The 114,934-nt window shown below is 55.9% G+C and carries 107 protein-coding genes, 2 tRNA genes and 1 pseudogene (2 of these 110 cut by a window edge); 69 read left to right on the forward strand and 41 right to left on the reverse strand.

The genetic code is table 11. The annotated features are described in order from the left end of the window. Positions 1-584: the 5' portion of an FMN-dependent NADH-azoreductase gene (locus J2X72_RS10285; RefSeq protein ID WP_310071517.1), read on the reverse strand. 34 nt of this gene lie to the left of the window's left edge; only the first 584 of its 618 coding nucleotides appear in the window; its start codon is at positions 582-584; its stop codon lies off the left edge, out of view. 129 nt (positions 585-713) lie between these two features. Here J2X72_RS10285 and J2X72_RS10290 point away from each other — a divergent pair, with 129 nt between their 5' ends. From J2X72_RS10290 to J2X72_RS10305, 4 genes are read left to right on the forward strand one after another with little or no spacing between them, the layout of a single operon-like run. Beyond that, positions 714-1,616: a LysR family transcriptional regulator gene (locus J2X72_RS10290; protein WP_310071520.1), complete on the forward strand. Its 903-nt coding sequence runs from the start codon at positions 714-716 to the stop codon at positions 1,614-1,616. Positions 1,617-1,649: 33 nt separating this feature from the next. Next, positions 1,650-2,414, forward strand: a complete 765-nt coding sequence (locus J2X72_RS10295; RefSeq protein ID WP_209998020.1) for a GntR family transcriptional regulator — start codon at positions 1,650-1,652, stop codon at positions 2,412-2,414. A gap of 48 nt (positions 2,415-2,462) precedes the next feature. Further along, a complete protein-coding gene (locus tag J2X72_RS10300) occupies positions 2,463-3,314 on the forward strand; it encodes a BtpA/SgcQ family protein (RefSeq protein WP_310071523.1) in 852 nt (283 codons plus the stop codon). Between the two features lie 4 nt (positions 3,315-3,318). Then, a complete protein-coding gene (locus J2X72_RS10305) occupies positions 3,319-4,236 on the forward strand; it encodes a ribokinase (RefSeq protein WP_310071526.1) in 918 nt (305 codons plus the stop codon). Between the two features lie 4 nt (positions 4,237-4,240). Here the strand turns inward: J2X72_RS10305 and J2X72_RS10310 are convergent. Beyond that, positions 4,241-4,315 (reverse strand) — tRNA-Thr (locus J2X72_RS10310). A 237-nt stretch (positions 4,316-4,552) separates the two neighbouring features. Between J2X72_RS10310 and J2X72_RS10315 the strand changes: the two genes are divergently transcribed. From J2X72_RS10315 to J2X72_RS10360, 10 genes are all read left to right on the forward strand, one after another. Beyond that, the gene (locus J2X72_RS10315) at positions 4,553-4,747 is read left to right on the forward strand and encodes a hypothetical protein (protein ID WP_310072191.1); all 195 of its coding nucleotides are present in this window, start codon (positions 4,553-4,555) and stop codon (positions 4,745-4,747) included. A gap of 118 nt (positions 4,748-4,865) precedes the next feature. After that, positions 4,866-6,155, forward strand: coding sequence for a UDP-N-acetylglucosamine 1-carboxyvinyltransferase (murA, locus tag J2X72_RS10320; RefSeq protein WP_310071528.1), 1,290 nt, complete (start codon positions 4,866-4,868; stop codon positions 6,153-6,155). Between the two features lie 132 nt (positions 6,156-6,287). Then, positions 6,288-6,725, forward strand: a complete 438-nt coding sequence (locus J2X72_RS10325; protein WP_310071532.1) for a DUF2948 family protein — start codon at positions 6,288-6,290, stop codon at positions 6,723-6,725. Positions 6,726-6,737: 12 nt separating this feature from the next. Continuing rightward, complete coding sequence (hisD, locus tag J2X72_RS10330) at positions 6,738-8,030, forward strand: histidinol dehydrogenase (protein ID WP_310071534.1); 1,293 nt, start codon at positions 6,738-6,740, stop codon at positions 8,028-8,030. A 7-nt stretch (positions 8,031-8,037) separates the two neighbouring features. Beyond that, positions 8,038-8,517: a UPF0262 family protein gene (locus J2X72_RS10335; RefSeq protein WP_310071535.1), complete on the forward strand. Its 480-nt coding sequence runs from the start codon at positions 8,038-8,040 to the stop codon at positions 8,515-8,517. Between the two features lie 8 nt (positions 8,518-8,525). Next, the gene (locus J2X72_RS10340) at positions 8,526-9,002 is read left to right on the forward strand and encodes a low molecular weight phosphatase family protein (RefSeq protein WP_310071538.1); all 477 of its coding nucleotides are present in this window, start codon (positions 8,526-8,528) and stop codon (positions 9,000-9,002) included. A gap of 125 nt (positions 9,003-9,127) precedes the next feature. Then, positions 9,128-9,346, forward strand: coding sequence for a translation initiation factor IF-1 (infA, locus tag J2X72_RS10345; RefSeq protein WP_008122731.1), 219 nt, complete (start codon positions 9,128-9,130; stop codon positions 9,344-9,346). 33 nt (positions 9,347-9,379) lie between these two features. Next, entirely contained in the window at positions 9,380-10,006 is a 627-nt protein-coding gene (locus J2X72_RS10350; protein ID WP_209998012.1) for a Maf-like protein, read from the forward strand. Positions 10,007-10,020: 14 nt separating this feature from the next. Then, positions 10,021-10,227 (forward strand): DNA gyrase inhibitor YacG, encoded by a 207-nt coding sequence (gene yacG, locus J2X72_RS10355; RefSeq protein ID WP_209998011.1) that lies wholly within the window; start codon positions 10,021-10,023, stop codon positions 10,225-10,227. A gap of 68 nt (positions 10,228-10,295) precedes the next feature. Further along, on the forward strand, positions 10,296-11,435 hold the full coding sequence (locus tag J2X72_RS10360; RefSeq protein WP_310071553.1) for a Gfo/Idh/MocA family oxidoreductase: 1,140 nt from the start codon (positions 10,296-10,298) through the stop codon (positions 11,433-11,435). Here the strand turns inward: J2X72_RS10360 and J2X72_RS10365 are convergent. Beyond that, the gene (locus J2X72_RS10365) at positions 11,432-12,517 is read right to left on the reverse strand and encodes a Gfo/Idh/MocA family protein (RefSeq protein ID WP_405044690.1); all 1,086 of its coding nucleotides are present in this window, start codon (positions 12,515-12,517) and stop codon (positions 11,432-11,434) included. The two genes, J2X72_RS10360 and J2X72_RS10365, sit on opposite strands and share 4 nt — an antisense overlap. A gap of 189 nt (positions 12,518-12,706) precedes the next feature. Between J2X72_RS10365 and J2X72_RS10370 the strand changes: the two genes are divergently transcribed. Next, positions 12,707-12,782: transfer RNA gene (locus J2X72_RS10370), tRNA-Phe, on the forward strand. Between the two features lie 556 nt (positions 12,783-13,338). Next, the gene (locus tag J2X72_RS10375; protein ID WP_209998009.1) at positions 13,339-14,454 is read left to right on the forward strand and encodes a porin; all 1,116 of its coding nucleotides are present in this window, start codon (positions 13,339-13,341) and stop codon (positions 14,452-14,454) included. Positions 14,455-14,649: 195 nt separating this feature from the next. On the opposite strand, the gene J2X72_RS10380 is transcribed toward J2X72_RS10375, so the two are convergent. Next, positions 14,650-15,756 carry an NAD(P)/FAD-dependent oxidoreductase gene (locus J2X72_RS10380; protein WP_310071557.1) on the reverse strand — a complete coding sequence of 369 codons (1,107 nt, stop codon included), beginning with the start codon at positions 15,754-15,756 and terminating at the stop codon, positions 14,650-14,652. 3 nt (positions 15,757-15,759) lie between these two features. Continuing rightward, positions 15,760-16,056, reverse strand: a complete 297-nt coding sequence (locus J2X72_RS10385; protein ID WP_310071559.1) for a hypothetical protein — start codon at positions 16,054-16,056, stop codon at positions 15,760-15,762. Between the two features lie 425 nt (positions 16,057-16,481). On the opposite strand from J2X72_RS10385, the gene J2X72_RS10390 reads away from it, so the two are divergent. Continuing rightward, positions 16,482-17,927, forward strand: a complete 1,446-nt coding sequence (locus tag J2X72_RS10390; RefSeq protein WP_310071562.1) for an oligosaccharide flippase family protein — start codon at positions 16,482-16,484, stop codon at positions 17,925-17,927. Between the two features lie 37 nt (positions 17,928-17,964). Continuing rightward, positions 17,965-18,978, forward strand: coding sequence for a glycosyltransferase family A protein (locus J2X72_RS10395; RefSeq protein WP_310071567.1), 1,014 nt, complete (start codon positions 17,965-17,967; stop codon positions 18,976-18,978). On the opposite strand, the gene J2X72_RS10400 is transcribed toward J2X72_RS10395, so the two are convergent. Beyond that, positions 18,947-20,191 (reverse strand): polysaccharide pyruvyl transferase family protein, encoded by a 1,245-nt coding sequence (locus J2X72_RS10400; protein WP_310071570.1) that lies wholly within the window; start codon positions 20,189-20,191, stop codon positions 18,947-18,949. The two genes, J2X72_RS10395 and J2X72_RS10400, sit on opposite strands and share 32 nt — an antisense overlap. Before the next feature lie 310 nt (positions 20,192-20,501). Here J2X72_RS10400 and J2X72_RS10405 point away from each other — a divergent pair, with 310 nt between their 5' ends. The 5 genes from J2X72_RS10405 to J2X72_RS10425 all read left to right on the forward strand — a co-directional run bounded on the left by J2X72_RS10405 (position 20,502) and on the right by J2X72_RS10425 (position 27,106). Next, positions 20,502-21,716 (forward strand): glycosyltransferase family 4 protein, encoded by a 1,215-nt coding sequence (locus J2X72_RS10405; protein ID WP_310071574.1) that lies wholly within the window; start codon positions 20,502-20,504, stop codon positions 21,714-21,716. A gap of 99 nt (positions 21,717-21,815) precedes the next feature. Further along, positions 21,816-23,186, forward strand: coding sequence for a glutamate-1-semialdehyde 2,1-aminomutase (locus tag J2X72_RS10410; RefSeq protein WP_310071577.1), 1,371 nt, complete (start codon positions 21,816-21,818; stop codon positions 23,184-23,186). After that, positions 23,179-24,516 carry a DUF4038 domain-containing protein gene (locus J2X72_RS10415; protein WP_310071580.1) on the forward strand — a complete coding sequence of 446 codons (1,338 nt, stop codon included), beginning with the start codon at positions 23,179-23,181 and terminating at the stop codon, positions 24,514-24,516. The genes J2X72_RS10410 and J2X72_RS10415 overlap by 8 nt, the downstream gene beginning before the upstream one ends. A gap of 163 nt (positions 24,517-24,679) precedes the next feature. Then, positions 24,680-25,750: an NAD-dependent epimerase/dehydratase family protein gene (locus tag J2X72_RS10420; RefSeq protein WP_310071583.1), complete on the forward strand. Its 1,071-nt coding sequence runs from the start codon at positions 24,680-24,682 to the stop codon at positions 25,748-25,750. Between the two features lie 27 nt (positions 25,751-25,777). Continuing rightward, positions 25,778-27,106 carry a DUF4910 domain-containing protein gene (locus tag J2X72_RS10425; RefSeq protein ID WP_310071586.1) on the forward strand — a complete coding sequence of 443 codons (1,329 nt, stop codon included), beginning with the start codon at positions 25,778-25,780 and terminating at the stop codon, positions 27,104-27,106. Here the strand turns inward: J2X72_RS10425 and rfbC are convergent. Continuing rightward, positions 27,103-27,642, reverse strand: coding sequence for a dTDP-4-dehydrorhamnose 3,5-epimerase (gene rfbC / locus J2X72_RS10430; protein WP_209997999.1), 540 nt, complete (start codon positions 27,640-27,642; stop codon positions 27,103-27,105). The two genes, J2X72_RS10425 and rfbC, sit on opposite strands and share 4 nt — an antisense overlap. A gap of 316 nt (positions 27,643-27,958) precedes the next feature. Between rfbC and J2X72_RS10435 the strand changes: the two genes are divergently transcribed. From J2X72_RS10435 to J2X72_RS10460, 6 genes are all read left to right on the forward strand, one after another. Next, a complete protein-coding gene (locus J2X72_RS10435; RefSeq protein ID WP_209997998.1) occupies positions 27,959-29,254 on the forward strand; it encodes a methyltransferase domain-containing protein in 1,296 nt (431 codons plus the stop codon). Next, on the forward strand, positions 29,251-30,063 hold the full coding sequence (locus J2X72_RS10440; protein ID WP_209997997.1) for a sugar phosphate nucleotidyltransferase: 813 nt from the start codon (positions 29,251-29,253) through the stop codon (positions 30,061-30,063). The genes J2X72_RS10435 and J2X72_RS10440 overlap by 4 nt, the downstream gene beginning before the upstream one ends. After that, the gene (locus J2X72_RS10445) at positions 30,060-30,719 is read left to right on the forward strand and encodes a PIG-L deacetylase family protein (protein WP_209997996.1); all 660 of its coding nucleotides are present in this window, start codon (positions 30,060-30,062) and stop codon (positions 30,717-30,719) included. Before J2X72_RS10440 ends, J2X72_RS10445 begins: the two co-directional genes overlap by 4 nt. Positions 30,720-31,141: 422 nt before the next feature. Next, positions 31,142-31,933: a response regulator transcription factor gene (locus J2X72_RS10450; protein ID WP_209997995.1), complete on the forward strand. Its 792-nt coding sequence runs from the start codon at positions 31,142-31,144 to the stop codon at positions 31,931-31,933. Between the two features lie 45 nt (positions 31,934-31,978). Then, positions 31,979-34,147, forward strand: a complete 2,169-nt coding sequence (locus J2X72_RS10455; protein WP_209997994.1) for a polysaccharide biosynthesis tyrosine autokinase — start codon at positions 31,979-31,981, stop codon at positions 34,145-34,147. Between the two features lie 8 nt (positions 34,148-34,155). Then, the gene (locus tag J2X72_RS10460; RefSeq protein ID WP_310071599.1) at positions 34,156-35,430 is read left to right on the forward strand and encodes a polysaccharide biosynthesis/export family protein; all 1,275 of its coding nucleotides are present in this window, start codon (positions 34,156-34,158) and stop codon (positions 35,428-35,430) included. Positions 35,431-35,507: 77 nt separating this feature from the next. Here the strand turns inward: J2X72_RS10460 and J2X72_RS10465 are convergent, their stop codons facing one another. After that, entirely contained in the window at positions 35,508-36,509 is a 1,002-nt protein-coding gene (locus J2X72_RS10465) for a GDP-L-fucose synthase (protein WP_310071601.1), read from the reverse strand. Between the two features lie 437 nt (positions 36,510-36,946). On the opposite strand from J2X72_RS10465, the gene J2X72_RS10470 reads away from it, so the two are divergent. From J2X72_RS10470 to J2X72_RS10480, 3 genes are read left to right on the forward strand one after another with little or no spacing between them, the layout of a single operon-like run. Beyond that, positions 36,947-38,149 (forward strand): glycosyltransferase family 4 protein, encoded by a 1,203-nt coding sequence (locus J2X72_RS10470; protein ID WP_310072195.1) that lies wholly within the window; start codon positions 36,947-36,949, stop codon positions 38,147-38,149. Next, the gene (locus tag J2X72_RS10475) at positions 38,146-39,393 is read left to right on the forward strand and encodes a glycosyltransferase family 4 protein (protein ID WP_310071603.1); all 1,248 of its coding nucleotides are present in this window, start codon (positions 38,146-38,148) and stop codon (positions 39,391-39,393) included. The genes J2X72_RS10470 and J2X72_RS10475 overlap by 4 nt, the downstream gene beginning before the upstream one ends. Further along, complete coding sequence (locus J2X72_RS10480; RefSeq protein ID WP_310071605.1) at positions 39,390-40,598, forward strand: glycosyltransferase; 1,209 nt, start codon at positions 39,390-39,392, stop codon at positions 40,596-40,598. The genes J2X72_RS10475 and J2X72_RS10480 overlap by 4 nt, the downstream gene beginning before the upstream one ends. On the opposite strand, the gene J2X72_RS10485 is transcribed toward J2X72_RS10480, so the two are convergent. The 5 genes from J2X72_RS10485 to J2X72_RS10505 are packed head-to-tail and all read right to left on the reverse strand — an operon-like array spanning position 40,592 to position 45,184. Then, a complete protein-coding gene (locus J2X72_RS10485) occupies positions 40,592-41,185 on the reverse strand; it encodes a putative colanic acid biosynthesis acetyltransferase (protein ID WP_310071608.1) in 594 nt (197 codons plus the stop codon). The genes J2X72_RS10480 and J2X72_RS10485 overlap by 7 nt on opposite strands. 12 nt (positions 41,186-41,197) lie before the next feature. Then, positions 41,198-42,487 (reverse strand): hypothetical protein, encoded by a 1,290-nt coding sequence (locus tag J2X72_RS10490; RefSeq protein ID WP_310071611.1) that lies wholly within the window; start codon positions 42,485-42,487, stop codon positions 41,198-41,200. After that, entirely contained in the window at positions 42,484-43,158 is a 675-nt protein-coding gene (locus J2X72_RS10495; RefSeq protein WP_310071614.1) for a YdcF family protein, read from the reverse strand. Before J2X72_RS10495 ends, J2X72_RS10490 begins: the two co-directional genes overlap by 4 nt. Continuing rightward, a complete protein-coding gene (locus tag J2X72_RS10500) occupies positions 43,155-43,988 on the reverse strand; it encodes a glycosyltransferase family 2 protein (RefSeq protein WP_209997987.1) in 834 nt (277 codons plus the stop codon). The genes J2X72_RS10495 and J2X72_RS10500 overlap by 4 nt, the downstream gene beginning before the upstream one ends. Before the next feature lie 26 nt (positions 43,989-44,014). Then, positions 44,015-45,184 carry an MraY family glycosyltransferase gene (locus tag J2X72_RS10505; RefSeq protein ID WP_310071617.1) on the reverse strand — a complete coding sequence of 390 codons (1,170 nt, stop codon included), beginning with the start codon at positions 45,182-45,184 and terminating at the stop codon, positions 44,015-44,017. A gap of 392 nt (positions 45,185-45,576) precedes the next feature. On the opposite strand from J2X72_RS10505, the gene J2X72_RS10510 reads away from it, so the two are divergent. The 7 genes from J2X72_RS10510 to J2X72_RS10540 all read left to right on the forward strand — a co-directional run bounded on the left by J2X72_RS10510 (position 45,577) and on the right by J2X72_RS10540 (position 52,210). Further along, positions 45,577-46,359 carry a response regulator transcription factor gene (locus J2X72_RS10510; RefSeq protein WP_310071620.1) on the forward strand — a complete coding sequence of 261 codons (783 nt, stop codon included), beginning with the start codon at positions 45,577-45,579 and terminating at the stop codon, positions 46,357-46,359. Between the two features lie 89 nt (positions 46,360-46,448). Beyond that, positions 46,449-46,697 carry a hypothetical protein gene (locus J2X72_RS10515; protein ID WP_209997984.1) on the forward strand — a complete coding sequence of 83 codons (249 nt, stop codon included), beginning with the start codon at positions 46,449-46,451 and terminating at the stop codon, positions 46,695-46,697. Between the two features lie 599 nt (positions 46,698-47,296). Beyond that, positions 47,297-49,141, forward strand: coding sequence for a BTAD domain-containing putative transcriptional regulator (locus J2X72_RS10520; protein ID WP_310071626.1), 1,845 nt, complete (start codon positions 47,297-47,299; stop codon positions 49,139-49,141). Positions 49,142-49,175: 34 nt separating this feature from the next. Further along, positions 49,176-49,418 (forward strand): hypothetical protein, encoded by a 243-nt coding sequence (locus tag J2X72_RS10525; RefSeq protein ID WP_106715443.1) that lies wholly within the window; start codon positions 49,176-49,178, stop codon positions 49,416-49,418. A 111-nt stretch (positions 49,419-49,529) separates the two neighbouring features. Then, positions 49,530-50,126, forward strand: coding sequence for a hypothetical protein (locus J2X72_RS10530; protein WP_310071630.1), 597 nt, complete (start codon positions 49,530-49,532; stop codon positions 50,124-50,126). 77 nt (positions 50,127-50,203) lie between these two features. Then, a complete protein-coding gene (locus tag J2X72_RS10535; protein ID WP_209997981.1) occupies positions 50,204-51,460 on the forward strand; it encodes a YcaO-like family protein in 1,257 nt (418 codons plus the stop codon). A 9-nt stretch (positions 51,461-51,469) separates the two neighbouring features. After that, positions 51,470-52,210 carry a TfuA-like protein gene (locus J2X72_RS10540; protein WP_310071633.1) on the forward strand — a complete coding sequence of 247 codons (741 nt, stop codon included), beginning with the start codon at positions 51,470-51,472 and terminating at the stop codon, positions 52,208-52,210. Between the two features lie 385 nt (positions 52,211-52,595). Here the strand turns inward: J2X72_RS10540 and J2X72_RS10545 are convergent, their stop codons facing one another. The 3 genes from J2X72_RS10545 to J2X72_RS10555 all read right to left on the reverse strand — a co-directional run bounded on the left by J2X72_RS10545 (position 52,596) and on the right by J2X72_RS10555 (position 54,836). Beyond that, positions 52,596-52,856, reverse strand: coding sequence for a hypothetical protein (locus J2X72_RS10545; protein ID WP_310071636.1), 261 nt, complete (start codon positions 52,854-52,856; stop codon positions 52,596-52,598). A 678-nt stretch (positions 52,857-53,534) separates the two neighbouring features. After that, entirely contained in the window at positions 53,535-54,017 is a 483-nt protein-coding gene (locus tag J2X72_RS10550) for a hypothetical protein (protein ID WP_209997978.1), read from the reverse strand. Between the two features lie 6 nt (positions 54,018-54,023). Continuing rightward, a complete protein-coding gene (locus tag J2X72_RS10555) occupies positions 54,024-54,836 on the reverse strand; it encodes a response regulator transcription factor (RefSeq protein WP_209997977.1) in 813 nt (270 codons plus the stop codon). Positions 54,837-55,501: 665 nt separating this feature from the next. Between J2X72_RS10555 and J2X72_RS10560 the strand changes: the two genes are divergently transcribed. The 4 genes and pseudogenes from J2X72_RS10560 (at position 55,502) to J2X72_RS10575 (ending at position 62,064) form a co-directional block, all read left to right on the forward strand. Next, complete coding sequence (locus tag J2X72_RS10560; RefSeq protein WP_310071637.1) at positions 55,502-56,416, forward strand: hypothetical protein; 915 nt, start codon at positions 55,502-55,504, stop codon at positions 56,414-56,416. 106 nt (positions 56,417-56,522) lie between these two features. Continuing rightward, positions 56,523-58,532, forward strand: coding sequence for a hypothetical protein (locus tag J2X72_RS10565; RefSeq protein ID WP_310071640.1), 2,010 nt, complete (start codon positions 56,523-56,525; stop codon positions 58,530-58,532). Positions 58,533-58,562: 30 nt separating this feature from the next. Beyond that, positions 58,563-60,707, forward strand: coding sequence for a type I secretion system permease/ATPase (locus J2X72_RS10570; protein ID WP_310071642.1), 2,145 nt, complete (start codon positions 58,563-58,565; stop codon positions 60,705-60,707). Between the two features lie 23 nt (positions 60,708-60,730). Next, positions 60,731-62,064 (forward strand): annotated as a pseudogene (locus J2X72_RS10575) (HlyD family type I secretion periplasmic adaptor subunit). Between the two features lie 69 nt (positions 62,065-62,133). Here J2X72_RS10575 and J2X72_RS10580 read toward each other — a convergent pair. Further along, positions 62,134-62,277, reverse strand: coding sequence for a DUF1127 domain-containing protein (locus J2X72_RS10580; RefSeq protein WP_209997972.1), 144 nt, complete (start codon positions 62,275-62,277; stop codon positions 62,134-62,136). A 218-nt stretch (positions 62,278-62,495) separates the two neighbouring features. On the opposite strand from J2X72_RS10580, the gene J2X72_RS10585 reads away from it, so the two are divergent. The 7 genes from J2X72_RS10585 (at position 62,496) to J2X72_RS10615 (ending at position 68,314) form a co-directional block, all read left to right on the forward strand. Beyond that, positions 62,496-63,803, forward strand: coding sequence for an amidase (locus J2X72_RS10585; protein ID WP_310071645.1), 1,308 nt, complete (start codon positions 62,496-62,498; stop codon positions 63,801-63,803). A 106-nt stretch (positions 63,804-63,909) separates the two neighbouring features. Beyond that, entirely contained in the window at positions 63,910-64,221 is a 312-nt protein-coding gene (locus J2X72_RS10590) for a Dabb family protein (RefSeq protein WP_310071647.1), read from the forward strand. 5 nt (positions 64,222-64,226) lie between these two features. Next, a complete protein-coding gene (locus J2X72_RS10595) occupies positions 64,227-65,498 on the forward strand; it encodes a glycerate kinase (RefSeq protein WP_405044691.1) in 1,272 nt (423 codons plus the stop codon). 132 nt (positions 65,499-65,630) lie between these two features. Beyond that, a complete protein-coding gene (locus J2X72_RS10600) occupies positions 65,631-65,846 on the forward strand; it encodes a hypothetical protein (RefSeq protein ID WP_209997968.1) in 216 nt (71 codons plus the stop codon). Positions 65,847-66,294: 448 nt separating this feature from the next. Beyond that, complete coding sequence (locus tag J2X72_RS10605) at positions 66,295-66,651, forward strand: hypothetical protein (protein WP_310071653.1); 357 nt, start codon at positions 66,295-66,297, stop codon at positions 66,649-66,651. A gap of 342 nt (positions 66,652-66,993) precedes the next feature. After that, positions 66,994-67,197, forward strand: a complete 204-nt coding sequence (locus J2X72_RS10610; RefSeq protein ID WP_209997966.1) for a hypothetical protein — start codon at positions 66,994-66,996, stop codon at positions 67,195-67,197. 97 nt (positions 67,198-67,294) lie between these two features. Then, positions 67,295-68,314, forward strand: a complete 1,020-nt coding sequence (locus tag J2X72_RS10615; protein ID WP_310071656.1) for an LLM class flavin-dependent oxidoreductase — start codon at positions 67,295-67,297, stop codon at positions 68,312-68,314. On the opposite strand, the gene ureG is transcribed toward J2X72_RS10615, so the two are convergent. The 5 genes from ureG to ureC are packed head-to-tail and all read right to left on the reverse strand — an operon-like array spanning position 68,297 to position 72,304. Beyond that, positions 68,297-68,920, reverse strand: a complete 624-nt coding sequence (gene ureG, locus J2X72_RS10620) for an urease accessory protein UreG (protein ID WP_310071658.1) — start codon at positions 68,918-68,920, stop codon at positions 68,297-68,299. The genes J2X72_RS10615 and ureG overlap by 18 nt on opposite strands. Beyond that, complete coding sequence (locus J2X72_RS10625; RefSeq protein WP_310071662.1) at positions 68,917-69,612, reverse strand: urease accessory protein UreF; 696 nt, start codon at positions 69,610-69,612, stop codon at positions 68,917-68,919. The genes ureG and J2X72_RS10625 overlap by 4 nt, the downstream gene beginning before the upstream one ends. Then, complete coding sequence (ureE, locus tag J2X72_RS10630; RefSeq protein WP_310072197.1) at positions 69,578-70,069, reverse strand: urease accessory protein UreE; 492 nt, start codon at positions 70,067-70,069, stop codon at positions 69,578-69,580. The genes J2X72_RS10625 and ureE overlap by 35 nt, the downstream gene beginning before the upstream one ends. After that, positions 70,069-70,581, reverse strand: a complete 513-nt coding sequence (locus tag J2X72_RS10635; RefSeq protein ID WP_310071665.1) for a DinB family protein — start codon at positions 70,579-70,581, stop codon at positions 70,069-70,071. The genes ureE and J2X72_RS10635 overlap by 1 nt, the downstream gene beginning before the upstream one ends. A gap of 10 nt (positions 70,582-70,591) precedes the next feature. Next, on the reverse strand, positions 70,592-72,304 hold the full coding sequence (gene ureC, locus J2X72_RS10640) for an urease subunit alpha (RefSeq protein ID WP_310071667.1): 1,713 nt from the start codon (positions 72,302-72,304) through the stop codon (positions 70,592-70,594). Positions 72,305-72,482: 178 nt separating this feature from the next. Between ureC and J2X72_RS10645 the strand changes: the two genes are divergently transcribed. Next, the gene (locus tag J2X72_RS10645; RefSeq protein ID WP_209997959.1) at positions 72,483-72,866 is read left to right on the forward strand and encodes a hypothetical protein; all 384 of its coding nucleotides are present in this window, start codon (positions 72,483-72,485) and stop codon (positions 72,864-72,866) included. A 92-nt stretch (positions 72,867-72,958) separates the two neighbouring features. Here the strand turns inward: J2X72_RS10645 and J2X72_RS10650 are convergent, their stop codons facing one another. Genes J2X72_RS10650 through J2X72_RS10675 form a run of 6 tightly spaced genes read right to left on the reverse strand, consistent with a single transcriptional unit; the run spans position 72,959 to position 77,630 of the window. Further along, on the reverse strand, positions 72,959-73,264 hold the full coding sequence (locus J2X72_RS10650; protein WP_209997958.1) for an urease subunit beta: 306 nt from the start codon (positions 73,262-73,264) through the stop codon (positions 72,959-72,961). 10 nt (positions 73,265-73,274) lie between these two features. Next, on the reverse strand, positions 73,275-73,577 hold the full coding sequence (locus J2X72_RS10655; protein ID WP_209997957.1) for an urease subunit gamma: 303 nt from the start codon (positions 73,575-73,577) through the stop codon (positions 73,275-73,277). A gap of 31 nt (positions 73,578-73,608) precedes the next feature. Next, complete coding sequence (locus J2X72_RS10660; RefSeq protein ID WP_310071671.1) at positions 73,609-74,439, reverse strand: urease accessory protein UreD; 831 nt, start codon at positions 74,437-74,439, stop codon at positions 73,609-73,611. A gap of 37 nt (positions 74,440-74,476) precedes the next feature. Then, positions 74,477-75,289 carry a pyrroline-5-carboxylate reductase gene (gene proC, locus J2X72_RS10665; RefSeq protein WP_310071672.1) on the reverse strand — a complete coding sequence of 271 codons (813 nt, stop codon included), beginning with the start codon at positions 75,287-75,289 and terminating at the stop codon, positions 74,477-74,479. A 51-nt stretch (positions 75,290-75,340) separates the two neighbouring features. Then, entirely contained in the window at positions 75,341-76,666 is a 1,326-nt protein-coding gene (locus tag J2X72_RS10670; protein WP_310071676.1) for an O-antigen ligase, read from the reverse strand. Beyond that, on the reverse strand, positions 76,635-77,630 hold the full coding sequence (locus J2X72_RS10675; RefSeq protein WP_310071679.1) for a glycosyltransferase: 996 nt from the start codon (positions 77,628-77,630) through the stop codon (positions 76,635-76,637). Before J2X72_RS10675 ends, J2X72_RS10670 begins: the two co-directional genes overlap by 32 nt. Before the next feature lie 122 nt (positions 77,631-77,752). Here J2X72_RS10675 and J2X72_RS10680 point away from each other — a divergent pair, with 122 nt between their 5' ends. From J2X72_RS10680 to J2X72_RS10690, 3 genes are read left to right on the forward strand one after another with little or no spacing between them, the layout of a single operon-like run. Beyond that, positions 77,753-78,943, forward strand: a complete 1,191-nt coding sequence (locus J2X72_RS10680; protein ID WP_310072198.1) for a glycosyltransferase family 4 protein — start codon at positions 77,753-77,755, stop codon at positions 78,941-78,943. Next, a complete protein-coding gene (locus J2X72_RS10685; RefSeq protein WP_310071682.1) occupies positions 78,940-79,704 on the forward strand; it encodes a WecB/TagA/CpsF family glycosyltransferase in 765 nt (254 codons plus the stop codon). The genes J2X72_RS10680 and J2X72_RS10685 overlap by 4 nt, the downstream gene beginning before the upstream one ends. Then, positions 79,701-80,564, forward strand: a complete 864-nt coding sequence (locus tag J2X72_RS10690) for a DUF6492 family protein (protein ID WP_310071685.1) — start codon at positions 79,701-79,703, stop codon at positions 80,562-80,564. The genes J2X72_RS10685 and J2X72_RS10690 overlap by 4 nt, the downstream gene beginning before the upstream one ends. Before the next feature lie 8 nt (positions 80,565-80,572). Here the strand turns inward: J2X72_RS10690 and J2X72_RS10695 are convergent, their stop codons facing one another. Continuing rightward, positions 80,573-81,826, reverse strand: a complete 1,254-nt coding sequence (locus J2X72_RS10695) for a lipopolysaccharide biosynthesis protein (RefSeq protein WP_310071688.1) — start codon at positions 81,824-81,826, stop codon at positions 80,573-80,575. 370 nt (positions 81,827-82,196) lie between these two features. Between J2X72_RS10695 and J2X72_RS10700 the strand changes: the two genes are divergently transcribed. After that, the gene (locus tag J2X72_RS10700; RefSeq protein ID WP_310071690.1) at positions 82,197-84,479 is read left to right on the forward strand and encodes a GumC family protein; all 2,283 of its coding nucleotides are present in this window, start codon (positions 82,197-82,199) and stop codon (positions 84,477-84,479) included. Here the strand turns inward: J2X72_RS10700 and J2X72_RS10705 are convergent. After that, positions 84,476-85,732, reverse strand: a complete 1,257-nt coding sequence (locus J2X72_RS10705) for a sarcosine oxidase subunit beta family protein (RefSeq protein WP_310072200.1) — start codon at positions 85,730-85,732, stop codon at positions 84,476-84,478. The genes J2X72_RS10700 and J2X72_RS10705 overlap by 4 nt on opposite strands. Before the next feature lie 194 nt (positions 85,733-85,926). On the opposite strand from J2X72_RS10705, the gene folD reads away from it, so the two are divergent. Together folD and J2X72_RS10715 are read left to right on the forward strand one after the other, a co-directional pair. Then, positions 85,927-86,826: a bifunctional methylenetetrahydrofolate dehydrogenase/methenyltetrahydrofolate cyclohydrolase FolD gene (gene folD, locus J2X72_RS10710; RefSeq protein WP_310072202.1), complete on the forward strand. Its 900-nt coding sequence runs from the start codon at positions 85,927-85,929 to the stop codon at positions 86,824-86,826. A 38-nt stretch (positions 86,827-86,864) separates the two neighbouring features. Continuing rightward, positions 86,865-87,827: a GlxA family transcriptional regulator gene (locus J2X72_RS10715; protein ID WP_209997945.1), complete on the forward strand. Its 963-nt coding sequence runs from the start codon at positions 86,865-86,867 to the stop codon at positions 87,825-87,827. On the opposite strand, the gene edd is transcribed toward J2X72_RS10715, so the two are convergent. The 3 genes from edd to zwf all read right to left on the reverse strand — a co-directional run bounded on the left by edd (position 87,828) and on the right by zwf (position 91,905). Continuing rightward, positions 87,828-89,651 (reverse strand): phosphogluconate dehydratase, encoded by a 1,824-nt coding sequence (gene edd, locus J2X72_RS10720; protein WP_310071694.1) that lies wholly within the window; start codon positions 89,649-89,651, stop codon positions 87,828-87,830. 67 nt (positions 89,652-89,718) lie between these two features. After that, on the reverse strand, positions 89,719-90,423 hold the full coding sequence (gene pgl / locus J2X72_RS10725; protein WP_310071697.1) for a 6-phosphogluconolactonase: 705 nt from the start codon (positions 90,421-90,423) through the stop codon (positions 89,719-89,721). Positions 90,424-90,432: 9 nt separating this feature from the next. Next, the gene (gene zwf / locus J2X72_RS10730; RefSeq protein ID WP_209997942.1) at positions 90,433-91,905 is read right to left on the reverse strand and encodes a glucose-6-phosphate dehydrogenase; all 1,473 of its coding nucleotides are present in this window, start codon (positions 91,903-91,905) and stop codon (positions 90,433-90,435) included. A 141-nt stretch (positions 91,906-92,046) separates the two neighbouring features. Between zwf and J2X72_RS10735 the strand changes: the two genes are divergently transcribed. From J2X72_RS10735 to J2X72_RS10745, 3 genes are all read left to right on the forward strand, one after another. Continuing rightward, positions 92,047-93,522 (forward strand): aldehyde dehydrogenase family protein, encoded by a 1,476-nt coding sequence (locus tag J2X72_RS10735; protein WP_310072204.1) that lies wholly within the window; start codon positions 92,047-92,049, stop codon positions 93,520-93,522. 41 nt (positions 93,523-93,563) lie between these two features. Continuing rightward, positions 93,564-94,313, forward strand: a complete 750-nt coding sequence (locus J2X72_RS10740) for an SDR family oxidoreductase (RefSeq protein ID WP_209997939.1) — start codon at positions 93,564-93,566, stop codon at positions 94,311-94,313. 122 nt (positions 94,314-94,435) lie between these two features. Continuing rightward, positions 94,436-95,278, forward strand: coding sequence for an oxidoreductase (locus J2X72_RS10745; protein WP_310071701.1), 843 nt, complete (start codon positions 94,436-94,438; stop codon positions 95,276-95,278). Between the two features lie 128 nt (positions 95,279-95,406). Here J2X72_RS10745 and J2X72_RS10750 read toward each other — a convergent pair whose 3' ends face one another. Beyond that, the gene (locus tag J2X72_RS10750) at positions 95,407-97,005 is read right to left on the reverse strand and encodes an inorganic phosphate transporter (RefSeq protein WP_310071704.1); all 1,599 of its coding nucleotides are present in this window, start codon (positions 97,003-97,005) and stop codon (positions 95,407-95,409) included. Positions 97,006-97,208: 203 nt separating this feature from the next. Between J2X72_RS10750 and J2X72_RS10755 the strand changes: the two genes are divergently transcribed. Together J2X72_RS10755 and J2X72_RS10760 are read left to right on the forward strand one after the other, a co-directional pair. Beyond that, positions 97,209-98,333 carry a beta-ketoacyl-ACP synthase III gene (locus tag J2X72_RS10755; RefSeq protein ID WP_209997936.1) on the forward strand — a complete coding sequence of 375 codons (1,125 nt, stop codon included), beginning with the start codon at positions 97,209-97,211 and terminating at the stop codon, positions 98,331-98,333. A gap of 231 nt (positions 98,334-98,564) precedes the next feature. Beyond that, positions 98,565-99,413, forward strand: coding sequence for a DUF1080 domain-containing protein (locus J2X72_RS10760; protein WP_310071708.1), 849 nt, complete (start codon positions 98,565-98,567; stop codon positions 99,411-99,413). A gap of 143 nt (positions 99,414-99,556) precedes the next feature. Here the strand turns inward: J2X72_RS10760 and J2X72_RS10765 are convergent, their stop codons facing one another. The 3 genes from J2X72_RS10765 to J2X72_RS10775 all read right to left on the reverse strand — a co-directional run bounded on the left by J2X72_RS10765 (position 99,557) and on the right by J2X72_RS10775 (position 103,339). Then, the gene (locus J2X72_RS10765) at positions 99,557-100,840 is read right to left on the reverse strand and encodes an FAD-binding oxidoreductase (RefSeq protein WP_310071711.1); all 1,284 of its coding nucleotides are present in this window, start codon (positions 100,838-100,840) and stop codon (positions 99,557-99,559) included. 198 nt (positions 100,841-101,038) lie between these two features. Next, positions 101,039-102,472 (reverse strand): glutamine synthetase family protein, encoded by a 1,434-nt coding sequence (locus tag J2X72_RS10770; protein ID WP_209997930.1) that lies wholly within the window; start codon positions 102,470-102,472, stop codon positions 101,039-101,041. Positions 102,473-102,619: 147 nt separating this feature from the next. After that, positions 102,620-103,339: a Crp/Fnr family transcriptional regulator gene (locus J2X72_RS10775; protein ID WP_310071713.1), complete on the reverse strand. Its 720-nt coding sequence runs from the start codon at positions 103,337-103,339 to the stop codon at positions 102,620-102,622. Positions 103,340-104,015: 676 nt separating this feature from the next. Between J2X72_RS10775 and J2X72_RS10780 the strand changes: the two genes are divergently transcribed. Beyond that, complete coding sequence (locus tag J2X72_RS10780; protein ID WP_310071714.1) at positions 104,016-104,261, forward strand: hypothetical protein; 246 nt, start codon at positions 104,016-104,018, stop codon at positions 104,259-104,261. Positions 104,262-104,451: 190 nt separating this feature from the next. Here J2X72_RS10780 and J2X72_RS10785 read toward each other — a convergent pair whose 3' ends face one another. Together J2X72_RS10785 and aceA are read right to left on the reverse strand one after the other, a co-directional pair. Beyond that, complete coding sequence (locus J2X72_RS10785) at positions 104,452-104,685, reverse strand: hypothetical protein (protein ID WP_100000043.1); 234 nt, start codon at positions 104,683-104,685, stop codon at positions 104,452-104,454. 26 nt (positions 104,686-104,711) lie between these two features. Further along, entirely contained in the window at positions 104,712-106,001 is a 1,290-nt protein-coding gene (gene aceA, locus J2X72_RS10790) for an isocitrate lyase (protein ID WP_310071718.1), read from the reverse strand. A 401-nt stretch (positions 106,002-106,402) separates the two neighbouring features. On the opposite strand from aceA, the gene J2X72_RS10795 reads away from it, so the two are divergent. Beyond that, a complete protein-coding gene (locus J2X72_RS10795; protein ID WP_209997923.1) occupies positions 106,403-107,845 on the forward strand; it encodes a short-chain fatty acyl-CoA regulator family protein in 1,443 nt (480 codons plus the stop codon). Positions 107,846-108,037: 192 nt separating this feature from the next. On the opposite strand, the gene J2X72_RS10800 is transcribed toward J2X72_RS10795, so the two are convergent. After that, positions 108,038-108,676 carry a hypothetical protein gene (locus J2X72_RS10800; protein WP_310071722.1) on the reverse strand — a complete coding sequence of 213 codons (639 nt, stop codon included), beginning with the start codon at positions 108,674-108,676 and terminating at the stop codon, positions 108,038-108,040. 438 nt (positions 108,677-109,114) lie between these two features. Further along, a complete protein-coding gene (locus J2X72_RS10810) occupies positions 109,115-109,711 on the reverse strand; it encodes a L,D-transpeptidase (RefSeq protein WP_209997922.1) in 597 nt (198 codons plus the stop codon). Between the two features lie 248 nt (positions 109,712-109,959). On the opposite strand from J2X72_RS10810, the gene J2X72_RS10815 reads away from it, so the two are divergent. The 5 genes from J2X72_RS10815 to J2X72_RS10835 form a co-directional block, all read left to right on the forward strand. Further along, a complete protein-coding gene (locus tag J2X72_RS10815) occupies positions 109,960-110,901 on the forward strand; it encodes a DMT family transporter (protein ID WP_310071726.1) in 942 nt (313 codons plus the stop codon). A gap of 178 nt (positions 110,902-111,079) precedes the next feature. After that, the gene (locus tag J2X72_RS10820) at positions 111,080-112,171 is read left to right on the forward strand and encodes a polyamine ABC transporter substrate-binding protein (protein WP_209997920.1); all 1,092 of its coding nucleotides are present in this window, start codon (positions 111,080-111,082) and stop codon (positions 112,169-112,171) included. A gap of 70 nt (positions 112,172-112,241) precedes the next feature. After that, the gene (locus J2X72_RS10825) at positions 112,242-113,390 is read left to right on the forward strand and encodes an ABC transporter ATP-binding protein (RefSeq protein ID WP_310071729.1); all 1,149 of its coding nucleotides are present in this window, start codon (positions 112,242-112,244) and stop codon (positions 113,388-113,390) included. A 12-nt stretch (positions 113,391-113,402) separates the two neighbouring features. Next, entirely contained in the window at positions 113,403-114,314 is a 912-nt protein-coding gene (locus J2X72_RS10830) for an ABC transporter permease subunit (RefSeq protein ID WP_209997918.1), read from the forward strand. Between the two features lies 1 nt (position 114,315). Beyond that, a protein-coding gene (locus tag J2X72_RS10835) for an ABC transporter permease subunit (protein WP_310071734.1) crosses the window boundary here: on the forward strand, positions 114,316-114,934 show its 5' portion. It continues 200 nt past the right edge of the window; the window shows 619 of its 819 coding nt (coding positions 1-619); the start codon lies at positions 114,316-114,318; its stop codon lies off the right edge, out of view.

A 114,934-nucleotide genomic window follows, 5' to 3' on the forward strand; every position in this document is an offset into this window, starting at 1 on the left:
AGGGCCGAAGAAATCGCTTTGGCTTCAGCTTCCGGGCCCATGGCAACGCCTTCAATACGAATTACCTCGACATCAGTCATACCGAGAAAGCCGAGTGCTGTCTTCAGGTAAGGGGTCGCATGGTCGAAGGCCGCGGCGGGACCATCCGAATAAACACCGCCAGATGCGATCACGACATATACTTTCTTACCAGTTACAAGACCTTTCGGGCCCTCGGCGCCATAGCTGAACGTTCTGCCGGCGCGAGCAATGTGGTCGATCCAGGCCTTGAGTGTCGAAGAGATGTTGAAGTTGATCATGCCGGTAGAGATGACAACGGCGTCGGCAGCGAAGAGTTCATCGACTACCGCGTCGGATACGCCGACAACATTTTGTTGTTCGGCGGAACGGGACTCGACCGGTGTGTAAATGCCCGAAGCGTAGTCAGCATCAATATGGGGAAGAGGGTTACTCGCAAGGTCGCGTGTAACGATTTTCGCACCAGGCGTTTTTGCCTGCAGCTTACTGGCGAGTTCCGTTGCGACGCGAGTGGAATGGGAGGCGGCGCCACGTGGGCTCGATGTAACGAGAAGTATGGAAGACATAGCCTAAGTTCCTTCAGTTGATTTGTCTCGGTGAGAACAATCCGATTGCTGTAATTTGGCCCTCGACATCCATTTAAAAAACTGGGAAAATATCGATGTAATCCATCTAAATGATCGATAGGTGCGGCGATGCAACCCAACCCTACTCTTGACCAACTTCAGGTCTTTGTTGCTGTTGCGGAAACGGGAAGTTTCTCGGCGGCGGCACGACGTCTCAACCGATCTCAATCAGTCGTCAGCTATACGATCGCTAATCTGGAAGCCCAGCTCGAGCTCCAGCTCTTCGAGCGCGGCGGGACACGCGAACCGCGGCTAACAGAAGGCGGGAAAGCCATGCTCGAGGATGCCCGACGCATGGTTTCAGTCTTGCAAAGTCTGCGCGCGCGCGTGGAGGGATTGAAGCAGGGACTCGAGTCAGAAGTCGCGGTTGCTGTCGACGTCACGCTGCCTTCGCCTGTCCTGACGGCAGTGCTCAAGTCTTTCCAACTGCAGTTCCCAACCGTGAGCTTGCGACTGCACGTGGGGGCACTTGGCATGGTTTGGGATATCGTTCTGAAAAAGCAGGCCGATTTCGGCATCGGGGGCCCGCCGTTAGTAGCCTATGATGAGCTCGTATCCATAAAGGTCGGCGAAACTGCGATGACGCCAGTTGCAGCGCCCGATCACCCTCTCGCTCTTTACGAGGGACCGGTGCCGCTTTCCTTCATACGCGACCACGTGCAACTCGTTGTCACCGATCTGAGCGAACAAACGAAGGGTCGAGATTTTGGCGTATTCGCGTATAAGACTTGGCGGTTGACCGATGTTGGAACCAAGCATGAGTTGATGCTGGCGGGCCTGGGCTGGGGTGGTCTCGCAAAATGGATGGTCAAGGACGATCTCGCCGAGGGGAGGCTCGTACATCTCGATCTTGAACCTTATCCGGATGCTCCCTATCCCTTGCTTGCGCTCTATCCGGTAGACAGCCCCCTCGGACCGGCAGCCACTTGGCTGGTTGAACGCTTCAAGCAGGAATTGGCTAACTTTGAATAATTCGTTTGTACGATTGACAAATGTCATGACGTCATGTTGTTTAATGTTATGTGGTACGAGACAGATATTGTAGAGGGCCGGACGCCAATGTGGTCGCAGATTGCTGAGCGGCTACGACGAGCAATTGAGGACGGCACCTTCAGGCCAGGCCAGGCGCTGCCAGGTGAGGCGGAACTCAACCGCCGTTTCGGCGTGAGTCGGACGACCTCGCGTGCGGCGCTCGACTTTCTGGAGGCGGAAGGATTGATAAGCCGTAAGTCCGGTCGCGGCTCGATTGTCATCGAACCGCGCATCGAACGGCCTCTAAATCGTCTTTCATCTTTTTGCGAGGACATGGGGGTGAGGGGCCTGAAGCCCAGTTATCGAACACGGTCACTGAAACTCACGCTGGCGAGTGAATTCGTCGCGACCGAGTTGAAAATTGCCATTAATTCTCCAGTGCTCGAGATAGATCGCATCTTGCTGGCGGATGAAAGTCCCATGGCGACATCGCTGACGTATCTTGCTCCTGTGGCATTCGAAAGGTCCGGACTGCCCACGGTCACCGCTTTAGACAGCGGCTCACTCTACGGCTGGCTCAAAGAGGCCGCAGGCGTCGCTTTGACCGGCGGCCATGAGCGAATCGAAGGGGCTCTTGCTGACGCGGGCACTGCTCGAAGCCTCGGACTAAAACGGCCGGCTGCGGTTCTGGTTAGTCATCGCACGTCGTGGAATTCGGCAAGGCAGCCCGTCGAATATGTCGTCCTGCACTATCGAGCGGATCGATACAGCTTCCAGGTTGGTCTCGCCCGTTCATAACAACGACGGAACGTCCCCCCGCTTTAACTATATGTAGAAAGTATCAACATGAACTCTCAGCCCAAGTCCATCTATCGCGCCAAGCCGAACGCCATCCAGGAAATCTTCAGCCGGCGCAAGGCCGTCATCGGCGTGATCCATTCGCAGCCGCTGCCGGGTTCTCCGAATTATGATGGCGAGCCAATGGAGGATATTGTCGCTTTCGCGGTGGCGGAAGCCGGGCGCTACAAAGCTGGCGGGGTGGATGGTCTGATTGTCGAGAACCATGGCGATATCCCTTTTGCCAAGCCGGATCGCCTTGGTCCGGAAACCGCTGCCGCCATGGCCGTCATGACCGATGCTGTTCGCCGTCAGAGCGGTCTCCCGATCGGCGTCAATATTCTCGCCAACGGGGCGGTCCAAGCGTTGGCAGTGGCCAAGGCGGCGGGCGCAGCGTTCGTTCGCGTCAACCAATGGTCAAATGCCTATGTTGCCAATGAAGGTCTGATGGACGGACCGGCAGGCGAGGCAGCGCGCTATCGGGCATGGTTGCGCGCTAAATCCATCCGTATCTTTGCCGATGTGCACGTGAAGCACGGAGCTCATGCCATTACTGGCGACCGCACCATCACTGAACTCGCACGCGACAATGAGTTTTTCGATGCCGACGTGGCCATAGCGACCGGCCAACGTACGGGCGATAGCGCCACGATGGATGAACTGCAGACAATCGCGTCCGGTACATCGCTCCCTGTTGCTGTCGGTTCCGGTGTCACACCGGATAATGTAGGCGACATTTTTACTATTGCCGACGCGGTGATTGTTGCAAGTTATCTCAAGCATGAGGGCGCTTGGTGGAACCCGGTCGATCCGGATCGGCTGCAGGTCTTCATGCAAGCTGTCAAGAAAGCGCGGAGCTGACGTCGTGGGCCAAGTGCTCGTTCTCGGCAATGCGGGCCTTGATTTAACGCTCCAGGTGCCGCGCTTGCCGGAAAAAGGTGAAACGCTGCTCGGTGACAGCGCCAATAGCGCGCCCGGTGGGAAGGGGCTCAACCAGGCGGTTGCCGCTGCGCGTACTGGCGCGCAGGTCGTCTTCCATACTGCCATCGGTCGCGACTCGCAAGGCGCGGAAATTGGAGCAGCCTTGGCGGCAGAAGGCATGACGGAACTCGAACTGCACCAGGCTCCTTATTCGAGTGATTTCTCGCTTTTGATGGTGTTGCCGGACGGTGAAAATAGCATTGTCAGTATGGGAAGTTGTGCCGCTGCATTGACCGAGGAAACAGCAGAAATCTTCTCTGCGAAGGCGACTGCGGCCGATGTTGTGCTGCTGCAAGGCAATCTTACACAGGCTAGTACCCTGGCCGCTCTCGCGACCGCAACTGCCCGGGACGCAACGACATTGTTCAATCCTGCGCCGCTATGGTGGGAAGTCGGGCCGCTCTTGCCGTTGTGCGATATTGTTGTCACAAATCGCGGCGAGGCAGAGGTTATCACGGGAATTTCGCAACCGCCCGAAGCTGCCGCAGCCCTGTGCCGGCTCGGTGCGTCCGTTGCGATCATCACTCTTGGAGCAGGCGGATGTCTTACATCCGATAGTGACGGAACGATCCGCCACTACCCAGCCTCGCAAATTCGTGCAATTGACACGACTGGTTGTGGCGACACTTTTTGCGGAGTGTTTGCAGCGGTGCTTGCGATGGGCTTGGGCCAGGAGACCGCTATCAACGTCGCTCAAAGCGCCGCTGCACTGACTGCACAACGTCGAGGTGCGTTTAGAGCTCTGCCCAGCCGCGATGAACTTGCAGTGCTGGTAGCCCGTTATAAAAGCCTTGGAAACTGAGGGATGGTGCTGCTGGGGAGGATTGAACTCCCGACCTCGTCATTACCAATGACGCGCTCTACCACTGAGCTACAACAGCGTTTCCATGTCACATGCGGATCGCAACCATGCCTCGTTTCCCGTATACCACTTCGCAGCGAAGTGCTCTACCTGAGTTGCAGCCGATTTGCGAACGCGGCGGACTTCTGCCATATCATTGCTGAAATCGCAAGCAAGCAATCGTAATCTCTTTGCCAAATTACGTGTGCAAGGCGAAAGCGATGGTTCGTTGGGAGTAAAATGGCATGAAACTCATCCGGAATATATGCACAACGATATGACTTCGCCGTCGAAAAACCCGAATTCCGAACAAACTGACCGCGAGAAGCGACGTTCCGAACAATTGCGGGCGAATCTGGCACGGCGAAAACAGCAATCACGCTCTCGTCGTGCTGGTAACGCAGATGAACGCGACGAAGGAATTGTCGCCGCAACCGAAAAGCCTTCCGATTGCTCCCACGAGAAATCATGAATGGCCCAAACAGGGTCATAAGCCTTTCTTGAACCATTTCGTGTGATGGTTTACAGCAACCGGCTCTGCAAAGAGTCTCAACAACAGGACGGGTACTTTCCCGCGAAAGTGACACAATATGGATCGCATCAAGATTGTTGGCGGTAACAAGCTCAATGGCGTCATACCAATTTCGGGCGCCAAGAACGCGGCCTTGCCATTGATGATCGCGTCGCTTCTGACGGATGATACGCTGACGCTGGAAAACGTTCCTCATCTCGCCGACGTTGAACAGCTAATCCGTATTCTCGGCAATCATGGTGTCGATTATTCGGTCAATGGACGTCGCGAACGCCAGGACGGCGCCTATTCACGGACCATCCATTTCACCGCGCGCAATATTGTCGATACGATGGCTCCCTATGAACTCGTTTCCAAGATGCGTGCAAGCTTCTGGGTTATTGGCCCGCTTCTTGCGCGGATGGGCGTTGCTACAGTCTCGCTGCCAGGCGGCTGTGCCATAGGCACGCGTCCTGTGGATCTGTTCATCGATGGCCTGCGCGCGCTCGGCGCCGATATCGAGATCGAGAACGGTTATGTGAAGGCCAGTGCGAAGGGCGGTCTTGTCGGCACCCGCTATGTCTTCCCGAAAGTTTCCGTCGGCGCGACCCATGTATTGATGATGGCCGCGACTCTGGCTAAGGGCGAGACAGTCCTCGAAAACGCCGCGCAGGAACCCGAAGTTGTCAATCTAGCCGACTGTCTCAATGCCATGGGGGCAAAGGTCAACGGTGCCGGTACGCCGACAATCACCATTGAAGGTGTCGTGAGCCTTTCCGGAGCACGCGTTCGAGTCATTCCGGATCGAATCGAGACCGGAACTTATGCCATGGCGGTAGCCATGACCGGCGGGGACGTCATCCTCGAAGGGGCTGATGCCAGCTTGCTCAGCGCTGCACTGACCACGCTCGGTCAGGCTGGGGCGGAAATCTCCGAAACCAATTCCGGCTTGCGTGTTGTCCGTAACGGCCACGGCATCATGCCTGTCGACGTGACGACTCAGCCGTTCCCAGGGTTCCCGACCGATCTTCAAGCGCAGTTCATGGGCTTGATGACCAAGGCGAAAGGCACCTCCCACATCACGGAGACGATCTTCGAAAACCGCTTCATGCACGTGCAGGAGCTGGCGCGGCTCGGCGCCAAGATTTCACTATCGGGCCAGACGGCCAAGATCGAAGGCGTCGAACGGCTGAAGGGCGCGCCCGTGATGGCGACCGATTTGCGGGCCTCGGTCTCGCTGGTCATCGCTGGACTTGCCGCTGAGGGCGAGACAGTCGTCAATCGCGTTTATCATCTCGATCGCGGTTTTGAACGTCTCGAGGAAAAGCTGACGCGTTGTGGTGCGGTTGTCGAACGCATCAGTGACTGATCCTACTTTCGTAGCTTCAACACAGATTCTACGCAGCGCATAATTCCATTTCCCTGCACTTTCCTCTAACAGGAAAGATGTCGTGGTGCCGGACCGGCATTGCGATCTCGCTCAATTTTGCAAAGGGAAGACATGGACACGCTCAAACTCATCGCGCTTGATGAGGAAGACCTGCAGATCCTTTCGGCGCATCTGCAGGATTCTGTGTTGAAAGTTGATGACGTTGAATATCTGGCTGCCGAAAAGAAACTCGTTCTCGGCGTGAATCGATTCGTCTGGGAACAGGCTGTCGATGGCAAGCGTCGCCGTACCTTCGAACGTCGCCGCACAGCATTGCTTTTTGATCGGGTGAGCAACGTCAAGGCCACTGGTATTGATCGCCGGCACGGGGACGATATCCTGTCGCTTCTTGCCATCCATTTCATCGTTTCGGACGCACCTTCGGGTATTATCGAGTTGACCTTCGCCGCCAACAAGGCGTTGAGGCTGGAAGTGGAAGCCATCGAGGCCCAGCTGACCGATCTCGGTCCTGCTTGGGAAACCACGTTCAAACCGGAACATGAAATCTGAGGAGTGATTAGCGTGGCATTTGTGCTGAGACAGTCCGAATCCGATTTTGAATCGCGGTTTTCTGCATTTCTCGCGACCAAGCGTGAGGTTTCTGAGGACGTGGACCGCGCTGTTGCCGATATAATTCATCGCGTCCGCACGGAGGGCGATGCCGCACTGATTGATTATTCGCAACGCTTCGATCGAATCGATCTTGTGCAACACGGCATCGCGATCACCTCAGCCGAGATCGACGCCGCCGTAGCGTCTGCTCCAATACAAACTGTCAAAGCATTGAAACTGGCGCGCAATCGCATCCATTCGCACCACGCGCGGCAGATGCCGCAAGATGATCGTTACACGGATGCGCTGGGTGTAGAACTGGGATCGCGCTGGACAGCCGTCGAGTCGGTTGGTCTTTATGTACCGGGCGGTACGGCGAGCTATCCTAGTTCCGTGCTAATGAACGCTGTTCCGGCACAGGTCGCCGGCGTCGAACGTATCGTCATGGTGGTGCCGTCGCCAGAGGGCAAGCTCAATCCGCTCGTGCTGGTCGCGGCACGGCTTGCCGGCGTTTCCGAGATTTACCGCGTTGGTGGCGCGCAGGCCATTGCGGCGCTCGCCTATGGCACTGAAACGATTGCACCGGTCGCCAAGATCGTAGGTCCTGGGAATGCCTATGTGGCAGCCGCCAAGCGCCGCGTGTTCGGCAAGGTCGGCATCGACATGATTGCGGGTCCGTCGGAAGTTTTGATCGTGGCGGACAGCGACAATGATCCGGACTGGATTGCGGCCGACCTTTTGGCACAAGCCGAGCATGACAGCGCCGCGCAGTCTATTCTGATCACTGACGACGAGGCCTTGGCCGAAGCAGTTATCGCAGCCGTGGAACGCCAGCTACTGACATTGCCACGAGCGGAGGCCGCAACCGCCAGCTGGCGCGACTATGGCGCTGTTATCCTGGTATCCGACCTTTTGTCAGCGCTACCGCTCGTTAACCGGATCGCTGCCGAGCATCTCGAGATCGCGACTGCCGATCCGGAAATATTGCTGGCAGGCGTTCGCAACGCCGGGGCGATATTCCTTGGCCGTTACACCCCAGAGGTGATCGGCGACTATGTGGGTGGCTCAAATCACGTTTTGCCCACCGCACGGTCGGCGCGATTTTCTTCCGGTCTTTCGGTACTCGATTATGTGAAGCGAACCTCCATCCTGAAATTGGGCGTGGAGCAGTTGCGCGCCTTGGGGCCGGCAGCGATTGAACTTGCGCGTGCAGAGGGCCTTGATGCCCATGGCAATTCCGTTGCAATCCGGTTGAACCTGTAGGGAAATAATGACAGCGACGGACCTGGCGCGACTGATTGATGTGGAGCTGGACGAGACGATCGGCCGTTCTACGCCGGATGTCGAGCACGAGCGTGCTGTCGCCATTTTCGATCTAATCGAAGAAAACAGCTTTCGCCCGGTGGGCGATGAGGGGAACGGTCCCTATCGGCTCAAGATATCGCTGGCGGAATCTCGGCTGATATTCGCCATCGCGCGGGAAAATGGCGATGAAGTCGTGACGCATATCCTGTCGCTGACACCATTGCGCAAAGTGGTGAAGGATTACTTCATGATCTGCGAAAGCTATTACGAGGCCATCCGCTCTTCCAGTCCAAGCAAGATCGAAGCTATCGATATGGGTCGGCGCGGATTGCACAATGAGGGTTCGCAGGCATTGATGGACCGTCTGAGTGGCAAGATCGACGTGGACTTCGACACTGCCCGCCGCCTTTTCACGTTGGTATGTGTGCTGCATTGGCGGGGTTAGACGAACCAATGACCATCGGAGCGGACAAGCTGCCTGACGACCACGAACCCGCAAAAGCGGTGGTGCCGAGCGCGATCTTGTTCATTTGCGGCTTGAATTCGATCCGATCACCGATAGCCGAGACATTGGCGCGCAGTCTGCTACCATCGAGGATATATATCGCCTCGGCGGGTGTCGAAAAAGGCGAGCCAGATCCTTTTGTGGAGGCGGTTCTGGAAGAGGTCGGATTAAAACGAATCTCTGCGCAGCCGCGCACCTTCAAAGAGCTGGAAGATGATTATTTCGATTTGATCATTACACTGTCGCCCAAGGCCCATCATATGGCACTTGAATTGACCCGCACCACGTCTGTCCATGTGGAATATTGGCCGACACCCGATCCTACCTTGGTGCGGGGCCGTCGCAATCAGATAATGGACGCTTATCGCGATGTTCGGGAAAATCTGCAACGTCACATTCTGGAGCGTTTCGGCAGATCCGGCTGAACCGGCTGACAGCATCGTAATTGTATCGAACTCCCTTGTTCACAAATGGTGCGCAATACTATAGGTTCCGCCCAAAATTGCGGTCGAGCCTGACCTCAAATTCCTTATCGGAGATAGCACTACGCATGGCGAAAGAAGAAGTATTGGAGTTTCCCGGTCTCGTGACGGAGCTGTTGCCCAACGCGATGTTTCGGGTAAAGCTCGAAAATGATCATGAAATCATCGCGCACACGGCCGGCCGCATGCGAAAGAACCGTATCCGCGTTCTCGCCGGCGACAAGGTTCTTGTTGAAATGACCCCTTACGATCTGACCAAGGGTCGCATCACCTATCGCTTCAAATAATCAGCTCCGCGTTCCGCAGGATATTCGACGTCAATGAGCGACCAGCACAAATTCGTTCTCGCATCGGGGTCGCCACGCCGTCTGGCGCTGCTGGGCCAGATCGGCATCGAGCCGGATCGTCTGCTACCTGCGGATGTCGACGAATCCCCGCTGCGGGCCGAACATCCTCGCTCGCTCGCGCGTCGTCTGTGCCGCCTGAAAGCAGAGAAAATCGCTGACGAATTGCGGAACGATACGGATTTCGGCGGCACCTATATCATGGCAGCCGATACGGTTGTCGCGGTTGGGCGGCGCATTCTGCCAAAAGCGGAAATCCTCGACGATGCGACTGCGTGCCTTCGATTGCTCTCAGGCCGTTCGCATCGCGTCTATACTGGGCTGTGTCTCATTACACCCAAAGGCAAGCAGCGTCAGGATCTGGTGGAAACCCGCGTGCGCTTTAAACGTCTTTCGCGCGAGGAGCTGGAGAGCTACCTTGCGTCCGGTGAATGGCGCGGCAAGGCTGGCGGATATGCGATCCAGGGACTTGCAGGCGGCTTTGTCGTCAAGCTGGTTGGCTCCTATAGTAACGTCGTTGGGCTGCCGCTCTACGAAACTGCCAGCCTTCTGCATGGAGAAGGCTATCCGGTCTACGCCAACTGGCAATCTTCAGGACATTAGACGGAACTGATCCATTGACTGAGTCCAGGAAAAGCACAGCAAACGTGACGCCCTTGCGGCCAACACGACCTTGCCCGGAATGCAAGCGCCCTTCGCAAAGGGAACATTACCCCTTTTGTTCAGCACGCTGCCGCAACATCGATCTAAGTCGCTGGCTGACCGGAGCCTATGTATTGCCAGCCGTCGAAAGTGCAGATGACAGCGACGACAAGCAGGAATAGCTGACCCGCTTCACGTTCTTTTCATTTGATGCCGCTAATTTCCGTCCTGGTCAGCACAGGAACGCTCCATGAAGATTGCGATCATCGGCACCGGCTTCGTTGCCGACTATTATATGACGACGCTCGTCAACCATCCGCAACTTGTGTTGGGTGGCGTCTATGACCGTGATCCAGCCCGCCTGAAACAGTTCGCCGATTACTATAAGGTCGGCACCTATCCAGACTTCGAAGCAATCCTCGCGGACAACGAAGTTCGGATCATTGTGAATCTGACGACACCTGAAAACCATTACTTGCTCTCGAAACGGGCGTTGGAAGCAGGCAAACATGTCTATTGCGAAAAGCCGCTGGCCATGCGCTATGAAGAGGCGGCAGAACTGGTATCGCTTGCCGAACGCCTTGATCTTATCCTGGCATCAGCACCAGCCAACGCCATGAGCGACGCGTACTGGCTCGTCGCCAAGTCGCTCGACGAGATTGGTAAACCACGACTGATCTATGCCCAGATGGAGGACGGCCCGGTTTTCCGCGCCAATTGGCAGGGATGGCGTTCCGTTTCGGGTGCGCGGTGGCCCGGTCTGCATGAGTTCGAAATAGGCAGTACGCTCGAACACGCCGGTTATGCATTATCTTGGCTGGTTTCTTTGTTTGGTCCTGTCGAAAGCCTTGCCGCATTCTCGACGCTCACGTTTCCGGACAAGGGACCTGGAACCGGGGCAATCAAGCTAGCGCCCGATTTTTCCGTTGGTTGCTTGCAGTTTCATTCCGGTGTCGTCGCTCGTCTCACCTGCGGTCTTGCTGCGCCGCGCGACCGATCGCTTATGATTCTCGGTGATAGGGGAACGCTGACGGCGGAGGATCTTTGGGATCACCGATCAGCGATCTATCTTGAAACGGCCGCCGAAGGCCGGACGCTACGCACAAAGATTGTCGATCTCTTGGAAGTGCATCTCAAGCGCTTCCTGCACTGGAAGCCGTTGCCGGGACGCAAACTCGCTTATGACCGTTCTGCAAGACGCGCGAAGCTCCCGGCGTATCCATCGCAGATCGATTTTGCCGGGGGCATCGCCGCGCAGGCTGCCGCCATCGAACAAGGCACGCCGCTGTTTTCGTCGGGCAAGGCCGCGCTTCACATCACCGAGTTGGCGCTCGCATTGAACAACGCCGCTTCGCTCCCCCAGCCTTATAAGATGCGCAGCACTTTCTAGAGCTTGATGATGCGCGTTGTCGCTGGTTGCGCCAAGACGATGTTGATGGCGCGCAGGGCATTGATACTGTCTGAAAGCGGCATGACTGCCGAGGTTTTTTCGTTTTTACGCATCGCGTCCATCATAGCCATTGCTTCAAATTGTAAGCCATTGCCCTCGAAGGAATGGTCTTCCACCCTTCGTCCGGGCAATGGAAGCCGATCGAGTATTTTGCCGACAAGCCCGGATGGCCTTTGCAGCGGGCCAAAGGGCGCGCGTTGCGCGAAGCCGTGATAGACCGTCAGTCGCTGCGCCTTCAAGAAGGGGGCATCCAATCGGAGGATCCCTTTTGTGCCTTCGATGACGAAATGGTTAGCACCATCACGGTCGAACCCGCTCGTGAGTTGCGCTTCCGCTTCGTCATAATGCAGCGTTATCTCCGAACTCATGTCAACGCCATTTGGCGCAGGGTACCACAGGCCCGAAACCTTCTGTGGCTGGCCTAGAAAGAACATGGCGAGCGATACGCAATAGATACCGAGGTCGAGACTGGCGCCGCCGCCAAGCGATCGGCTGAAATAGCGGCTTTCCGGGTCATACTGGCGTGCATAGGCTAACTCTGCCGTTATCTTGCGAATAGCGCCGATCTCGCCCGCATCGATATTTGCTTTGGCTGCAATTATGGCCGGCAGAAACCGCGTCCACATCGCTTCCATGGCAAAGACATTCACCCGCGCTGCTTCCCGCTGGATGACTGAGGCTTCCGTATGCGAGGGAGCGAGTGGCTTTTCCGCAAGGATTGCCTTGCCGGCCCGTATGGCCTTCAGCGCCTGCGCCAGGTGCAGGGAATTCGGCGTTGCAATGTAGACGGCATCGATGGACGGGTCGCTCAAAAACGAATCGAGATCCGAATAGGCGTGGCGGCTGCCAAAAGCACTATGGAACTCCTGTGCGTTCGCCGCACTCCGGGAGTGATTGGCAACAAGCGCGGCGTCCGGTACGAGCATCAGGTCTGACGCAAATCGCCGGGCAATTTCGCCGCTGCCAATAATTCCCCAACCAAAGACCCGGTCTTTGGTTGTCATCTCCCCCGTTTCATCCATGCAATACGAATCCTGTCTACAATCCTCAACAAACGCACCAATGCATGCCCTTTGCAAGAGGCAGAAAAACGGCAAAAAATTCGCGAGTTGATGCTGGACAGCACGATTTTTAGTGTTATAACCCACGCGCTTCTGACGGAAAACCAACCCGTCGACAAGGCTTGCCGGTTAACGGAAACGCCACGAAGTGCCCAGATAGCTCAGTTGGTAGAGCAGCGGATTGAAAATCCGCGTGTCCGTGGTTCGAATCCGCGTCTGGGCACCACTTTTCTCTCAATAAACGACGGTATTGTTCGCGCTCGTGGCCGGCTACGGCAGTGGCGTTTTCATGTGTTCCGCTCTCCGCAGTCTCTCCCCCCGCGGGCTGGCACCTTGTGCGGCATTTGATGCGCAGGTTGTAGACAGACGTCATACGCCGTCCGGTCACTATCGACGACATCAAGTATTTTTCTTTATACCTTAGTTTTAGGTGCAAAGTACAAAAACAGATGTGAGCAATTACACTTTTAAAACCTGTTTCAGAAAGCGTCAGTGCTGTGACAGTCAAGCTGAATTAAATAATAAGTACGGACTACCGAAATCTCGAAGGCCACGGCGATTAAGCAACTTTTAAAGAATCACAACGATTCACGCAAATAATGACCCGTTTTCAACATCTTATGATCACGGACTCACGCTCGGCTCACGTTTTCGTGATAAAACGGCAACACTGTAACCTTAAGTTGCGCAAGATTGTCGGTTTGGCTCATAAGCTCTTTGACCCTGTTGCCAAAGTTAAGTTAGATCGCCGGGTCAACAAGACACATATGGAGAGATCAACAATGAACATTAAGAGCCTTCTTATCGGCTCCGCTGCAGCCCTGGTTGCAGTTTCGGGGGCACGCGCTGCAGATGCAGTCGTTGTTGCTGAACCAGAGCCCGTCGAATACGTTCGCGTTTGCGACGCATACGGCGCTGGCTTCTTCTACATTCCGGGGACCGAAACCTGCCTGAAGATCAGCGGCTATGTCCGTTATGATGCTAAGGGTGGCGACGACGTTTATAGCGGTGGGAACGTTGGTGCCAAGGGTAACGAAACCTGGTACAAGCGTACACGCGGTGAAGTCCGTTTCGATGCCCGCTCGGAAACCGAACTCGGCACTCTGCGTTCGTACATCCAGGGCCGTTTCCAGTACACCAACGGTGTTGATAATGGCGGTTCGTTGCCACAGGCATGGATCGAACTCGGCGGTTTCCGCATCGGTACTGCTGACGAACTCTTTGGTTCGTGGACCGGTTATGCCGGCAACGTAATCAACGACGACGTGATCAACTACCAGTCCGGCCAGAGCAACCAGGTCAGCTACACGTTCACTGGCGGCAATGGTTTCTCCGCAATGATCGGTGCTGAACAGGGTTCGGACGATGTTACCGGCCTCGGCGGCAACTATGTCATCGAAGACTACATGCCACACGTTCTTGCTGGTGCGAAGTTCGAACAGTCATGGGGCGGCATTTCGGCTGTTGTTGGTTATGACTCCAATGTCGAAGAATTCGCTGGCAAGATTCGTTTGGACGTGAAGTTCAACGAAATGTTCTCCGCATTCTTGATGGGCGGCTATCAGTCCGGTTATGATAACGACTTCGATCCGGCAACGGGCGCAGTCGATCAGGACAGCCGTAACTGGTTCGGTACATGGGAAGGCGATTGGGCAGCTTGGGGCGGTATCACCGCTAAGGTTACCGACAAGGCGTCCATCAACGCGCAGGCTGCCTGGGAAGACGAAGGCACTTACGCTCTCGCGCTTAACGTAGCTTACGAGCTGGTTCCTGGTTTCACGATCACACCGGAAATCAACTACACCAAGTTCGACGGTGCACGTGAAGCCGCCTCCATCGATAACGGCGGCGACGACGACGCATTCGGCGGCATGATCCGCTTCCAGCGCAACTTCTAAGCGCCAGATTCGAAAAGCTCCGGGGGCCCAGGTCCCCGGATTCTTATACCGAACCAGGATTTAATTTGGCGCTGTAGAAGGACTGCAACGCCAGAGTGTGATGATGTGATCTCCAGTCGCCTCATTCTCACGAGACGGTGGGCCCCGCGGCTCACCGTTTTCGTTTTCATAGCATTGTCTCGCGTTCAGGTTAGGTCACACCAAGTTCGATACGTGGTTTGCGATCGCAAGGCAGGATGTGAGCCCCGGACTTTCAATACCGAAAAGGTTCACAAGACCTTTGACACCGTGTGTGGCCGGGCCCTGGATTACAAAATCCGTTATGGATTGGCCTCCGAGGGTCAGCTTTGGCCTGATGCCGCTATAGGCGGGCTGCAATGAACCGTCGGCGAGGTTGGGCCAGTACTTGCGGATTTCGTCGTAGAAACGGTCTGCCCGTTTAGGATCGACACTGTATTCGATCGATTCTACCCATTCGACGTCGGGGCCGAACCGCATCCGGCCGTCGAGGTCAAGCGTGAGGTGAACGCCTAAACCACCTTCTTCGGGGACTGGATAGATGAGGTGGGTGAATGGTGTCTCGCCTGTTGCTGAGAAATAGTTGCCCTTGGCAAATCGCCTTTCGGGTATGAACTGTCGTGGCAATCCGGCAATGGATGAAGCGATGACCGGTGCCTGGAGGCCGCACGCGTTGATGAACACGGAGGCCTGGAGCTCAAACGTGCGCCCATTGGAGGCATCGATTGTTTCTATTCGCAAACCATCGGCATTGGTTTCAGCGGAAACTATCGCGGTCCGAAATGAAATCGCCGCGCCGTGGTCTTGCGCGTCGCCCAGCAGCGCCAACATCAAGCTGTGGCTGTCTATGATGCCCGTCGAGGGCGAAAACAATGCGGCGGTACACGTAAGGTCGGGCTCGCATCTGCGCGCTTCCAGCTCCGACAAATGCTCAAGATCAGAAACACCGCATGTTTCAGCTCCTATCGCGATGGTACTCAATATCGGAATTTGAACTTCGTTTGTGGCTACGATCAGCTTACCGCAGCGGGAATATGCAACTCCGTGCCTTTCTGCAAAGGCATAAAGGGCATTTCGCCCCTCGATACACAACCTGCTTTTCAGGCTGTTTTTTGGATAGTAGATGCCGGCGTGAATGACCTCGGAGTTGCGGGAACTCGTGCCCGTTCCGATTGTTCCGGCCTCTTCGACAATCAGAGTATCGATACCGCGACGCGCAAACGCACGCGCGATCGCCAGCCCGATGACACCTCCGCCCGCTATGAGGCACTCCACACGTTCCAATTGTCAGTGCCCTCCATGCACGGCAAAAGGTGCGAGCTTCCTTTCAAGACTTTGAAGGGTTTCGATAATCTGAAGCCCTACCCGCTCATAACAAGGATAGTGCAAGAGATGTTCTTTGTCCCAATCTGAGGGGGATAGGCTGCTGCCATAATCCTGGGGTGCCGAATTCTTGAGTTCGGTAAGATATTCCTGGACGGATATGGAGGTTGGCGGCGTTCCCGTCGCCATATGCATGAACAGCGCCCGTAGCCAGAATTGTGTGGCCATGAGTTCAATCCGGATTTGTTCGTCTTCAATCATGGGTTTCTCTGGTCCGATGCAGTCAGTACAGCCGTCTAACTAAAGCCGGTCGCAAGCAAAATTGACAATTGGCTTCAGAGACATAGGGCACATCCAAAAGCGGATCATACGTGCTTGCCAAACAACGAGTATGTCGGTGCGCTCCACATTTGACCGATGTCAGGATGAACCGGGCTACCTCGGATTGATTCAAGTATGTTTGGTTGCCTTTTGTGATTACGTCAAATGGCTATGTTACCGTTCATCTCATTGGTCAGCTTAAATGAAATGACGCGAGCGGTTATCGTCGCATTGAGATCGACGTCCTATGCGATTCTGTGTGTTTGAAAACAGTTCAAACCGAAGTTTTTTGCACTCATCAGGCGTTGGCTGGGTCCAATACACGCGGGGGTATCTAGGTGGGGAATGTTCGCCGGGCATATTTTATGGCGGCCTTGGAACAATATTCACAGGTGATTGTCAGCATATCGATGATTGCCGTTCTGTCGCGTCTACTGGACAGCACGGAAATCGGGCTTGCGGTCATTGGCCTAGGGATAGGAACCATCGCGTTTAATTTCCGAGAGTTCGTGACATCGGAATATCTCATTCAACGCGAAGATGTTTCGGAAGAAGATATTCGCACTGGCTTTACTCTCATATTCGGCTTTTCAGTTGCAATCGGCTCGCTTCTTATTCTCCTGGCTCACTGGTTCGCCGGTTTTTATTCCGAGGCGGGTCTTAGCGGATTTGTCTGTATTCTGGCGATTTCCGGTGTAATCGATGCACCAGTCAGTACCATCGCTGCATTGCTGCGACGGGATATGGAATTTGGCAGCCTCACTCGCATCAACGCACTGGGAAGCATGGTCAACGCCTTGGTAACCATCGCGTTTGCATGGTTCGGGTTTGGCTTTATGAGTTTTGCCTGGGGCACACTGGCATCTGCATTGGTCAGGACGGCTCTTGGATTCCATGCCCGACCGATCTTCTGGATGTTCAGACCTCGACTGAAAGGCTGGCACGAGTTCTTCGTTTTCGGTGGCTACAAAGGCGCTTCAACAGTTCTCGACAGGACATATGAGGCACTGCCCCAACTGGTGCTGGGGCGCATTATGCCGTTGACTGCCGTCGGCCTGTTTAACCGCGCGAATGTTGTCTGCGGACTCCCCGACAAGATATTGCTGTCCGCGATCTTTTCGGTCGCGTTTCCCGCATTTGCAGCCGAAGCCAGAGCGCAACGAAGCGTCAAGGACGCCTATCTGAAAATCATCAGCTATATTACAGCGCTCTATTGGCCCGCAGTTCTCGTCGTTGCTATTCTTGCCCATCCGATAGTGCATATTGCACTCGGGCAGGCTTGGGATGCTGCAGTTCCACTTGTTCAAATCCTGTCGGTTGCGGCCATCTTCTGGTTTCCCAACATATTGACGTTCCCGGTGCTGGTTGCTCTCGGTGCAAACCGGGAAGCGTTTCGGGCCAATTTTATCGGGCGAGGCATGTCGATGGTCGTCATCTGTACCGCGAGCTTTTTCGGCTTGTATGCGCTCGTGCTGAGTCAATTCATCGCCCTGCCGCTCCAGATGCTTATTTCGCTCGTCTATGTTCGCCGGCATGCGCCGTTCCACTGGCAGGAGTTGTTCGCCATACTCGCCAAAAGTGCGGTGGTCACCCTCGGGGGTATTTTGGGACCGCTCGGTGTTCTTGCCGCGCATGGCTTTGCGTTCGATCTCTCCATTCTGCAGGCACTTGTTGCCGGCCTATTTTCGGCAGTCGGGTGGGTGGTGGCTTTGGTCATAGTCAAGCATCCATTCCTCGAAGAGCTTATCCGGATTGTTGGACTGTTTGTGCCGCGGCTTATACCGAACAAGCAGGGAGTGCCGGCCGAATGAATAATGCGAGATTGTTAGAAGCGTGGGGATGCATGTCGTGAAATCCGTTGACGTCGTCATACCAAACTATAACTACGGTCGCTATCTGCGTGCATGCGTTGGTAGTGTGCTGTCGCAGGATATCGAGAAACTGCGCGTCCTAATCATCGACAACGCCTCGACTGACGACAGTCAGGACGTGGCGCGAGAGCTTGCGGCGATGGATTCGCGGGTCGAGTTGCGGTTGCGAGAAACAAATCTCGGCCCGCACGCGTCGTTCAACGAGGGGATCGATTGGGCGGAATCGGATTATTTCCTGATATTGTGTTCCGATGATTTTCTGGTACCCGGCGCGCTCAACCGTGCCGTCACTCTTATGGAAGAAAATCCCGATATTGCTTATACCTATGGTCGGGATGTGGACATCCAGGGCGACTCCCCGATTCCCAGCATAGCGGGGCAACAGACAAAACCACCGTATCGGCTGGATAGCAGCCGTTCCTTCATCGAGCGCTTCTGCCGCTTAGGGGTTTTCCAGATACCCGGACCGTCGATTATCATCAGGACCAGCGTGCAAAAACGCACGGGTTACTATCGCACGGAACTTCCGCATAGCGACGACTACGACGTGTGGCTACGCTTGGCGCTACACGGCAGTGTAGCTGAGCTCGATTGCGTCCAGGCGGGCATTCGCACGCACGGCACAAATCGTTCCAGCGATTTGTGGGCGCGTCAGATCTTGCATATTTTGCACACTGCCGATGCGGCCGAATGCTTCTTCGCCCACGAGGGTGGCGAAATGCCCGATGCCAAATATTTGCATCGCCTCGCACGCCGAGGCTTGGCGGAGCGTGCCTACTGGTCGGCGATCTCGCATCTTCTTCGCGGAGAAAAGGGTGTGGGCGAGCTGTTGAAGTTGGCTTTCCGTTGGCGCCCGGTAACAGCGTTTCTGCCACCCGTCGGATATCTGCTCCAACGGCCCGATACACTGCGTCGCCTCCAGCGCCTCGTCGACATGTGGGCACGTGGAACAAAGCGTTTCAGGATTGGGGAAGCTGGCTCACGTCCCTGATTTCGCCGTGCTTTTCTGCAATTTCAAACAAGGTTGCTTGAATTAAAGCTTCCTGTTCGGCCAGTTGCGCCCTGAAGCCAGCGACGCCTTTCTTCACTTCCAGTACAAGGCGCGCGCGATCGTTCAGCATTTTCTCAACTTGAGATTTCAGGACTTCCACATCGAATGTCTCGACGTAATGGCAGTACTCTTCAAGGCCGGTTGCGTTGAGCAGCGCATCGTTTTTGGTCGAGTAGGCCAGGGAGATCACCGGGCGGCCCATTCGCAGCGCACAGACGACATTGTGGTAGCGCGTTGCAACAACGATATCGGTATGCGCGATTTGCGCCATCACGTCATGCAGGGAGGTCATCTCTTCTGCCACAATGTGCTTGCTGCCACGATTGGCTTCATTTTGGGGAAACATCTTCATGATGTCGGCAACCGCCCGACGATCAACAATATCTCCCGTCAACAATCTTACGTTCAGTCCGCGCTCCTGCAGCCAGGAAATGAATTTGGCAATTTTGTCCAAATACGTGCGGTAAATCGCTTCTCCGTCTTCGTCGGCTTTCTTCCAGCCGGAATAAGCCATTACGCCCACCCCAACGTAGACTGCAGTCGGGTCCTCACGGCTGGATTCCGCTGCGGCAGGAAGACCAAAAGCCAGATCGGCGCTGAGTGGATCCCGACTGACGTCAAAACCGATGCTCTTCATGAAATCTCGCGATAGTTTATCGCGATAGGAACGGTAGTGGGCCATCCGCGCCCCGGTTTTCAAGAACAGGCGGCTCAGAGGCAGTCTGATCGGTCCGGCGCCGATGCTGACGAAGGCAATGCGCATACGGTTGAATCTGGCGGCTAAACACCACCTGAGAATCACGAAGGGCCAGCCAAATGCGGTCTCCTGAAAATCGTCCAATATCCCTGTGCCTGGGATAATCATCAGATCCAGCCCATTGAGTTGAGCGAGGATGGTATAGAATCCGATCACTTGTCGGGGAACATCACCGAGTATGCGATTGATGCGGTTGAACCAGCGGCCCCTCGCGACAATTACGCGGATGCTTATTGCCTCAATATTATACTTCGCCGCAATGGCCTCCGGATTGGAACAAATGCAGAGGAGCTCCGCGTCGACCTTCGACGAACGCAGAAAGTCCAGCATGGCTTCAAGTGAGCCGTCATTACCCGTATTTCCGCTGCCGAACTGACCCAGCAAGGCGATTTTCATCCAAGGCCTCTCAATCGACCTGTTTGATCTGCTACAGGACACGCTTCATTCAACGACTCGACTCAAGCTATCGGGCGCGTCCGCAGGCGCGAGCCGATCCACTCGTTTATCATTTTGATCTTGCTGCGATCTGCTGACAAACGACACATGGCCATTGGAATATCGGCAACAACCGAACGACTGGGGTTCTCCTCCAAAAGGCTGCATCGATTACCCTTCATGGCGCATTCTGCTCTGTGGTCTTCTGGCTCTATGATGATTTCAATTGAGTTTCGGCGGCAAGCGTCGGACAGTTTGAAGGTCAATGCCCATGAAGTTCGCGTACTTTGTTCGTCCGCACCTCGGTGGCACCTACACCGTTTTCAAGCAATTGCGCAAAGGTTTGGCGACGCACGGGATAGACGTGCATTGGCTCGGGTTCGGCGATCCTCTATTGCCAGAATGGCAATCCGAGGCGACTTTCGGCACCATGGTGGAAGCGCCAGAAGCGGCAGATGAACAGGAACAGGCGAGATTGGTGGCCTCGGCTGTGCAGAGCGGTGGGTTCGATGGCATATTCGTCAACGTTCTGACTGACCGCATCCAGATGAACATCGCGCGCTATCTGCCTGCCGACATTATGCGCATCATGATCGTTCACAATATCACTCCGGGGACCTATGCAGCGGCTACAGCTATCAAGGACCATGTCCACGCTACGATTGGCGTATCGGAGCGCTGTCGTCGCGATCTGATAGAGAAGTACAAATTTGACGAGCAACGTACCTTTGTAATCGCCAACGCCATCGATATTGAACCATTCATGGGTCACAAACGTGTTTCTCGTGGGGCACATGGCCTTAAAATGCTTTCTCTCGGCCGCATCGAGGATGCGTCGAAGGGTGTGTTCTGGTTGCCCGGTATTATGGATAACTCGCCCGCATCGGTGAGCCTGACGATTGCTGGCAATGGACCCGACCTTGAGCAACTGAGAAGAAAGCTGTCGCATTACAAGGAGAGAGTAACCTTTCTGGGGGCGATTCAACCGGATCGCATTCCACAACTGTTGTTGGATCATGATGTTCTAATCATGCCGTCCCGGTTCGAGGGCTACCCGATGACCCTCATCGAAGCGATGGCTTCAGGGTGCGTGCCAATTGTTTCGCATATACAAGGTGTGACGGATACTATCGTTGCTGATAAGAAAAGCGGCTTTCTTTTTCCCGTCGGTGACTATGCTGAGGCAGCACGGATAGTCTCAAAACTCAATGTCGATCCAGCCAAACTCGCCAGCGCTTCGTGTGCCGCGACAGAGGCAGCCGAACATGCATTCACTTTTGAAGGAATGGCCAAGCGATATTATCACGTCATCCATCGTGTTGTTGCGACCAGGCCAGCTATAGCCGCTCCGCTCGATCTGAGTGACTGGGCTTTCCCGCGGGGGCTTCGTTCCGGCTTGCGCACTTACGTGCCACGGCCGGTCAAGAACTGGTTGCGTGTTATGAGAGAGCGGTACCCCTCTACGCCTTTTGGCTCTTTCTCGTAACTGAATTGCCGAAGTGAAAATGTGGCCTAAAACCCCCATAATTTCGCTCAGCGTTTTATCGCCAGCTGTGCTGGCCAAGATGTCAACAAGGTTGGGCAAATGACAGAGCTTATCAAGAATTTCGAGGAATCAAGCCGCCTCCGCGCACTTGCCCACCAAGTCATTCCTGGGGGCGCACATACCTATGCCAAGGGTGACGATCAATATCCGCAACTGTCGCCAGGCTTCATAGCCAAAGGTTCCGGTAGCCACGTATGGGATGTCGATGCCAATGAATACATAGAATACGGAATGGGAAACCGTTCCGTTGGGCTAGGCCACGCATACGCTCCCGTTTTGGAGGCAGCGACACGTCAGCTGCAGCTTGGCTGCAATTTCACCCGTCCTGCCGACATAGAAGTGGAGTGTGCTGAAACCTTTCTCGAGACCATCCCTGGAGCGGAGATGGTGAAGTTTTGCAAAGATGGATCGGATGCAACATCCGGCGCGGTCCGGTTGGCAAGAGCGGTAACCGGGCGGGATATGATCGCACGCTGCGGTGATCATCCATTTTTTTCGACAGACGACTGGTTCATCGGTGACACCGAGATGAACGCAGGCATCCCCGATGCCGTGCAGAAGCTCACCGTCAGTTTCAAATATGATGACCTCGATAGCGTACGCGCGCTGTTCAACAGGTTTCCGGGGAAAATCGCGGCGCTAATCCTTGAGCCGTCGCGCGGCGACGATCCGAAGAATAATTTCCTTCATGCAGTGCGGGACCTTTGCCACAGCAACGGGGCCTTGTTTATTCTGGACGAAATGATCACAGGTTTTCGCTGGCACAAAGGTGGAGCCCAGCAACTTTATCGCATTGAGCCTGATTTGTCTTGTTTCGGCAAAGCACTGGGCAATGGATTCTCAGTCTCCGCGCTTGCTGGCAAACGCGAATACATGGAACTTGGCGGGCTTGAACAAACGGCTAGTCCGCGCGTATTCCTGCTTTCCACAACTCATGGCGCAGAAACACATGCATTGGCAGCCGCCATTGCCACGATGCGCATCTATCAAGACGAGCCCGTCATCGAACACCTGTACCGTCAAGGTGACGCTCTGCGTACGGGCATAAATCAAGTTGTCGCTCGTCACAATCTTAATGAATATTTCCGGATAACCGGCCGATCCTGCTGCCTCGCTTATGCCGCCCTGGATCAAGCCAAGACACCGTCTCAAGCATTCCGGACGTTGTTCCTGCAGGAAACCATCAAACGCGGCGTGCTTATGCCGTCGTTGGTAGTCAGCTATACGCACAGCGATGAAGACGTTGCGCGCACGGTCGATGCCGTCGATGGGGCGCTTGGTATCTACAAGCAAGCTCTGGAGAACGGTGTTGACAACTATCTCGTAGGCAAGCCATCGCAAGTCGTATTCCGGCGTTTTAACAGACCGCCGGTCGCCGAACGCGCGCTGGAACTAGCGGGCAATGCCTGACTGGGCTGAAAAAAGATTCTTCTGGCTGGTTCTTGTATCGGCGATGTGTTGCTCGTTCGTTGCCCAGGCACAGCAGCCGGCTTTTCCCCTCCAGATATCCGAAAACCATCGCTATCTCCAGGACGCATCAGGTCGCCCATTTCTTCTGACAGGCGATGCCGCGTGGTCGTTGATCGGAGATTTGTCGCGCGAGGACGCGGACATGTATCTCGCCGATCGTCAGAGTCGAGGTTTTAACACGATTCTGGTTTCACTGATCGAGCATCGCTTCAGTCGAAATGCCCCGCGAAACTATTATAAACATGCTCCGTTTGCCCTCGGCGGAAACTTCGCAAAGCCGAACGACGCTTACTTTGCTGATGCAGACTGGATTCTGGAGCGCGCTCGAGAACGGGGATTTTTAGTACTTCTGACACCGGCCTACCTTGGAACCAATGGCGGTGACCAGGGCTGGTATCAGGAAATGCACGATGCGGGGCCGGAGGCACTCCGATCATATGGGCGCTATCTCGGTCAGCGTTACCAGCACTTCAAAAACATCATTTGGGTCCAAGGCGGCGATTGGGACCCGCCAACAAAAACCTTGGTGGATGCGCTTGCAGAGGGAATCAAGGAGACAAATCCTGAAGCTCTCCAAACGGTGCATGCGGGGCGGGACACGGATGTTCTTCACAGTTGGGACGAACAATGGCTCGGCATTGATACGGTTTACACTTACGGCGATGTTCGCACCGCCACTCTGAAACGCTATCTCTCGGGACAAACACGCCCGTTCTTTTTCATCGAAGGCTTATATGAAGGAGAGCACCACACAACCGAACAAATGATTCGGGAGATCGCATATGGCGCAATTCTTTCAGGAGCCGCCGGCCAGGTGTTTGGCAACAATCCGGTCTGGCATTTTGCTGGTCCGGCTCTTTTCCCGCGCCCGGTAACCTGGCAGAAAGCTCTTTCCAGCCGCGGTGCCCAAAACATCAGTCATCTCAAGACGTTCTTCGACGCTATCGCCTGGTGGACACTCGAACCGGAGCAGGGGAAACTTCTCGTTGCGCCGGATCCGCCGCTTCCCGGGTATGTTATTGGCAGTCGCTCGGCGAAGGGTAATCTTGCAGTGATCTACCTGTCCGACCGGAACAGCGTCATCCTCGACAAAGCAGCGCTAGCGCCAACAAAGCAGCACGCTCGCTGGTTCGATCCTGCATCCGGGCAATTCAGTGAAGCGATCGCGAAAAGTGACTCCAACGAAGACACCATCACATTCGAGTCCCCACAGGCACAAAATTCGGCAGGCTTTTCGGACTGGCTCCTTCTGCTGAGCGATACCGACTGAGAGCGTCAGCGTTCAGACAACTACATCGGACAAAAGGCGTAGCACATTTGCCGAAAGTGTAGTTCGTATCGATGATGATCCTCCGAACTCCTCTCTCGCCGTTCTGCCCGCCCGCAAGTACCGTTTACCAGAAAAACATCTGTGCGTAGAAGGACGATACACAATGAAAGTACTTGTGACAGGGCATCGCGGTTATATTGGAACGGTCATGGCGCCTTTCCTGATGAAAGCCGGCCATGAGGTTCATGGCTACGACGCCGAGCTTTACCGCAGTTGTTCCTACGCCCCCGGGGGCGCCATCGCCGAGGTTCCGGGGGTCTGCAAGGATGTACGCGACGTGACGGTAAGCGACCTCAAAGGCTTCGACGCCATTATTCACCTCGCGGCATTGTCGAATGATCCGCTCAGCAATCTCAATCCGGATATCACCTATGAAATCAACCATCGCGGCAGCGTGAAATTTGCTGAAACGGCGAAGAAGGCTGGCGTTTCCCGGTTTCTCTTTGCTTCGTCCTGCAGCAACTACGGTAAGTCGGGCGAGGGTATGATAGACGAGACCGGACAGCTCAACCCTGTTACGGCCTATGGCTCGTCCAAAGTGCTTGCCGAGAAGGACATTGCAAAGCTCGCCGACGACAAGTTTACACCTGTCTATTTGAGGCCTGCGACCGCATATGGTCTGTCTCCGATGCTGCGATTTGATATTGTCCTGAATAATCTCGTCGCTTGGGCGGTCACTGAAGGTGTCATCCTGCTGAAATCCGACGGTTCGCCCTGGCGTCCGATCGTCCATATCGAAGATATTTCGCGCGCATTCCTCGCTGCTATGGAAGCGCCCAAGGACAAGGTACACAACGAAGCATTTAATGTCGGCCAGTCGGCGCATAATTACCGCATTCGGGAAATTGCAGAGATCGTGGCGCAGGTCGTGCCCGGTTGCCGGCTAGAATTTGCAGATGATGCGGGTCCGGACACGCGTTCCTATCGTGTAAGTTTCGAAAAAATCGCGCGGGTTCTGCCAGCATTCAAACCGGTCTGGGACGCAAAGGCCGGTGCAGAACAGTTGCATGCTGCTTACATGAGCACCGGCTTGACCCTTCAGGAATTCGAGGGCCCCCGCTATCAACGCATCAGCAACATTCGGAAGTCGCTGGACGAGGGCACGTTGAACCAGAGTCTACGTCGTATTCCGTCGTCATCTCGGCATCCGGCCCTGGCCGATGCCGTCATATGACCATCCGTGTCTGCCATGAACAGCTTTATGGTATCGTTTGATACAATCAGGACGACGGGCGACGTCGAGGTTGATGTGGGAATCCGCATCTACGCGCTCGCCGCCCGGCTTTTCCCGATCTGCCGGAGCATAACCGGGGAGGGCGTGCGTGAAACACTGCAAGTCCTCGGCCAGCATATCGATCTGACCCAATACGAGGTCCCGACCGGAACACAGGCGCTTGATTGGACGGTGCCTCAGGAATGGAATATCCGCGACGCCTATATCAAGGACCCGTCTGGCCGGAAGGTTCTCGACTTCGCTGACAATAATCTGCACATCCTGGGATACAGTGCGGCTGTGCGACGGACGATGCCCCTCAGCGAATTGAAAACGCACATCCATACCTTGCCCGAACAGCCGGACCTTATTCCCTACAGAACGTCCTACTACAGCGAGCAATGGGGCGTGTGCATGGCGCACAATAAGCTCCTTCAGCTGGAGGAAGGCGAATATGAAGTTCTGATTGATTCCGAGAAGCGTGACGGACATTTGACCTATGGCGAATATGTCCACAAGGGTCAGTCAGATAGAGATGTGCTGCTTTCCGCCCATATCTGTCATCCATCACTCGCCAATGATAATTGTTCCGGTCTGGCGCTGTTGGCTTGTCTGGCCAAAGCGTTACGTACACGCAAAACACGCTACAATTATCGCTTTCTTTTTGCACCAGGCACGATCGGTGCGCTCACGTGGCTTGCCGGCAATGAAGACCAGATCTCACGGATCGACCATGGGCTGATCGTTTCCTGCGTCGGAGATGGCGGCGGACCCAATTACAAGCGAAGCCGCCGGGGCAACACCCTCATTGATCAGGCAATGCAATACGTACTGAACGCGGACGGCAGACAGGGTAAGATTAGCGATTTCAGCCCATACGGCTATGACGAACGCCAATATTGTTCGCCGGGATTCAATCTTCCCGTTGGGCTCTTCCAACGCAGCGCCTTTGGAACATTTCCAGAATATCACACATCTGCTGACAATCTGGATTTCATCTCGCCGGAGCATCTGGGCTCGTCCTATCGCATGATCATGGATGCGATCGATATATTGGAGATGAACTGGACGCCGATTAATCTTTTCCCGAAAGGCGAGCCGCAACTTGGCAGGCGTGGTCTTTACTCCGCATTAGGCGGCGATAAGTCTGCCGGAGAAACCGCCATGGGATACCTTTGGGTGCTCAATCTGGCAGATGGCAGTCACACGTTGCTCGATATCGCACAGAAGTCCAACATGTCCTTCCGCGATATCGCCCGGGCCGCGCAGTTGCTGCTCGCAAACGGCCTGCTTGCCGAGGCGCCGGAACAAGCTTAGGCGGGTGAGGCGTCCATCAGCGGCCAAGCTTGATCTTTGTCAGACAGGACGGTTGGCTTCGCTGGCCAGTCGATTGCAAACGCCTGATCGTTCCACCGAACACCGGTCGAGGCCTGCGGGTCGTAAAACTCCGATATGAGATAAGAGACGGTCGCGTCATCGCACAGCGTCTGGAAACCGTGCGCAAATCCTTTCGGGATATAGAGCTGCCGGCAATTGCTGTCGGAAAGTTCGTAGGCAGTCCAGCGCCGGTACTGAGGGGAGTGAGGGCGAAGATCGATGATCACGTCCAGTATTGCGCCCCTTATGCAGGAGACCACCTTCACCTCGGCGTGCGGTGCCGTCTGAAAGTGCATACCTCGCAAAGTATGCTTGGTTACCGAATGCGACATGCTGTGCTGAACAAATCTTGTTTCGAGTCCATGTTCTCTGAACTCGTCTACGCAAAACGTTCGGGCGAACGATCCACGTGCGTCCGAGATCGGCAACGTCTCGACAAGCCACGCACCATTCAGTTCCGTCTCGGTAAATCTCATTCTGTTCGCCTCATTAGACCATTTCTGAACCACCAATTTTGTCAAACTCCGCGTACACGCGAAAGTCACAATAAGAGGTAGGCCACGCATCGCCAATGTTCCTGCCACGTGGATTGAACGCCCAGGGAGCAGCAAGGGCTACACTCCGTTTGACGGACACCACATTGAGACGTTCCACCGTTCGGATGAGCCCACTGATCGCATTGTCATATCGCCCGCGCGTGTTGAAGGCCGTAACTTCATAGCCTGAGGATGCCGCTTGTCCCGAGAATCTCATGCGGACAGGGGAACACACGTGGTGATCAGGAGCCAAGGCATGAATATTCAAACCAGTACTCTCTTATTGGCGAACCGCCCAAGCGACAAAAAACATTCCTGTCGCCTGTGCGGCACCGGTTTGAAGTACACTTTCATTGATCTCGGAATGTCGCCTCCCTGTGAGAGCTTCGTTCCGCGCGAACTGATCGATTCTATGGAAGCATACTACCCGCTCCACGCTTATGTTTGCGAAGAGTGCCTGCTGGTGCAATTAAGCGAATATGTCAGCCCGCAGGCCATTTTTGAAGAATATGCGTATTTCTCTTCCTATTCCACCAGTTGGGTCGCACATGCGAAGAAATACTGCCATCAGATGGCAGAGCAACTCCAGCTTGGTCGCGATAGCCTTGTCGTCGAGCTTGCCAGCAACGACGGTTACCTGCTTCAGCACTTCCTTCCGTTGAACATCCCCGTGCTCGGCGTCGAGCCGGCGGCCAATGTCGCCAAGGTGGCTATTGAAAAGGGTATTCCGACTCGTGTGGAGTTTTTCGGCGAAAAATATGCTCAGACGCTGGTGAATGAAGGACTGCGCGCGGACCTCATCGCCGGCAATAACGTATTGGCGCAGGTGCCGGACCTCAACGATTTCGTCGCCGGCATGAAAATCCTGTTGAAGCCCGAAGGTGTTATCACCCTGGAGTTTCCTCATATCGAAAAACTGATCGCCGAAAATCAGTTCGACACGATCTATCACGAGCACTTTTCATACTTCTCGCTTCTCACAATCGAACTCATGGCCGAACGGCACGAGCTGAAGGTCATTGATGTAGAAGAACTCGGCACGCACGGTGGCTCGTTGCGCGTTCACCTCGCGCATGCGGCTAGTGAGCGTCCCATTCAGCCAAGTGTGGCCCGAGTTGTGAAGAATGAGATCGATGCAGGCCTCGACAGGATCGAGATATACACCTCGTTCGTAGAGAATGCCCGCCAGGTAAAGCGTGAGCTTCTATCGTTCCTGATTGAAGCGAAAAAGGCCGGCAAGACGATCTGCGGATATGGCGCGCCAGGTAAAGGCAATACGCTGCTCAACTATTGCGGTATCGGAACCGATTTCCTCGATTTTACCGTCGACAGGAACCCTTACAAGCACGGCCGCTATACACCCGGTATGCATATACCGATCGAACCGGTTGAAGCCATCGACCTGGTGAAACCAGACTACATCCTGATCCTGCCCTGGAATCTCAAGGACGAGATCGTTGCACAGATGCGGCATGTCCAGGAATGGGGCGCGAAATTTGTTGTTCCTATTCCAAGTGTTGCCGTCATCGACCCTAAGGAGCTCAAGCCATGAAAGTTGTTCTATTCTGTGGTGGTATGGGCACCCGCATTCGCGAATATTCGGAAAACGTTCCAAAACCCATGATCCCGCTTGGCTCTCAGCCGATTCTGCGGCACGTCATGCAGTACTATGCGGACTATGGACATGATGATTTCATCCTTTGCCTTGGCTACAAAGCCAACGTAGTGAAGGACTTTTTCCTGAATTGCCGCCCGCAGACGTTTTCGGATTGCGTGGTCACGGGTGATGGCAACGTAGAGGTGTTGGGAGATTCGCAAAAAGATTGGCGCATTTCTCTCATCGACACGGGTATCTGGCGCAACATCGGCGAGCGCCTCTGGGCGGTGCGCAATCAAGTCAGAAACGAAAAGATATTTCTCGCCAACTATAGTGACGGCCTGAGCAATGTCGATCTGGACGACATGATAGAAAAGTTTGAAGCCAGCGGAAAAATCGCATGCTTCCTCGCCGTTCGCCCACCGCTTACATATCATCTGGCGGACATAGCCGAAGACGGACGTGTGCGCGAGTTCCGCTCCTCTGACCGTTCCGACATCTGGATAAATGGTGGTTACTTCCTCTTCCGTGGCGAGATATTCGATTATATGCGGGAATCTGAAGAACTCGTACTAGAACCTTTCAGTCGGCTCATCGCAGACGACATGTTGATGGCCTACAAGCATGAGGGTTTCTGGCGTTCAATGGATACGCTGCGCGATTGGCAGGCTCTGCAGGAAATGGTTGAGCGCGGTGAAATGCCTTGGACAGCTCATGGCGCACTGAAAGACGGCTCCAACATCCGTTTGGTCAAGGCGTTATGAAGCAATTGCCTTTGGCGAGACGCGGAGAGCGTCTCTCTGTCCTCTGCCTGGGAGCGCATTCGGACGATATCGAAATAGGCGCAGGGGGGACAATCCTGCGCCTTATTGCCGATGGTGTCCTGCTTGACGTCCACTGGTGTGTGCTCAGCGCACCCGGGATCCGCGCGAGTGAAGCAAATGCTTCAGCCGTTGCTTTTCTTGAAGGCGCCGCCACGAGCAATATCGAACTTGCCGAATTTGAAGACAGCTATTTCCCTAGCCAGTCGCGCGAGATCAAGCAATGGCTCAATGCCGTACGCGAACGCGTCTCGCCGGACGTGATTTTCACGCACGCACGCGACGACGGCCACCAGGATCACAGGGAAGTGAACCGTCTGACAACCAACGTCTTCCGCAATCACTTTGTGCTCGAATATGAAATTCCAAAATGGGACGGGGATCTCGTGCAGCACAATACATATATGCCCTTGCCGTCCAAGATCATGGACCGGAAGACCGAACTTCTTCTCGAGCACTTCGGGACACAGCGCTCGAAAGACTGGTTCGATGAATTGACATTCAAAGGCTTGGCCCGTCTACGGGGCATGGAATGCCGTGCCGAGGAGCGCTTCGCCGAAGCGTTCACAAATCGCAAATTGGCCTTGACCATAGGGTAACACTCGGCCGCTCGAGCCGCTTCGCATCCCAAATGCAGGGTGCCGCTCTTCTATTCTGAGCACATTTTAGAATCTAACGAATCACGTGTTTAAAGCGACGCGAATCACTGCGTTTGCACCCTTGAGCGTTCCAAGCGGCATAAATCTCAAGTATAAGCCTTTCTTTATATGTTTAGTTCTTCGGCAGATGCGGAGGAAACGAACTAATAGGTACCCTCGACGAATTAATCCAGCCTATGGGATCGGGCTATAGCTGGCTACACCGTCAAATTTTTTACCATCGAAGGAATTATAAGAGGATTAAAGACACTAACAAATAAAGAGCGTAAATTAATATTCGTGAAAAAGAAGTGCGGCTGGACGTGTTTATGCGCGTTCAATAGATCAACTCGCAACAAAAGATAAAAATTGGGGTTAATACAATGGAGAATATTCATCCATCCCGTTTGGGCAACAATGAACAAGAGCCATATGATCGCGAGATCATTGTAAATAACAGCCAACAATCCAACGATAAATACAGCGGTAATCGTCAATTCCAAAAATACAGTACAGAAGATTACTTGGCTATCGTCGATAAGCGTGCTTTGGAACGCGAATGTCTCGCTCAGGCTTTGATCAACCATCACATAGGCCTCAAAGTATTTACATTCGGTAGCCTGGAAGAATGGCAAGCCTCTAAAAAAGAACTATCCAATTTGCGCGCCGTGTTGATCAACACTGGCAATCGCACGCTGGACGATGCCAATCTAACTGCTGAAATCAGCGAGCTTGTCGCGACTTTCCAGACTGCAGCTGTGGTTGTCGTTGCCGACAATGACGATCTGACCTTTATTCTGAAGGCATTGGAGCTCGGCGTTCGTGGTTACATCCCCACAACGGTTGGTATCGAGATCTGCATGCAGGCCATTGAACTGGCAATCGCCGGTGGAAAGTTCGTACCGGCAAGTAGCGTTCTAACTTTGCGTAAGCTCCTTGGCGGCCGAAGCGACGAGTTTCGTCACATCACCACTTCGTTTACAGCGCGGCAGTCCGCCGTTGCCGAGGGTCTCCGTCGTGGCAAGGCAAACAAGATTATCGCCTATGAGCTCAACCTCTGCGAAAGCACGGTAAAGGTCCATATTCGCAATATCATGAAGAAACTGGGCGCCACTAATCGGACGGAGGTTGCGTACAAAATTAGCGACATGATTCCGCATGAATCCAGATTCTGAACGGCCTACCTGCTAACCGATATCTGATTTTCAGAGGTATTGATCATGATCGTTTCTGAGGTTTTGCCCCCGCAGGGCGGAATGCCATTGTCGCGAATCCTTTCGCTCCTGCTGAACAGATGGCTTACAGTTCTATCAGCCATTGTTGTGTGTATGGGGCTGGCGATAATGGGCTATATGAACGCCCCGGCCAAATACAGCTCCGAAGCGATCTTGGCCTTAAACGTTCGCAAATTGCAGGCGCTTCCAAATGAATCGGTCGTTTCACCGCTTCCGCAGGAAAGTCCTGTTTTGCGGACGGAACTCGACATTATCAGCTCGCGCTCCATGGCCGAGAAGGTACTTGCCGACCTCGACCGTCAAGGTTTTGACTCCAAGGGCAAAATCGTTGTGCCCGGCCAGGGAAACCTTGTCGCGACAGATGACGAAACGCCCTCCGATCGGGCAAGAATTGACGAGCTTCTGTCAAATCTCAATGTTCTCAATGACGGCAGATCATACACGATCTACATCAGTTACCGCGCGAATAATCCGGAATATTCGGCTGCTGTCGCGAATGCCTTCGGTGAAGCGTACCTCAATTATCAGATCGATTTGCAAACCTCGGCCACGCGCCGTGTTAGTGATTGGCTTGGTGGAAAGCTCTCCAGCCTGCGGGCAACGCTAGAACGATCTGAGCGCGCGGCAGCCGATTTTCGCGAGCAATCAGGACTGGTGAAGGCCAACGGCATGACGCTGCAGTCACAGCAAATTGCTGCGTTGAATGCCGAACTCGCGACCCTTCGGGGAAAACTTGCAGGTGCCGAAGCCCGGCTTTCAACCGCAATCGAGGCGTCAAAGAATAATTCTGGCGTGGCTTTGTCGGAGATTCTCAATTCCCCTGCCATCTTGGCACTACGGACGGAACAATCCCGGATCGAGAGAAATATTCAGCAAATCAAGGAGAGCGGGGCAACTCAAAGCGTCCAGCTTCCACAGCTTAACTCGCAGCTTGAATCGTTGAAAGGCCAGATCGGCGTGGAGGTTCAACAAATTCTGGATAGTCTCCGAAACGAGATAAATGTCACGCACCTTCAGCAAGCGTCGGTTGAGGCAAATCTGAAAGAGCTACAAGACAGCATGTCAACGGCCAACAAGGCTACTGTCCAGGCCGATCAGCTGGATCGCGAAGCTTCGGCAAACCGTGCGATATATGAAAGCTACCTGACGCGTTACAAACAAACGATCGAGCAGGACGGTATCGCCACCGCCGAAGCGCGTATGATTTCGCGTGCTGTTCCGGCAAGGTCGAAGGTAAGTCCACGTCTTTCGTCATGGCTTGCGTTGGGCGGAATTGGCGGCATCTGTTTCGGCATGGCGGGCGCGTTTCTTATGGAAATGCGTGATAAATCCATCCGATCGAGCGCGGCTCTCGAAGCAGCGGTGCGGCTGCCCATTATTGGCCGGATACCTCAATTGTCGGTTCGGGAGCGGAAAGAAGCCGCGCGAATGGTTACCGACGGCAATTCGGGCTTCGGCCGTGCGATCGCCGACCTTCAGGCACAGCTATTATTGTCGGCATCGACAAAGGCGGCGCGGGCAATTGCTATTACAAGCGCCGGCGACCAGGAAGGCAAGACGTTGATTGTGGCGGGCCTTGCGAGGTCACTGTCAGCCACAGGGATACGGACTGTGGTCGTGGACGCCAATTTCCGGAATCCGATGGTGGCCCATGAGTTCGGCGATCAATTCGGTCCCTATCTGGAAGAGGTGATCCGTGGCCGGCATACACTGGAAGCGGCGGTGCAGCACGACGCGGAATCGTCAATCGACTTTGTGGCGACGCAGACCTGCCAAGTTCCGGCAGAATTCCTGCTGGGCCACGAGCAATTCGCCAAAATGATCGCAGAGCTCAAGCGTCAGTACGACATCGTTCTTATTGATACGCCCGCAATTTCCAACAGCGCGGATGCCATTCGTGCGGCGTCGCTTGCCGATACGACGGTATTGGTCGTGCGTCGTGACGTCGCCAAGATGGAGGACGTTGTGACCGCCGTTACGAAACTACGCGCCGACGGCCGGAAAGTCAGCGGTATCGTTCTCAACAGCGACCACGAAAGCAGAGGCCCGGTCGCCTTGAGCGCTCCGCTTGCTCCGGCCAAATTCGTCTCCGGGCGCGTCGTCAAGGAGCTTGCTGACTACGCAAAAACCCGCTCTTCCACCGCAAAGGCATGAGGTCGACGATGTTGATCAAACAAAAAAATAGCCGCCCGGGATTTGCTCACCGGATCAACAAGCTGATGACCGCTTGTGCGTTTTCTTCGATCCTCTTGTTGTCGCCAATGACTTCGGCGGCGTGGGCGGACGAGCCTTATAAAGTTGCATCGGGCGATGTCCTCCTGATCACCGTCTACGGCGATACTGGACTGTCAGGCACATTTCCCGTCAGCGTCGAAGGAACGATCGGATATCCCATTCTTGGCAATATCCCCGTTGCAAATCAAACCATTGCGGAAATCAGCAGCACCATAAGCCAGAAGCTGCTTCAACACATTCCGGGGCTCTCAGTCTCCGTGGCGATGAAGGAATATGCGCCAGTGTTTGTTATTGGCGATGTTCAGAAGCCGGGTAAATATGAATTTCGTCCCGGTATGATTGCGCTCGAACTGTTCGCACTGAGCGGTGGCTTGAAAGAAGCGTCGGACAAGATGGACACAGCAGGGACCCAGCTGGTCACTGCGCGTCAGGACTATTCGGACACGTCTCTACAACTGTTCGCCCAAGAAGTGAGGCGTGCGCGCCTCCAGGCGGAGCTCGACGAAAAGCCGTTTGAATACGTTCTGGACAAGGAAACCATCACTGATGATTTGCCGGCCCGCCAACAGGTGGTCGACGCCGAGCGTCGGGTTTTCGATTTGCGTTTGGCGGCCTTGCACAGCGAAGAAAAAGCTCTTCAGGACCAGAAACAGAATTATCGCGAAGAGATTGATACGCTAGAAAAAAGTACCAAGCTTCGTAACGAGGAAATTTCTCTTCTGGAACAGAACGTGGGATCTTCCGAGAAGCTTGTATCGCAGGGGCTCACGGCACAGTCGACATTGAGGGACAGCCAAAGGCAACTTTCCGCCATGCGCCGCGATGCCCTTGAATTCGGCTCATTTCTCGCACGGGCCAGGCAAAACGAGAACGCTATCGGGCAGCGCCTGCTAGCTCTGAACGAGCAGCGGGCAAACGACGCCGCCAATCAACTGCGTGACATCGAGCTGGATCTCATTCGACTGAGAAAGCGACTGGCCTTCATCGTCCAAACGATGGCTGAGATTGGCGCGACGGCACAGCGCGCAACGACTCGCGACCAGTCTGTGAGGCTGACTTTCTCCGTCGCGCGGATTGTTAACGGTGAGTATCAGGAATCGGAGCTGACTGAACACGATCCGATCAAGGCGGGCGATATCCTGCGGGCTCAATTGGCTGTTCCGAAAGATGTGGCAGCGAACAGCATCAATCCGCCCGGTTAGGTCGGCCAAAAGCGGTCCTTTTAAAAAACAGCCAGGTCGTGACCTGGCTGCTTTTTTATCCCTGGTATTAATTTGCTCTAGCGTGCGGCCGAAGCAATCGGCGCGACGTTGGTTGATGTGAGCATCGACTGTTGCCAACGCATATAGAGATCGGTCAGTCCGGTCTCGAGGTCGATGCTGGGCTTCCAGCCCATACCCTGCAAGCGTGTAGGATCGACCAGCTTTCGCGGTGTACCGTCCGGCTTCGATGTATCGAACACGATGGACCCGTCATAGCCAACAATCTTCGCAATCAAGATCGCGGCATCATGGATCGAGATTTCGTGTCCCGACCCGACATTGATAAATTCGGGCCCAATATACTGCTTCATGATGAATACGCAGGCGTCAGCCAGATCATCGACATGCAGGAATTCGCGTTTCGGTGTCCCCGTACCCCACACGACAACTGTGGGGCTTGCCGAGATTTTAGCCTCATACATCTTGCGGATGAGGGCTGGAAGAACATGGGAGTTTTGCGGATCGAAATTGTCGTTGGGGCCATAGAGACTTGTCGGCATCGCGGTCAGGAAATTCTGCCCATATTGTCGCGCATAGGCTTCGGCAAGCTTGAGGCCAGCGATCTTTGCAATCGCATACGCTTCGTTGGTTGGCTCCAGCGCGCCGGTCAGCAGAGAGCTCTCCTGGATCGGTTGATCGGCATATTTGGGGAAAATACAGCTCGACCCCAGCCACAACAATTTCTGAACGCCAAGCCTGTGGGCCGCGTGCATGATATTCATGCCGATCATCGCGTTATCGTAGAGAAAATCGGCAGGGTATGTCGAATTTGCAATGATTCCGCCAACTCTCGCCGCAGCGACGAAAATGGCATCAGGACGCGCGCTAGCCATCCACTCTTCCGTTTCCAGTTGTCGCGTCAGATCGAGATCATCATGGGTAACTTCAAGCAGTTCGCAACCCTCGGACTGCAGCCGCCGTGTCAGTGCCGAGCCCACAAGACCGGTGTGTCCCGCTACCCAAACTCGTTTACCCCGGAGATCGAAGTGGTGATTTTCCGACTCAACCATGGAGATCATTTCGCCTTTCGTCGTGGATGATGGTTCGCTTGTCGACGACAGCTCAGCGAATGTGGGCCGTGATGGTCCATTGCACACTCGTGAAATGCAGTCGGAGGAAGCGAGTTATTGGATTCAGTATATATGGCGCACAGCGCGATACACTTCGGCAATAGGGATAAGATGGGCTCCCAACCTTAGGGAATGCAAGGCGTATCGGGCGGACCAGGGCCTCTAAAAGGGGTGGAAATCGACCGCAACCTCTCCGGAAGGAGTAGGCGGGATGACCAGTCGCTGGGCGCCGTAGTGCCTTTGTTGAACTTGTTCGGCAACTGTGAACTGCGACAATCAAGACCAAGAATCTGTGTCTGACAGACGGCCCGGGCTTGAGGCATCCACAAATGAAAATTGTATTTGCAAATCGCTATTTCTCACCTGATCAATCAGCAACGAGCCGCATGGTGTCGGGGCTGGCGTTCGCATTGGCGCGGCGCGGTTTTGACGTCGCGGCGATCGCTAGCCGTACGCCACATGATCAATCAGACGTGACGCTGCCAGCGGAAGAAATAGTGTCGGGGGTTAAGGTAAGCCGGCTTTGGGCTACGCGGTTCGGACGGAGCAATGTTCTCGGGCGGGCAATCGATTATCTAACCTTCCACGTCTCTGCATTCGTCTGGTGTTTGTGGAACCTTAAGGCTGGTGACGTCTGCGTTGTATGCACCGATCCTCCCCTGCTTTCCGTTACCACGTCCTTGCCTATTCGGTGGCGACGCGCGCAAATGGTCAATTGGATCATGGACCTCTTTCCCGAGGTCGCCATGGAACTTGGCATGCTGTCGAATAAAAGCTTGTCGGGGACGGTCAGTCGGTCAATGCGCAACTGGTCGATGCGCAAATCGGCCATGATCGTTTGTCCGACCGCAAGGATGGCAGACTATATCACCGACCGCGGTTTCTCCGAGAAACAGGTCTTTGTCATGCACCACTGGTCCGATGGTGATGAGATCTATCCGGTAGAGCCCGCGTCCAACCGCTTGCGGGCGAGCTGGGGTTTGCAGGACAAGTTTGTTGTTGGCTATTCGGGCAACTTTGGTCGCGCCCACGACTTCTCGACACTCTTGGAAGCGGCTGTGCTTTTGAGCGGGCATGACGATATTCAGTTTCTCATGATTGGTGGCGGCCAGCAGAGGGCCCACGTCGAAGAGGTTGTGCGGAATCGTAATCTGAAGAATGTAGTTTTCAAACCGCTTCAACCGGCCGAACATATCGCTGAGAGTCTGAGCGCGGCCGATGCTCATATCGTGTCGCTATTGCCTCGGCTCGAACATTGCATCGTTCCCAGCAAGTTTTATGGAATCCTGGCGGCTGGCCGGCCAACTCTCTTCATCGGCGACCCAAACGGCGAGGTAGCGCGCGTGGTGGCGGCCGAAGACTGCGGTGCGGCCGTGGAGATTGGCGAGGGAAGAAGACTCGCGGACGTCATCCTCGAGATGAGAAACTCCCCCGAACGTCGCTTACAGACCGGTCAAAACGCAAGACATGTCCTGGAGACTCTGTTTTCGCGGGAGAGCGCCGTGGCTGCTTGGTCGGACGTCATGCTCAGATTTGATCGGCCGACGGGGATTCCATCAAAAACTTCTGTTTATGAGCCCGCAGAATGAGCGATACTGTTGTCGTTAGCCAACTGGGTGCTCGCATGCATTACGCCGTGCCGCGCATCTTTGCATCCGAAAATCAGCTGGCACATTTCTACACTGACATCTGCGCCACCAAAAGCTGGCCGCGCCTTGTCAATGGTCTTCCAAAAAACCTTCTTCCCTCCTCGGTTAAACGCCTCGTTGGACGAGTCCCAAAAGGTGTAGCACCGGAATTGATTTCGACCTTTCCTGGTTTCGGTCTCCGCTCGGCGGTCCGCAGGCTGCGCCTAGCGAACGTCGTCGAGGAAACGGAACATGCCGTGTGGGCTGGATCCGAATTTTCGCGTTTGGTGGTTTCAAGCGGCTTTCATGGCGCGGCGGGCCTTTACGCTTTTGCCGGCGATGCGCTGGAGCAGATGGTTGCGGCAAAACAGCAAGGCATGTGGACTGCAGTCGAGCAGATGATCGCCCCGCGCGAAGTTGTTGAAGAGCTGGTTGGGAGCGAGCAGCAAAGTTTTCCTGATTGGGCCGGACCACATACTGACAATGCACATGCCAAGATTTTTGCGGAGCGTGAGAAAGCCGAGTGGGAGCTCGCGGACATTATCATATGTCCTTCGGAATTCGTCCGGCGCAACGTCATTGCACGGGGCGGAAAAGCTGAACGATGTGTGGTCGTTCCGTATGGCATAGATCCGCAATACCCGCCTCAGGACATTATTCGAATCGGCGGGCCTTTGCGCGTGTTGACCGTGGGACAAGTCGGTCTTCGAAAGGGTTCACCTTATGTCGCAGAGGCAGCACGTTTGCTCGGCCCATCAGCGATCTTTCGCATGGCAGGTCCGAGCAGCCTTCCCGACCGTGTCGTGGCGCACCTTTCGAAGCATGTCGAACTCCGCGGAATCGTCCCGCGTGCAGAGATGGCTGCAGAATACGAATGGGCCGATGTTTTCCTTCTTCCCTCGATTTGCGAAGGATCGGCGACTGCTGTTTATGAAGCGCTGGCCGCCGGACTCCCCGTCGTCTGTACGGAAAATGCCGGCAGCGTGGTACGTGATGGGATCGATGGCTTCATTGTTCCCATTCGCGACGGCACGGCGATTGCAAAAGCAATCGCTACGTTGGCAGACAATGTCGGAATGCGCGCGGCAATGTCGGAAAGCGCTGTGGCACGCGCGGCGGACTTCACTGTTGACCGTTACGGCAAACGTTTGCTTTCCGCACTCTCGGGCCTTACTGAGCAGCGCGCGCCCGTGTGTGTCGCATGAAGATAGTCCATGTCATATCTTCGATCGATCCTGCCCAGGGTGGTCCGCAGAGTGGCTGTGTGCGATTGGCGGCGGCCCAGTCTGCGCTGGGCCACGACGTTCACATTGTTAGCTATGGCGGTGCAGAAGTTGAAAAGCGAGCATTCAAATCTGCTCAAGACGTTCCATTCGTTGCGCTTGTTCACTGGGACTTGCTGGATGATCCGGACCGGATGGAACAGATATCATGCGTTGAAGGGTCCCGCCTGTTGCGCCAGGTGTTGAAGGGCGCGTCATTCGTCCACATTCACGGCGTGTGGGAGCCTATTCTCAGAAGTGCTGCAAATACGGCAAGATCGACCCGCATCCCGTACTGCGTCCAGCCACATGGTATGCTCGATGCCTGGAGCATGAAGCAGAAGCATTGGAAGAAGCGCGTGGCGTTGCTTCTTGGGTATCGGAAGATGCTTGATCGGGCAAATTTTTTGGTGACGCTCAACAACGACGAATCCCGGCTGCTTGAGCCACTTCGCCTTAAGGCACCGACTCTCACGATACCGAACGGCATATTCTTGGAAGAGTTTGCTGATCTGCCAGAGGCAGGTTTCTTTCACAAGCGGCTTTCTCTTGCCCGTGAAAAGCGTGTCATTCTCTTCCTGTCCAGACTTCATACCAAGAAGGGTTTGGACATTCTTGCGGATGCTTTCAAGCTGATCGCTGAGTCTCACCCAGACGTCGATCTTGTTGTCGCTGGCCCGGATGGCGGAGCCCGGGAAGGCTTCGTATCCCAGATTAATCGACTGCATATCGCGGATCGGGTTCATTTGGTCGGCCCCATCTATGGCGCAGACAAACTGTGCGCATTGGTCGATGCCAGCTGTTTTTGTCTTCCGAGCCGCCAAGAAGGTTTTAGCGTCGCTATTACCGAGGCTCTGGCCTCTGGCCTGCCAGCAGTAATTAGCGATGCGTGTCACTTTCCAGAAGTTGGAACAGCAAATGCCGGCTTGGTGGTTTCACTTGATCCGGCCGACGTTGCTTCCGCGCTCGCAAGTGTCTTGGACAATCCCGCGATGGCATCGATTATGGGACAGAATGGTCAACGGCTTGTTCGCGAGAATTACACATGGCCGCGCATCGCCGAATTGACGATCCAGGGATATGCTCCCAATCACAATCCGAAGATTCGATCTAGAATAAGTGGACTTGCGACTGCTACGGATTACTGAGCTGCAGCATCCCGGTTGCGCCCTTTGACGGCTTTTGCCGGATTTCCAACATAGATCGTCCATGGATCGAGCTTGCCGAAGGCAACTCCCCTCGCACCGAGCACTGCTCCCTCGCCGACGACGACCCCGGGTCCCACAAACGCTTCAGCTGCGATCCAGGCATTGGATCCAATTGAAATGGGCCTGCTCTTCAACGGAAATCCTGGATCATTGACGTCGTGGGTGCCCGTGCACAGATGGGAACGCTGTGACACGATGGCGAAGTCCCCAAGCGTGATTTCCGCGACATTGTAACAGATAACGCCCGGCCCCATGGACGCATGCCGTCCCATGGTGAGGTTTCCGGGCCACCATATCTTCACGCTGCTGCGCACGATTGCGGTCGAATGAATGCGCGCGCCGAACCGCCGGAGGAGCCAGCCTCTCCAAGGATAAAAAAATGATGGCGTCCAGGCTGCAAGCAATATCCAGCAGATCGTCCAGATTAGTCGCATCAGCCGGAAGCGAAATGCAAACGTGGCACCTCCCAAGCGCGGCAGGGGCTGCGCCGTGCTGTCGAATGTTGGATCGCTGTAGCGTGACCGCATGATAGACTTTCCTTATCGGGCTGTTGCCACGCCAAAATTAGCAGGGAGCGTTCCGCTCGAATAATACGGATGGAGATCTGGCGAACGACTCCGGCACCACACCAATGTCGGCAGCAAGAATATCAGCATGTGAACCCAGACAGTCAGAACCCAGTCCGTCTGGTGTGATATGGCATGAATGGCGGGTACGATGGAAAATATGTAGACGAGTTGAGCTGACATCTCTCCGCTCTTCGCCGAGGCCCACAGGCGGCTCATCATATAGGCGAGGAGAAGAAACTTCAGGGCGCCAAAATACCAGAAGGATTGAAACGCGTCGGCCATACCCGTTTCAGTCGTACCTGTCAGCGGATCGTAATCGCGTGCCGCGACAGGCATTTTCATCATGAGCGACTCTTTGAACTTCGCTCCGACGAGCTGCGCTGGTACATAATTGAAGACCAGCCGGTTCCAGTGAAACTTGCCATAGTCGAAGTCCATCGTCTCTTCTGTATGATGGAGGCGCCAGATGGCATTCCGCATTTCCGGACCACCGTTTTTCAGCAAATCATCGAAATTGGCGGCCACGTTGATTTGAGCGATGTCCTGCCACACGGGTGCCGAATTGGCCCTCGTAATCGTGCGATAATCACCCATGCTATTCAGGAGGACCGTACCGATAAGAACGCCCGCCAGCATTATGGTTCGCGGTATGACCCAACCCCTATAATACCAGAACGCCAGCGCAAAGATGATGATGAGCTCGACTGCTTCTGCGCGCTTTCCAGTGACGACAATCCGGTCGAAATAAAAGATCAGATCGACGCCGATGATAAATGCAGCGGTCCACGAATAGCGGCGGGCAAAACAGAGGACGGCGATGGCCATACCATAGCTCATGAATCGTGCGAAAAAGAGCCATGCGACCGGCGCGCCGCTGATCTGCACGCCAACCATCATCTCACCCGGCAACCGGCTGAGCTTGTAGTAAAAGTACGCGCCTGTGAGAGAAAGAAAAAAAGCCGCGATCAGCAGGCGTTTTTCATCGAAATCCCAGCGAAAAAAGGCGAAAGGCCTGGCGTTTGAGGACCACCCCAACCAGCACATCGAAAGACAGAGAATCGTGAAGGCGATCGTCTTCGCATATCCCCCTTCCGGAAGAAAACGATCATCCGCCAGTGCTGGAATCTGCGGCAGAATAAAAGCGAAGGTGATAACGCCGACCAGAAAAGGAAACTGATAGATGCGCTCGGGCTTCAGCATGCCCCACAAGAGCAGCATGAGCACGGCGCCCAGCATTAACCACGTCAGAAGCCAGTTCATGTTCTTGCCTCCCGTGAAGGGAATGGGGCAGGGATGCGCGTGGATTCCAAGCCGAGAAAATGGCGAATGGCGTACCAGACCGTCTTTGGGTACTCTTTCACGATCTGGATTCCATCAGGGCCAAACGCGATCTTCTCGAGGGGCTGACGCGGTTCCACTGGAACCGACACCCAGCGGATATCTCCGGACGCGGCCTCAAAGCTCGCTATAGCTCGGCGCGAGTGATACCAGCTCGTCACGAGAACGGCGCTGCGGACATTCATTTGCTTGAGCATCGGTGAGGAGAAAAGCGCATTCTCCCAGGTTGTTCCCGATTGGCACTCAACGGCAATGGCGCTTCTGTCGACCCCTTGGTCGATCATTGCCTCCCGTATCCAGTAACAGTCGCCGTCACCGCTGACCAAGACCTTTGGCGCGACACCCGTCTGCCACAAGCCTGCCGCTCTGGTGGCCCGTGAGGGACCATCTCCCCCCAGAACCACGATCACGTCTGCTTTGCCGATTGGATCGCGAATTGTCAGCAGCGGATCGGCCAGGAAAAGCGCCAGGGGCGCGGCGGAGATCGCCAGCACCGCGGCAAGACCAAGGCCGGCGAAGAACCACTTGCGCGATCGCTTGCGAGCGCGCCGTTGCCGAATGGTCAATCCTGGGTGGGCTTGGACACGTGTCATACGGAAAGGCCAAGCTCTCGCCGCTGCAATTCCCTCATCTTGATAACGATCATGTATTCATATGATGCGATGAGCCGGCAGTAATGATAGCCCTGCCAGCCATCGAGGAAACCGCCGCGGAGAAAGTACATATAGGCAAATCTGGCTGCCGGACGAAATGGCAGGCGGTAGGAGAACTCCTTGAGTGCACGCCGTCTGGCCTCTGGCGTGGCACTGAAGAACGAAGTCCACGGAATTTTCTTGCTGCGCAGGATCTGCAGGGATTCGCGTGCCTCGAAACCCGAATAGCGATTATGCTTGTCGAACCAGGCGGCCATTCCCTTGTTGAAGCTGTAGTGAACGAAATGCGACTGAAGACGCCCGGTCGGACCATCGCCAACGGGACGCGAATGACATTCGCGCTCATACTCGATACGTTCCGGTCGGGCGAGGCGCGTAATCCACGTGGGATAAAGACTGCTGTGCTTGATCCAGCGACCCATGAACATGTTCTTGTAGCGAGCGCTGAACATTGCTTCGGGCCTGTCCGGATCGGCAGCGATCGCCAGCATCTCGTCGCGTAGGTCCTCAGGAGTGATCTCGTCAGCGTCGGGCATATAGACCCATTTATGCTTGAATTCGATTTCCTTCAGGCCATACATGCGTTGTTTTGTTTCGGTCTCATACTTATGCTGATAGACGCGCGCGCCGGCCGCCTTGGCAATTTCGAGGGTTTTATCAGTACTATAGGAATCCAGTACGACGATATCGTCGCACCACGTCAGCGAAGCCAAACATGCCGGCAAGCTTTCTTCTTCATTCAAGGTCATGATCAGGACGGATATTGACAAGGGATTACTCCACACTTTTGGCTAGCTTAAACGGCGTCTGAAAACATGCCGGCGTTGTTGTTGGCATTAGGGGGCGGAGGCGTATGAACGATTTCTGCACGTATTGGAGCAGGCGGCATCGGGTTCAACTGGGCGACCGCAACTGAACGCGACTGCTGAACCCAATCTGTGCCCGCCTCGCTCGTGAAAAAGACGAGGGCGGAATGCGCTGCGAGCGGTATCAGCAAGGCCACCGTCATCAGATAGTTCGAAGCTTCGATAATGATGCCGAAAGTTCCTATCCCACCGCACAGCACCGACGCTGCAAGAATGATATTGGTCGTCGTACGCGGGGAAATCGACCTGTCGAGCAAGAGATGATGAAGGTGCGAGCGATCGGCGGCCAAGGGACTGCGTCCCGCATAAAGCCGCCGGACAATCAGGCTGAGCGTATCGATCACGGGAATTGCGACGATCCACATTAGTACGGAAAACGCAATATGCGTATGGGTCGACAAGCGGATGATCAGATAGGCGATTGCAGCGCCCAGTGTCGTGCTGCCGGCATCTCCAAGAAATATCTTTGCGCGCGCGATCCACGGACTGCGCATGTTGAACGCAAGAAAACCGCTGACTGCAGCCAACAGCACGACGATTGGCAGCACCAGTTCGCCCGGGCCTTTCCATCCGGCGACTACAGCGAGCCAGAAAAGGGCCACGGCCGCACTCCCGCCCGCCAAACCATCTATGCCATCGATCATGTTCCAGGAATTGATCAGGCCAACTACGAACAAAATAGCCACGACCGTAAGGAGCGGGAAAGATATGCTAAGCAAGGCAGGCGGAAGTGCGATGCCGGTCACAATGGTCGATCCTGACAGCGGATTGACCAGTATGATTGCTGCAACAAATTGCGCGGCGAGGCGCTTCATTGCCGAGAGTTCATTGCGATCGTCAATCACCCCCACAATAATCGTGATGAGAAGGCCGGCCCAGAAGTTCAGGGCCAGTAGCGGCTCACTCCCCTGAACCAGCATGACCATTGTGAAGGCGGCGAATATGGCGATTCCACCACAAAGGGGGACGACGCCATCGTGCAGTTTTCTCCGGTCGGGATAATCGACAAGAGAACAGGCGTGCGAGACCTTCTTCAAAACAACGATCAGCAAGGCACTGACTGCCATAGCTGCGAGACAATTGGTGATCCAAACAAACAAGACACACCTCCAGCTGAATGTGCATCCCTCGCGCAAGATGTTCTCACCTCGTCGCGGCCGTAGGGAATGCTTTTCATGGAGAATACCGCTGCCATTCACGCGGCACCATTTAGGAGAAGTGAGAAGCAGTTCCTCCTGAAGGATGAGCCCCGCTGTGTCCCTTTGGACTAATAGAATCGCGCGTATAAAGGGTTATTCTGGGCAAATTGGGGACTGTCGGGCTGCCATCGTTGCTCCGTGTCACGGTCGCGTCACGTTTGGTTACATAGCCTTGCTGATCCGCAAGTATTTGCAGCATAAATGAGAATTGAAGTAGCCTTTCCAAAATTCCTTTCGAAATAAGACAAGTACAAGGGGAATACTTCTTTCACCAGGTGGCGTAGGGTATGAACATGAGTGTAACAGTTGCGCGTATGGGAACTGACCTTATTCAGCAAGGATCCCCGGTTGATGGCGGATCGAAATTCCGTGGCGGCATATTTATTCATGCCGAAGCCGGAGTTGTTTTCCAGGGGTTGATGCAATCTCTCGAAAGAACATTCCCGGATATCCAGGTCAGCCTCTCGAATAACATTGGGGACACGGGCTCGCCCGATATCAATGTAGGCCTTGTGCTGCTTCACGCCGACTTTGCTTCCGATGTGGTCGACTGCATCGCCCGTTGCAAGATGCGTTTTCCGAATGCATCCGTTACGCTGATGATCGATGAGAACAGCCCTTCCACCCAGGAACTCACTGGTCTTTTTGACAGCAAGACAATCCAGGGGCTTCTGCCGTTCAGCCTGAAACTTGATGTTTGGCTTGCGGTCGTCTGGCTACTGCTCAACGGGGGCGATTATTATCCCTCCACTATCGTCCGTTCGATGGAAAAGTCACCAACCGTGTCTGGCAAGATACCGCAGCTCCATAATCAGCCAGATAATTCTTCCAGCCGGGCATGGCCTGTCAAGACGCTGACATTGCGGGAACACGAGATCCTGCAGCTTTTGTCGGAAGGCCTGCAGAACAAGATCATTGCAGATCGCCTGACTCTCTCCATCCACACGGTCAAGGTTCATGTACATAATTTGATCCGCAAGCTGCGGGCACACAACCGCACCCAAGCGACGGCGATCTATCGCAACAGCATGAACCATCATGGAATGAAACCGTTCGACACGACAGTTGTGCACTGACCCAACGGTCGGTCTAACTACCACTAATGCAGGCCCTCTACCTCAAATTGGCGGCTTGTACGGTCTCATACCAGATGTAAGATCATAACATGACGCTATTCCAGCCACATAGATTCGATGATCAATCGAACAGAACCAACGAATGCAAGAACGCCCTCCGGGCCGCATTTGAGGAACTGGTGGATGACGCGTTGACCGCCGGGTGGGACAGGTATGAGGTTTCACTCGCTTTGTCCGAACTTGGCGAACAACTGGTTCAGGCTACGGCTGAGAGCGCCGGTTCGGAAGCCGACATCGCGATCGCCAAAGCCATATTCGAGATCAAGCGCGGGTTCTAAAAGCTCCCTTAAAAAATCGATCAGCGGCTATCATGACTATCGCATGACAGTGCTGTCGTTCTCTTATATTTCTCCACTTGAATTTCTCTTGTGTATAGCTCTTTGAATATTGTGATCTGTAGTATTTTAGTGACTCAATCGAATTTATTATTTACTAATCATTTCTCTTCGGAGTCACCGCAGCGGAAGCCGCGGTGGGGAAGGAAATTGACCCCAAAGTCTCGAATTTCAGGGTTTTACCCGGCGATTGTGCTTGCCATGGGCAATGCCTTAATTCATAGTTATTAGACTTTATGCTAATACTCCCTCTAGTGAACTATTTGAAGCTATAGTAGAGTTAATGGCAAGACAGAACGGCACTTATCGATTGACAGGGTTACGTATTCAGAAAATCAAATAAAATCCGGGGTTTAGGCGGAATGAAGCTGGCGGTTTTTGGAGAGGCAACTGTTAGTCTGGGCGGGCAACTCGTCCCGCGCGTACCCGCGAATTTTCTTCGCATAATCGTCTATTTGCTTCTCGAGAGTCCCAATCATTCTGTTTCCCGCGGAAAGCTTTCTCAGGTTTTCTGGTCCGATACGGATCAGGCTCATGCCTCAATGAATTTGCGCCAGAGCCTGGCGCGCATCCGTAAATTTCAGGAACAATACGGCCTCAACCTTGTCCAGGGCGACGCAACATATGTCTATCTTAACCTGTCGCAGGTGAGGGCTGAGCTGCTCAGCATCGATCTACTCGAATATCTGGAATTTGCACAGTTGGGCGACATAGAGTCTGTCCTCAGTCTTGCCGGCCTTTATTCAGGCGATCTGCTCGCCCATAACGAACCACAGAATTCCGATTTTGACGAATGGCTGGACATCCAGCGCGTCAAGCTGCGCGATGATCTGATCACGACGCTCTTGAGGATGGTCAACCAGCCGGTCGGCGTCAGCATCGATGAAAAGCGCCAATGCGCCCGCAAGCTGATCGAGATCGATCCGTATCAGGAGGTCGGCTATCGCACTTTGATGCAGACGGCGTCGCAACTGGGTTTGATCGCGAAGGTTGAACGCACATTCCGCGAATGCGCCAAGAAGCTCCGTGACGACCTCGATGTCGATCCTGAAGAAGAGACGATCGAGCTCTATCAGCAGCTGCTCCCCAAGCTTTCACCGGCAACGACACGCTCTCTGATTCTGCCGCAGCCGACTCCTCCGCTCATTACCAGTGGTGTGGAAATCCAAACTCCGCAATCGATCCTGGCGACGACCCAGATCGAGCAGAACAAAAAGGCCGGCCTGCCGCGGGTCATGGTCCTTTATATGCCGCACAATGCAGCGGATCCCATGGAGCAGCTGGCGGCTTCGCTGGTAGACGATATCACCATCGGGCTTTGCCGCCTGCGTACGCTCTCGGTTGTCGCACCCTATACGTCCAGAAGAGTGGTCACCGAATCCCCCATCGACAGTTTCGAAGGGCTGAATGCGCAATTCGGAGTCAACTACGCCGTCGACAGCAAGATCGTGCGCCGCGACGGTTTCTGCTTCCTGTCGGTAAAATTGGTTGATGTTGCTACGCAGGAAATCGTCTGGGCCGAAAAGCAGAAGTTCGATTATGTACTGCCCGAGCAGCAATACCGCCAGCTGTCGATCCGGATCATTCTCTCCGTCGTTTCGGTCATCGAGAAGTCCGAACTCGACCGCTACAACAAGCTTTACCAGGATCCGAACGCCTACTACTGGTACCTTGTAGGCAAGAGAGAGTTTGAAAAACTCGACGTTGCCAAACTCCGTCAGGCACGCCAGTCGTTCAAGAACGCCTTGACGGCGGCTCCTGACTTTGTGCCTGCATTGAGCGGTATCGCGCGAACAATGCAGCGAGAGTGGTTGGTGTTGGCCCGAAAAGACAAAGACATCCTGCTTGAGGGCGAACAAATCGCCAGGCATGCTGCACCAGCCGATCCGGATGACGAGCGGCCGTTGCGCGAACTTGGCACCATCAGCATGTATCTCGGCAAATTCGACGATAGCCTGGAATATTTCGACCAAGGCGAATCCATTAATCCGCAGCATGCCGATCTCCTTGCAGATTATGCGGACGCGCTCAATCATTACGGAGATCTTGATCTTTCGCTCGAAAAAATCGAACAGGCGATAGCTCTCAATCCTCTGGCCCCGGACTATTATTACTGGGTCGGTGCCGGGACGCTTCACGATCTCGATCGTTACGGGGAAGCGATTGAATTCATCCAGCGTATGCAAAACCCGCGTGCTGCAGCCCGCCCCATGGCAGCCTGCTGGGCCATGCTCGGCGAGCGGGAAAAAGCGATTGAGTGGAGGCAACGATCTTTGGAAGACAATCCGGATTTCCGAGTCGCGGATTGGATCAAAAATATGTCTCTCAGAGTTCCCGAACAACGTCAAAAATATGAGGCATCTCTGCGCGAAGCAGGATTCCAATAGTTCTCAGCTTTAATCTCATCAAAGGACCATTTGCATGGCGAAGTATTTCATTGTCGGCGAAGCCGGAAAAGACGAACTGTGGTTGGTCGATGTACAGAGTAAGAGTGTCGAACAACTGACGGATGCCGATCTTCAGGGTTCCGATTTTTTTAAGGACGTGAAAGAGGCGCGAAAAAATGGGGTGTCGGTAGTTAAGGGAATAAATATTGCTGTTGCTACGGACAGTCGGTCAGCGGCTGATACTAAAATGCACTCTAACGGTCCGGATAAAAAATAAAAACAAGCTAAATACCAGCGGAAAACAAGATGAGACAATTCTTTTCTTGATCTGAAATGGAATCGTCATACGTTCGCCATGTGGGCTCTCCTTCATAGAAAGGTTATTCGCATGGCAACGTTTTACATCATGAATGATCCAGAAACGAACGCGCTTTGGCTCGTTGATTCTGACACTCAAACGATCGAGCCTCTCGATCGTGATTTAATCGCATCTTCCGGACTGGCAGGCAGCGAATTCATTGATTCGATTGCCAATCGGCCGGGAAATATCTGTGCTGCCGAGGCAGGCCGGAGCGACGCTACTGGTCGCGCTCATTCTAGCGGTATGGTAATGACGGCAGGCAGGCGGAATGATCCGTCGGACCGTGCGCATTTCTTTGGCCCTGCATCGAAAGAAGCAGACATCGTGATAGCAGTGAATGCACGGGCTGAAACATCTGATCGCGCGCACTCCAGCAGCCCGGTTGTGGTCCGTGGGTATCGCAACAATCCTTCGGAGCGTGCGCATTCCGCCGGTCCGGTAGTGGCCAGCGGGTACCGCAGCAATCCTTCGGAGCGTGCGCATTCCGCTGGTCCGGTAGTGGCCAGCGGGTACCGCAGCAATCCTTCGGAGCGTGCGCATTCCGCCGGTCCGGTAGTGGCCAGCCGGTATCGCAGCAATCCGTCGGACCGTGCGCATTCCGCTGGTCCCGTGGCATTAAACTAAACATTGTTGCAAGCGCGTTATCCATCATTTGGATAGTTTGCAAGTAAATGCGTGCTTTGCGGCCTGATGGAGTGGCAATGAAACCATTGGCCGAGATTCCGGTTCTTGACCGGCTGGCGGCAGATGAAGTGAACCTTCGTTCTGCTTTCCGCCCAGGAGAACCGTCATCGACAAGATTGATTGATGCGGACGAAACCGTTAGCCGGTTGCGGCCGCACTTTTCTCGTTTGGGCATCGTCCGGATGGCCGAGGTGACCGGCCTCGACCGGATCGGCATTCCCGTGTGGATGGCCGTGCGCCCCAACAGCCGGACATTGGCCGTCAGCCAGGGCAAAGGCATCAGCGCCGCCCATGCCCGCGCTTCCGCTGTGATGGAAGCCGCGGAAATCGCCGTTGCCGAAGATATTCCCCTCGCTTCCTTTGCCGCCAGCCGCCGGGAGCTACGCGACGCCGGCCACGATGTTTTTGACGGGCGCATGCTGTTGATGCGTGGCGCGGACGAGGCGGGAGCCGATGAGAACGATTATTGGCTCGAAGGCTTCGACCTTTTGAAACAGAAGCCGGTTTTCGTGCCGCGCGAACTCGTCTCGCTCGACTTCACCTCGGCGCGGCAGTCCTGGCATTACTGCCAGTCGACTGATGGTCTTGCCTCGGGCAATTGCCTCCTGGAAGCGGTCATTCACGGATTGTGCGAGCGCGTCGAACGCGATGCGACCGAGTTATGGCGCTTTCAGCGCGACGCCGGTGTCCAGGCGCAGTGCGTCGATCCGGCGGTTTTCAACGATAGCGGCATCGACTGGCTGGCCGAGCAGATCGCCGCGGCAAACTTTGTCTTGCGGCTGTTCAACGTGACGTCGGACATCGGCCTACCCGTTTTCATGGCGACGATCAGCCCGGCGACACAGCATGGCACTTATCTGCACTTCGATCTCGCGGCTGGTTACGGCTGTCATTTGTCGCCATGCGTTGCGGCAATGCGCGCTATAACCGAGGCAGCGCAGACGCGAATCACCAATATTTCCGGTGCGCGCGATGATTTCGACCCCTCCGAATATGCGCAGCGACTTGCGCCGGATCTCGGGGTCTACATCCACGCCGAACCGGCCGATCATTGGCGGTTTGATGAGCCAGACCCTGCGGATCGTGCCAGCCTCGAAACCTACCTCGAACCTTTGCGCCGGCGTGGTATCGGCAGCGTCGTTGTCGTTCCAATGGGCGGGGAGGACTACGGGATGTCTGTCTGCCGCGTTTTGGTCAACGAGCTGGAAAGTCCGGCAGGTATCCGCAAGCATCGCTTTGGCGGGCGTGCGCTCAACGCCATGCTTCGGCAATAGGAGAGGGTAATGAAGATCTTGTTTGCCGGCCCAAGCCTTTCCGGAACTGAATTCGTACCTGAGCGAGGCGGTGAAGACCGCGTGCTGCTCGACTATGGATTGACCTGCCGCGGTCCGGCCAAATGCGGTGACATCACCCATGCAATCGATCAAGGCTTTCGCGTGATCGCACTGGTTGACGGGCGATTCGAAGACGTTGCCGCGGTCTGGCACAAGGAAATTCTCTACGCGCTGTCGCGCGGTGCAATTGTCTACGGTGCGGCCAGCATGGGCGCCCTGCGCGCCGCCGAGTGCCATCCGTTTGGCATGATTGGTATCGGCGAAGTTTTCGAACGTTACGCCTTTGGCGGCCTGGAGGATGATGCCGCCGTTGCACAGGTTCATGCGCCGGCCGAATTCGGCTATATCGCCTTCAGTGAAGCCATGGTGACCATCGACGCAACGCTCGATGCGGCACTCGCCGCCGGAACTATCGATGCCGAAGAATACACTCTAATTCGCGCGCGCGCCGATTCTGTGTTTTTCAAAGAGCGAACCTGGCGGCGAGTATTCGAGGTTGTCTCGGCCGAGATCGACCGCGCGGCCGAACGATTGAAACCACATATCCGCAATATCAAGCATGAAGATGCCGCGATGCTGCTCGACGTTCTTCTGGAGCATAAAAGCGCCAGCCCGGTCACAGAGCAGCAGGCTGATTTCGCGGGCTGGCAATTCAACGAAACCGCACAGTGGAGCAAGCTCCGGGTTTGAACCTTTTGATTATTTCGTCCTGATTGCGCCTAACCCCAATTAATTACCGGACTTCTTGAAAAAACACGCAAAAAAGGCATGTGAGTCACGCTTGCGTAACGGTATGAAACATAATCTCATCACGTGGTCGCAAGTTTAGCGCATGAAAACAAACAAAAAAGCATTCAAGCGTGTGTGGGAGCAAGCGGGCAGTCAGTGGGGGACCTACGCCGGAATTCTAAATATTATATGAACGGTAAACTCAGAATTTCGGCGTAGCACTGGTTAAGTTGGGGGATTAGTTACCAAATAAAGTTCAGAAAACGACAGGTGAAAGCCACGCATTGCGCGCCCCTCCAGGGCGCGTTTTTCTTTGGTACCTGCTCAAAATTTTCCAGGAAAAGTTCTACTCTGCACCGCCGGGCCGTTCGGTGTCATCGTCGCTTTCGGCATCCTCGTCGGCGGCAAGCCACTGATCGAGAATTGCGACGGACATCGGACCGAGATTGGGAATCAGCGTCAGGTCCAGCTGTCGCGCCCACGCACGCTCGGGCTCCCAATCTGGCGGCATGTTCCATGGGGTTCCGCCAAACTCTATCCACAGTGCATTCACGATGCGTGAATGCACTGTCTTTGAGGGGCAGAATGTCTGCAGGCGATTTCGCATGAATACCCTTGGCAAATGTTGCGTGAGATTGCTTTTCCTGTTCGTTGGCCCAGGGCAGGGCCGGCGCTATGCTCGGCAACTGCCTTCTGCCTTGGATCCGGATGCGCAACGGAGAAACTCTTTGCCACGCGTGGCCAGGAGAGTTCTGGCCGATGCCGGGAACTGGACGGTGAGCCCGGCAGTCGCAGGGATAAAGGACGCCATCTCATGGAGAAGGCGGCCCGTTCCCATTGTGTTTTTTCTCCGCTGTTCGTTCAGCGGTTTTTTTCTATACGGCATAACTCGGGCCCCCCAACGACCCCATTTCATTTCTCTATTTGCCTCGCAAGTTTTGCAAAACTCAAGGCATTACTACAAAGATCGTGGTTATATGCCATATAACCTGCGCTCCCCTTGTCCCACTAAGAAGTACCTATAGTTACATTTCAGTACAAATGCAGATATTCTGACAAAAATACTATATCTGTATTTACAACTCTTCTTTGTTTCGTAGTTTTTTTGATTCGCTTTTGACAAATAAGTTATAGTATATTGACTTTTCGTCAATAATTAAAATTGATTAACAGTACTAGCGAAACCATAGTAATAATTATTATAGCTCCAGAAACAGAACCCTCCGCGTTTGAAGTGACCGATTAATTTCACGATATTACTTGTGGCGCTCGTGCGCCTGGCGCGTCAGACCTGGATATTTTTGAGCTTTATGAATGCCCAGATCGATTTGTTCACGTCGATGACAGAGTCAATCGTCGCTTGAATTCGCTTCATTTCGGCATCGTCCAGGGCTTCGACTTTTCCGTACTTAAGATTGTCGTCCATGTCGACGATTCGCATCAGTTGGGTCGATGCAATGCTGCCTGTCTCGTCAAAAGAGTAAATACAATGGTTGTATTTGTTGCGCAGACGCTGCTCGCGCGTCATTCTGCTGGTTATCGTTAGTACGGCACTCTTGGTTTCCGGACTTGTCGAGCGAATCTTCGCCAGACGCTCCAGCAGATCGATACGAGCCCTGGTCGTGTTCAAGGTCAGGAAGATGACGGTTGCAGCTTCCTTGTTGGTGTTAAGCAGGTGGGCAATCAGGTAGATGAACAGGCTTTCGGTGTTCGTCCACGTATAGTTAAGTTTGCCCACCAGCATCAATACGTCATCAATGCGGGACATTTTGACTTATACGGCCCGGGCCATCTCAAGCGAGCCGTCCACGCGACCCATCCCCGTACCGTACGCTTTAAAAGGGGGCTGGTACGCCTCCTGGTCCATGCTGTTCCGGTACACCGCTGCAGCCTGGGTGCGATTGTGAACCCGCAGCTTGCGAATAAGATTGTGCACATGAACCTTGACGGTGTGTTCGGAGAGCGAGAGCCGATCCGCAATGATCTTGTTCTGCAGACCTTCCGACAGAAGTTCCAGGATCTGAGTTTCGCGGAGTGTCAGCGTCTTGATCTGCTTGACGACACCCGAACTATTTTTTCCCTGGTTGCCGAAAGCATTCGCATGACCGCCGGCCGCGTTCTTCTCGATTGAACGTATGATTGCCGAAGGATAATATTCACCGCCATTCAGCAGCAACCAGATCACTGCCAGCCAGATATCGAGTTTGAGACTGAAAGGGAGAAGTCCCTGGACCTGTCGGTTGTCGAACAGGCTGTTCAACTCTTGTAAACCGGCGCTGTTTTCATCGATCATCATTGTGATCGAGGCGCTGGGAAAGCGCTTTTTGAAACGTGCGATGCACTCGGCTACGTCGGCGACAAAGCCGCTGTGAATAAGCACGAGACCAACATCTTCATCAAACTTTTCGTATTCAACGAATTTGCTGGAAAGGTGAACATCGATATCGGGAAATGTTCTTTCCAGGGATTGAACCAGGCCCTGAAATACCACTCCCGATTCGGCATAGATGAATATGCCACTTTTGAATTTTGAGTCGCCCTCAATCTTCGATGCATAATGAATATGGTCAGGTGTTGTTCCACTCATAATAGTTCCCTACGCCCTTTGATGAGAAGAGTATTTCTCTTCAGGATTTATTTGCGTTTTCGCTTAGTCCAATAAGTTCTTTTATTCAGTTGCCTCAACCTGACAGTAAGCCCCCGCTACCCGTGTTGATTAATAGAGGATTAATAAATGCCGCGTGACGCGGTCGTGACATAAGCATGGGATGAATTTCGGACCGATTCGAAGTCTTGAAACCGATTTCATGTGCGAAGACAGCGGTAGTCCGGGCCTTAGCCTCCCCAATATTGCTTATACCGAACTTGTAGTTGCCGCTCCCGCGCCCCTATTTTGGGCACCGTGCTCAGAAAAAGCGCCCGTAAACACTGATAACGAGGCGCCGGCCAAAAGGACGATTCGCCCAGCTGGGTGCGATCACGGGGTCTAAGCAAAATTGGTAGCTTTCGATTGGAGCCTTCACAGCATAACGTCCGCTGGCTTGGATTTTATTGTAGCAGTTCGGGGTTGTCCAAGTATCAACCAGTAAACATAAGTACCGCATCTCGATATGAAGTATTTTGCCTATCGCAAAATCCTGAATCGACGGCTTTTGTTTGCTCGAATCTGAAGGCACATGGAGCAGGCATCATAACCTCGTTTGAAATGCATAGAGGTTTTGCTCGCTCCGATCAAAAATCGGAGAAATAATCATGAGTGGAAACAAAAACAATCAATACAACTGGCACCCAGGTAACAATGGCGATCCATCGGCATCGGCCGATTCAGATGCCGCTGCATCCGCAGCAGCTGCAGCACTGGCCCTCCAGTTGCAGGCCCAGGGACAGGGACAGTTGGAAGCACAAGGTCAGGGACAGGGCCAAGGCCAGAGCCAGGACCAGCATTCGAGTTCAGACAATCTTAATCTGAACGGCAATGGTAACGGCAATCTCAATGGTAACCTTAACGGCAATCTCAATGCCAACGGTAACCTTAACGAGAGCGACAATCACAATTCCAATGCTAACGCCAATGCCAACTCCAACACGTCGACTACGGATGTGCATGTATCGGTCGATGTCGGTCTTGACGGCTTTCTGCCCACCGATATCGATTTTGCCGATCTCGACCTTACAGGTAATACCTTCGACAACCTGTTCCTGACAGATTCGGGCAGCATCAATTTCGATCCGGGCAACGACGTTCACTTCGACAGCGTCTTCAACAATGCATTTAACGGTGCGGGCACAAACACCGGCTTTGCGTTGAACCAGGTTGTCGATCTCGTCGACAATGATTCTCTCTCCGGTGTAAGCCAAGCCAATTCCGGCAGTGTCAATGCAGGCGCAACTGGCGGCATCGCACATGCCGGCGACGGCATCGGTATGGATGACGGCGGCTGGGGCGGACTTGAAAGCAGCTTCTTCGGTGGCCATGGTTCCGGCGATTTTGGTGCTGGCGACGATCTGTCTGGGGCAAGCTCCGCAGGTGCAGGTGCAGAACTCGCATCCAGTGCCTTTACGCAGGAAATCGTTCTCGGTGCCAATCTGCAGCAGAACGCCTTCGATGCAACCGTCATCAATGGCGACTACACACACACCTCCGTCGGCGACAGCGACTCCGTATAAAAATAACAACAAGACGAAACTGCCAGCTTTGACGATGGTCTGCGCAAAACTTGCGCAGACCAGCATGTCGGAGCAAAGCAGATGATTTGCGGGGGGAACTATCAAGATGCTGGGGTTTGGCGATCAGATTTCAGAATCCATCGCACACTTCGTGGGCTATTTCCACACTTCGATCGAAGCAGCGCGAGCGCGTATCGAATATCGAGAATTCAAGGCGGCACCAGAGGGCGGTCCGCATCTCAATGGCATCTTGACCGTTGAGACGTCACCGGATCAACATTTCGATCCGGCGCCGTACCAGCCAAGCCTGCACTATACGCCAACGCCCTGGTCGCCTGCTGGCGAAGTCATGATGCCATGGGTGAGTGTTGATCCGATCGAAGTTGATCCGCACGCCGTCAGGCTGCCGCATCATCATATGCATTTGCATTCTTCCGGATCTGGTTTCAACATGGCCAGCGAGCCCGGCCCTTATTTTGGCGAAGGTCCATCGGAAACTTCTATCGTCGTCAAACAGACAAGCCATCTGCAGGACAACGACGTCGTCATCATGGGCACCAAAGTGCCCGTCAATCTTGATTTTGCCGATGATGCGGCATTCGCGCACCTCACCGCGAATGCGTTCTCGATCTCCGAGGCGTTTACAACCGGTCATGTGCCGGGTGTGGGCGACATGGCGCAATTCTTCGCCAATGAAACCGCGAACATTCATGCAGCAGCGGATGGTCCACTGGCCCCGACCCCAGGCGTCACTGTCATTGCCGCACCCACGCTGGATGGCCTCTACGTCAACGGCGGCGTTGAGACCACCACGGCTCCCGTTTTCGACGACTACATTCCGACCCTGTTGAAGCCCGGTGAAGCCGTCAATTCTCCCGGGACCATCACCACCACCGAGCCTACGGTAACCAACAGCGAGGATATCGTCGGGTCAGTGACCGTTCATGCCGGCGGCAACCTCATGGTGAATGAGGTCGTTCTGAACAGCGTGAATTCGGTTGGTGCACATTTTGCTGTTGCGGGCAATTACTATCACATCGATGCGATCGTTCAGACGAATGCCTACAGTGATGCAGATACGTTCGAAAATGGTTTCGCGGGGATGCAATCCCTTTCCCCGCCATCGACAAATGCGATGAACATCGCGAGTTTCGCCCATCATCTAGATAGTGCGCAACCAGCCAACGCATCCGGTGAAGCACCGGTGTTTCCACAAAACTGGCAGATCACTGTCGTCGCTGGCGATCTGATCCAGATGAACTGGATCTCCCAGTACAATTTCATGTCGGACAATGACACGCATGTGCTGACCTCCAGCGGTGTGTACACGTCCATCGTCACCGGCGGGAATATGCAGGTGAATTCGGTATCGTTTGCTGATCTTTGCAAGTCTTACGACCTGGTTATGATCGGCGGCCATCTTTACGATGGTAACTTCATTTTCCAGACGAACATTCTCTACGACAATGACAAATTCACCACGGGCGGCGGCGCTGGCGAATACAATGGGGCTTTATCGTCGAGCGATAACCTGTTGTGGAACTCCGCCAGCATCGAAAGTGGCGATACCACCAACTGGGTTACCGGTCTTCCGTCGCATTATCTGGAAGCCATGAACGGCCTTGCCAATGGCCACTACAACATGCCGGATGGATTTCACGGTGATCAGATCTTGGAGGGAATCGAAGGTCTGCGTGTCCTCTATATCTCGGGCAATGTCTACGATCTCAATTACGTCCAGCAGGTGAATGTCCTCGGCGATGCCGATTATGTTGCACATTACGAAGAAGCGGTGACCGGTTCATCGGATACCGTATGGGACATCAGCACCGGCTCAAATGCCTTGATTAACGCCGCGACGATTGTTGACAACGATTTTCACGGCGGCAGTTCCTATGTCGGCGGCGGTGTTTATTCGGACGCGATCCTCATCCAGGCCGAGCTCGTCGATTCGCATCCAGCACCCGCTCCAGGCCAAGGTCAGCCCTTGGCCAATGAGGTTGTGGCATTCCTTGATAATGACGCAGATGCGCCCACCACCGACGGTCACGGTTCGGCTCTTCACGTTCCGGACACGTCCCATTCAGTCGATGTCATGCAAACGGTTCTCGCATAATAAGAAGAATGCTCAGGGAGCGAGCGTATTATGAAATATGATGAACAGGCGGACTTGCGGGTCATCTCTCAACGCTCACGTCAAGATTTGGTTGGGCGGGAGCAAGAACGGGCTCAATTCGACGAACTGCTTGCGGAGATGGAAAGCACAATCTCTTCGCTGTTCCGGCGAGAGGTCGAGAGTGCGCCCGCGGTTGTCGAACCCGCCGAAATCAATTCACGGCATACCGCGCAAGCGGGCACTCCTCCCGTGGAGATCATTGAACCTGTCACAGAGCCCGTCGCGGAAGTGCGCCAAGAGGGACCGCTATCTGCCCCTCCCGGGAGCGCTCAAGTCGGCAAGATCATCGAGGGGGACAGGGGTCCCGTTAAGGCGCGGGAGCCCATATCCGGCGGTTCGGGAACCGGCGTAGCCGTTAATGATAATGGCGGTGGTGGTGGCTTTCATCAGCGTGTCACTGCGGTCAGTTTCAGCGATAGTTTCAAGAATGGCGTCAATGCGGTGCGCCGGAACCTCATGATCGCCATGGGGTTCACACTTTTTCTCAACATACTTGTCCTGGCCATTCCAATTTATCTCTTCCAGATATCTGACCGCGTGCTCACCAGCCGATCCACAGATACGCTCGTCATGCTGACACTGGTGATCGTGGGCGCTGTCGTCGTTCAGGTGATTCTCGATGCAATCCGCCGCTTTATCCTGATGCGCACAGCTGTCGAAGTTGCCGTCCAACTTGGAGCACCGATCCTGAGTGCTGCAGCGCGTGCATCCCTCCATGGCAACGGCAAGGATTATCAGGTGCTGGGCGATCTTCAGCAACTCCGTGCGTTCCTCACTTCGGGCACGCTGCTATCTTTCTTCGACGCGCCGATTGCCCCGCTGTTCGTCCTGGCGGTCTTCCTTGTTCACCCGCACCTTGGTTATATCGTCGTTGTTTCGTCGCTGCTCCTCGTCGGCATTGCCTTCATTAACCAGCGCGCAACCGCTGCCTCCTTCGCCGAGGCGACCAGTTATCAAAGCCGCGCAATGCTTCATCTTGATTCTATGTCGCGCAATTCGCAGATCATCAATGCGCTCGCCATGATCCCGGAAGCTGTACGTATATGGGGACGCGACATGGCGGGATCCTTGCGCTCCCAAGTCAAGGCGCAGGATCGGAATATCATGTTTGCCACCCTGTCTAAATGCTCGCGCCTGCTAACGCAGGTGACAATGCTCGGGTGGGGCGCGCATCTTGCCATCGACGGCCAGATGACCGGCGGCATGGTCGTGGCAGCCTCGATTATCGCAGGCCGTGCATTGGCGCCGATTGAAGGCGCAATCGAAGGCTGGAACAGCTTCATTCAGTTCCGTTCGGCCTTTGGCCGCATCCGCAACCTTCTGCAAAACTCTCCGTTGAACTTCGAGCGGCTGCGATTGCCCGACCCTCAGGGGCGTCTCGACGTCGAGCGCATCCTTTACGTCCCGCCTCCAAATAAGAAGGTCATCCTCAACGGTATTTCCTTTACCCTGATGCCTGGCGAATCCATGGCTGTCATTGGAAATTCGGGTGCTGGTAAGACCACGCTCGGCAAAATGCTGGTCGGTTCTATTTTGCCTACATCGGGAAGTGTCCGCCTTGACCTGATGGACCTTCGCAATTGGGATCAGCGCCAGTTCGGTGAAAACATCGGCTATCTCCCCCAGGACGTGCAACTGTTTCCCGGCACCATCAAGGCCAACATCGCTCGTATGCGCGAAGACGTGACCGATCAGTCGATCTTTGACGCCGCTGTTCTCGCTGATGTTCACGAACTCATTGCCAGCTTTCCGCAGGGCTATGAAACCATGGTCGCTGCCGACGGCGCTCCATTATCCGGCGGGCAGAAACAGCGCATTGCCCTTGCACGGGCTTTTTTTGGCAATCCGACGCTTGTCGTTCTGGACGAGCCGAACTCCAACCTCGATTCACAAGGCGACGCGGCTCTCACCAAGGCGCTGTACCACGCCAAGAAACACAACATTACCGTCGTCACGATCACGCAGCGTCCAGCACTCCTCAGCTGTGTCGACAAAATCATGGTTTTGAACAATGGGACTGTCACCATGTTCGGCACGCGGGCCACGGTTATGGAAGCTCTTTCACGCAAGAACAAACAACAGGCGCCGGTTCAAAATATCCAGGCAGCCGAATAACAATATAATAAGGGGGCTTGAGTATGGCCGCTACCGTATTGAACGATCTTAACTGGTATGACGATGTTCCAAGATCGATCAAGCCATACAGCAAATTCGGAACAATTCTGATCCTGGTCTGCTTTGGCGGATTTGGAACATGGGCGGCTACCGCGCCGCTCGCCGCGGCTGTCATCGCGCCCGGCAGTTTCGTCGCGACCGGCAAGAACAAGGTTGTGCAGCATCTGGAAGGTGGAATTATCAAGGACCTCCTGGTACGGGAGGGCGATCACGTGAGGGAGGGAGACGAGCTCCTCCATCTCGATGAAACAGCGGCCCGTGCAAACTCGCAGCAGCTGTTCCTGCGACAGGCTCGCCTCGAGGCCATACTGGCCCGTCTCCATGCCGTCGTGCGTGGCGAGGCCCGGTATCAACCGCCACAGATAATTCTGGATAACCTGTCCAATCCGGAGATCCGCGCGGTCAATGACAGTCAGGACGACAATTTTGATGCCGCCCATGCAAAATACGCCAACGAACTGGAAATGATGGAGCGAAATATTTCGGCGCTCGAGTTTCGCAGAATCGGGCGTAACGCCCAGATCGATGCCACCAAGACTCAGGTCGAGCTGTTGAAGAATGAGTACAAGGCGAAATACTCGCTGTTCAAAAAGGGTCTGATGGCTCGCTCGGAGGTGAGCGTGCTTGAGCGTGCCGTCGCTGATGGAATAGGCACCATGGCGCGGCTTGATGCCGAGATCATGGAAGTCAACGCACAGATCGAGAAATTTCAAAAGGAAATGATCCAGACAAAGGATACGGAGAAACAGGCGGCGCTCGATGAAATTCAAAGCGCAGAAGCCGAGCTCGACACAATACGCGAACAGACACGGCAGGCCGCAAGTGTTTTGGATCGCACGGTGGTCAAGGCGCCCGTATCCGGCACCGTCATCCGATTGTATTACCACACGCCCGGCGGCGTTATCGAAACCGGCAAGCCGATCGTCGAGATTCTGCCCACAGGTGTCCCGCTGATCATCGAAGCGCAGATTCCTCGCATGCAGATCGACGAGGTAAAAGAAGGGCAGGAAGCGCATGTGCGATTGAGCGGGCTAAACCAGCGTACGACCCCGATCATCAATGGGCGTGTCGACTATGTGTCGGCCGATTCCATGGCCGATACGACGAGCGCGCAGAAGCAGGACATCTATCTTGCGCGCATCAGCATTCCCGCCACGAACTCGCCCGCATTCGTGGCTTTACCCCGACTCCGGGCATGCCCGCGGATATTCTTATTCAAACGCACGAGCGCACATTCTTCGAATACCTGGCCAAGCCGGTTATCGACAGCATGTCGCGGGCGTTCCGCGAATACTGAGTTCCAATGAAAACAGCGCCGGCAGCTATGGGCTGCGGGCGCTGTCAATACAACGGCACGAATGTCTGCTTAGATGCAGGCCATCCAGGCAATACGGCGAATGTCGGTGCGTGCGATGCCGAGATCAGCAAGGTTGCGATCAGTGCACGAACGCAGTTCGTGAAGATTCTGCCGGTACTGGCGATATTTGTGAATACGCTTGCGAAGGCTCATTGGTCTTACCCCTTTTATTGCCCTCCCTGAAAGCGACTATGCTTCGATTTGTATCGATTTAAAACTGCGAATGTTGCAGAGCAGCATTGCTTATGGTGCATAGCGGTACAAAAGCTGATCTGACTGCACGCCGTCAACTGTCGATGCGGGCTTTTCATTGACGGATACTTGTGGGTATACAAGGACCAGCACGATCCTTCTATGTTCAGGATAAACCATTGTCACAGTCGGTAACGACCGCTCGAGACAGGCTTGAGGAAAGACTGGCGCGTCTGACGGCACGCGACAAAGATGAGCGCGTCTTCGTCAAGCTCTACCCGGAGGCTGCGCGCCGCGAGGCTGATGCCGCAGATCGACGCTGGCGCGAGGGCAAGGTTCTCGGACCGCTCGACGGGCGGGTTGTGTCGATCAAGGATCTTTTCGACGTCGCCGGCGAGCCGACCCTGGCCGGGTCGGTTATCCGGCGTACCGCCAATCCGGCAATAGCCGACGCTCTCATTGTTGAAAGATTGCGCGCCGCCGGGGCGGTGATCATCGGCAAGACGATCATGACCGAATTCGCCTTTACTGCTGTCGGCCTTAACCCCCATTATCCGACGGCGCCGAACGCTGTCGATCCGGATCGCGTCGCAGGTGGATCGTCCACTGGCGCAGGCATATCGGTGGTGGAAAACACCAGCGAAATCTCAATCGGTTCGGATACAGGAGGCTCGGTTCGTATTCCAGCGGCGCTAAATGGAGTCGTCGGATTTAAACCAACAGCCAAGCGTGTGCCGCTGCAAGGTGCCTTCCCGTTATCGCCAAGTCTTGATTCCATCGGGCCATTGGCACGGTCCGTTAGCGATTGCGCGATCGCCGATGCTGTTATGGCTGGCGAGACGATCCGGGCCCCTGAGGCGATTTCCCTAAATGGATTGCGGATAGGTGTGCCGCGAGGGCAACTGCTTACGGAGATGAATAAGCCGATTGCCGATGCTTTCGAACAATGCCTGCAGCTTTGCGCAAAAGCAGGAGCGATCATCGCCGATTGTTCGGTTGATGATCTGATCGATGCGTTGGCTCAGGCGACGTCGATCGGTTCTATCGCTGGCATTGAGGCAAGCCGGATTCATGCCGAGTGGCTGCATGATGAGACGCTCGACGTTGACCAGCGTGTCCAGCGTCCACTCTTGCGCCGTCTTGGTGTTTCCGAATCCGGCTATATCCAGCTGATGCAGAAGCGGCAGGCACTGGTGCGGCAGATGGATCAACGAATTTCCGCCTTTGACCTGTTAGCGCTGCCGACGACACCCATTGCCGCGCCAACGATCGTCTCGGTAAAGGACGATGCCGTTTACAAGCAGGTTGAGACGATGCTCCTGCGCAATACACAGATCGCCAATCAGTTCGATCTGACGGCGATCAGTCTGCCGATGCCGGGCCTGACTTTGCCGGGCGGACTGATGCTTGTCGCTCAGCATGGTGCGGACAGGCGGCTGCTGGCCATGGCGCTGTCCGTGGAACAGCTTCTATCCACAGCCATATAGTCGCCGGCTCATTTGAAATGATAATTATGAAACGACTCGAAATAGCACTCGCAATTTCCGGGAATCTCGTCAGGATGCGCCACGCCTTTCAAGGAAAGTTACTTCTATGATCCGTCATTGTGTGTTTCTGCGTTTTCGAGACGACGTATCGCCGTTGGACCGCCAATCCATTTACCGCGATCTCCAAACCTTGTGCGCAAGGCTGCCGGGCGCGCTGACGATCACGTCAGGGGCGACCGTCAGTCCTGAGGAGGGTATGGACAAGGGATTTTCTGAAGGTTTTATTCTCGATTTTGCCCATGCGGAAGCGCGTGACGCCTATCTTGTTCATCCGGAACACCAGGAAATCGCCCGGCGGATCGTTGCTTCGACCGTGGGAGGCACCGACGGTGTTTTCGTTTTTGATATGGAAGTTTGAGACCGATGCAGGACAAGGATTTCTTCACCAAGCTGTTTCAGGCTGCAGTCGAAGCGGCGGATCCGGAGCGGACCATTACGGCCCATCTCCCGCCGAAGCCAAAAGGGCGGACCATTATCATTGGTGCAGGCAAGGGTTCGGCGCAAATGGCCAGCGCTTTCGAGAAAGCGTGGGCCGCGAAACATGGAGATACTCCGCTCGAAGGTCTGGTCGTCACGCGATATGGATTCGGTGCTCCTTGCAAACATATCGAGATCATCGAAGCGTCGCATCCGGTGCCGGACGCCGCAGGACTGGTGGCTTCCGAGCGCCTGCTTGAAATAGTGTCGGGGCTGACTGAAGACGATCTTGTCGTCGCGTTGATCTCCGGTGGCGGTTCTGCACTGTTGCCGTCCCCACCGCAAGGCATGACGCTTGAGGATGAAATCGCCGTCAACAAGATGCTCCTTGCATCGGGCGCGCCAATTGCTGCGATGAATGCCGTACGCAAGCACCTGTCGAACATAAAGGGCGGGCGTCTGGCCGCTGCGGCTCATCCTGCTCGTGTCTATTCGCTGATCGTCTCGGACATTCCCGGCGACAATCCGGCCTTCGTGGCTTCCGGCCCCACCGTGACCGATGAAACGACGCGGGAGGATGCCTTGAAGATCGTCGAGCGCTACAGCCTTGACCTGCCGGCAGCAGCGCTCGCGCACCTGCACTCAGCAAACGCCGATGCGCCCAAGCCCTTCGACGCGGTTTTTGCCGGCCACGAGTATCATGTGATTGCCTCCGCCGGCGTATCGCTTGAGGCTGCAGCGAAGGCTGCGCGCAGTTTAGGCGTCGAGGCGGTCGTACTTTCCGATGCAATCGAGGGCGAAGCACGTGAAGTCGCGCACGTCCATGCGGCAATGGCGAAACAAGTCCTTGCCAAGGATCAACCATTCAGGAAGCCTGTCGTCATGCTCTCCGGCGGAGAAACGACTGTGACAGTCCGAGGCAAGGGTAGGGGCGGCCGCAACAGCGAGTTTCTTCTGTCGCTCGCGATCGATATTGATGGAGCAGGGGGGATCACGGCCTTTGCTGCCGACACCGATGGAATCGACGGTTCCGAAGACAATGCCGGCGCATTTGCCGATAGCACCAGCATTGCGCGGTTATTTGCCAAAGGGCACGACGCATCGTCCTTGCTCAACAAAAACGATGCCTGGACAGCATTTGATGCGATCGGCGATTTATACGTCCCCGGTCCCACCGGCACCAATGTCAACGATCTGCGGGCCATTCTCATTCGCTGAATGTCACGGATTGACGCTTAATCGCCATCTTTGGATGGTCAACAGTGGCCGATTCATGCCAGCGTGAGCTGGTCCAGCATGCAACACAACGATCCGCGCCATCGCCCGGCGCAACATCCAAAGGAAAGTCGAATGCGGATAGCACTGTCCCTGATCGCTCTGTCTCTCATGATCGTCACGGGTTGTACAACCACACCAAAGACGACCACTCCCGCGGGGCCTTCACCTGCCAAGGATACGCATTTTGTCCCGCCACCCAAATCCCTGACACAGCGCGCAACTCCCTCCAAGGAGCCCAGCCTGAGTGAGTCTGCCGCCGCGGCTGCAGCAAAGCCTGCCGCGCAGTAACCCCATTTTTGCTATGCAACGCCGTCTCCGCCTATAGGCGTCGGGGCGGCGTCTTGCATTTATATGGCAGGTTAATTGCTGGAGATGAACGGGACTTAAAACAACAAAACCCACCGCGGGAGGAGGTGCGGTGGGTTTCGTTGGTTATGGAAGGCCTTCTGGGAGGAGAAGAGGCCATCCGTTTCGACAGGGCCGGGAGGAGGTGACGCTGTCGAAAATTCCTGATTTGAGAATAACTCAACTGTCCTGATTTAATACAGACAATATTGCATGGCAGCAATGCATTTTGTGCAATGCAGCAATCTCATTGTCGCAGCGTCACGCTCCGATCACGGCCAATTGAGTATCTATCAGGAACGGAACCAGTCCCCATCCGTTAATAATCCATGAACGAGGCTTATATGGCGATGAACGCCGGCCTCCAGATGTGGTTGGAAGGGGCAGGAAGATGCGCTTCTACAGATCATCGATACCCATTCTCGCGGCGACGCTCTTTGCGTCGGTTGTTTTTTCGCCGGCCAATGCGTTCAATATCAAAAATCAGACAGAAGTGTCCGAGGATATTAGCGAGGTCAGCAACAGACAGTTCGAACGGGCTGCTTGGCTTGAAGCCAGAGCCTATATTTGCGGAACCGACGAAGCCAGTGAAGCGGCGATGAAAGCGGGGATGCGGGAAACTGGGCTGCCGGAAGATATAGCGGTTGAAATTGTTTCTGATCTCGCTTCTGGCCACATCGATAAGGCAGAAGAATCCGGATCGAAAGAAATTTGCGGCAAAGCAAAAGTGCAACTTTCTGGTTTCTAGGCAATATTGTTCTGTGGTCGAACAAATAGCGCAATGCATTCATTAACTTGGGAATTAATCGGTAAAATTTTAGAATAAATTTATGGATTAGCCCAATTTGTTCACGAATATTTGTAGTAATTGAAGGGCTTTTCAATTCACATATTTTGAGACTAATGTCGTTGGCGCAGTCTTGGTGGAATCAACAAATACAATTAACCATCGCCATAAATTCCTTCGAAAGTATCGGAGAATTTGTTGATAAGCACATTGGTCGCATGGCTTTTGTCCTTGCACTAATGCGAGAAGATTTTAGTGGGATACAACTCACTATTGCGGTTCACGGGATATGGAGAGAACAGCATGAATAAGAGAGCACAAACACTCGAAGTATTAAAAACAGAACTCTCAAAATTGTGCACCTTAGCGGACGATGCAGGTTTCGAGATGATTGCCTATTTCATCGAAACTGCAATCCGTGAATCCGACGAGCAGTTGTCCCAGGAGACCCGCGCCGTGGTTGGCATGGAACTGCGCCTGGAATCGTCCCGCTCCCGCCACCTCTGAATCTCTTCGCTTCTCATTCAATCAAGCTTCAATTTTTGTGAATCATGAAATCGCGCCTTGTTATTGTGCGCTTTCGCCGATCGCCTATATGAAGGCAATGACCCCGCTATCTGTCCTTGACCTTTCACCGATTGTGGCTGGCAGCGATGCCGCACAGTCCCTGCGTAATTCGCTGGATCTGGCGCAAAACGCCGAGCGCCTTGGTTACAACCGTCTCTGGCTAGCCGAGCATCACAGCATGCGCGGTATTGCCAGTGCGGCGACAGCCGTTGTGATCGCGCATGTCGCGGCTGGTACGTCAAAAATCCGGCTTGGCGCGGGTGGTATCATGCTGCCGAACCATTCACCGTTGATGGTGGCAGAAGCCTTCGGCACGCTGGCTTCCTTGCATCCGGGCCGTATCGATCTCGGCGTTGGCCGTGCACCGGGCACGGATCAGATTACAGCACAGGCGTTGCGCCGCAATCTCGATCAGGACATAAACGGCTTCCCGCAGGATGTAGTTGAGTTGATGGGATATTTCCGCGATCCCGAGCCCGGCCAACGCGTCATAGCCGTTCCGGGCGCGGGCACGAAAGTGCCTGTGTGGATATTGGGTTCCAGCCTCTTCGGCGCGCAACTCGCGGCCGCACTCGGCCTGCCTTATGCCTTCGCATCGCATTTTGCACCGGCTGACATGGAGCGGGCGATCGAGATCTATCGCGCCCGCTTCGAACCGTCCGAATATCTCGACAAGCCTTATGTGATGCTGGGCCTCAATGTTTTCGCTGCAGAAACCGACGACGAGGCAAAGCTTTTGCAGACCTCGCAGCAACAGGCCTTCGTCAATCTGCGTACCGGCAATCCCGGGCCATTGCCGCCGCCAGTACGAGGGTATGACGAAACACTCGACCTCCACGCGAAGGCGATTTTGCGACAGGCACTATCCTGCTCGGTCGTCGGGTCGCCGGAAACCGTCAAGGCCGGCGTACAGGATTTCATCATGCGCACGGGAGCGGACGAGATCATGGTGACAGGCCAGATTTTCGATCATCCAGCCAGAATCCGCTCTTACGAGATTCTCGCTGAAACCATGATCAAGCGGCCCGAAGCTGCACCACTAAGCCGCCTGGCGTAATCCGCCCGCCGCCTCGATAAATGCGATGACGTCGTCGAGACCGTTCCTGCGCAGCATGTCGGTGAACACGTAGGGTTTCGCTCCACGTTGAACCCTTGTATCCGCGTCCATGACATCGAGGTCAGCGCCGACATGGGGCGCGAGATCCTTTTTGTTGATGATCAGCAGATCCGAGCGCGTAATGCCCGGCCCGCCTTTGCGCGGTATTTTTTCGCCCTGGCAAACCGAAATGACATAGATCGTCAGGTCGGCGAGATCTGGTGAGAAAGTCGCGGCAAGATTGTCCCCGCCGGACTCGATAAAGACGATGTCGAGGTCGGGATGACGCTTGTTCACCTCGGCGATGGCCTGCAGGTTGATCGTCGCGTCTTCCCGGATGGCCGTGTGCGGACAACCGCCCGTCTCGACACCCATGATCCGGTCTTCGGGCAGCGCTTGCAGCCGGTTGAGGATCAGCGCGTCTTCTTTGGTGTAGATATCGTTAGTGACCACAGCGATGGAATAGCGGTGGCGCAGCGCTTTGCACAGCATTTCGGTGACGGTGGTCTTGCCGGAACCAACCGGTCCGCCAATCCCGATACGGAGCGGCCCGTTTTGCGAAATCATGAGCGAAATACCCTCGAATATTGTGTTTCATGTTGCATGGCCATGATGTCGGACATGATGGCAGCCGAGCCAAGATCATCGAGGCTGGAACGTGCGGCGCGCTCAGCGACGGCCAGGATTTGCGTTTCCACTGCCGCCATCAACGAGACGCCATGGCTTTGTCCGAGCGGTACCAACCGGACGGCGCCTTGAATGAGGTTGGAAACGACGGCGTGAAGATAGGCGGCAAGTGCTGGTTCACATGCAACCTTATGCCGGGCTGCAACCATGGCGACGGCGACGGGATAGGGCATTTCTTTTGCCACGCCGGATTCTGCGGTGCTCCAGTGTCCAATAGCCTGCAGGAAAGCGTTGCCTTGCAGCATGGCTTCCATGTGGCGCTCTTTCGAGCCGGCCATCGCCTCCCCGAGCTCTGTTTCTTCGAGGCAGTTGCCACCCATATCCGCGTCCGCCCAACTCGCGGCAAATAAAACCGCATCGTTCCAGACCGAACCGTGGTTCATGAGGTCAACAAGCCAGTCCTGCAACGATGGCTTGTCGTGGATCAAACCACCATGCACGGCCCGCTCGATGCCATGACTGTAGGAAAACGCCCCGACAGGAAAGGTCGGGGAAAGCCATGTCATCAGGCGCACAAGCGCGGTGTTTGCGGCAAGGTCAGCCATGGGTGTGATCGGGGTGTTGATGGTCATGATCGTGCGCGTGCGAATGCCCATGCCCGCTATGATATGCGCCGTGCAATGGATGGAAGGGCGCAATGATCTCGGTAACTTTCGCCCCAAGACCCAGCAGCATCGCCTTGATCACGTGATCGCGGAGAATGACGATGCGACTTTCTTCCAGTTGCGCCGGCAGATGACGATTGCCGAGATGCCAGGCAAGTTCCGACAGATGCCGGCGATCCCGCGGCGTGACCTCGTAAAGCGGTTCATCTGCCGCAATGATCTCCGCCATCCGCCCATCCTCGAGAATAAGCACATCGCCATGCTCGAAAGGGATTGCCTCGGGCAAATCGACAAGGATTTGTTCGCCCTGCTCTAGTGTCAGCACCTTGCGCCGCAAATGCCGCTCGTCATGCGCCAGGACAATGCGATCGAACGGCGTGCCATGATAATGCCCGGCGTGGCTATGGCTGGTGACGCGCTTCATCACGCTTTGCCCTTCTCATGAAAATCGTCGTTCATGCACAGGAAGAAATCGACCGGCGGCGCGTCACCGGTCAGTTGCGAAAGCAGCGTATGAACCTGACCGCGATGATGCGTCTGGTGGTTGAAGATTTGCGTCAACGCACGATCCAATGTCGAGGTATATGGCTGGCCCTCGGTGGTGATCCAGTGAAGGATGCCACTGATCGATGCCTCGTCCATATCGCTGACCACATTGATAATGTGATCGTCCAGGGCGATGCGCGCCGTGTGCAAGTCATTGAAATTATCGTGCAGGATCACGTCCATTGAAGGGATCGCATAAAGGTCCCCCGTGAAGCGACCGAACCATAATTTGTCGATGGCCAGGATATGGTTGAGTGTCCCATGCACCGATTTGAAGAACGCACGTCTGTCGGCAAAATAATCTTCGTGGTCGAGGGCGCCGGCTGCCGCGTAAATCCGCCCGTTGGCCCATTTGTTATAGTAGGCGAGGCGGTTGAATTGATCTTTCATTTTGCCCTCATCAGTAGAGAAAGTAGCGCTGTGCCATCGGCAGCACCGTTGCCGGCTCGCACGTCAACAACTCCCCGTCCGCCCGAACCTCATAGGTCTCCGGATCCACCTCCACATGCGGCGTGGCATCATTGTGGATCATCGACGCTTTGGAAATACCACTCCGTGTGTTTTCGACGGCGACCAGCTGTTTGTCGATACCGAGCGACTGGCGCAGGCCTGCCTCCACCGAAGCTTTGCTGGCAAAGACGACTGACGAGTTGCTGACATTCTTGCCATAGCCGCCGAACATGTAACGATAATGGACCGGCTGGGGCGTCGGGATAGAGGCATTGGGATCGCCCATGGGCGCCGCAACAATCGAGCCTCCAAGCAGAACCATATCCGGTTTTACGCCAAAGAAAGCGGGGTTCCACAAAACGAGATCGGCACGCTTTCCGACTTCAATCGAACCCACGTGCCGGGAAACACCCTGTGCAATCGCCGGGTTGATCGTGTATTTCGCGATGTAGCGCTTGACGCGAACATTGTCGTTATCGCCAGTTTCCTGCGCTAGGCTCCCCCTTTGGCGCTTCATTTTATCAGCGGTCTGCCACGTGCGTATCAGCACTTCGCCCACCCGGCCCATGGCCTGGCTGTCAGAGGAAATGATCGAGAATGCGCCGATATCATGCAGGATGTCTTCCGCGGCAATCGTCTCCTTACGGATCCGACTTTCGGCAAAGGCCACATCTTCCGGGATCGATGATGAGAGATGATGACACACCATCAGCATGTCGAGATGTTCGGCGATGGTGTTTTTCGTATAGGGCCGCGTCGGGTTGGTTGAAGATGGAATGACGTTAGGAAGCCCGCAAATCTTGATGATGTCGGGGGCGTGTCCACCGCCAGCACCTTCCGTATGAAAAGCGTGAACTGTGCGACCCTTGAAGGCGGCGACCGTGTCCTCGACAAAGCCGCTCTCGTTCAGCGTGTCGGTGTGTATCATTACTTGCACATCGTACTGGTCGGCAACGGAGAGGCAGTTGTCGATCGTCGCAGGTGTCGTACCCCAATCCTCATGCAGTTTCAGCGAGCACGCCCCGCCAAGGATCATCTCCTCCAGCGCTTTCGGCAGCGATGTATTGCCCTTGCCTGAAAGGCCGATGTTCATGGGTATGGCGTCGAAAGACTGAATCATCCGGCCCAAGTGCCAGGGCCCCGGCGTACAGGTGGTCGCTAGTGTCCCGTGGGCCGGTCCAGTGCCGCCACCAAACATCGTCGTAACGCCTGACATCAGCGCTTCCTCAATTTGCTGCGGGCAGATGAAATGGATATGGGCATCCATACCGCCGGCGGTGAGGATTTTGCCTTCGCCCGCGATGATTTCCGTGCCAGAACCAATGATGATCGTCACGCCGGGTTGCGTATCGGGGTTGCCGGCTTTGCCGATTCGCGCGATCAGCCCATCCTTCAGACCGACATCGGCTTTATAAATACCACTGTGGTCAACGATCAGTGCATTGGTAATCACCGTGTCGACGGCACCGTCTGCACGGGCGATCTGGCTCTGGCCCATGCCATCGCGTATGACTTTGCCGCCGCCGAATTTCACCTCCTCGCCATAGATAGTGAAATCCTTCTCCACTTCGATGAAGAGTTCGGTGTCGGCAAGCCGTACCCTGTCTCCGGTCGTTGGCCCGAACATGCGGGCATAGGCCGTGCGGGTGATTTTAGCGGGCATGGAACTTCCCTTTTTTATGGATAACTGAATGAACGACAACGGGCGACTGCTGCCACATTTCTGCCGCGATATTGCCTTGGAAAAACCCGATCAGCGACCGCTTGAGATCGAATTCCGCATGTGAAGTGCGCGCGTCATCAGTAGATGATCGTTCGCCAATCTCGTGAAAGGAAAAACGATGCGAAAGATGATAGCCCTCGCGCTCTGTGCGGCATTCCCGCTTGCGACTTCGGCTGCCTATGCGCAGTCCGCGGCGCCGCAGACTCCGAGCGCCGAGCAGCCCGCTCCAAAGAGCGAAACTCAAGCAAAGCCTGGTGCTACGGCCATAACCACGATCAATATTGTGGATATCAATGAACTTCCGGATGCGACCAAGACTCAGGTCAACGACGCCCTTGCCAAGCGCAGCGACGCCGATATGCAGAAATTGCGCACCTCGATCGACAAGTCGCCGCAAGTCTCCGCTGCCCTGAAGGAAAAGGGGCTGACATCCGCAGCGGTGGTGATCGCCAGTCTCGATTCCAAAGGCCTGCTGACCCTCGTGACCAAAAAGCCAAGCTGACAGGCACCTACCTGACCCATATCTGCAATATGCCCAGCGATCGGTGTTTCTCCGGTCGCTTGTTGTCGTGGAGATGAGGTCAAGCGGAGCGGTCACAGCTTTCCCATGATCTTCTGCTGAAACCCGTAGACGGTCCGGTTCCCGCCAAGCGGCACGAGCACAATATCGCGCTCCTGCCCTGGCTCGAACCGGACTGCCGTTCCAGCAGCAATATCGAGCCGCATGCCGCGCGCTTGATCGCGATCGAATACCAGTGCCGCGTTGACTTCGAAGAAATGATAGTGCGACCCGACCTGCACTGGACGGTCGCCCGTATTTGCCACCTTCAGAATGATGTTGCTGGAACCGGCATTCAGCTCGATTTCGCCTTCAGCCGTTATGATTGCACCGGGGATCATCTGCGGTTCCCTACCTTATCGGTTCGTGCACGGTGACGAGCTTTGTCCCGTCCGGAAATGTCGCCTCGACCTGTATGTCGTGGATCATCTCTGGAATACCTTCCATCACCTGCTCTCGGGTGACGACATGTGCTCCTGCCTGCATCAGATCGGCCACTGATCGGCCATCGCGGGCGCCCTCGACGACGAAATCGCTAATTAATGCAATGGCTTCCGGATGGTTGAGCTTGATGCCGCGTTCGAGTCGGCGGCGGGCGACCATGGCCGCCAGGGAAATGAGAAGTTTGTCCTTCTCGCGTGGTGTCAGGTTCATGCTTTTCCTTTAGCCATACTCAGTTTTGCGTCTAGATTGACCAGACTTTAGGCACGCCTGCCTTTTCGTTAAGCAGTTCTATCAATGGCACCAGCCGCTTCCTCAATGAATAGGCGTCACCATCGACGAGCCTCGCAAGAAGCTTGCCAGACCAGAAGGAAACACCGCCTTTTGTTCCAACTATTTTGCGGCTCGGCTCAAGATGACGTTCCGCGTCGGCATCGAGCAGCAGGACAGTAGCCATGGTGCGCATCCCCCCAAACAGGGCGGGACGGGCGAGCATCGATGCCGCGTCCGGTCCGATCGTGAAATCTTCCGCGTGGATCAGTTTGCCTTCGCGGCGGATTCGCCAGCGATCCCGGAACAAACAGGTCCGCACGTCCTCACCCATTGCCTTGCGGCCAAATACGACCGGCTCCAGGATCAGGGCGCGGCTCGTCTCCGCAAGATCGACGGTAAGAGTTCGCTTCATTGCCGAGCTCTCGAACAAAATCGTCTCCTGCGGCAACCATGCGAGCGAGGCCCGCTCCCCAACCTTCAAGATGCTCGCCACGTCAGCGATATTGGCGGATGCCTTGTAGATGCGCTCGCATGCCTGTGTGGTGACCTGTGCCTGGCAATTGTCCGCGACGTCGAACCTCCAGCGCATCTCGTCGCCCCCAGTCAGGCCGCCCGATGTGTTGACCATGACCGCCTCAAGCGACCGGTCATCAATCTCGGGCAAAAGGAGCTTGGCGCAGCCTTCCTGATAAAGGGTGTCGATGCGCGTACGGCCGCTAACGGGTTTGACAGCGAGGTGCGCCGAGCCAAAGGCACGTTGGGGTTTCGCTTCGATGGCTGGAACAGATGGATGAACGCTCATTTCGGCACGCTATCGCAATGACCCAGCGCGCGAAAGCTCAATAGGTGCCAAGCTCTATGGCGCGCTGATGTGCCTTGAAAACGGCCCGGATCATCAGCCGCTTGAGTTTGTCATGCCCCATCAGCACGTCGAGCGCGGCGGCAGTGGTGCCCTTCGGGCTCGTCACCTGTTCGCGCAGCGTCGTCGGCGTGTCTTCGCTCGAGGCGGCAAGGACACCAGCGCCGTAGACGGTCTGCATCGCCAGCAGTTCGGCGGTCTTTCGTTCAAGGCCAGCCACAACGGCCGCTTCGGTCAAGCATTCGATGAAATGGAACACATAGGCAGGTCCGGAGCCCGAAACCGCGGTTGCCACGTCGATCAGTTTTTCATCGTCTACGGCTGCAACTTTTCCGCTGGTCTTCAACAGGGTATCGACAAATGCGGCATCCGCGTCGCTTACGTTCGAATTGCGGAACGTGACGATCATGCCTTTGCCAATCGCTGCAGGCGTATTCGGGATGGTGCGGACAATCGCGGTCTTTTCACCTAAGAATTCTTCGAACAACGCAACCTTGACTCCGGCGGCGACACTGACGAAAGTCGACCCGGCGGCGAAACGCTCATAGGCGGGCAGCACGTCGCGCATCACCTGCGGCTTGACCGCAATGAGAATAATGCGCGGCGCCAGATCGTCTTCGAGCCGGCTTGCATTGGCATGAGCATGAACACCGAGCGTTGCCGCCCGTTCGCGCAGCGCATCCGTCGGCTCGACCACGGTGACCTGATCTGGCTGCAATATTCCAGCGTCCAGCCAGCCCTTGAGCATGGCAAAGCCCATATTGCCGCAACCGACCAGAACCACATTGTCCATTTCATTCTCCCGCTGATGTCGCGGCACTTTGATCCGGCCGGGTGCGCCCGGTCAACTGGTCCTGTGAGAATTTATGCGCGTCGGGATGGGAACGCGGGCGGTCATGCGCAGACCAAAACAGGCCATGACCACGAGCAGCCATACGGGATCTGCACGCCGGAAGAAGAAGCTCTCAAGAAAAGCGTTCATCAGCGAAAATGTCAGGCACATCATGAAAAAGTCGGCCATGAACACATTCTCCCGCTTTTTCAGGCAGCGCGCATAGTCAAACAGCGGCAGCACGACCAAGACGATGAGGGCGCAGATCATGGCGGGATAGCCCATGGCAATCGCAATATCGAGATAACCGTTATGCGCATGCACAATGCCGCGAACGTCCCAGTCGAGGTAGTAGCTCGGATTTTCCGCTTGCCTGACGACCGGCGCTTCCCAGAAACTTTCAAATCCATAGCCGCGCCATGGTGTTGCGGCGAGCTTTTCCAGCCCGAACTGCCAGATGGATGTGCGGCCGGTAAACGTCGTGTCTGCACCGAGTTGAACGAGGAGATCGTGTGTAGCCGGGAAGAAGAGTGTTCCTATGGTGAAGAAGAAGAATCCGATCAAAGCTGCGGCGATCAGCACGGCAGTCACCATACGAAACCCGAACATTCCGGGGAACATGACGAGGAAAATCACGAGTGGCACCAGCGCCGTCGCAGTCTTCGAACCGGTATGCGCAACGAACCAGAGCGCGAGCACCAGCAGGACAATGCCAATCCCGCGCCAGCCGCGACGGATCAGGTAGATACCACCGAAAGAGAACGCCGCCATGACCGGTCCGGCGATATTCTTATGCGCGAAGATTCCGCGCCAAAGTCCCGCATGTTCGGCTTCGATCTCATTCGCGGTGTGCTTCGCGAGGTCCGGAACGAGAACCAGACCGGCGTAGGAGAGTGTCAGCACCGCAACGGCCGCGATCACCAGCGCCAGCGAAAATCCATCGGCATCGCGTGGAAGCGCCAGCACCGCAATCATGCAAAGCGCGGCGATCACAGTGAAGAGCACAGCGCGTTGAGCGGCTCCAGGATCGATGGCCACAAATGTCGACAGGAAGAGAAAGCCGAACATGACGATCCACATCGGGCTGATGAGGGCGACGAGCGTGCGCGGGTTGGCAAGCACGATCATGGCAAGCACGGAGACGCCGCCCAAGGCACCGAAACCAAGCTGATTGACGAGATCCCCGCCACTCCCCGCGATGGCCGTGCTCGCCGGTTGGAAGGGGCGGAACGAGATGAGCAGCACGCAAAGGATGATCGCCGCAACAAGACCGGCGACCAGTCGCATCGGGACCGCGGATACCGCCTCAGTTCTTATCAGGTTGTCGATACTGCTCATTGGAATATCCGAATTCCGCCAGAACGCGGCCAAGGCCAACATAGATCTGATAAGTGCCGATGGACAGGGAGCCTGTCTGTGCCACCTTGATGACCGCCCGCAGCGGCGACACGGCGAGAAGTGCGAGACTTTTCAGGACGGTTTTTGCTCCGCCAAGCGGATCGCTGCCGCGCTTGCGCTTTTCGATCAAGGTGGAGATCACGCCATTGCGCAGTGCCCGTGCGCGGATCCAGTCCGCCTCAACGCGCCTTGCCGGGATGGTTTCGTAAACGGGCGCTTCCGCGCACCAGGCAATGGTGAAACCTTTGACCACACCGCGGCTGATGAAATCCGAATCCCCGCCGCCCATGAAGTTGAAAGCGAGATCGAGAAACGGAAACGGCATGGCCTCAAGCACATTGCGCCCGACCAGCAGATTCCCGGATGAGTAGATGATCGGCACGCGACCAGTGCGGGTATGGTGGGGGCTGAAAACCGGGTGCGTCGACCATTTCGTATGCTCCGGCTTGGCGAAGACCGGAAGTTGCGGCCCGCCGACGAAGTCGACACCATAGGCCTCGCGCGTCTTGCACATGTTTTCCAGCCAATTCGGATCGGCGATCTCATCATCGTCGATAACGAGCAGTGAAGTGAAGTTTGGGAAGGCCTTCAGCGCCGTCAGCCATCCTGCATTGTAGGCATTACAATTGCCGCGATCATGCGCGATGATCAGCAGGCCCGCAAGTTCGCCACTCTCGAACAGCGGTTTTGCAGCTTCTGCTCCCTCACGTCTTTCAGTCTCGTTCTCCATGACGACGATGGCAAAGCGCCGTGCGGTCACTTGGCCTTGGAGTGACGCCAAGGTTTTCAACAGGTGTTCCGGACGTTTGAACGTCGGCAGCGTCACGACGATGTCAATCGTTTCCGGCTTGAGGCCGGGTGACTGTGCCACGACGCCGATATTTTCTGGGAGATCGAGATTCATCGCCGGAGTATTTATCCGTTTCCATGGTTACAACTTATAGGAGTCGGTTATTCAACATTTCATTACATTCTGCGATCAAATCAAATATTGAGAATTAAATCGTCGTGGAGAGCATCAGGCCTTTGCATTTGCTGTTCGTAACATCGCTGGTGCCGGATGGTAAGCCGACGACCGGCTATGAGATTGCCAACAAGGCCATCATCGATGGCCTTGCGCGTGCCGGCGCCCGCGTCACCGTGATTGGATTTGTCTGGCCCGGGAGCAAGCCGCTCGATCCAGATAACACGATCATTCTGGGTGAAGTGGATGTGCGCAACGACACTGCGAATTTCTCGCAAAAGTTGCGTTGGTTCGGCAAGGCAATGATGTCAGGTCTCACGGTTTCGTCGGTCAAGCTGCGCGTCGTCACCAAGGAGGCTTTTCGTGCCGCAATCGCCTCAGTAGAGCCTTTCGACGCTTACGTGCTGAACGGCGTGCCACTGCCCGGAGCTTTCGAGGACTGTTTCGATGACAAGCCGCAAATCTTCATCGCACACAACGTTGAACATCGCTCGGCGCGCGAGAATGCCGAAGCGGCAACGAGCTTTGTACAGAAATATCTGTTCAGCCGGGAGTCCCGGCTCCTGATGGGACTTGAGAAGCGGTTATGCGGCAGGGCGTCGTTCGTCTTCACGCTGGCCGATGATGATATCGATGCGCTGGGTCTATCCGGAACCGGACGTGCCGCGGCACTTCCTCTCGTGACCGGCACCGAGACGGCGAAGAGAAACGGACGCAAGATAGTACGCGACCTTGGCTTGATAGGAACCTGGACGTGGCAACCGAACCGCATCGGTCTTGAGTGGTTCCTGCGTGAGGTCGTACCGCACCTCGACGAAGACATCGGCGTGACCGTCGCCGGAAATACGCCGGCCGATCTCAAAGCGGCATGGCCGGATGTTACTTTCGCCGGCCGTGTGGCGGACGCTAGGGATTTTGTCTGCGGCTGTGCCGTGATCCCGTTGATCAGCCGCGCCGGAAGCGGTGTCCAGCTCAAGACGATCGAAACATTCGAATTGGGTCTGCCTAGCGTCGCCACCGCGCTTTCTGTACGGGGCATCGCAGATATTCCGGATAATTGCATTGTCGCCGATGATCCGGTCGGCTTTGCCAAGGCGGTAAACGCCATGGTGGCCCGCGTGCGCGCAGGTGAGGACCTGACGTGCGACGGAGACGCTTTCCGTGCCGCGCAGTTGGTACGCTTTGACCAGCAGATAAGATTGGGGCTGAACCGGCTTGAAACCCGGATTGCGAATGGGCGCGAAGCCGCATGAGTTTGAGCGAAACGGATATTCCACGTCGTGCGATTCTTGGCGTAGAAGTTGTCGCGTTACCTTGGGTGGACGCCATCGAAGTCATGCGGGAGCGTATCGCCCTGCAACGCTTCACTCTGGTCACCTGGCTCAATGCCCATAATGCCAATCTCGCAGAGGACAACGTTGATTTCCGTCAGGCTTTGAACCAATTCCTTGTCCTCCCCGATGGCTTCGGCGTTGATATCGCCGCGAAACTCCTGCATGGCGCGCCTTTTCCGGCGAATCTCAACGGTACGGATTTTACGCCTGCACTACTTGAGGCAGAAACCGGCTCGCTGCGCGTTGGCCTCATCGGCGCCCGCCGTGAAGTGGTCGAAAAGGCAGCGGAGAGCTTCAGGCGACTTGCACCCCAGCATGAAATCCGCGTGATCAGTGATGGCTTCTTTAAAAGCGAGCATCAGCCATACATTCTGCGGGTCCTGAAAGAGTACCAACCGCATATCCTGCTCGTCGCCATGGGTGTACCGCGACAGGAGATGTTCATGGCGAACAACTTGACGGCCGAACATTGCACCTTGGCTTTTGGGGTTGGCGCGCTGTTTGATTTCATGGCGGGCGTTGTGCCGCGCGCCCCGCCGATTGTGCAGAAGCTGCGCTTTGAATGGCTTTATCGCCTTGCGCAAGAACCCGGCAGGTTGTGGTACCGGTACATTGTCGGCAATCCACTTTTTCTGCTACGCGTCATGCGGGCGAAATTCAGAGCCGGCGGGGGCGTATGACGAAGACGGCACTTGTTACCGCAAGTTATGCACCCGATTTCGAGCGCTGCAGATTGCTCTGCGAAACGATTGATCGTTTCGTTACCGGCTACACCAGACACTATATTTTGGTAGAGCATCGCGATGTTGCCCTGTTCAAGCAGCTGGAAAACCCGCGTCGTAGTGTGATCGACGAGAACGATCTATTGCCGCGCTGGATCAGGTCGTTTCCCGATCCGAGCAATTTCGGTCGCCGTCGCATTTGGCTGTCGCCAAGGACGATGCCCTTGCGTGGCTGGCACGTGCAGCAGTTTCGCCGTATCGCTATTGCAGCACACGCGAATGAAGATGCTTTCTTCTATATCGATTCGGATGTCGCTTTCCTGAAACCCTTCGATTGCGCCTCGGTCTGGCGGGGCAGCGATTTGCGGCTGTTCCGCCGCGATAGCGATCTGTTGCGTCCTGTGCCCGGTGATCAACTCATCTGGTCTGAACACGCAGGCAGGGTGCTCGGCCTCGTCCCCGTGAGCCCGGCAGGACACGACTATATCGGCACATTGATAGCCTGGCGGCGGGATGCCTTGCTGACCATGTGCGATCAAATCGAGAGGATCACCGGCCGCCATTGGATCGCGGCGATCGGACGGTCCCGCCGGTTTTCCGAATGCATGATCTACGGCCGCTACGCCGATGAAGTGCTGATGGCCGAAGGGCACTATCATGACGCCGCCGAATTCTGCCGGGTCTACTGGTTTGCGCCTGCACCAACCGAAGCGGAGTTCCTTGCTTTTGTTGAAGCGATGACACCGGAACAAGTCGCCATCGGCATGCAATCCTTCATAGGCGACGATACGGCCCGCATCCGGAAATTGCTGACGTAAGGCAATTCTCAGACGCGCCGGGCCGGCTTCTTGATGGCGCGGTACGTCAGATATGCCGATAGCAGATAAAGCACGACGAACATGGCATTGAGCCACATCATCCAGTCGTGGGTATCGATAAACACGAGAAGAATCCAGGAAAGCAGTGCGGCCTTGGCGATGCCGAGCAAGGCTAGATTGAGCGCCCGCAAGCCAGATTGGCCGCGTGCATAAAGGATTTCGGCCTGATATTCGATGAGATTGCGCAGGCCCGGTACGAGCAGGACCAAGGGTAGCAGCGAAACGACCGAAGCAACATTCGCTCCAAGCGCTCGCGGGAAAATGGCAAGGAAGATTGCAAGCGCCGCCAGACCAAGTGTCGACACCGAAAATACGCCAAGCTCCAGGCCACCGCGAATTTTTAGCGATTTCAGCATGTCCGGTGTTCGCATCAACTTTTGTACCAGCATCATGTTGAATGAGCGGACGGGGAGGGCGGTCAGATCGACGAGCCGCATGATGATCGCATAGACACCCGCCGTTTGTGGTCCGCCGACTGCAAGCACCAGCAGCTTGTCCATTTCGGACTGGACGTAGAACAGTACCTCGGCGCCCGTGACGGCAAAGGAATCCGCCAGCCTGCGGCGGTAGAGCTTGGGAATGAGCCGCAGCCGCACACGCGGGTAGAAGAAGATGATAGCGACAAGAAGCGCAACGCCGTTCGCCCCCGCATACCACCAGCTCCATATTGCGAGGTTGGTCACGCTGGAGAACGCGAACAGCACTGCCGCTGCTGCCCGCAATGCCGTACCGATAATGACCAGCAATGCTGCCCGGCCAAAGCGGTTCATCCCGTTGTTGACGATGACCACGACTTCCAGCGACCGCCAGAGCAATGCTTCCGCCGCAACGATCACTGCAAAAGTGCCGAGCGCGAGATCGGCACCGAAGAAGACCAGATGCATCAGATAGGCTGCAAGAATAAAGATCGGCAATGATACGACCACCGCCGCGAGAAAGCCGCCCGTATAGGCGCCAATCAATTGCGGCTTCACGGTGGAAATCCGGTAAAGCGGTGAAACAAAGCCGAAGGAGACGAGGCGTGATAATACGACACCGGTTGCCGATGCCGTGGCAAACAGACCGAACTCCGCAATCGAAAGAGTATTGGCAAGCGCAACGAAATATGCGAGCGAAATGACGAGCCGTCCCGCGGATCCACTGATCACGGAGAAATAGTCGCGGATAAGCCCCGCATTGGCTTTCAGATGGCGTGCAACCAATTCCATGTCCTGCCGGATATGCCTGAATCAAGGCTGCGGGGAAAGCACTGTCTCAAGCGTGATTTCGCCGGATTTCTACATCAAAAGACTTAACGGCTCGTGTTGTCAGATCGAGGAGGTGCTAAGAAGGGCTTCATTGAACGACTTCTATAGCGCGACTGGAAGGTGGTAAGGTTTCACCCTCGATTGTACTTTGCGACGTTATGCGGAGGCGACCGGGTCGAGACTGCATGTTGAGATTATACGGATGTAAGGGCATGGCTCTGCTAATTAACGTTTTATTTTCCATAGAACTTTAGGTTGAATTAACTGTGGTTGTGGTGCCGCAATTGAATCGCCATGGTTGGGCGATCATGGAGTTGAAGTGGGCATGAGTAATCGCGAAAACGAGACGGCAAAGCGGCCGCGGCGCTCGCTTCTCTCATTTGCCAGTCAGCCGGAGACGGCGGGAGAGACTCGTGTCGATTCCGAACCCTCAATCACATCCATTCGCGGCGAAGACGATCTCGATCACTATCACCGCATGCGCGCTTTGCGCCTGGCAGCCGGCAGCGAGATCTCGCAACCATTATTGAGTGATGTTCCGGACGGCCTCAGTTCCGAAGAAGCCGAGCAGGATGCCGTCAATCGCATGCGCGCCGACATGGCCGCGATCAAGGCAGAGCTCAACCGCCGCGTCGATGCCGCCGAAGAAACGACGCCACAGCGCGAAGAATCCTTGCCGTTGATTGAGGAACCAGTCCGTGCAGAGCGGGAAGTGCCAGTCGTCACGGCGAAATCCCAACCCGAGCCGATAGAGCAATTCCAAGAAGAATCGGAACTGTTTTTCCGTCCGGAAAACAAGGAGCCTGAGCCGGACCCTGAACCTGCTATCGCACCGGTTCCGGGGCGCCGGCCGCCTCCGCGCAAGGCGGAAGTGCGGCCAGTCGAATATCAAGGCGATGAATGGCGGCCACTCGTCGACCCGCGGATCGTCATCAATCGCGTTGGCCGTTCCAAAGGATTGATTATCGCAACCACAATCATCGGCACGCTTCTTGGCGCCGGCTACGCGATGACATTGCCGAAGCTTTATGCCTCGACCGTCGAAGTGCTTGTCGATCCGCGCGATCTCAAGATCGTCGATAAGGAGATTTCGTCTAGCCAGCTGCCAGTCGATGCTTCGCTGGCCATTGCCGAAAGCCAATTGCGCGTCATTCAATCGAGCAGCGTGTTGACCAAGGTGATCGATCGCACTGGACTTGCCAAAGATCCGGAATTCAACGGCGACCTCAAGGAGCGGGGCCTTTTTGCGTCGATCCAGGAGCTGTTCTCCACCGATAGCACGCCGGATGAGACAACGCGTGAAACCGTTCTCCTGCGCAATCTCTACGATCATCTCGAGGTCGAGCGGAGCACCAAAAATTTCATCTTCAATATCACCGTGAAATCAAGGGATCCGCAAAAGGCAGCCTTGATTGCCAATACAGTGTCCGATGTTTTCCGCGAGGAGCAGGGCAATATCCAGTCCGATACCGCACGGCAGGCCACGGAGTCGCTCACAGCGCGCCTCAATGACCTGCGGGCGGGCGTGCAGGATGCAGAGAATGCCGTGCAGAAGTTCAAGGCTGAGAACGATCTTGTCGACGTGCAGGGCAGGTTGATCAGCGATGATGAAATAACGCGCACGAATGACGAACTCACTCAGGCGCGTAATCAGACAATCCGGCTCAAGGCGCAGGCTGACTCCATCCGCAACACCTCCGTCGAGGGCGTGCTCGGCAACACGCTGCCGGAAGAATTCCGCTCCGGTGTCATCGTCGCCCTTCGCTCGCAATACGGGGCACTGAAACAGCAGGCGGATGGCCTCGCCACCAAGCTTGGACCGCGCCATCCGCAACTCATTCAAGCCCAGTCGCAGGTGGCTGGTGTTCGCAACGAAATCCGCAACGAGCTCGGCCGTATCGCGTCCTCGGTGCAGGTAGAACTACAGCGTGCCACCCAGCAGGAACAGGACCTGTCATCGCGGCTGGCGCGGCTGAAAGCGCGTACCGCCAACAACAACGAGGACATGGTCAAGCTGCGCGAGCTCGAACGGGAGGTTACCGCCAAGCGCGAAGTCTACGAAGCCTTCCTGTTGCGCGCAAAAGAAACGGGCGAACTCGAAGGGATGAACACGACGAATATCCGCGTCATTTCCCCGGCGCGTCCAGCGCTTGAGAGCACCGGTGGTTCGCGCAAGCTCGTTGCAATTGGCGGCTTGCTTGGCGGGTTTTTGGCCGGTCTCGGTATGGCCGTGTTGCTCGGCATGATCGAAAGCTTCCGTGCCGGAAATCGCGCGCCTGTTTATGTCGAAGATGAACCGCCGGTCGATCCGGTGCCGCCATCCGGTACGAAGCGCACCGTTTCGCCCGAAAGCGCCAATCCTGCGTCCGCCGTGCCTGCTGAATCGCGGCTTGGCGCGGCAATCCGGCGTGCGCAAACCCGGGCCCTGACGTCTGACACGGCGGAACTCGAGGCCTCGCATTCCGCCGATGACGAGGCAGCAATTGCCCAATTCCTCTATGAACACGCTGACGCACTGACTGAGCCGCGCCATCATGACAATTCGAACATCGAGGAGATGTTGGCCGAGATCTCCAGATTGCGCGAAGTCCTGCGTCGGCGTGCCTAGTGCAACCTTGGTGTCGGGCCTTGCCCTTTGTCATCAATGACGTAGCCGCGATAAAACCGGTCCAGTGTAAAGGGTGCTGACAGCGGATGCGGCTCATCCTTGGCGATTGTCCAAGCGAAGCATTTACCTGAAATTGGCGTCGCCTTGAAGCCGCCATAGCACCAGCCGGTGTTGAGATACATGCCCGGCAGCGGGCCCGTCGTGATGATGGGCGAGCCGTCCATGGTCATGTCCATGATCCCGCCCCACGAGCGTAGCAGCTTGACGCGCGCCAGTGCCGGGATAAGCGCAACGAATTCGCTCATCACATCCTCCACCACCGGCAGATTGCCGCGCTGCGCGTAGGAATTATAGCCGTCGATGTCACCGCCAAAAACAAGGCCACCCTTGTCGGACTGGCTGAAATAGAGATGACCGCCGCCGAACGTCGCCACTGTATCGACCACAGGCTTCAGAGCTTCCGATACGAAGGCCTGCAGCACATGCGATTCAAGCGGCAGGTGCTCGATACCGGCGCGCCGCATGAGCTCGCTGGTGTGCCCGGCGACAGCGCAACCAACTTTCTTGGCATTGATCGGCCCGCGTGTTGTCATGACACCTGTGACAGTGTCGCCATCCTTCAGGAAGCTGGTGACCTCGCAATTCTCGATGATATCGACGCCGAGTTGGTCGGCGGCGCGCGCATAACCCCACACGACGGCATCATGCCGTGCGGTCCCCGCACTACGCTGCATCAATCCGCCAAGAATGGGAAAGCGCGCGTTGCTGCTGATATCCAGCCCGGGAATGAGTTTCTTGATTTGCTGCGGATTCATCAATTCGCAATCAATGCCGTTGAGCCGCATCTGGTTGCCGCGCCGCGCGTAGACATCGAGCTGCGGCAGCGTGTGGGCGAGGTTCACGACGCCGCGCTGCGAGAACATCACATTGTAGTTGAGGTCGTGCGACATGGTTTCCCATAGTTTCATCGACGCTTCGTAGAAATGCTGGTTCTCTGAGAGAAGATAGTTGGAGCGGATGGCTGTGGTGTTGCGGCCGATATTTCCGGATCCGAGCCAGCCCTTTTCAACGACGGCGATATTGCGCATGCCGTGCTCTTTGGCGAGGTAGTAGGCGGTAGCAAGACCATGCCCGCCACCGATGATAACCACGTCGTAGGCTGGTTTCGGGTCGGGCTTGCGCCAGGCAGGCTTCCAGTCCTTGTTGCCGTTGAGAGCGTTTTTCAAAAGGCTGAAAGCTGAATAGCGCATCATGAATTCCGGATTCGAATAAGATTTCGCGATCATGCTTGGATTCATCGCGTTCGCCAAGCCCTGAGCGTCGTATGATCGCATTGCCCTAAAGGGACGCTTTCGCTATTGCGTCAGTGAACGCCGTTATGGCGGTATTGTTGGCGCGGAAAATCAACAGAATGACGCTCAAAACCGTGAAGTTTCAGGAGCAGCACATGGCAGTGACGATCAATGGCAAGGAAATTGCCGAGGACGTGGTTTCGAAGGTCAAAGCTTCTGCCGCCGACCTGATCGAAACCAGCGGGATCACACCCGGCATCGCCGTTGTCATCGTTGGCGAAGACCCGGCCAGTCAGGTCTATGTTGCGTCAAAGGGCAAGAAGGCGCGTGAATGCGGCTTTCACTCCGTTCAATATACTTTGTCGGAGGATACTTCAGAGGACGAGCTTGTCGCGCTGGTTGAGAGGCTCAATGCCGATCAGCTGATCCATGGCATCCTTGTCCAGCTTCCTTTGCCGAAACACATCGATTCCGGCCGTATCATCCAGACGATCTCGCCGGACAAGGATGTTGACGGCTTCCATTTCGTCAATGTTGGCAAGCTGGGCACCGGCGAAATCGAGACGGCTTTCGTACCCTGCACCCCTGCCGGATCGATGCTGTTGATCGAGCGCATCCTGGGACGGGATCTTTCCGGCCTCAATGCGGTGGTCATCGGCCGTTCCAACATCGTCGGCAAACCGATGTTCAACCTTCTGCTCGCCCATAATGCCACAGTTACCATCGCGCACAGCAAGACCAAGGATCTCGCCGCCCTTTGCCGGACAGCCGATATCCTGGTTGCTGCCGTCGGCAGGCCGCAAATGGTCAGGGCCGATTGGGTCAAACCCGGCGCGACAGTCATCGACGTCGGTATCAACCGTATTTCAGCTCCCGAAAAGGGCGAGGGAAAGACCCGCCTCGTTGGTGACGTGGACTTCGCTGACGTGTCAACGGTCGCTGGTGCTGTTACGCCGGTTCCGGGGGGCGTTGGTCCCATGACCATCGCAATGTTGATGGCCAACACGCTCGTCGCCGCCTATCGCTCGGTCGGAGAAGTGCCGCCGCGCTTCTGATCCATTTGCTCTTACGGGGAATCCGGTTAGAACAACGCATGCCAGGTACCCTCAAAGTCACCAGATCCTTCGCCTTTCTGCTCGTCGACAGGTTCCCGATGTTCAGCCTCGCGGCAGCTATCGATACCATGCGCACGGCCAACCGCATGTCGGAGGAGGCGTTTTATTCCTGGACTACCGTTTCCGCCAATGGCGCGGCGGTGACCGCTTCAAACGGGCTCGAAATCAACGTTCAATATGCGCTGGCGGATTTGCCCAGCGCCGACATCACCTTCATTTGCGCCGGGATGACGACTGAGTTTGAGGACAAGGCCAAGGTCATCGCCACCCTGCGCACCCTGGGACGCCGGGGCGCCGTGCTCGGCGGGTTGAACGTCGGCAGTTACATTCTGGCGGAGGCGGGCCAGCTGGAAGGTCATCGCTGCACCATACACTGGGAAAATCGCGCCGGCTTTCAGGAGCGGTTTCCGCAAATCGAGTGCACCGGCAATGTCTTCGAAATCGATCGAAAGCGCTATACCTGCGCCGGAGGTACGACTTCGATCGACTTGATGCTGGAGATCATCAAGCAGGACTTCAGCCCCGCTCTTGCCAATGAAGTAGCGAACCAGTTCCATCATGAACGCATTCGCTCGCAGACCGATCGCCAGCGCGTCGGCCCCGAACGTGATCTTACCGGCAAGTCGGAAAAGCTGCGCAAGATCGTCGAGCTGATGGCGGACAATCTCGAACAGCCGAAATCAGCCGTGCGTCTTGCCAAGGCTGTGGGCCTTTCTGTGCGGCAGGTGGAGCGGTTGTTCCTGCGCCATCTCAACATGACGCCGGGGCGTTACTATATGAGCCTGCGCCTGGAGCGTGCGCGTGAGCTGTTGCGCCAGACCCATTCGCCTATCCTGGATGTGGCGCTGGCGACGGGCTTCACGTCGCATTCCTATTTTGCCCAGAGTTACCGTGCGCAGTTCGGGCGCTCGCCCTCGGACGAGCGCCGTACGACCTACTAATCAACCAAAAACTGAAGCACCGTTTTCCGCCTTCCCAACAACATTGCGGAAGGCCGCGAAGAGTTCGCGTCCCATGCCGTAGCCGTTGTGGCTGATATCCACGTCTGGTGTCGGACGAGCTGCGAGAACCTCCGGATCCTCCAGCACATCGAGCGTACCGATCTCCGCATCGAGCCGAACCACATCGCCATCCCGGATCTTGCCGATGATGCCGCCATCGAGCGCTTCCGGCGTTACATGGATAGCCGCCGGAACCTTGCCGGATGCGCCGGACATGCGCCCGTCCGTGACCAAGGCAACCATATGGCCGCGGTCCTGCAGAACGCCTAGGGCAGGTGTGAGCTTGTGCAGTTCGGGCATGCCATTGGCGCGAGGCCCCTGGAAACGCACGATCGCGACGAAATCCCGATCGAGCTTCCCGGCCTTGAACGCGTCCTGCAGCGCTGCCTGGCTGTCAAAGACAATGGCTGGCGCTTCGATGATGTGCCGGTCGGCTTTCACGGCTGATGTCTTGATCACCGCCGTGCCGAGATTGCCCTTCAGCATCTTGAGACCACCCGTAACCTGGAATGGTTGTTTGCAGGTCGACAGCACCTTTTTGTCGGCGCTTTCCGCAGCAACCGGCTCGCGCAACACAGTGCCGTTTTCACCGAGCTTCGGCTCGATCGTATAGGCGCGCAAACCTTCCGAACCGCCCCAGACCGTCTTGACGTCCTCGTGCAGCAGGCCGCCATCAAGCAACTCGCGTATGATGTAACCCATTCCACCGGCGGCATGAAAATGGTTCACGTCGGCAAGACCATTGGGATAAACGCGCGCCAGCAGCGGAACGACGTCGGAAAGATCGGAAATGTCCTGCCAGGTCAGCTTTATGCCGGCGGCGGCCGCCATGGCGACGAGATGCATCGTATGATTGGTCGAGCCACCCGTGGCGTGCAGGCCGACAACGCCATTGACGATGCTGCGTTCATCGATCATTTCGCCGACCGGAGTGTATTCGTTGCCAAGTGCCGTGATCGCCAGTGCCCGCTTCGCCGCTTCACGTGTCAGCGCGTCGCGAAGGGGCGTGCCGGGATTGATGAACGACGAACCCGGCATATGCAGGCCCATGATCTCCATCAGCATCTGGTTCGAGTTGGCTGTGCCGTAAAATGTGCAGGTGCCGGGCCCATGATAGGACTTGGATTCGGATTCGAGCAGTTCTTCGCGGCCGACCTTGCCTTCCGCATAGAGCTGGCGCGTCTTGGCCTTCTCGTCATTGGGGAGGCCGGTGGTCATCGGGCCTGCAGGAACGAACACTGCGGGCAGATGACCAAAGGTCAGCGCCCCGATCACGAGGCCCGGCACGATTTTGTCGCAGACACCGAGATAAACCGCCGCGTCAAACATGTCGTGCGACAGTCCGATAGCGGTGGCCATGGCGATCACATCGCGCGAAAACAGCGATAGCTCCATGCCGGGCTGGCCTTGCGTCACACCGTCGCACATGGCGGGCACGCCGCCCGCGACCTGGGCCACACCGCCGGCCTCTTTGGCAGCTGCCTTGATCAGTTGCGGATAGGTCTCAAATGGCTGATGTGCCGAGAGCATGTCGTTGTAGGAGGTGATGATGCCAAGATTGGCTACGACATCGCCAGCGAGCGCCGCTTTGTCGGAAGGGCTGCAGGCCGCAAACCCATGGGCGAGATTGGCGCAGGCGAGCGCCGAACGCTTTGGCTTGCGTGACGCCGCTTCGCGCAGATGGTCAAGATAGACGTCACGTGTCGGCCTCGACTGCTCGCAGATGCGGTTGGTAATGCTTTTCACCCGCTGAAGAACGGTCATTTCATGTCTCCTTATGGCGTTTGCCCGGAAGTTTGGGAGCCTTCCCGGCAATCACACGCTCCGAGCCTCAGGGAGCCCAGAAAATTTCGAGCGAAATCGGCTCGTATCGCAGTATCGCGCGTATCGGCATATCGGTTGTCGGGCCACGTCCAAGAGCCGCATCAAGGGTCGTACGCTTGCCCGCGCCTTCGATATGTAGCGCCACGAAGCGGGCATTGACGATTGCCGGCAATGTCAGCGTCAGCCTCGGCTCGCCTGCGCCTTCTGCATGCATCGGCAGCACGAGCTCTGGCTGATCTGGCGATATCGCATCGCTCAACCGGTCTCCGCCGGGAAAGAACGACGCGGTATGACCATCGCCACCCATTCCGAGAATGACGACATCGAATGGCTGTCCAAGCTTGGCTATCGCCTGCGCGGCTATTTTAGCACCTTCTTCGGCATCCGGCGCCTCATTGTAGAGACCGGTGAAATTCGACTGGGCGGCTTTGTTTTGCAGAAGCATTTCTGTCACGAGCTTCTGGTTTGAACGGTCGCTGGTCGGCGGTACGAAGCGCTCGTCCACCAGCGTGATCGTGATCTTGTCCCAGGGCAAATCCTTGAGTGACAGCGCCTTGAAAAAGCGGGCAGGGGTTGTGCCGCCCGATACGGCCAGCACAGCCTTGCCGCGTGCCTTCACTGCGTCCGCCAGCCGTGCCGCGACGGTCGAAGCGAGGGCTTCGGCAAGCGCATTGCCATCGGCAAAACTGTTGAGTCGCGGAGTTGCTGTCATGGGATCATTTCACTCGGGTTCATGCCATGTGCGGTTGTCGCGTTCGATAAGCGCGATGGCCGCCGATGGGCCCCACGTGCCGGCAGTATAGCCCGCCGGCGGCTGTTCGGTTTCGGCCCATGCCTTCAGGATCGGGTCGACCCATTGCCAGGCAGCGACCACTTCGTCGCGCCGCATGAACAGCGTCTGGTTGCCGCGCACCACGTCCATGATCAGCCGTTCATAGGCATCGGGGCTACGCGTGGTGAAGGATTCGGCAAAGGTCATGTCCAGAGGAACGTGACGCAGGCGCATGCCGCCCGGACCCGGGTCCTTGATCATCATCCACTGCTTGACGCCCTCGTCCGGCTGCAGGCGGATGACGAGCTGGTTGGCAACAACCCGGCCGGCACTCTCACCGAAGATCGAATGCGGGATGGGCTTGAACGACACGACGATTTCGGAAGCACGTGATGCCAGGCGCTTGCCGGTACGCAGATAAAACGGTACCCCAGCCCAGCGCCAGTTGGCGATTTCGGCCTTGATGGCGACGAATGTTTCGGTGTTGCTGGGATGTTCCAGCTCTTGTATGTAGCCCTTCACTGCGCCGCCTGCAGAAGCGCCAGCGCGATATTGGCCGCGCACAGTAAGCTCGTCGGCGTTCTTCGACGTTATCGGGCTGAGCGAACGCAGCACTTTCAACTTTTCGTCGCGCACTGCATCCGCATCCATCGATGCCGGCGGCTCCATGGCCACGAGGCAGAGCAGCTGCATGATGTGATTTTGCACCATGTCGCGAAGTGCACCAGCCGTATCGTAATAGCCAGCACGATTTTCCAACCCGACAGATTCAGCAACAGTGATCTGCACATGGTCGATATGGGCCGAATTCCAAAGCGGCTCATACAGCGCATTGGCAAAGCGGAGCGCCATCAGATTCTGCACAGTCTCCTTGCCGAGATAATGATCGATGCGGAAAATCTGCTGTTCGTGAAAAACGTGGCCGATCGTATCATTGAGTGCGATGGCCGACTGAAGGTCGCGGCCAATCGGCTTCTCGACGATAATACGCGTATGGTCATGGACAAGCTTGTAACTTTTCAGGCGGCTTGAGATATCGGCGAAGAGAGATGGGCTGACAGCAAGATAAAAGGCGCGGACGCGTTTGGTATCATTACCGATTTCGGTCTTCAGCTCCTCCCAGCCATTGTCGGAAGTAGCATCGACCGCGACATAGGACACACGCGCCAGAAACTGATCGACCTGCTTCTGGTCGAATTCGCTTGGCTTCACGAATTCCTTGATCGCGCTTTCCGCGAACTTGCGGTAATCGTCGTTTGACATGGGCGAACGGGAGGCGCCGATGATGCGGGTCGGTTCTGAAAGCTGGCCATCGCGCTGGCGTTGATAAAGCGCCGGGATCAGCTTGCGCTCGGCAAGATCGCCGGTACCTCCGAACACGATACAATCAAAGGGATCAACCGGGATAATCTGACTTGTCATGAAAGAGTCTCGCTATGCCTGACTTTGCGGGTTGTATAATCTAATCGATTTAAAATGACCAGTCCTGAAGCACAAACTGCGTCAAAATGCATTTCCAATTCGTGCCCTTTCCAATAGGCTTGCAACGAATGGGATGTGATGATGGTACATAATCTATCCAGAGTTGTCGCACAGGATAAGCATTTCCTGAATATCATAAACGGCAGACCTGTTGCCGCATTAAGCCAGGAAACAATCACTGTTTTGTGTCCGTCCGATGGCTTGGCTTTTGCGACCATTCCGGCATGTGATGCGGATGATGTGGATCGTGCCGTACGCGCCGCGCGTGAGGCCTTCGATCATGGGCCCTGGTCAAGGATGCCAGCCTTCGAGCGCGGCAGGCTTTTGACGCGTCTCGGGCAATTGATCGAGCAGCACGGTGACGAACTTGCGGCACTCGAATCACGCGATACCGGCAAGCCAATTCGCCAAGGCAAAGCCGACGTTGCCGCCGCCATGCGTTATTATGAATTCTACGGCGGTGCCGCCGACAAGATCCATGGCGATACGATCCCGTTTCTCGACGGCTATACGGCGCTGACCCTGCGCGAACCGCACGGCGTCGTTGCAGGGATTATTCCGTGGAATTATCCGATGCAGATTATGGCGCGCGTGGTCGGCGCGGCGCTTGCCATGGGCAACACGCTGGTCATCAAGCCAGCCGAAGATGCATCGCTCTCGACGATCCGTATCGGCGAACTTGCCATCGAGGCGGGGTTCCCGGATGGCGTCCTCAATGTCATCACCGGCTATGGCCGCGCGGCGGGTGCAGCTCTTTCGGTGCATGCCGGCGTCGACTATGTGACATTCACCGGTTCTCCGGCAACTGGTACGGCCATCCAGCAGGCCGCTGCCGCGAACAATCGCGGCGTTACGATGGAGCTTGGCGGCAAGTCACCGCAGATTGTCTTTGCCGATGCGGATATTGAAAAGGCGGTCCCGGTTCTCGTCAATGCAATCATTCAGAACGGTGGGCAGACCTGCTCGGCCGGTAGCCGTATCCTCATCGAGCGTCCGATCTATGAACAGGTCGCCGCAGCGCTTGCTGAGCGTTTCGGCAGGCTCGTTGCCGGCCCCCACCATGCCGATCTTGACCTCGGGGCGATGATCAATCCGGCACAGAAACGCAGGGTTGAAAATTACGTCACGTCGGCCGCCGAGGCAGGCATTGCCGTCATTGCGCAGGGTTCCATCGAAGCCGACGCCCCGGCCACTGGCTACTATGTGGCACCAGTGCTGTTCGGCGCCGTCGATCCCACGGCCATTATCGCCCAGGAGGAGGTTTTCGGCCCGGTGCTCACCCTGTTTGCGTTTGACGATGAGCAGGAGGCCGTAAGGCTAGCCAACCACACCGACTATGGCCTCGTCGCGGGTATCTGGACCAAAGATGGCGCGCGCCAGCATCGCGTTGCCAAGCGCGTGCGTGCGGGGCAGGTCTTCGTCAATGCTTACGGGGCGGGCGGTGGCGTCGAACTGCCATTTGGCGGTTTCAAGAAATCCGGTCATGGTCGAGAAAAGGGTTTCGAGGCCCTCTACGACATGTCCGCGACCAAGACGATTATCTTTCGTCACGATTGATCGAATTTACCAATGATCACCAGCATGTATGAGGAGAAGACATGAAGCGTTTGGCCGGCAAGACAGCAATCATCACCGGAGGAGCATCCGGCTTTGGCGAGGCAATGGCCCAGCGTTTCGCCGGAGAAGGGGCCAATGTCGTGGTTGCTGACCTGAACCTTGTGGGCGCCGAAAAAGTCGCCGCGGATATTGGCAAATCGTCTATTGCAGTTCATGCCGACGTCACGCGCAAGGAGGAAGTGGACGTCATGGTACAGGCCGCGATGGACGCGTTTGGCCGGATCGACATCATGGTGAACAACGCCGGCTTCACCCATCGCAATGGCCCGATGCTCGGTGTTGACGAGGCAACGTTCGATCTCATCACCGGTGTCAACATGAAAGCGATTTACTATTCGGCGCTCGCCGTGGTGCCTATCATGGAAAGGCAGGGCGGTGGCTCTATCCTCACGACTGCCTCGACGGCGGGTCTCCGCCCGCGGCCTGGCCTCACCTGGTACAATGCGTCGAAGGGATGGGCGATCAGCGCCACCAAATCCATGGCGATCGAACTTGCACCGAAGAACATCCGGGTCAATTGCCTGTGCCCGGTCGCGGGCGAAACGCCAATGCTTGGCCTGTTCATGGGCGAGGACACGCCGGAAAAGCGGGCGCAGTTCAAGGCAACGGTGCCGCTTGGCCGCCTTTCCACACCGCTCGACGTCGCCAATGCAGCGTTATGGCTTGCCTCGAGCGAGGCCGACTTTATTACCGGCGTTGCACTGGAAGTTGATGGCGGCCGCTGCATCTGATCGAACGATAATCCTTGAAACATGGGCGGGGTGGGCTACATTACCCGTGTAGCCAATTTTTCCCCTGTGCTGCCCTGGCCCCCCCGGACCCCCGTGGCGCTCCCATTTTCAAGGACATCAACATGACATCGAAACCTGTCTGGTTCATCACTGGCTGTTCAACCGGCTTTGGGCGCGAACTTGCGCGCCATACGCTTGAGCTTGGTTATCCGACCGTTGTCACCGCCCGCAACGTGGCCCAGATCGAAGACCTTGCCAAAGGCCATGAGGAAAACGCGCTTTTGCTGAAGCTCGACGTGACCAAGCCTCAGGATATTGAAAACGCGGTCAAGGCGACATTGGAGCGTTTCGGGCGCATCGACGTGCTCGTCAACAATGCGGGCATCGGCTATTTCGCCTCCTTCGAGGAGAGCGAAATGGAAGAGGTGCGGCAGATGTTTGAAATCAACGTCTGGGGCCTTGCCAACATGACCCGTGCAGTCCTGCCGACCTTGCGCAAACAGCGCTCGGGCACCGTCGTGAATATCTCCTCGCAAGGCGGGTTGGTGGCCAACCCTGCTGTCAGCTTCTACACTGCGACCAAATTTGCCGTCGAAGCGCTGTCGGAAGCTCTTTCGAAGGAAATAGCGCCCCTCGGGCTCAAGGTGCTTATCGTCGAGCCAGGTCCATTCCGCACCGATTGGGCGGGCCGCTCGGCCAATGAGGCCAAACACACGATTGAGGACTATCGCGCCACGTCCGGTCAGCGCGCCGAAATGATCCGTAACATCAGCGGCAATCAGCCGGGTGATCCGGTCCGTGCTGCCAAGGCGATCGTCCAGGCGGTCGAAGCCAAGGATCCGCCGCTGCGCCTGCTGCTCGGCAAACAGGCTTTCCAGAACGCCCACGCCAAGATTGCCGACCTTCAAAAGGATTTCGGTGCTTGGGAAAAGGTGACGTTGGGCGCGGATTACCCGGACGCCTAAATTACGATCAGGTGGACAAAAAAATGGCCGGCGAAAGCCGGCCAGTTTGTTTTATTGCCTGCTTCTTGGGTGTATTGAAACGCCTGTCAGCGCGAGCCCAGAACTGCCTCCAGCTGCTAAGAAGCGCTCTAGATCAGTTGCCGCAAGATCAGGAACAGCGTGAATGACAGTGCGATCGAGACCGGCAAGGTCAAGATCCACGCCATGGCGAGGTTTCGCACTGTCGACATCTGCAACCCTGAACCATTGGCAACCATCGTACCGGCAACGCCCGACGACAGGATGTGTGTTGTGCTCACCGGCAAGCCCAGGCCATCCGCGGTAAAGATCGTCCCCATCGCCACCAGCTCTGCCGATGCACCCTGCCCATAGGTTAGATGCGTCTTGCCGATCTTCTCACCGACAGTGACGACGATGCGCTTCCAGCCGACCATGGTGCCAAGTCCGAGAGCCAGTGCCACGGCGACCTTCACCCATGTCGGGATGAACTTCGTCGCGTTGTCGATGGCCTTGTGGTAGGACTTCACGGCCGTCATTTCCGCATCCTGCAGCGGCAGTGGCTTCTGTTTCTCGACAAGTTTCAGCGCCTCGCCGATCAGGTACATGTCATTGCGCGTGTTGCTGACCATACCGTTTGGCACATTGGCGGCCGAACCGTAGGGCGAGATCGACGCACTCGTTTCATCGATGAAGCGCGGCAATGCGGCGGACATCTCGTCGCTCCATGTCTTGGTGCGAACTGCATTGTTCACCACCTCGCGGGCATCGGTAACCACAATTTCCGGCTTGGCGTATTTGTGCAACGCCGTGGTCGCCGCAGTGGAAGCGGCCTTATAGGCTTCAAGGTAATTGATGTCCGGCGTGCGGTTCAGGGCAAAAGCGGTCGGAACGACGCCGATCAGGATCAACATGATCAGGCCCATGCCCTTCTGGCCGTCGTTCGAGCCATGGGCAAAGGAAACGCCTGTGCAGGTGAAGATGAGCAGAGCCCGGATCCACAAGGGCGGCGGAGTATTGCCCTTTGGCGCCTCATAAAGCGCCTTGCTCTTGACGAGCACTTTCATCACCAGCAGAAGCAGCGCGGCGACGCCAAAGCCAACGAGCGGTGATACTAAAAGGGACATGCCGACTTCGGTCGCCTTGGACCAGTCGACGCCGCTCGTCACAGTGCCAGCCGGAGCCAGAAACTGGTTGGCAAGGCCCACGCCGACGATTGATCCGACCAGCGTGTGCGAGCTTGAAGAAGGAATGCCCAGATACCAGGTGCCGAGGTTCCACAGGATCGCAGCGATCAAAAGTGAGAACACCATCGCAAGACCGGCACTCGAGCCAACCTGCATGATCAGTTCCACCGGCAACAGCGAAATGATGCCGAAAGCAACAGCGCCACTCGCCGTCATCACGCCGAGAAAATTGAAGAAGCCAGACCAGATCACGGCAAGTTCGGCCGGCAGAGAATTGGTATAAATCACCGTCGCGACGGCGTTTGCCGTATCGTGGAAGCCGTTGACGAATTCGAAGCCGAGAGCGATGAGTAGCGCGAGGCCGAGAAGGATCCACGGCACCGCGACCGCGCTGGTCAACTCATTGGTGAGGGAATAACCGACATAAACAAGCCCGGCGAGGAGGATGGCAACTACAGCATAGTTCGGCCATTGGCCGAGACTGCTTGGTTTGTCGAGTGGATGCTCAGCGCGCAGAGCATCAGTGGCGTTACTTACCGTCATGACCAGATCCCCAAATGGTTAACACGGAAAGGCTATGACCCTCACGTGAACCCTTGATGACAAAACGAGGCTCAATTCGGACTACCTTCGTCGAGACCGTCTACTCCTCCGTCATAAGGGAGAAGGAAGTGCACACGTATGACAACTTGCGCGAAACGCCCGGAAACTCTATCGCTTTTCAAACACCAGATTTTGGAAGCGCCATGCATAAGGTCGTCATCAGCGGTACGGGCGTTTTCACGCCGGAACAGTCCATCAGCAACGCCGAGTTGGTGGAGGCGTTCAACACCTATGCCACTCGGCAGAATGAGCTCTATGCCGACGAGATCGCCGCAGGCACGCGGGCGCCGGTGACCATGTCAGCGGAGGATTTCATCGTCCGCGCGTCCGGCATTGAAAACCGCTACGTCCTCAACAAATCCGGTATCCTCGATCCGGAGATCATGCATCCTGTACTGCCCGAGCGCGCAGACGAGGATTTGTCCGTCATGGCGCAGATGGCCGTGCATGCCGCCAGTCTAGCCCTCGCCAAAGCCGGGCGGGATGTGTCGGACGTCGATGCCGTGATTTGCGCAGCTTCCAATCATGAGCGGCCCTATCCGGCCATTGCAATCGAGGTACAGCAAGCACTCGGGATCGAAGGCTTCGGCTTCGACATGAATGTCGCCTGCTCGTCGGCCACCTTTGGGATCCAGGCCGCTGCCGACATGATTCGCTCAGGCTCGGCGCGTGCGATCCTCATGGTCAATCCGGAGATTTGTTCGGCGCATCTCGAATGGCGCGACCGCGACTGTCATTTCATCTTTGGCGATGTGTGCACCGCCGTGCTGCTTGAGCGCGATGATCTGGCGACGGCAAAAGACCGCTTCGAGATCGTTTCGACCCGCTGCCTGACGCAGTTTTCCAACAATATCCGCAACAATAACGGTTTCCTGCGCCGCACGCGCGAGGGCCATATGGCCGACCGGCGCGACATGCTGTTCAAGCAGGAAGGCCGCAAAGTGTTCAAGCAGGTCGTGCCGATCGTCTCAGACCTGATCCTAACCCATCTTGCCGACGAGAACATCGCGCCCGCGCACCTGTCGCGCCTGTGGCTGCATCAGGCCAACAAGGGCATGAATGACCTGATCGGCGTCAAGGTGCTCGGCCGGGAACCGGAACCCGGCGAACAGCCCAACATCCTGCAGGATTATGCCAATACATCCTCTGCGGGGTCGATCATCGCCTTTTCGAAATATTCCGATGACCTCGCCCCCGGGAGCCTTGGCGTCATCTGCTCTTTCGGTGCGGGTTATTCGGTCGGCAGCGTGATCGTCAGGAAGGTCTAAAGCCATTCGATGCAAGCCGATTGTGCTTGAAAGTAAGACTTAAGTCGAATTGTACAGTGGATATAGATCATGGTACCGATTGAGGAATGGAGGAGTAGCTTTCGAGGAAGTTAATCTGCTATATCGCGCGAGATTATTTTGGCTTCTTCTTCGAAGCCCCTTCTTGGCTCGTCTAATTTTCCAGTGCCTAATACTCAACGCCCTTTCTTGCGAGTAAATTCACAAAGTCTCATGAAAAAGTATTGCTTTACCTTCGTCGTCTGCGCTTTTTTCAGCGTTTCTGCGGCTGCGGCCGATCCGATTGGGGGGAAGGGTCCGAACGCCATTGATTTTGCCTCGGTGCCGTCTCCGCCTGACCCGACGACACCCGAAGAAACCGAAGTCTATAAGCCGGTTCCAGACGTAGTGATACCAGGCGTTACCCCATCCGATCCGCCCTCCGATGCCATCGTGCTGTTCGATGGCAAGAATCTTGGTGAGTGGGTTTCTACTAACGACAGATCGCGCCCCGCGCGATGGAAGGTAGACGGGGGCATTCTGACGGTTGTCAAAAAAATCAACGGCCGGGACGTTGGTAACATTGAAACCAAGCGCTCGTTCAAGAGCTATCAATTGCACCTTGAGTGGAGAATCCCCTGCTATATTACTGGGACGGGCCAGCAGCGGGGCAATAGCGGGGTGTTCCTGGCCGCAACCGGACCTGGCGATACCGGCTATGAGCTGCAGATACTCGACTCATTCCAGAACCCGACATATGTAAATGGTCAGGCGGGAAGCATCTACAAGCAGTCCATCCCTCTGGTGAACGCCAGCAAAATTCCGGGGGAATGGCAGGTCTATGATGTGATCTGGAACGCGCCGAATTTTAACACGGACAGCTCGCTGAAAACACCCGCGCGCGTGACGGTCTTCTACAATGGCGTCCTGATACAGAACAACTTCGAATTGCAGGGCGAAACGACTTACATCGGTTATCCAAAATACAAACAATACGACACAGCACCGATCAAGCTACAAGCCCACGGTGACCCAAGCGAACCCGTCAGCTTCCGCAATATCTGGGTCCGTGAATTGAAGTAGCGTGTGCGTGGATCGAATGCGGTGTGTCAAGTGCACCGGATGGGCTCGGAGGGCTTTATTCCGGGAAGCCGCCAAGATCACGAAACTTATGGATCCGATGGTTTGCCAAAGGTTATTTCCACCAGATTCTAGTACTTGAGAAGCTAAATCCGGTCCATCAGCGCGTACCAGCTCAGTGCAAGGAACAGGAGCGGCGCCCGGAAGGTGCGCCCGCCCGGGAAGGCCGGGACCTTCAGTTCCTCCAGCAGCTTAAGCCGGTCGCGGTTGCCGGCGATGGTCTCGGCATAAAGCTTGCCGACGAAATTCGATAGCAGCACACCATGCCCTGAGTAACCGCCGGCCGAGATCACATTCGGCATGACCTCGCGCACAAAAGGCTGGCGCGGCAGGGTGATACCCACTGAGCCGCCCCAGGCCTGGGTGATTTCGACATCCGCCAGCGCCGGGTAGATTTCGGCGATCTGCCTGCGGATATGCGTGCTGATGTCGAGTGGATTATCTGCCGTATAGGCTTCGCGCCCGCCAAACAGCAACCGGCCATCCCTGGAGCGGCGGAAATAGCGCACGACGAAGCGGGAATCGTCAACGCTCTCGCCGCCAGGCAGCACCGGACTGTCAGGCCCGAGCGGCACCGTCGCACCGATAAACGAGCGGATGGGCATCACATGCGAGGCGCTGATCGGTTCGAGATTTCCGCCATAGGCATTGACCGCGATCAAGCACTTCGCCGCGATCACATTGCCGAAAGGCGTCGTGACAGTCACGCGTCCGTTTTCGGATTTGATCCCAGTGACCTTGCTGTTCTCGTAGAGATGCGCGCCGGCGCGCGCGGCCGCTCTGGCCGTGCCGACAAGCAGCTTCATCGGCTGGATATGCCCGGTGCCCTTGTCATATACGCCGCCGAGATAGCGGGTCGAACCGAGGCGTTCCGCGGTTTCCGCGGCGTCCATATAATGAATATGCGGATAGCCGAAACGCTCTGCCATCAGTTCCGCGTGCAGCCGATAGTCCTTCAGATAGCGCTTCTTGTGCACGACGGACATTTGTCCCGGCACATATTCGATGTCGATCTTATGGGTTGCGGCAAATTGCAAGAGATGGCTTTTCGCCTCTTCGGCAAGATCGAAGAGCGCCTTTGCGCGGGTGAAACCATATTGCGTCTCGAGTTCTTCCGCCCAGGCGCGCTGACCGGTGCCGAGCTGGCCGCCATTACGCCCCGATGCGCCGTCACCGAAGCGCCAAGCCTCGAGCAAGACCACGTCGACACCTGCCGACGCCAGATGCACGGCAGCGGAGAGGCCGGTAAAGCCGCCGCCGATAATGACGACATCGGCGTTGCGCGATCCATCCAGCGCCGGATATTCGATACGGTCGGTCGTGGTTTCATACCAGGAGATGCCGGGAGAAATGGGGGACTGGTAGAGCATGTATTATCGATTCCATTATCTGCTGCGCAACCGCTGTGCGTGGTTCGACAAGCTCACCATGAGGGACGCCGAGTATTGCCGAGATGCCAGTTTTGCGACGCGGGTGATTACTGCAAACAGCCTGCATCCCTCATGGTGAGCTTGTCGAACCACGCACAGCGGTTGCGCAGCCGAACTAGCGTTGTATGGCGGCACTTTTCACACGTTCAGCAGCAAAAACTCGCGTTCCCACGGGCTGATAACCTCCATGAAGGTCTCGAACTCGGCGCGTTTGATTGCGGCGTAGGTGATTGCGAAGGATTCGCCGAGCATGGCCACCAATTCCCTGTCCTGCTCGAACAGGATTGTCGCCTCGATCAACCCGCGTGGCAATTCGATCAGATTGTCGTTAACGGTCGTGGAGGCAGGTTCGTCCGGCTCGATCCTGTTGTTCATGCCGATCAAGCCGCAGGCGAGCGATGCCGCCAGTGCCAGATACGGGTTGGCATCGGAGGAGGGAATACGGTTTTCCACACGCCGTGCCGCTGGGTCCGAGCGCGGTACGCGAAATGCCGTTGTGCGATTGTCATAGCCCCATTTGACATTGACGGGCGCAGAGGCCGCTGGTGTCAGCCGCCGGTATGAGTTCACATAGGGCGCAAACATTACCAGCGAGGCCGGGACATGCTTCTGCATGCCGCCAATAAAATGCCGGAACGCCGGGCTTTCCGTGCCATCCGGGTTGGAGAAAACATTGCGCCCGGTTTTCTTGTCGACGATCGATTGATGGATATGCATCGCGGAACCCGGCTGGCCCTGTATAGGCTTCGCCATGAACGTCGCATACATATCGTGCTTCAACGCGGCTTCACGGATGGTGCGTTTGAACAGGAACACCTGATCGGCAAGCTCGATCGGATCGCCGTGCCGCAAATTGATTTCCAGCTGCGCCGCGCCTTCCTCATGGATCAGCGTGTCGATCTCGAGGCCCTGACTTTCCGAGAAATGATAGATGTCGTCGATGAGTTCGTCGAACTCGTTGACGCCGGCAATGGAATAGCCTTGGCCGCCGCCAATCGCCCGGCCAGAGCGTCCGACAGGCGGGGTCAGCGGATAGTCCGGATCGGGATTTTTCTTGACGAGATAGAATTCGATTTCCGGCGCGACGACCGCCTTCAGGCCCTTCCTGGCATACGCGGCCATGACACGCTTCAAGACGTTGCGCGGGGTAAATTCCACGGCTTCCCCGTCCTTGTTGACGAGATCGCAAATGACCTGCGCTGTCGGATCGCTTTCCCACGGTACTTCCGAGAGCGTGGAAAGATCCGGCATCAGTTTCAGATCGCCATCATCCTCAGGATAGGAGAAGCCATGGCCGTCTTCCGGATAGGAACCCGAGATCGTCGCCATGAAGACGGCCGAAGGCAGCGCCAGCGAGGTATTGGACGTAAATTTCTTCGACGGCATCATTTTGCCGCGCGCCACACCGGCTTGGTCCGGGGTGATGCATTCGATGTCCTCGATATCCCGCCAGGCCAGCCACTCGGAAGCTTCGCGCCAGTTCTTCACGCCGCGTGTGGCTTTGACATAGGCCGGAGTGCGCCGCCGCGTTGTCGTCCGTGCGGGTCTTTTCTCGGGAGTTTCGGAGGGCATCAATCACCAGAATGAGTTGCAGTGACAAGATGATAAAGCAAATCCAGGAAAAGTGTGAAGCGGTTTTCCGTCCGCAATTGCGCAAAAGCAAAATTAGCGTTAGCGGGATGGAGGCGGGAAAATTGTCGCTCCATCAGGTTCTATGGGTTATCGGGCGAGACTGATCCCGAGAAGCCGCTTGTATTCGGTCTCGGCGACCCCGTAGAAACCATTTGCCTCGGCCATGAGTCCGGTGCGATCAACGATGGTTATCTGTCCTCGCTTTGCCCGGATCAACCGTTTGTCTTCCAGTATATGCAAGACTTCCGTCACCCAAGGCCGCCGCACGCCAAGCATGACCGACAGGAATTCGTGCGTCAGCGCAATATCGGGACCGTGCGTGCGGTCATGAACCATCAGAAGCCAGCGAGCCATTCTGGATGAGACATCCGCCTGACTGTTCGCCAATGCGGTCGAGGCTGTTTGGATGACCATGGTTTGCACATAGAGGAGCAGATAGCTGCGCAGCGTGTTGCTTGTTTCCATAGCACGCTGCAGACGGACGGTAGCGATACTGTGACCGACACCAGCCACTTGCATGTAGCTGTCGTGCGGCGATTGCGTCGCTCCCAGAACGACTGAGGAGCCCGTCATGCCCTCATTGCCAGACACGCCCACTTCGACGTCCCGGCCATTGGGCATTTTTGCGACAATCGAGGCAATGCCCGTTTCAAGAAAGTAAACGTCGGTGACGGGAGTTTGCGATTCCTCGATCACGTACCTCAGCGGCAAGTTCTTTGCTTCAAGATGGGGAACCAGCAATTCAAAATCGTTCGCGCGCATATGCCTGAGAAGCCTGTTCTCAAACGCAAATTGTGAAGCCGGCATCCTCGTCCCTTCTCGCGGGAACAGAGAATCCTGCGTGATGAAATGTTATAAATATCGAAATAAAAAAATGACACAATGCATTGTCCGCCAATGGACAATCCTGGGATCGCCCAACATTATTTGGCAGGCCCACCGGTTATATTTTCTCTGAACTGTATTATGGCACAGAAAACAAAATATATAAAGGATTGCTTTACATGAGACGACGCTAATCAATGCTCTGATTCATTTCCGCGGGGAATTGAGCGACAGTTATGGCGCATAATTTCTGAAACGAAAACTGAAGGGATCACGTGACCGTTTTCACACGCCCTGCTGCCATCCGCGGCACCCGAAAGTGAAAAAACATGCGGCAGCGGCGAAGCTTGATCGTTATCGCGTTTATGCCTGCATCGAGCAAATGACCAGATTAAAATTGACGCGCACAATGTTTTACAGCCGGAACTTACCCCGTCGGTAAAGTTTTATTTCAAAAAGATTTGTCCATTGACAGACAAAATTTGAAATGTATACTCCCGCCATCCCAAATAAATTTTATATTGTGAAATTTTTTTAATTCTTTCTGAAGAGGAAGACTTGAAAGAATAATGTCTGTTATTTTGCGGGCGCCAACATTCTGTCTTTTGCCAAACGCGATATGTCAAGTAATCGTAGTTCATGGCATATGGAGGAGAATATGCGTATCCAGAGACCGATGCGTCCGACCGACTATCCCAGCCGGAGCTATGATTGTCAGCTGGCCCTCGAAGCGGAGTTCCGGCGTGCCGTCGACACGCTTGCGAGCGAGGCAGGAGAAGCAGGGTGGTCGGTGAATGAAACCACTCGAGCCATAGTAGGCCTTGCTCTTGCCTATGCGGCGGACCAGCATATGGATCGAACGCGCGCGTCGACCAAGAATATAAGGCGTCTCTTCTTGAACTGAACAGGTGATTGGGCAGTTTGAACGAATTTTCCTTCATTCGTTGCGGGGTCAGACAGATCCAGTCATCGGTGCGTGGTTCGACGACGATCGAACCACGCACTTTTACTGCCAAAAACCGCCCGCAATTGCTTGCGAGCGGTTCTGCGCGCCGTGCTGGCCCAGACCGAACCAGAGAAGGCCACGGGCGAAATTACTGCCGGGTCACGACAACCGGGATAAGCAGGTCGCCCCAGTTGCCGTCGCCGCCATGGTGACGGGCGGAACGTACCAGTTCCACGGACACACCGGCATCAACCGCCTTCATGACGGATTGGTTGAGGCGATGCAGGTCATTGGCGACCATGCGAATGACAGCCTGCTGGTCTGTATTCATGGCCGATGATTGCTCCTCGGCCCGTTCCTTGACGCGTGTCTGCGGTGCCATGATTTTCTCCTTGGCGTTTTGTTGTTTTACTCTGCGGCCGGGCGGAACTGAGCCGTCTCGGTGGATTCCTTCATTGCCGTCGTCGATGACTTGCCGCCGGTAATTGCTAGCGAAACCGCATCGAAATACCCGGTGCCGACTTCGCGCTGATGCTTGGTCGCTGTGTAACCGTTGACCTCGGCAGCGAATTCCGCCTCCTGCAACTCCGAATAGGCCGACATCTGGCGGTCCTTGTAGCCGCGGGCGAGTTCGAACATGCCGAAGTTGAGCTGATGGAAGCCGGCCAGCGTGATGAACTGGAACTTGTAGCCCATCGCCCCGAGCTCGCGCTGGAACTTGGCAATCGTCGCCTCGTCCAGATGCTTCTTCCAATTGAATGAAGGCGAGCAATTATAGGCGAGCAGTTTGTTCGGATGTTCCTTGCGCACCCCTTCGGCAAAGCGTCTGGCCTGCTCAAGGTCCGGCTTCGAAGTCTCGCACCAGATCATGTCGCAGTGTGGCGCATAGGCAATGGCCCGGGCGATGCAAGGCTCCAGTCCGTTCCTCACCTGATAGAAGCCTTCGGTCGTCCGTCCGGCATCGTAATCGACAAAAGGCTGATCGCGTTCATCGATGTCCGAGGTCAGAAGCTTGGCAGCCTCCGCATCCGTACGCGCAATGACGAGTGTCGGCGTTCCCATGACGTCAGCGGCAAGCCGCGCCGCGTTCAGGTTGCGTATATGCGCGGCCGTCGGGATCAGGACCTTGCCGCCAAGATGGCCGCACTTTTTTTCCGAAGCGAGCTGGTCTTCGTAATGGACACCGGCAGCGCCTGCCTCAATGAAGGCCTTCATGATCTCGAAGGCATTGAGTGGGCCGCCAAAGCCTGCTTCCGCGTCGGCGACGATCGGCGCGAACCAGGTCTCGACCGAAAGGCCCTTGCCCTCCGCAGTCTCGATCTGGTCGGCACGCTGCAATGTCTTGTTTATGCGCTTGGCCAGTTCCGGCGCCGCATTTGCCGGGTAGAGCGACTGGTCAGGATACATGGCTGAAGCTGTGTTTGCGTCTGCAGCCACCTGCCATCCGGAAAGATAGATTGCCTTGAGACCTGCGCGAACCATCTGCATAGCCTGGTTGCCCGAGAGAGCGCCCAGCGCATTGACGAAACCCTCTTCGTGGATGAGCTTCCAGAGCCGGTTGGCACCGTTTTCAGCGAGAGTATGCTTGATCTGAACCGAGCCTCTGAGGCGCTGGACATCGTCAGGTGTATAGGGGCGTTCGATACCGTCATAGCGGCCCTCCGGTGCATTTGGTACAAGGTTGTAAAAATCAGTCATTATTATCTCCACAAAGAGTTTTATCCCGTCGCAGCCTGTCTGATAGGGAGTCTGGCGACGGCTTTGATATGACTAGATTTACATTGCATCGCGATATGATCCAGAAATATCGAGTATTGTTACGGTTTTATCGAGTTAGGGTGTTGTCCATTTGACAAAGCGGGTTTGTAAATTTGTAAATTTTGTAATAGTCTGTTTTGAGCGTTGAAAATGTAAATATTGTCATAACTGGCCTGTGATACTGCTGTAGGGGATTCGACAAGCTCACCATGAGGAATGTGGATTGATGGCAACACCAATTGGGAACGTCGCAGAATATGGCTCCCTGCACTTAACCCAGGTCGCTGATGGTCAGTTCGCCATACCCCGTGCAGCAGTAATGCAGGCAATGGTGAGGCCCCATGGCTGAAGGCAAGATATTCGCCGGACCGCGCATCAGGCGCATTCGCAACGAGCGTGGACTGACGCAGACTTCCATGGCCGAGGCGCTGGGCATTTCGCCGTCCTATCTCAATCTCATCGAGCGCAACCAGCGGCCGCTCACGGTCCAGCTGCTGCTCAAGCTCTCCTCGACCTACAAGATCGAGCTCGACACGCTGCAGATGGAGACCGGCTCCTCCATGGCCGTGCTCAAGGAAGTTTTTTCAGATCCGCTGCTCAATGGCGAACTACCGGGCGATCAGGAGCTGATCGAAATCAGCGATGCGGCGCCCAATGCCGCCACGGGCGTCATCAAGCTTTATCGCGCGTACCGGGAATCGCTTGAGCGCCTTTCCGATTTGTCGCTACTTCTGGCGAAGGAGGGCCGCGCGCCCTCGCTGGTCGCCACACGCATGCCGCTGAACGAGGTACGCGAAGCGCTGGAACGCCGCGCCAATTTTTTCCCCCGCATTGAGGGGGAGGTCGATAGCTTTACCGGCCTGCTCAAGCCCGGCGATGATCTCCTTGGTGCCCTGAAGGTCTGGCTTAAGGCAGAACACGGCATTACGGTGCGCATCTTGCCCGTGGCAACCATGCCGAACTGGCGCCGCCGTTATGATCGGCATTCGCAGCGCCTGTTCATCTCCGAGCGGCTGTCGCCCTTCGATCAGTTGCGCGAGGTGGCGATGGAAGCGGCTCTCATGCGCATGCAGGTGGTCATCGCCGCCGAAATACAGGACCTGAAGCTCTCCTCCGACGAGGCGCGGCGCATTGCCCGTTTCGAGTTCGGGCGCTACGCGGCGCATGCGCTGATGATGCCGTATCAGACTTTCCAGAGCGCCGCTGTCCGCGCCCGCTATGACATTGACGTCCTCCGTTCGCGTTTCCACGTCTCCTTCGAGCAGGCCGCCAACCGCCTGACGACCCTTACCGGCAGACAAGACATTCCGTTCTTCATGCTGGAGGTCGACCATGCCGGAAACCGCTTCCGCCGGGCAGGGGCGCAAGGGTTTCCACAGTCCCGTTTCGGTGGCGAGTGCCCGAAGCTGCCGGTCTATGCCGCTTTTGCCCAGCCCGGCCAGATCCTCGTAGAGGCGGTGGAGATGCCGGACGGCGCCGAGTTCATGACCATCGCGCGCACATTGGACGGGCCTCAAAGTGCCTTCAACGAACGCCCGCGCCGTACTGCCATCCTGCTTGGCTGCGATATCGAATTTGCCGACCAGACGGTCTATGGCGGCGCCATAGGCAACCACAGCATCAGCGCCCCGCCACTCGGAAAATTTGTCGGCTCGACGCCCGTCGGCCCGGCGTGCCGTCTGTGCGAACGCGCTGCCTGCCTCGCGCGAGCCGAACCACCCGTGACGCGGCCAGTGGGACTGGACGAGATGGTAACGGGGCTTAGCGCCTTCGACTTTCAATAAGCGAGTTTCGCCATCCGGAAAACAAAACCGGCTCTGATTAAGTTGCTTAGCGTGTGTGGTGATTCGGGTCAGGACGCGGCGAAAATGGCGGTTTCGAGTACCTGAGCGCAGCGCACTTTAGCGCAGCGCACTCTAAGGTGCGCGCAGAAAGGCGCCATTTGCAGGCCGTCATGGCGCGGATATCAAGATACCCTAGCCTGGAGGGCCGGTATAACCGACGGCATTGGGCCCGCCGTTCATCTCTCGAAGCTTGACGATGTAATGCTGCGGGCGCAGCAGGTGTCCGGGCGCTTTATACCCCATGGACCGTGCGATCTCGCCCACGAAGGCATTGCAATTGAACGTCGTTGCTTGCCAGAAGCGCGATCTCGCTTGCAGTTTGCGTATGTAAGCAACGACTTTATTGTACTCGGCCTCGTTCAAGGTGACGCGCCAGCTTGCCGACCTGTACCTGTCGTCCGTATCACCGTCGCTCTCACCGGTCTCGGCTGGAACGGGTATGTAATGGCCAAGAATATAGGGAACCACGCTGTTCGTAGCCGGGTGGAGGCCGGCCACTTCGCGATCAACTATCCTGCCCGCCTTGTCCAGACGTCCGAACATCACATAGGTATGGCCGTAAGTAAGGGCATAGCGCGAGCGAAACTCAATATAATAGCGCCCGTTCTTTTGCTCGGGCTGTGCTGCTGTCGCCGAGGTCACCCGAACGGCCGCAGCGTTGTCGCCGGCGCTGGACACGGAAGCCGATTTGCTCTCATCGCTCGTTTGGCATCCCGCCACTGCGAGCCCAAGCACGAGCACAGATAACAGACGAACACTCATGAGCGTCATCCCATCCCAGAATTCATCAAACGCAATCCCAAGCCCGGCCATACCCGCTATAAATCACCGGGAGGGCCGCACAGCCGCCTGTTAAGCCGGCATTTTGCGAATCACATGATGCTGGAAGGGTCGGGTGACCCTTCCATTTTTTTGATGAAACTTCTTATTTATAAACTGGTGCTGCTGCGGGCTCTTCAGCGACCGGCGGCGGGGCTTTCCCCTTACCCATCGTCCCACACGCGCTTAGGCTGGCAACGGTTAAAGTGCAAACTACAGCGAATAGAATCCTGCTCATCAGATTTCCTTTCCCTCAAAGGCGAGTAGGTTACCGACGGTAGAGTACTACCAATGGTAGAGTAGCACAAATAGGAGTGATGACTAGAGCATGGTAAGGTAAACGCACAACAAGTGTGTCCGGTTTGCAACAGGGCGGCCAGGCCAAATTATTCAGATGATCAACACCGGCGTTCCCAAGGGCGTGTTGTCATAAAGATGAAGGATGTCTTCGTTCGTCAGGCGAATGCACCCGTTCGACACGGCTTGTCCGATCAACCAGGGTTCATTTGTACCGTGCAGACGGAAATAGGTGTCGCGTCCGCCCCGGTAGAGATAAAGCGCCCGCGCACCGAGCGGGTTGTTAGGTCCGCCCGGAACCCCACCGGCATATTGCGCCAGACGGGGCTTGCGCTTGATCATGCTTGCAGTGGGCATCCATGAAGGCCATTCCTCTTTGCGCTCGATCGTCGCTCTGCCCTTAAGAGTCAGTCCCTCCTCACCCACGGCGATCCCATAGCGCGTGGCCGATCCGCCATCCTGCACTGCATAGAGGAAACGTTCATAGGTGTTGACAACGAGCGTCCCGGGCGCCTCGCTCCCTTGATATGCCACCTCCTGCCGTCTCAGACGGGGATCCATGCCTTGTGGTACGGCAAAGGCGGATGAAATCGGCGACAACGCCTCTCGCACTCCGGAACCGCACCCGGAGGTCATCATTGCCAGACCGCCAAGCATCAGCCCCCGGCGCGTAACTTTTCCATTGATCATTTGTTGCCCCAACCAGTCGACACATTCACGACCACCCTAACATCGCAGCAGTTGATGGCCAAGTCTTGCGTCGCAGTGATCGACTATGAACAACAAACCGGAATATCCGCGGCCCTAGCGCCATGGAAAAAAGCGGAAGCTGAGAGGGCGCTATTGGAGGTGAACACTTGTGGCGGTGCCGTTAAACCGACAATCAACAGTCGTTTTTCAGACTTAACCTTTGCCACAAGCTTGGCATTGTCGCGTGCATGAGTATCTCCGCCGTACCCCTGCCACCCGTCGCGGGGCCTGACCCTGTCAAAACCTCCTCCGAGGCTGCGGTCGGCTGCCTGCTGGTGGCGGGAGCGGCGATCGCGTGGAGTACGGGCGGCGCGCTCACGCGCTTCGTCGAAGCCAATGACAACTGGACGATCGTCTTCTGGCGCTCCGTCTTCGCCGCGCTGTTTCTCCTGTGTTTCATGCTGGTGCGCGACGGGCCGCGCGGCACCTGGCGGCTGTTTCAGAATATGGGGCTGGCCGGCCTCGGCGTCGCCATCTGCTTCGCCATCGCCTCATCCTGCTTCATTATCGCGTTGTCCTTTACGACGGTCGCCAATGTTCTCCTGCTGCAGGCGGGCGTGCCGTTGTTCGCGGCTTTGATCTCGTGGATATTGTTCCGCGAGCGCATCAGTTCGGCCACATGGATCGCCATTGCCGTGGTCATCGCCGGCGTTGCCATCATGGTCTCGGATTCGCTCGACGGGGAGGTTTCGCCCATCGGCGATATGCTGGCGCTGTTGATCGCCATCTCGTTCGCCATCGCCACGGTCATCACGCGCCGCAAGGCGCATCTGCGCATGACGCCGGCGGTTTTTCTCGGCATGGTCATTGCCGCCTGCGTGGCCTCGGCGATGGCCGGCGCTTTCAGCGCGAGCGTGCGGGATTTCAGCCTGCTCTTTGCACTCGGCGCCGTCAATCTCGGCCTCGGCCTGGCGTTCTTCGTCAGCGGCGCCCGGCTCATTCCCTCGGCGCTGGCCGCGCTGATCAGCACGCTCGAACCTGTGCTGGGCCCGGTCTGGGTCTGGCTCCTGCACAACGAGGTTCCGGCCCCGCGCACGATCATCGGCGGCGCCATCATCCTGTGCGCACTGCTTATGCATCTCGGCTGGGAATATCGGCGTCAAAAGCGCGTGGCGGCGCTCGTCCGCTAGCCGCAATTCTCCACACGACAACCGCGCTGCATCATTGAAAATTTCGCACTTGCGCAATTTTCAATGAAAGTGTTGCCTGAAGCCAGTTGACGAACCCTTCGCAATCTAAAAAGGTAGGGCCAATCACGGGAACCCCGGCACAATTCAAAGTGTTAGTGCCAGCATCATGGAGAACTAAATGGGTATCAAAACCGCTCTGTTGACGGCCACTCTCGCGCTCGGAATTTCCAGTTCCGCTTGGGCGGCAGACCGCGTCGTCAATATCTACAATTGGTCTGACTACATCGATCCGACGATCCTTGAAGAATTCACCAAGGAGACCGGTATCAAGGTCGTCTACGATACCTTCGACTCCAATGAGATTCTTGAAACCAAGCTTCTCGCCGGCGGTACCGGCTACGATGTTGTGGTGCCAACCGCCTCATTCCTGCAGCGCCAGATTGCAGCGGGCGTGTTCCAGAAACTCGACAAATCCAAACTTCCGAACCTTTCCAATACATGGGACGTGATCAACCAGCGAATTGCGACGTACGATCCGGGCAACGAGTATTCCGTCGACTACATGTGGGGAACGACTGGTCTCGGTTATAACGTCGACAAGATGAAGGAAATCACCGGCTCGGATGAAAAGCCGTCCTGGGACGTGCTGTTCAAGCCGGAAATGGCGGCAAAGTTCAAGGATTGCGGCATCCATATCCTCGATTCCGCGTCCGACGTCATGCCCTCCGCGCTCGCCTATCTGGGTCTCAACCCCGATAGCAAGGACCCGGATGAACTGGCCAAAGCCGGTGCGCTGCTGGAATCAATCCGCCCTTACGTCCGCAAGTTCCACTCGTCCGAATATATCAACGCGTTGGCCAATGGCGATATCTGTCTGGCGCTTGGCTATTCTGGCGATATTCTGCAGGCCAAAACGCGTGCTGAAGAGGCGAAGGCCGGCGTAAATCTCGACTACGCCATCCCTGCGCAAGGTGCCCAGATGTGGTTCGACGTCATGGCGATCCCGGCCGACGCGCCCCACGTCGCGGAAGCCCATGAGTTCATCAACTACATGCTCAAGCCGGAAGTTGCCGCCAAAGCCACGGATTTCGTGTCCTATGCCAATGGCAACAAGGCTTCTCAGGCTATGATTGACAAGTCGGTCCTCGAAAATCCGGCGGTCTATCCAACGCCCGAGGTGCTGGCAAAGCTCTTCACGGTCACACCCTATGACACCAAGACGCAACGCGTCGTGACGCGCTTGTGGACGAAAGTGGTCACGGGCCAGTAATTCACAAAAACCCCGGCAGCCGATGCCGGGGTTTTTGATAATTTGAGAACAGAAAAGTCCGGGGCACATCATGAAATCACTGGGAAGTTTCCGCCGCACATTCGCACCGTGGAACGACGCGCAGGCGAAGCCCTTTATCGCGATCGAAAATGTCACCAAGAAGTTCGGTGATTTTGCGGCGGTCAATGATTTGTCCCTCAACATCTACAATCGCGAATTCTTTGCGCTCCTGGGCGCTTCCGGCTGCGGCAAGTCGACCCTCCTGCGCATGCTTGCCGGCTTCGAAGAGCCGACCGCCGGCCGAATTCTCATCGATGGTCAGGATATGCGTGGCATTCCGCCCTATAAGCGCCCCGTCAATATGATGTTCCAGTCCTATGCCCTTTTTCCGCACATGACGGTCGTAGACAACATTGCTTTTGGCCTGAAGCAGGAGGGCATGGCCAAGGGCGATATCGAGGCGCGGGTCGGAGAAATGCTCAAGCTTGTGAAGCTCGAGCAGTTCGCCAAGCGCAAGCCGCACCAGCTCTCCGGTGGTCAGCGCCAGCGCGTGGCGCTTGCGCGTTGCGTCGCGAAGCGCCCGAAGGTTTTGCTGCTCGACGAGCCGCTGGGGGCGCTCGACAAGAAACTGCGCGAGGAAACCCAGTTTGAGCTCATGGACCTGCAGATGAAGCTCGGCCTGACATTCGTGGTCGTCACCCACGACCAGGAAGAGGCGATGACCATGGCCGATCGCATCGCCGTCATGGACAAGGGCAAGGTGATGCAGGTAGCAACGCCGGCGGAAGTCTATGAAGCCCCAAACTCGAAGTTCGTCGCCGATTTCATCGGCAATGTGAACATGTTCGAAGGTACCGCCGCCGCAGTCGCCAACGGTAAGATCGACATTGCTGTCGCCCCGGAAAATCTGACGATCCGCACCGATGCCGCTGCGAGAAGCTGCACTGTCGGCCAGCCGGTTGGCTTTGCCATCAGGCCGGAGAAAATCCGGGTCAGCCGCAAGCAGCCCGCCGACCCGTCAATCAACTCTGCGCATGGAGAGCTTTACGACATCGCTTACTTCGGTGACATGACAGTCTTCCATGTGAGGCTTGAAAGCGGCCGCATCATCAAGGCCGCGAGCCTCAACGCTGTGCGCACGGTCGAAGACCCGCTCGGCTATGACGACACGGTGTGGGTCAATTTCGATACCGACGCCGGTATCTTGCTGACCGCGTGAGGGGATGATGTCATGCAGAACTTGATATCGTCCATTGCAAGCCGGCTGGTGATCGCCGTTCCCTACCTGTGGCTGCTGATCTTCTTCCTTATTCCCTTTGTCATCGTTTTCAAGATATCGCTGTCGGAAGTCGCGATGGCCATCCCGCCCTATACGCCGGTGTTCGACCTCTCGGCCGGCTGGCAAGCCTTTGCGGATAATTTCTCCCAGTTTTCCTGGGACAACTACATTTGGCTCCTGGAAGACCCGCTCTATTACAAAGCCTATATCTCCAGCGTGATCATCGCGGGAGTCTCGACAATACTGACCCTGATCGTCGGCTATCCCATCGCCTATGGCATGGCGCGTGCACCTGCCACGGTCCGGCCGACACTGTTGATGCTGGTCATCCTTCCGTTCTGGACCAGCTTCCTGATCCGGGTCTATGCCTGGATAGGCATTTTGAAGCCTGAAGGTCTGCTCAACCAGTTCCTGATGTGGGCGCATGTGATCGGCACGCCACTCAATATCCTCAACACCAATACAGCTGTCTTTATTGGTATCGTCTATTCCTATCTGCCATTTCTGATTCTGCCGATCTATTCGGCGCTGGAAAAGATGGACTATTCGCTGGTTGAAGCAGCTGAAGATCTCGGCTGTCCGCCCATACTCGCTTTCTGGAAAATCACCTTTCGCCTGTCGATGCCGGGTGTCATAGCGGGGTGTTTCCTGGTTTTCATTCCTGCGGTTGGTGAATTCGTCATTCCCGACCTGCTCGGCGGATCGCAGACCCTGATGATTGGCAAGACGCTGTGGAACGAGTTCTTCTCCAACCGCGATTGGCCGGTTTCCTCCGCCGTCGCCGTTATCCTTCTGCTGTTGCTGGTCGTGCCGATCGTTCTGTTCCAGCGTGCGGAAGCGCGGGCGCAGGAAAGCGAGAAATGATATGAATACCACTTGGTCTCGCTTTAACATCGCTTCGCTCGTCCTGGGGTTCGCCTTCCTTTATTTGCCGATCGTCCTTCTGGTTGTCTTTTCGTTCAACGAATCGCGGCTCGTCACCGTGTGGGCCGGGTTTTCGACAAAATGGTACGTCTCTCTGTTCCACAATCAGAGCTTTATCGATGCGGCTTGGGTAACCATCCGCGTCGGGCTGGTCTCGGCCACGGTTGCGACAATTCTCGGAACACTCGGTGCCTTGGCTATGACCCGCTATACGCGCTTTCGCGGGCGCTTGCTGTTTTCAGCAATGATTTACGCGCCGCTGGTCATGCCGGAAGTCATCACTGGATTGTCGATGCTTCTGCTCTTCGTTGCTATCGGCTTCGACCGCGGCCTGTGGACCATGATCCTCGCACATATCACCTTCTCCATGTGCTTTGTCGCCGTCGTCGTGCAGTCGCGATTGGTGACATTCGACCGTTCGCTGGAAGAAGCGGCAATGGACCTTGGGGCAACGCCGGTCACGACGTTCTTCAAGGTGACGCTGCCGGTGATCCTGCCGGCGGTGGTCTCTGGCTGGATGCTGGCCTTCACCCTTTCGCTGGATGACCTGGTCATTTCCA

The organism is Phyllobacterium sp. 1468 (assembly GCF_031455525.1).
In the GTDB taxonomy this organism is placed as follows: domain Bacteria; phylum Pseudomonadota; class Alphaproteobacteria; order Rhizobiales; family Rhizobiaceae; genus Phyllobacterium.

Excerpts from the sequence above, each read along its gene's own strand:
- J2X72_RS10340 (WP_310071538.1), top strand. The coding sequence starts at position 8,526 with ATGACCATCGGAGCGGACAAGCTGCCTGACGACCACGAACCCGCAAAA.
- J2X72_RS10560 (WP_310071637.1), top strand. The coding sequence starts at position 55,502 with ATGAGTGGAAACAAAAACAATCAATACAACTGGCACCCAGGTAACAAT.
- J2X72_RS10490 (WP_310071611.1), bottom strand. The coding sequence starts at position 42,487 with ATGAACTGGCTTCTGACGTGGTTAATGCTGGGCGCCGTGCTCATGCTG.
- J2X72_RS10525 (WP_106715443.1), top strand. The coding sequence starts at position 49,176 with ATGGCGAAGTATTTCATTGTCGGCGAAGCCGGAAAAGACGAACTGTGG.
- J2X72_RS10800 (WP_310071722.1), bottom strand. The coding sequence starts at position 108,676 with ATGACGCTCATGAGTGTTCGTCTGTTATCTGTGCTCGTGCTTGGGCTC.
- edd (WP_310071694.1), bottom strand. The coding sequence starts at position 89,651 with ATGACCGTTCTTCAGCGGGTGAAAAGCATTACCAACCGCATCTGCGAG.
- J2X72_RS10360 (WP_310071553.1), top strand. The coding sequence starts at position 10,296 with ATGAAGATTGCGATCATCGGCACCGGCTTCGTTGCCGACTATTATATG.
- J2X72_RS10495 (WP_310071614.1), bottom strand. The coding sequence starts at position 43,158 with ATGACACGTGTCCAAGCCCACCCAGGATTGACCATTCGGCAACGGCGC.
- J2X72_RS10685 (WP_310071682.1), top strand. The coding sequence starts at position 78,940 with ATGAGTTTGAGCGAAACGGATATTCCACGTCGTGCGATTCTTGGCGTA.
- J2X72_RS10735 (WP_310072204.1), top strand. The coding sequence starts at position 92,047 with ATGGTACATAATCTATCCAGAGTTGTCGCACAGGATAAGCATTTCCTG.
- J2X72_RS10545 (WP_310071636.1), bottom strand. The coding sequence starts at position 52,856 with ATGCGAAATCGCCTGCAGACATTCTGCCCCTCAAAGACAGTGCATTCA.
- J2X72_RS10440 (WP_209997997.1), top strand. The coding sequence starts at position 29,251 with ATGAAAGTTGTTCTATTCTGTGGTGGTATGGGCACCCGCATTCGCGAA.
- J2X72_RS10485 (WP_310071608.1), bottom strand. The coding sequence starts at position 41,185 with ATGCGGTCACGCTACAGCGATCCAACATTCGACAGCACGGCGCAGCCC.
- J2X72_RS10445 (WP_209997996.1), top strand. The coding sequence starts at position 30,060 with ATGAAGCAATTGCCTTTGGCGAGACGCGGAGAGCGTCTCTCTGTCCTC.
- pgl (WP_310071697.1), bottom strand. The coding sequence starts at position 90,423 with ATGACAGCAACTCCGCGACTCAACAGTTTTGCCGATGGCAATGCGCTT.
- J2X72_RS10460 (WP_310071599.1), top strand. The coding sequence starts at position 34,156 with ATGTTGATCAAACAAAAAAATAGCCGCCCGGGATTTGCTCACCGGATC.
- J2X72_RS10515 (WP_209997984.1), top strand. The coding sequence starts at position 46,449 with ATGACGCTATTCCAGCCACATAGATTCGATGATCAATCGAACAGAACC.
- murA (WP_310071528.1), top strand. The coding sequence starts at position 4,866 with ATGGATCGCATCAAGATTGTTGGCGGTAACAAGCTCAATGGCGTCATA.
- J2X72_RS10675 (WP_310071679.1), bottom strand. The coding sequence starts at position 77,630 with ATGAATCTCGATCTCCCAGAAAATATCGGCGTCGTGGCACAGTCACCC.
- J2X72_RS10715 (WP_209997945.1), top strand. The coding sequence starts at position 86,865 with ATGCCAGGTACCCTCAAAGTCACCAGATCCTTCGCCTTTCTGCTCGTC.
- J2X72_RS10365 (WP_405044690.1), bottom strand. The coding sequence starts at position 12,517 with ATGGATGAAACGGGGGAGATGACAACCAAAGACCGGGTCTTTGGTTGG.
- J2X72_RS10705 (WP_310072200.1), bottom strand. The coding sequence starts at position 85,732 with ATGATGCGCTATTCAGCTTTCAGCCTTTTGAAAAACGCTCTCAACGGC.
- J2X72_RS10635 (WP_310071665.1), bottom strand. The coding sequence starts at position 70,581 with ATGAAAGATCAATTCAACCGCCTCGCCTACTATAACAAATGGGCCAAC.
- J2X72_RS10645 (WP_209997959.1), top strand. The coding sequence starts at position 72,483 with ATGCGAAAGATGATAGCCCTCGCGCTCTGTGCGGCATTCCCGCTTGCG.
- J2X72_RS10810 (WP_209997922.1), bottom strand. The coding sequence starts at position 109,711 with ATGATCAATGGAAAAGTTACGCGCCGGGGGCTGATGCTTGGCGGTCTG.
- folD (WP_310072202.1), top strand. The coding sequence starts at position 85,927 with ATGGCAGTGACGATCAATGGCAAGGAAATTGCCGAGGACGTGGTTTCG.
- J2X72_RS10785 (WP_100000043.1), bottom strand. The coding sequence starts at position 104,685 with ATGGCACCGCAGACACGCGTCAAGGAACGGGCCGAGGAGCAATCATCG.
- proC (WP_310071672.1), bottom strand. The coding sequence starts at position 75,289 with ATGGACAATGTGGTTCTGGTCGGTTGCGGCAATATGGGCTTTGCCATG.
- J2X72_RS10530 (WP_310071630.1), top strand. The coding sequence starts at position 49,530 with ATGGCAACGTTTTACATCATGAATGATCCAGAAACGAACGCGCTTTGG.
- J2X72_RS10335 (WP_310071535.1), top strand. The coding sequence starts at position 8,038 with ATGACAGCGACGGACCTGGCGCGACTGATTGATGTGGAGCTGGACGAG.
- J2X72_RS10770 (WP_209997930.1), bottom strand. The coding sequence starts at position 102,472 with ATGCCCTCCGAAACTCCCGAGAAAAGACCCGCACGGACGACAACGCGG.
- J2X72_RS10755 (WP_209997936.1), top strand. The coding sequence starts at position 97,209 with ATGCATAAGGTCGTCATCAGCGGTACGGGCGTTTTCACGCCGGAACAG.
- J2X72_RS10590 (WP_310071647.1), top strand. The coding sequence starts at position 63,910 with ATGATCCGTCATTGTGTGTTTCTGCGTTTTCGAGACGACGTATCGCCG.
- J2X72_RS10520 (WP_310071626.1), top strand. The coding sequence starts at position 47,297 with ATGAATTTGCGCCAGAGCCTGGCGCGCATCCGTAAATTTCAGGAACAA.
- infA (WP_008122731.1), top strand. The coding sequence starts at position 9,128 with ATGGCGAAAGAAGAAGTATTGGAGTTTCCCGGTCTCGTGACGGAGCTG.
- J2X72_RS10825 (WP_310071729.1), top strand. The coding sequence starts at position 112,242 with ATGAAATCACTGGGAAGTTTCCGCCGCACATTCGCACCGTGGAACGAC.
- J2X72_RS10475 (WP_310071603.1), top strand. The coding sequence starts at position 38,146 with ATGAGCGATACTGTTGTCGTTAGCCAACTGGGTGCTCGCATGCATTAC.
- J2X72_RS10780 (WP_310071714.1), top strand. The coding sequence starts at position 104,016 with ATGCGTATCCAGAGACCGATGCGTCCGACCGACTATCCCAGCCGGAGC.
- J2X72_RS10605 (WP_310071653.1), top strand. The coding sequence starts at position 66,295 with ATGCGCTTCTACAGATCATCGATACCCATTCTCGCGGCGACGCTCTTT.
- J2X72_RS10410 (WP_310071577.1), top strand. The coding sequence starts at position 21,816 with ATGACAGAGCTTATCAAGAATTTCGAGGAATCAAGCCGCCTCCGCGCA.
- J2X72_RS10550 (WP_209997978.1), bottom strand. The coding sequence starts at position 54,017 with ATGTCCCGCATTGATGACGTATTGATGCTGGTGGGCAAACTTAACTAT.
- J2X72_RS10540 (WP_310071633.1), top strand. The coding sequence starts at position 51,470 with ATGAAGATCTTGTTTGCCGGCCCAAGCCTTTCCGGAACTGAATTCGTA.
- aceA (WP_310071718.1), bottom strand. The coding sequence starts at position 106,001 with ATGACTGATTTTTACAACCTTGTACCAAATGCACCGGAGGGCCGCTAT.
- J2X72_RS10480 (WP_310071605.1), top strand. The coding sequence starts at position 39,390 with ATGAAGATAGTCCATGTCATATCTTCGATCGATCCTGCCCAGGGTGGT.
- J2X72_RS10385 (WP_310071559.1), bottom strand. The coding sequence starts at position 16,056 with ATGATTGAAGACGAACAAATCCGGATTGAACTCATGGCCACACAATTC.
- J2X72_RS10795 (WP_209997923.1), top strand. The coding sequence starts at position 106,403 with ATGGCTGAAGGCAAGATATTCGCCGGACCGCGCATCAGGCGCATTCGC.
- J2X72_RS10295 (WP_209998020.1), top strand. The coding sequence starts at position 1,650 with ATGTTGTTTAATGTTATGTGGTACGAGACAGATATTGTAGAGGGCCGG.
- J2X72_RS10420 (WP_310071583.1), top strand. The coding sequence starts at position 24,680 with ATGAAAGTACTTGTGACAGGGCATCGCGGTTATATTGGAACGGTCATG.
- J2X72_RS10455 (WP_209997994.1), top strand. The coding sequence starts at position 31,979 with ATGATCGTTTCTGAGGTTTTGCCCCCGCAGGGCGGAATGCCATTGTCG.
- J2X72_RS10670 (WP_310071676.1), bottom strand. The coding sequence starts at position 76,666 with ATGAGCAGTATCGACAACCTGATAAGAACTGAGGCGGTATCCGCGGTC.
- J2X72_RS10290 (WP_310071520.1), top strand. The coding sequence starts at position 714 with ATGCAACCCAACCCTACTCTTGACCAACTTCAGGTCTTTGTTGCTGTT.
- J2X72_RS10555 (WP_209997977.1), bottom strand. The coding sequence starts at position 54,836 with ATGAGTGGAACAACACCTGACCATATTCATTATGCATCGAAGATTGAG.
- J2X72_RS10750 (WP_310071704.1), bottom strand. The coding sequence starts at position 97,005 with ATGACGGTAAGTAACGCCACTGATGCTCTGCGCGCTGAGCATCCACTC.
- J2X72_RS10745 (WP_310071701.1), top strand. The coding sequence starts at position 94,436 with ATGACATCGAAACCTGTCTGGTTCATCACTGGCTGTTCAACCGGCTTT.
- J2X72_RS10600 (WP_209997968.1), top strand. The coding sequence starts at position 65,631 with ATGCGGATAGCACTGTCCCTGATCGCTCTGTCTCTCATGATCGTCACG.
- J2X72_RS10350 (WP_209998012.1), top strand. The coding sequence starts at position 9,380 with ATGAGCGACCAGCACAAATTCGTTCTCGCATCGGGGTCGCCACGCCGT.
- J2X72_RS10580 (WP_209997972.1), bottom strand. The coding sequence starts at position 62,277 with ATGAGCCTTCGCAAGCGTATTCACAAATATCGCCAGTACCGGCAGAAT.
- rfbC (WP_209997999.1), bottom strand. The coding sequence starts at position 27,642 with ATGAGATTTACCGAGACGGAACTGAATGGTGCGTGGCTTGTCGAGACG.
- J2X72_RS10375 (WP_209998009.1), top strand. The coding sequence starts at position 13,339 with ATGAACATTAAGAGCCTTCTTATCGGCTCCGCTGCAGCCCTGGTTGCA.
- J2X72_RS10815 (WP_310071726.1), top strand. The coding sequence starts at position 109,960 with ATGAGTATCTCCGCCGTACCCCTGCCACCCGTCGCGGGGCCTGACCCT.
- J2X72_RS10300 (WP_310071523.1), top strand. The coding sequence starts at position 2,463 with ATGAACTCTCAGCCCAAGTCCATCTATCGCGCCAAGCCGAACGCCATC.
- J2X72_RS10595 (WP_405044691.1), top strand. The coding sequence starts at position 64,227 with ATGCAGGACAAGGATTTCTTCACCAAGCTGTTTCAGGCTGCAGTCGAA.
- J2X72_RS10535 (WP_209997981.1), top strand. The coding sequence starts at position 50,204 with ATGAAACCATTGGCCGAGATTCCGGTTCTTGACCGGCTGGCGGCAGAT.
- J2X72_RS10390 (WP_310071562.1), top strand. The coding sequence starts at position 16,482 with ATGGCGGCCTTGGAACAATATTCACAGGTGATTGTCAGCATATCGATG.
- J2X72_RS10775 (WP_310071713.1), bottom strand. The coding sequence starts at position 103,339 with ATGCCGGCTTCACAATTTGCGTTTGAGAACAGGCTTCTCAGGCATATG.
- J2X72_RS10690 (WP_310071685.1), top strand. The coding sequence starts at position 79,701 with ATGACGAAGACGGCACTTGTTACCGCAAGTTATGCACCCGATTTCGAG.
- ureE (WP_310072197.1), bottom strand. The coding sequence starts at position 70,069 with ATGAAGCGCGTCACCAGCCATAGCCACGCCGGGCATTATCATGGCACG.
- J2X72_RS10760 (WP_310071708.1), top strand. The coding sequence starts at position 98,565 with ATGAAAAAGTATTGCTTTACCTTCGTCGTCTGCGCTTTTTTCAGCGTT.
- J2X72_RS10325 (WP_310071532.1), top strand. The coding sequence starts at position 6,288 with ATGGACACGCTCAAACTCATCGCGCTTGATGAGGAAGACCTGCAGATC.
- J2X72_RS10650 (WP_209997958.1), bottom strand. The coding sequence starts at position 73,264 with ATGATCCCCGGTGCAATCATAACGGCTGAAGGCGAAATCGAGCTGAAT.
- J2X72_RS10820 (WP_209997920.1), top strand. The coding sequence starts at position 111,080 with ATGGGTATCAAAACCGCTCTGTTGACGGCCACTCTCGCGCTCGGAATT.
- J2X72_RS10655 (WP_209997957.1), bottom strand. The coding sequence starts at position 73,577 with ATGAACCTGACACCACGCGAGAAGGACAAACTTCTCATTTCCCTGGCG.
- J2X72_RS10425 (WP_310071586.1), top strand. The coding sequence starts at position 25,778 with ATGGTATCGTTTGATACAATCAGGACGACGGGCGACGTCGAGGTTGAT.
- J2X72_RS10830 (WP_209997918.1), top strand. The coding sequence starts at position 113,403 with ATGCAGAACTTGATATCGTCCATTGCAAGCCGGCTGGTGATCGCCGTT.
- J2X72_RS10415 (WP_310071580.1), top strand. The coding sequence starts at position 23,179 with ATGCCTGACTGGGCTGAAAAAAGATTCTTCTGGCTGGTTCTTGTATCG.
- J2X72_RS10570 (WP_310071642.1), top strand. The coding sequence starts at position 58,563 with ATGAAATATGATGAACAGGCGGACTTGCGGGTCATCTCTCAACGCTCA.
- J2X72_RS10470 (WP_310072195.1), top strand. The coding sequence starts at position 36,947 with ATGGTGTCGGGGCTGGCGTTCGCATTGGCGCGGCGCGGTTTTGACGTC.
- J2X72_RS10700 (WP_310071690.1), top strand. The coding sequence starts at position 82,197 with ATGAGTAATCGCGAAAACGAGACGGCAAAGCGGCCGCGGCGCTCGCTT.
- J2X72_RS10740 (WP_209997939.1), top strand. The coding sequence starts at position 93,564 with ATGAAGCGTTTGGCCGGCAAGACAGCAATCATCACCGGAGGAGCATCC.
- J2X72_RS10625 (WP_310071662.1), bottom strand. The coding sequence starts at position 69,612 with ATGACCATCAACACCCCGATCACACCCATGGCTGACCTTGCCGCAAAC.
- ureC (WP_310071667.1), bottom strand. The coding sequence starts at position 72,304 with ATGCCCGCTAAAATCACCCGCACGGCCTATGCCCGCATGTTCGGGCCA.
- J2X72_RS10615 (WP_310071656.1), top strand. The coding sequence starts at position 67,295 with ATGACCCCGCTATCTGTCCTTGACCTTTCACCGATTGTGGCTGGCAGC.
- ureG (WP_310071658.1), bottom strand. The coding sequence starts at position 68,920 with ATGATTTCGCAAAACGGGCCGCTCCGTATCGGGATTGGCGGACCGGTT.
- J2X72_RS10315 (WP_310072191.1), top strand. The coding sequence starts at position 4,553 with ATGACTTCGCCGTCGAAAAACCCGAATTCCGAACAAACTGACCGCGAG.
- J2X72_RS10510 (WP_310071620.1), top strand. The coding sequence starts at position 45,577 with ATGAGTGTAACAGTTGCGCGTATGGGAACTGACCTTATTCAGCAAGGA.
- J2X72_RS10765 (WP_310071711.1), bottom strand. The coding sequence starts at position 100,840 with ATGCTCTACCAGTCCCCCATTTCTCCCGGCATCTCCTGGTATGAAACC.
- J2X72_RS10610 (WP_209997966.1), top strand. The coding sequence starts at position 66,994 with ATGAATAAGAGAGCACAAACACTCGAAGTATTAAAAACAGAACTCTCA.
- J2X72_RS10435 (WP_209997998.1), top strand. The coding sequence starts at position 27,959 with ATGAATATTCAAACCAGTACTCTCTTATTGGCGAACCGCCCAAGCGAC.
- J2X72_RS10565 (WP_310071640.1), top strand. The coding sequence starts at position 56,523 with ATGCTGGGGTTTGGCGATCAGATTTCAGAATCCATCGCACACTTCGTG.
- J2X72_RS10405 (WP_310071574.1), top strand. The coding sequence starts at position 20,502 with ATGAAGTTCGCGTACTTTGTTCGTCCGCACCTCGGTGGCACCTACACC.
- J2X72_RS10660 (WP_310071671.1), bottom strand. The coding sequence starts at position 74,439 with ATGAGCGTTCATCCATCTGTTCCAGCCATCGAAGCGAAACCCCAACGT.
- J2X72_RS10450 (WP_209997995.1), top strand. The coding sequence starts at position 31,142 with ATGGAGAATATTCATCCATCCCGTTTGGGCAACAATGAACAAGAGCCA.
- zwf (WP_209997942.1), bottom strand. The coding sequence starts at position 91,905 with ATGACAAGTCAGATTATCCCGGTTGATCCCTTTGATTGTATCGTGTTC.
- J2X72_RS10465 (WP_310071601.1), bottom strand. The coding sequence starts at position 36,509 with ATGATCTCCATGGTTGAGTCGGAAAATCACCACTTCGATCTCCGGGGT.
- J2X72_RS10400 (WP_310071570.1), bottom strand. The coding sequence starts at position 20,191 with ATGAAAATCGCCTTGCTGGGTCAGTTCGGCAGCGGAAATACGGGTAAT.